Here is a 115,343-nt window from a genome sequence, read left to right on the forward strand (position 1 = left end):
CGCATGGGGGAAGCTCCGAGGGCAAGTCTGAAAGTTGTTATGTGATCTTATAACAATGTGTTGCGCCGTTTCTTAACTTTTTCAATCAGCTTTGTAGGCGCGTGGGCTGTCAGGGATCGCGTGCAGGTCGCCAATTCCTGTGGGACCATGCCGGTCCGCCTTATCAAAGGACACACCCCATGCTGCGAATCCGTGGAACCGTCGGCGATCTGCCAGTGGATCTGACTGTGGAAATGGACGACGCCGACTGGGCTCGGCTGGGCATTCAGCTGGGCGCGCAGGTGCAGGAAACGTCTGCGCTCGCTGATACGCCCGTCAAGCCGGCGGCCAGCCGCAACGATGCTGTCTGGGATATCGCTCAAGCACTGCTGCGCAAGGCGGGTCATCTGACCGGGCCGGATCTGCTTGGTCAGCTGGAAGGTCTGTCGGGCAGCACCGCTGCGGGCAAACGCCTGATGGTGCGGATGCGCCACAGCGCCAACGTGAAAGTGGAAAGCCAGGGCGACACGCCGGTTTATCACTGGGTTGAGTGATACACACGGGCGTTTTGGACCCGTGTGGGACCGGCTTTAGCCGGGAAAGCGTCATCCGTCACACCACAAAATTGAGGGTGCTCATGGGGGCCTCTTCCCGGCTAAAGCCGGTCCCACAAGTAGACCGCGTACATTCCTTGGGACTGGCTCGGTCTATCAAAGGACCGGCTTCAGCCGGGAAGGCTAGTAAAGCGCCGCAAACAACCGACGACGATACGTCGTGACCAACAGGTGATCATTCCCCAGCAGGTCAAACACCTGCAGCAGCGTCTTGTGCGGTTGGCCTTCGTTGTAGCTGCGGTTGCGGATGAACAGCTTGAGCAGTCCTTCCAGCGCGGCTTCGTATTGCTGGCGGGACAGTTGCTGGATCGCCAACTGGTGCGCAGCTTCATCGTCCTGCGGGTTCTGCGCCAGGCGCGACTTCAAGTCAGCGACGTCAGGCAACGCGGCGGCTTCAGCCAAAAACGTCAATTGCGCCTTTGCCCCGGCCAGCGCGGCTTTGTGCTCATCGCTCTTCACCGCGTCCAGCACCGTGCGCGCTTCTGTCAACTCGCCGCGTTCGGCCAGGCAGCGCGCATACAGAATCAGCGCGGCGGCGTTGGTGTTGTCCTCGGCGAGGATGGTCTGCAGGACGGCTTCGGCTTCGGCAAAATGGCTCTCGGCGAACATCGCCTGCGCGGTTTTCAGCGGGTCAGCGGCGGCTGGCGGCGGCATCTGCACATGGGGCTCAAGCAGCGCGCGGATTTGCGATTCAGGCTGGGCGCCGGAGAAGCCATCGACCGGCTGGCCGTCCTTGAACAGCACCACGGTGGGCAGGCTGCGAATACCGAAGCGCGCCACGATGTCCTGTTCAGCGTCGCAGTCGACCTTGGCTAGCAGCAATTCGCCCTGATAACTCTCGGCAATCTGTTGCAGCAGCGGCATCAGCACCTTGCACGGCGCACACCACTCAGCCCAGAAATCCACCAGCACGGGTTTGTGAAAGGAATTTTCGATGACCATCTGATCGAAAGTGGCGGTGGTCGCATCGAAGATATACGGCGTGTCCTGGCTCATCGCGGGTCTCGAAAAAGGCTTGATGGCGCGAACTATAAAGGGCTGGGGGGATTGTCGGAAGCGGGGTTGATGCCTGTCGCTAAATTGCAGGCGCGAAGCAAGTCATGACCGGGTCGCATGATAAAGACTCACTCTGCGAAACTCCCACGGCTCGGCCAGATCCGGCAGCGTCAGCGCCTCCAGAATTCCCAACCGCGTATAAAGTGGGTGCTGGAAATCCCGCACCCGGGAATCAGCCACCAACGCCTGTTTCCCACGACTGAGAAACTGATCCAGCAGCGGAAGGTTGGCGCGGTCGTACAGCACGTCCGCCACCAGGATCAGGTCGAAACGATCTTCCTCGGCAAAGAAGTCGCCCGAATATTCAAGTGTCACGCCATTCAACTCGGCGTTGGCCCGGCAGGCCTCGATCGCCAGCGGATCGAGATCGCAGGCAACTACTTCAAAGGCGCCGGCTTTCATCGCCGCAATACCTGCGACACCCGAGCCTGCGCCAAAATCCAGCACCCGCTTGCCCGCGACCCAGTGCGGCTGCTCGGCGAGAAAGCGCGCCAGCGCCAGGCCACTGGCCCAGCAGAAACTCCAGTAAGGCGGGTCTTCAAGAATGCGCCGGGTTTCCTCGGGGCTGAACGCGCGATCCATATTGTTCGCGTCGATCAGCCACAACTTCAGGTCCGTCCCCGGCAGCGCTTCGGCGACCAGTTGCGCATCGCCCAGCAGCTCGCTCAGTGCGGCTTGCAGGTGAAGCGGAGCGATCACGGCGCGGGAGCGAATTGCAGCTGACCCAGCGCCTGAGTGGTGGGTTGAGTGATCAGTACGGACGGCAGATGCAGAATCAACTGACCCGACTTGCTGGCGCGACCGCGCAATTCGACACGCGCGCCGACCGGGAAAGCTTCCGGATTGAAGCGAAGCTGGAACGGCAGCGACTGGTTGTTGCCCATCAGTTTGGTGCTGGTCAGCAGCTTCTGCGGGCGATTGCGATCGTCGATCACCAGAAGCGCCAGCTCGACTTCTGCGCCGGCCGGCACGCCCAGCAACTGGCCGCTCAATTCGCGCTGAAACGGCTGCAACGGACCTGGCCCTTCCGGCAGCGTGATGGCGTTAGGGGCAGGCTTGGCGGGCGCGGCAGGGTTCGGCGCCTCGGCCGTGCTGCAGGCAGAGAGCAAGCCCACAAGGCTGATTAGAGCAAGCGTACGTAGCGTCATGAACAGCTCCAGAAAAAGCAGAAGGCGGGCGAGATAGGCGCGGGATGGCGCAGTATCGCTGAGTGCAGCGGGTTTCACCGCACTGAATGCGCGTCTATATACCTTAAAGCCCCGGACTTGTCTTGCCAGCGAGATGCGCTACCATGGCCCTCCCTTTTTTGTTGCCTGCCACCATGCACTGTCCCTTTTGCGGTGCCAACGACACCAAAGTCATTGACTCGCGCCTCGTTGCTGAAGGCGATCAGGTTCGCCGCCGCCGCGAATGTGTCGCCTGCGAAGAACGCTTCACGACATTCGAAACCGCTGAACTGGTTCTGCCCCGGCTGATCAAGCAGGACGGCAGTCGTCAGCCCTTCGACGAAGAGAAGCTGCGTGCCGGCATGCAGCGTGCGCTGGAAAAGCGTCCGGTCAGCGTCGAGCGGCTGGAAGCAGCCTTGGCCCATATCAAGAGCAAGCTGCGCGCGACCGGCGAGCGCGAGGTCAAATCGCTGATCGTCGGTGAGCTGGTGATGGGCGAATTGCAAAAACTCGACGAAGTGGCCTACATCCGCTTTGCTTCTGTTTATCGGCGGTTTCAGGACCTCAACGAATTCCGCGAAGAAATCGACCGGCTGGCCCGCGAGCCGGTCAAAGAGTGAGCATGACCTCCACAGAGCAAAGCGTGCTCGACGCAGCCTATATGGCGCGGGCGCTGGAACTGGCGCGCAAGGGCGTCTACTCGACGCACCCCAACCCGCGTGTCGGCTGCGTGATCGTGCGTGATGGCGCCATCGTCGGCGAAGGCTGGCACGTGCGCGCCGGTGAACCCCACGCCGAGGTGCATGCCCTGCGCCAGGCGGGCGACAAGGCCAAGGACGCGATCGCTTACGTCACCCTCGAGCCCTGCAGTCATCATGGCCGCACGCCGCCGTGCGCCGACGCGCTGGTCAACGCCGGTGTGGCGCGAGTGGTCGCCGCGATGCAAGACCCCAATCCCGACGTCGCTGGCCGTGGCCTGTTGCGCTTGATGAACGCTGGGATCGCGGTGCAGAGCGGCGTGCTCGAAAGCGAAGCGCGGGCGCTGAACAAAGGGTTTCTCAAGCGTATGGAACACGGCCTGCCGTACGTGCGGGTCAAGCTGGCGATGAGCCTCGACGGACGCACGGCCATGGCCAGCGGTGAAAGCCAGTGGATCACCGGCCCCGAAGCGCGTTCCGCTGTGCAGCGCCTGCGTGCGCAGTCGAGCGTGGTGCTGACCGGCGCCGATACCGTGCTGGCCGACAACGCGCGGCTCACCGTGCGGCCTGACGAATTGGGCCTGAACGCCGAACTCACCGCCCTGGCCGCGACCCGACCGCCGTTGCGCGTGTTGGTCGACGGGCGTTTGCGGGTGCCCCTTGATGCGCCGTTCTTTAAAGCGGGCAATGCGCTGGTGGTGACCTGTGCGGCAGCCTCGGCCCGCGAGCGTTACCACGACGAAGGCCACGACATGCTGGCGCTGCCAAGTAGTGGAGGGCATGTCGACCTGCGCAAGTTGCTGGTTGAACTGGCGGCCCGGGGCGTCAATGACGTGCTGGTCGAAGCCGGTCCCAAACTGGCCGGCGCGTTTACCCGGCTAGGCCTGGTGGATGAATTTCAGATCTTCGTGGCGGGCAAGTTCATGGGCTCGTCGGCGCGACCGTTGCTGGACCTGCCGCTGGCGCAGATGAGCGAGGCGCTCGAACTCAAGATCGTCGAAATGCGAGCGGTCGGCAATGACTGGCGAGTCATTGCGATACCCGCGTCGAACCCCGGCGTATAATTCCGGCTTCCGCGCTCAGCGCTGGCCCTGTTTTCCAGGAGCACCCATGTTTACCGGCATCATCGAATCCATCGGCAGCATCCGCGCCATCACTCCGAAAGGCGGCGACGTCCGCGTTTACGTAGAGACCGGCAAGCTCGACCTTTCCGACGTCAAACTGGGCGACAGCATCGCGGTCAACGGGGTCTGCCTGACCGCCGTTGAACTGCCGGGCGACGGCTTCTGGGCTGACGTCAGCCGCGAGACCCTGAACGTCACTGCGTTCGTCGATCTGAAGACCGGCAGCCGGGTCAACCTGGAAAAAGCCCTGACCCCGACCACCCGCCTGGGCGGCCATCTGGTCAGCGGCCACGTCGACGGCGTCGGCGAAGTCTTATCCCGCGAAGAAAACGCCCGAGCGATCCAGTTCCGCCTGCGCGCCCCCGCGAGCTGGCCAAGTACATCTCTCACAAGGGCTCGATCACCGTCGACGGCATCAGCCTGACCGTGAATGCGGTCAACGGCGCCGAGTTCGAGCTGACCATCGTGCCGCACACGCTGGCCGAAACCATCATGGGCGACTACCGCCCGGGCCGTAAGATCAACCTGGAAGTCGACCTGTTGGCGCGTTACCTCGAGCGTTTGCTGCTCGGTGACAAAGCGGCCGATCCGACGCCGGCCCAGGGCGGCACCATCACTGAAAGCTTTCTGGCCGCCAACGGCTACCTCAAATCCTGAATTGAAGGGGTGCCGCGTGGCGCTCAACAGCATCGAAGAACTGGTTGAAGACATTCGCCAAGGCAAGATGGTCATCCTCATGGATGACGAAGACCGCGAGAACGAAGGCGATCTGATCATGGCCTCCGAGTGCGTCAAGGCCGAGCACATCAACTTCATGGCGCGTTTCGCCCGTGGCCTGATCTGCATGCCGATGACCCGCGAGCGCTGCGAAATCCTGAAACTGCCGCTGATGGCACCGCGCAATGGCTCGGGCTTCGGCACCAAGTTCACCGTGTCCATCGAAGCCGCCGAAGGCGTGACCACCGGGATTTCCGCCGCCGACCGCGCGCGCACCGTTCAGGCGGCTGCGGCCAAGGACGCGAAAGCCGAAGACATCGTCAGCCCGGGCCACATCTTCCCGTTGATGGCCCAGGCCGGTGGCACACTGTCCCGCGCAGGCCATACGGAAGCGGCGTGCGATCTGGCGCGCATGGCCGGTTTCGAACCGACCGGCGTGATCTGCGAAGTCATGAACGACGACGGCACCATGTCCCGTCGCACTGAACTGGAAGCTTTCGCGGCCGAGCACCACATCAAGATCGGCACCATCGCCGACCTGATCCATTACCGGATGATCCACGAACGTACCGTTCAGCGGATTGCCGAGCAGCCCCTCGACAGCGAACTGGGCCATTTCAATCTGGTGACCTATCGCGATTCCGTCGAGGGCGACGTGCACCTGGCGCTGACGCTGGGCAAGATCTGCGCGGAAGAAGCCACGCTGGTTCGCGTGCACAACATGGACCCGCTGCGCGATCTGTTGATGGTCAAACAGCCCGGCCGCTGGAGCCTGCGCGCGGCCATGGCCACGGTGGCAGCGGCTGGCAGCGGCGTTGTGTTGCTGCTCGGTCACCCGCTCGATGGCGACACGGTTCTGGCCCATGTGCGTGAAACCGCCGGCGGCACACCGATCAAGACCCCAACCACTTACAGCACTGTCGGTGCCGGTTCGCAGATCCTTCGTGACCTCGGGGTGCGCAAAATGCGCCTGATGAGTTCGCCAATGAAGTTCAATGCGATATCCGGTTTCGATCTGGAAGTTGTAGAATACGTGCCCTCCGAATAAAGACCGGCAGGTGACAGGTCCCGACAGCGCTTAGCCGTTCGTGGTTTTGTCCCTGCAGTCGCCCGATTCGTGGCCTAAAATCCCTGAAAGCGCGCGCCCGATGCGCGCTTTCATGCTCTTTAATACGAGAACACGAGACTCAGCCGAATGACCCTGAAGACCATCGAAGGTACCTTCATCGCCCCCAAGGTCGCTATGCCCTGGTGGTTGGCCGCTTCAACAGCTTCGTCGTCGAAAGCCTCGTCAGCGGCGCCGTTGATGCCCTGGTTCGCCATGGCGTGAGCGAAAGCGACATCACCATCATCCGCGCACCGGGCGCGTTCGAAATCCCGCTGGTTGTGCAGAAGGTCGCTCAGCGCAGCGAATTCGCCGCCATCATCGCGCTCGGCGCCGTTATCCGTGGCGGCACCCCGCACTTCGAATACGTCGCTGGCGAATGCACCAAGGGCCTGTCCCAGGTGTCCATGGAGTTCGGCGTGCCGGTCGCATTTGGCGTCCTGACCGTCGATTCCATCGAGCAGGCGATCGAGCGCTCCGGCACCAAGGCCGGCAACAAAGGCGCTGAAGCTGCCCTGTCCGCCATCGAGATGGTCAGCCTGTTGGCGCAGTTGGAGGCCAAGTGATTAACGACGAAAGCGATCAGTTCAACCCGCGTGATCCACGTGCGGCCGATGCTGGCAAACCATCGAAAAGCGAGAAGCGCCGTGCGGCTCGCCAGATGGCCATGCAGGCCCTGTACCAGCGCCATATGGCTGGCCAGTCGCTGAACGAGATCGAAGCACAGTTTCGCGTCGACAACGATTTCACCTCCGTTGATGCGAGCTATTTCCACGACATCCTCCACGGTGTCCCGGCCAATCAGGACAAGATCGACGCGGCGCTGGCCCCTTGTCTGGACCTGACCATTGAAGAGCTGGACCCGGTTGAGCTGGCGGTATTGCGCCTGTCGACCTGGGAACTGCTGGAGCGCATCGACGTGCCGTACCGCGTGGTCATCAACGAAGGCATCGAGCTGGCGAAAGTCTACGGTTCGACCGATGGGCACAAGTTCGTCAACGGCGTGCTCGACAAGCTGGCTCCGCGGCTGCGCGAAGTCGAAGTGAAGGCGCACAAGCGCTGAGGCTTCTGGGTTTCTCCAGAACCTGAGCGTCTCCGCCATGGGCGAGTTCGAGCTGATCCGCAATTACTTTGCCGCTGCGCCCTGCGCGCAGCCCGGCGAGGGCGTTGCCTTGGGGATCGGCGACGACTGCGCCCTGTTGTCGGTGGCCGCTGGCGAGCAACTCGCCATCTCTACCGACACGCTGGTTGCCGGGGTGCACTTCCCCGACGTCTGCGATCCTTTCCTGCTCGGCCAGCGCGCACTCGGCGTCTCGGCCAGCGACTTGGCCGCCATGGGCGCCAGACCCCTCGCATTTACCCTTGCCCTGACCCTGCCGCAGGTTTCCGCCGACTGGCTGGAAGCGTTCGCCCGCGGTTTGAACACCATGGCCCAGGGCTGTGGCCTGCGCCTGATTGGCGGCGACACGACACGCGGGCCTCTGAGCCTGACTCTTACTGTCTTCGGCACCGTCCCGACCGGACAGGCCCTGACTCGAAGCGGCGCGCGGCCTGGCGATTTGCTGTGCGTAGGTGGTCCCCTGGGCGACGCGGCCGGCGCGCTGCCGTTGGTGTTGAACCAGCGCACCACCGAGGCGTCTACCACTCAGGCCTTGCTGACGCGCTACTGGTCGCCACAGCCGCAGTTCGAGTTGGGTATTGCGTTGCGTGGCAAGGCCAGCGCGGCGCTGGACATCTCAGACGGACTGCTCGCCGATTGCGGACACATCGCCACGGCATCGGGCGTACGCTTGCTTGTTGAGCGCGACCAAGTGCCGATGTCTGACGCGCTGCTGAGGCTTCTCGGGCCTGACGCGGCGTTGAATGCCGCGCTCAGTGGAGGCGATGACTACAGACTGGCCTTCACGCTGCCGCCATCATGGCTGGCTGAGTTGCAGGCCGCCGGCTTGCCTGTTTTCGTTCTGGGCCGAGTCGTCGAAGGTCACGGCGTGGCGCTGATTGACGCACGTGGGCAGGACGTCACCCCGTCGACTCGGGGCTATCAACACTTTCAGGAGACACGGTGACAGATCATCCTAATCAGGTCCCGGCGGAAAACGTTCCTCCGTCGGTATGGACCAATCCGTGGCATTTCCTGGCCTTCGGTTTCGGCTCCGGCACATTGCCCAAAGCGCCCGGTACCTGGGGCTCAATGGTTGCTGTGCCCTTTATCCCGTTGTGGCAAATGCTGCCCGACTGGGGCTACTGGCTGGTGCTCGGCCTGACCATCCTGTTCGGCTTCTGGCTGTGCGGCAAAGTGGCGGACGACCTGCGCGTCCACGACCATGAAGGCATCGTCTGGGACGAAATGGTCGGGATGTGGATTACCTTGTGGCTGGTGCCTGAAGGTTGGCCTTGGCTGCTGGTCGGTTTTCTGGTGTTCCGCTTTTTCGACATTCTCAAGCCCTGGCCCATTCACTGGATCGACAAGCATGTACACGGCGGCGTCGGCATCATGCTTGATGATGTCCTGGCCGGTGTCTTCGCCTGGCTGGCGATGCAGGGGCTGGTCTGGCTGTGGGCCGTGATGTAGGGGCTACGCTCATGAGGCGTTCAAGTGTGGGATGGCTGCTCGCTGTTTGGTTGCTGATGACAAGTGTCTGGGCGACGGCCGATGCGGCAACCCCCGCACTGATGCCCGACAAGCCCTCCGACATCCTGCTGGTGAGCGAGCACTGGATTGGGTACACCGAAAGCGATGGCACCGGTCTGGGTTGGGATCTGATGCGTGAGATCTTCGAGCCGGCCGGCGTGAAGGTGGAGCAGCGCATCGAGCCTTATACCCGCGCGGTGGGGCTGGTGCAGCGCGGGGAGGCCGATGCCTGGATCGCCGCCTACCAGGATGAGGTCGAGGGCACGCTCTATTCCAAGTGGCACTACGACACCGACGAAATCTACACGCTGGGTTTGGCCTCCAAGCCGCTGCCTTCGCTGCAAACGTTGGGCAAATATCGTCTGGCCTGGGTCCGTGGCTACGAGTATCAGCACTATCTGCCCAACGTGACGCACTTCAACGAGGTCGCGAGGCGCGATCACATTCTGTCGATGCTCGAATACGGGCGTGCGGATCTGTATATTGACGCCAAACCGGAAATGGACTTCGTGCTTGCCCAAAGCAACGATCCTCAGCGTTATCGGCTGACCTATCTCACCTCCATTCCTTTGTATCTCAGCTTCGCAGACAACCCACGAGGGCGCGCGCTGCGCGATCTATTTGATGCGCGCATGAGCAGACTGGTGCCCAGCGGCAGGCTTCGGCCAATCTTTGCGCGCTGGAAGCATCCGTATCCGTTCGATGCAGACGATGCTCAGCCTCGTGCTGGCGTCAGCCACTGATCAAACGTGTTGATCTGATTGGCCAACAATTCAGCCTAAGCGTCTCTCGGAACCTGCTGTTACAATGTTGCGAATTTCCAGCCCTCATACTGATCAGGAGCACCCGGTGCCCGTCGTATTTGTCGCGGCTTCCAAGCTGCCTACCCCTTTGCCACTTTCAAGATGAACGGCTTTCTCGAGCAGGAAAACGGTCGCGAGCACGTCGTACTGACCCTCGGTGATGTGTCGGATGGCACCCCGGTGCTCGGTCGTGTGCATTCCGAATGCCTGACCGGTGATGCGCTGTTCAGTCAGCGTTGTGATTGCGGTTCCCAACTTGAAGCGGCGTTGCGCGCTATCGCCGCTGAAGGCCGTGGCGTGCTGTTGTACCTGCGCCAGGAAGGCCGCGGCATCGGGCTGATGAACAAAATTCGCGCCTATGAATTGCAGGACGGCGGTGCCGATACCGTTGAAGCCAACGAGCGGCTTGGCTTTGCCGCGGACCAGCGTGATTACGCCATTTGCCTGCCGATGCTGGAGCATCTGGGCATCAAGTCTCTGCGTCTGATGACCAACAATCCGCGCAAGGTCAAAGCGCTCACCGACATGGGCATCACCGTCGCCGAGCGCGTGCCGCTGCACACCGGCCACAATCCGCACAACAAGCTCTATCTGGCGACCAAGGCCGGCAAGCTGGGTCACATGATGGGCAACGAGCATCAGAGCGAAGTCGATCCGGCGTGACACTCGGCAGTCTCTGCTATTGCCCGACACGGCCTGGAGACGCTTGATGCGCCCACTGATTGGCTGCCTGCTGTTGCTGATCGCCTTTCAGGCCGGCGCGGCCCAGCGGGTGGTCAGCCTCGCACCTTCTCTTACCGAAATCGTTATCGAACTGGATGCCGCCGATTTGCTGGTCGGCATCCTCGATGGCGGCCCGCGCCCGGCGAGGGTCACCGGCCTGCCTTCGGTGGGTCGATACGGCCAGCTCGACATCGAGGGTTTGCTCAGTTTGCAGCCTGATCTTCTGCTGCTGTGGCCCGGCAGCGCCAGCGCGGCCCAGCGCGATCAACTCAAGCGCCTGAACATTCCCACCTACACCGCCGAGCCCCACACGCTGAACGAGCTGGCTGATCAGATCGAACAGATGGGCGAGCGCCTTGGCCGCGCTGACCGTGGACAACAGGCCGCGAACGATTTCCGTCAGCGATTGGCCGCATTGCGTGAACGCTATCGGCATGATGTGCCGCTGAAGGTGTTCTACCAGGTGTGGGATCAGCCGCTTTACACCGTAGGCGGCGGGCAGATCATCAGTGATGCACTGACCGTCTGCGGCGCGCGTAACGTGTTCGATGACCTGACCCTGCCTGCGCCGCAGGTGAGTCTCGAGTCAGTGCTGCAGCGCGACCCGGATGTGATTCTGGCCAGCGACGCTGCGTTGTTGCCGGCATGGAAAACCTGGTCGCAGTTAATGGCCGTGAAAGCCGGTCGCCTGTTTGCCGTGCCCGATAAAGGCTTGGAACGGGCAAGCGGACAGATGGTGGGCGCGGTGGCAAAGTTGTGCCGCGTGATGGCGCCAGATCGCTAGATCAGGCGGATGCAAATCTACAGCTCCGGCGTCCAGGTCACGCCAAACATCCACGTTCGACCCTCTTCGCGATAGCCGTAAGTGCTGCCATCGAAGCTGTACAGCGTGCGGCTGTAGCGCTTGTCCAGGGCATTATCCAGCTTGAACTCCAGCTTCACTTCGTCGCTGGCTTTCCAGCTGCTGCGCAAACCGAACAGCGAGTAGCCGCCGATATGCTGGGTGTTGGCCTCGTCGTTGTAGCTGTCACTGACGGCCTGCCAGCTGGCACCGACGCCGAGGCGATCAAACTGCCGATCAAGATCGAGATTCAGGGTTCGGCGGGCGCGGCGGTTGAGCGTATGGCCGGTGTCTCGGTCACGTGGGTCGATGACCGACGCGCCGAGCTTGCCGGTCCAGCCGAACAACTGCTGCTCAAGGGATGCTTCAAAACCATTGATCCGTGCCGAGCCGATATTTTCAGGGCGAAAGTCGCTGTCGAGGGCGATGGCGTCCTGCAGGTCCGTGCGATAGAGCGAGGCCTCAAGACGAGCCGTGTCGCTCAGGCGACTGCGCCATTGAAGCTCGTAGTTTTTCGAATGCTCGGGTTTGAGATTCGGGTTGCTGAAGTCCGGGTAATACAGGTCATTAAATGTCGGCGCGCGGAAGCCCTCGCTGTAGGACAGCAGCACATCGTTGGCGTCATTGAGCGGCACGATGAGCGTGCCGCTCCAGGTGTTCTGACTGCCGAACTGCTCATTCTGATCGTGGCGCAGGCCCAGCTCGGTCGAAAAGTGCTCGCCTTTGAAACGATGCTGGATGAACGCCGCGTGGTTCCAGCGGCTGTCCTCGTCGAACGCCGTGCTGCTGTTGACGCGATCTTCGTACCAGTCGCCACCCAGCATTAGGCTGTTGCGCTCGTCCAGGGTCAGATCGTTCTGCCAATTGACCGAGTCGCGGTAGGTGTTGAACACGTAGTGATCGTCGCTCAACTTATCTAGCGTCTTCTCGCGGTTTTCGCTATGGCCGAGCTCCAGGCGGGTTTTCCAGGTCTGGTTGATGCGGGCGTCGACATTGGTGCCGAGGCTGCTCAGGTCGAACTTGCTGTACTGCTGCTGCCCCACGGTATTGAACGTGACCGGGTCGAACAGGCCGAACGGATTGTCGAACTCGGTCTTGCCCCGGTTATCCAGCGCGTTGAAGCCGACTTCCACGTCGTCGCTGAGCCAGTGGCTGAGGCTGAGGCTCAGGGATTTATTGCGGTAGGCGTCGTGATCGTCATCGCTGGCGAAGGACGGGCCGGTGCGGTCGATGCCTGCCGTTTGATCCAGGCTGGTGCTGAGGTTGAAGTGCGTCTGCTGATCGCCGCCCGACAGGCCGAGGCTCTGCTGCTGCGTACCTCGATTGCCGAAACCCGTATGCACGCGTGCCTGAAGGCCTTGCTCGGCGCCCCGTCGGGTGAAGATCTGGATCACGCCACCAATGGCGTCAGCGCCGTAGATGACCGAACGTGACCCGCGCAGCAGTTCCACGCGCTCGATCTGCTGGACGTCGAGGTATTGCAGGTTACTGTCGGCCGAGGTGGCATTGGCAATGCGCTGGCCATCGACCAACACCAGACTCTGCGCGGCCTTGGTCCCGCGAATGAAAATCCCCGGCAGACTGCCGCGACCGCCGCTGGGCGCAACTTGCACGCCGGGCACGCGACTCAGCAGGTCGGTGACGCTACTCGGTTGCAGCCGCTCGATGTCGGCGCGGGTGAACACAGTGTTCGCCGCGCTACTGGCGTCACGTTGCTCAACCTGGCGATTGGCGCTGATCAGCACGTTGTCCAGTTTCAAGGCGCTTTCGCGATCAGGCTGATCGGCAAAGACCTGCGTGGCGGGGATGAGGGAGAAGGCAAGGGCGACGCGGGAAAGGGTCATTTGATTGATCGCATAACTTGCAGGCGTGACCGGGGTGGACTGCCACCTCGGTCACGCCTGCAAGTGGTTACATCTTCAGCAGGCGCTGGTTGATCGACGCTTCGATCCCGGCGGCATCCAGCCCGCACTCTGCCAGCATCTGCGCCGGTTTTGCGTGCTCGACGTACACGTCCGGCAGGCCCAGGTGCAGCACTGACTTGAGAATGTTCTCCCGCGCCAGAAACTCGCTGACCGCCGCGCCTGCGCCGCCCATGATGGCGTTTTCTTCGATCGTCACGAGCAAGTCGTGGCTGCTGGCCATTTCGCGCACCAGTGCCTCATCCAGCGGTTTGACGAAGCGCATGTCGACCACGGTCGCGTCGAGCTTTTCCGCCACGATCAGCGCTTCGGTCAACTGAACACCGAACACCAGCATCGCCACTTTGCTGCCTTGACGACGAACCACGCCTTTGCCGATTTCCAGCGGTTCGAGACTGCTCTCGATCACGGCATTGGGGCCGTTGCCGCGCGGGTAACGCACGGCGGCGGGGCCTTTGAACAGGTGACCGGTGGTGAGCATTTTGCGCAGCTCGTTTTCATCGCTCGGCGTCATGATCAGCATGCCGGGGATGCAACGCAGGTACGACAGATCGAAACTGCCGGCGTGGGTTGGGCCGTCCTCGCCCACCAGACCCGCGCGGTCGATGGCAAACAATACGTCCAGATTCTGCACGGCCACGTCATGAATCAGCTGGTCGTAACCGCGCTGCAGGAACGTCGAATAGATCGCCACGACTGGCTTGGCGCCTTCGCAGGCCATGCCCGCCGCAAGCGTCACCGCATGCTGCTCGGCGATGGCAACGTCGAAATAGCGCTCCGGGTAACGTTCGCTGAACGCCACCAGATCCGAGCCTTCTTTCATGGCGGGCGTGATGCCGACCAGACGTTCGTCCGCTTCAGCCATGTCGCACAGCCACTGACCGAATACGCCGGAGTACTTCGGCCCGCCGGCTTTTTGGGCACGACAGGCGCGTTCAGCGGGTCGAGTTTGGTGATCGCGTGATAGCCGATCGGATCAACCTCGGCCGGGGCGAAGCCTTTGCCTTTCTTGGTGACCACGTGCAGGAACTGCGGACCCTTAAGGTCACGCATGTTGCGCAGGGTGGCGATCAGGATAGGCAGGTCGTGGCCGTCGATCGGGCCGATGTAGTTCCAGCCGAGTTCTTCGAACAGCGTGCCGGGCACCAGCATGCCTTTGGCGTATTCCTCGGTACGACGGGCGATTTCCCACGCGCCGGGCAGCCGCGACAGCACTTTCTTGCTGCCTTCGCGCATGCTCGCGTACGTGCGGCTTGAGAGGATTTTCGCCAGATAATTCGACAGCCCGCCAACGTTGCGCGAGATCGACATGTCGTTGTCGTTGAGGATCACCAGCATGTCGGCGTTCACTTCGGGCGCGTGGTTCAGCGCCTCGAAGGCCATGCCGGCGGTCAGTGCGCCGTCGCCGATCACGGCAATGGATTTGCGCTCACTGCCTTGCAGCCGGGAGGCGATCGCCATGCCCAGCGCGGCGCTGATGGAGGTGCTGGAGTGACCGACGCCGAAGGTGTCGTATTCGCTCTCGCTGCGACGCGGAAATGCCGCCACACCGCCTTTCTGGCGCAAGGTTGACATCTGCTCGCGACGACCCGTGAGGATCTTGTGCGGGTACGCCTGATGACCGACGTCCCAGACCAGCCGGTCGTCGGGCGTATCGAAGACGTAGTGCAAGGCCACGGTCAGTTCGATGACGCCGAGGCCGGCGCCGAAGTGGCCGCCGGTCTGGCCAACGGTGTAGAGCAGCTCCAGGCGCAGTTCGTCCGCCAGGGCTTCAAGCTCTGCTTCACCTAAGCGGCGCAGGCCGTCCGGCGTCACTGCCTTGTCGAGCAGGGGCGTGGACGGGCGCTCGCGGGGAATCTCTTTGAACGTCGTGGGCATCAGGCGAATCGTTATAAGTAAAAGAGGCGGCAGTTTACCTGATGCATTGCCGGCTGCGCACGATGTGCAGCAATGCGATGTTCAGGGGTAACGTTTACCGGCGAAATCGGGCAGCGGCAGCAAGGGCCGCCTGCACCCGATAAATGCTATGACCTGCGCTTAGTTCCGGCGTTCGACGATATAACGCGCCAGGGCCCGCAAGGGTTCGGCGGCCGCGTCGAACGGTCGCAGCGCCACGAGGGCCTGGTCGCGCAACTCAAGTGCGTAATGTTTGGCTTCTTCCAGGCCGAGCAGCGCGGGGTAGGTCGGCTTGTCACGAGCGATGTCGGCGCCCTGACGTTTGCCCAGCGTGGCGGTATCGCTCTCGACATCGAGAATGTCGTCCTGCACCTGAAACGCCAGGCCGATGGCGCGGGCGTAGATCTGCAGCGAATCAAGCTGGACCTGGGTTGCGTTGCCGCTGGCCAGGGCGCCGAGCCTGACGCTGGCTTCGATCAGTGCGCCGGTTTTATGCCGGTGCATGAATTCCAGCGCCTTCTGGTCGAGCTTGAGTCCGACCGAGCCGAGATCAATAGCCTGCCCGCCGACCATGCCGGCAGGGCCGGATGCACGGGCGAGGGTGGCGACCATCTTCAGCCGGGTGTCGGCGTTTTGCGGGGTCAGTGCGTTGTCGCTCAGCACGCTGAACGCCAGGGTCTGCAGGCCGTCGCCAGCGAGGATCGCGCAGGCCTCGTCAAAGGCTTTGTGGGTCGTGGGCAGGCCGCGACGCAAATCGTCGTCGTCCATGGCCGGCAGGTCGTCGTGCACCAGCGAATACGCGTGGATCAGTTCGACCGCGCAGGCTGCGCCGTTGGCGTGCTCGGCGTTGCCGCCCAAGGCTTCGCAGGCGGCGTAAACCAGCAGCGGGCGCACGCGCTTGCCGCCATTGGTGACGCTGTAGCGCATGGCGGCGTAAAGGCGGGTCAATTCAGGGGCGGGCGCATCGAACAGAGTCTCCAGCGCCGCATTGACGCGAGCCTGGCTGAGTGCCTGATACGCCGCGATCATTCCGGCTGTTCCGCGTCGAACGGCTCTTCGGCGAGCTCGCCATCGCGCTCCAGCAAGACCTGCACTTTTTGCTCGGCCTGGGCCAGCGCGCTCTGGCACTCGCGGGTCAGGCGGATGCCTTGTTCGAAGGCGATCAGTGAGTCTTCCAGCGACAGCTCACCGTTCTCCAGACGCTCGACGAGCGTTTGCAAATCCGTGAGGGACTGTTCGAAATCCAGTGCAGCTTTCTTGCGGGCCATGGCGGCTATCCCGGTAGACGTTAAACCGGCGCGACACTAGCAGAGCGCAGGCATCGGGGCAAATGAGAAGGGGGCGCCGGTGACGGCTTGCCGCGCATCACTCCACAGGAATTGCATCTGCCTCGCGGTTGTTGGCCACAGATGATGGACATGCGGGAGTCGAGCTTGCTCGCGAAGAGGGCCGAACATCCGCTAAATCTTCAGCGGCCGTAATACCGTCTTCGCGAGCAAGCTCACTCCTACAGGAGTTGCATCTGCCTCGCGGATGTTGGCTGCAGATGATGGACATGCGGGAGTCGAGCTTGCTCGCGAAGAGGGCCGAACATCCGCTAAATCTTGAGCGGCCGTAATACCGTCTACGCGAGCACGCTCACTCCTACTGCGCTTTCGCGCGACTGACTAAGCCTGCCCGATCAACGAGTCGGCGCAGGCGCGGCATCGATCTTCACCCGCAGCAGGCTGTAGGGCTTTTCGCGCAGATCCTTGCCGTTGTGGAAACCGGCCTGGCGCTGCAACTGGTTGGCGATGAAATACAGGTAGCCATCCGGCCCGACCGACAGGGTGTCCGGCCATAGCACGCGAGGGTCGTGAACGATGGTCTGCCAGTTGCCGTCGGCCAGGCGTTTGCGGATGCCGTTGTGCTCGTAGTCGCCGGCGTAGACCGCGCCATTGGCGTCTGATTCCAGACCGTCCGAGGCACCTTTTTCGCCGAGGTCTTTAACCGCAGCGTTTAGTTGTGCCTCGCTCACGCTGGCATCGCGCAGCATCTCGGTGGGTACGGCAAACAGGTGGCGGCTGGAAAGCGCGCTGAAGTACAGCGTCTTGCCGTCAGCGGAGAGCGCGATGCCATCAGACGCAACACCCATGGTTTTCGGCTTGCCGTCCGGGCCTTTGCTGACCAGCGCGGCCTGGCCTTCGACCACCGGCTTGAACTCAGGGTCGACCGAAGTCGATTTCGCGCCGCTCAAGCGACGGGTCGCCTTGCCGCTGGCGATGTCCATGACGATGATCGCGCCGGGCCCGGAGACCGATGAATCCGTGACATAGACCGTGCCTTCCTTGCCGCTGCGAAAATCAAAGCGCATGTCGTTGACATAGGTGCTCGGCAGGATGACGTTGGCCGGGAAGACCAGCGTCTTGACCACTTTGTTACTGGCCAGATCAACCGCCACCAGCTTGGCGCCGCCGGCTTTTGGTGCGGCGAAATTCGGCGCAGCGGTGTCCAGCAGCCAGACGCGGCCCTGACCGTCGGCGACCACGCTCTGCACGCTGATCAGCCCTTTAGCCGGGTCTTTGGGGTCTTCTTTGTTGATGGCTGCATCGGGATAGGCGATAACCTTGCCGTCGCGGATTTCACCCACGGTGAACGGCACGTCGTCGCCCCAGTGCGGGAAGTTGACGAAGATGCGCCCGGTTTCCGTCACGGTCACGCCGGTGGGCATCGCGTCGTGGAAGGCGAACACCTGCTCAAGCTGACCGATGGTCTTCTCCGCCGGCGCATTGGCGGGCAGGGCGGTGGCGGGGGTTGCGGTCGTGGCGGCGATGCCGGTCTGGCAGATCAAAGCGACTGACAGGGCCAGCGCCGACAACATTACGTTCTGCTTCATGGACACAAACGGCTCCCGGCCTGCCGCAGCAGGCCATTCAAATAATGTAAACAGGCTCAGAAACCTTCGAGGACGATCTTGCCCTTGGCCTTGCCGCTTTCGATCACGGCATGGGCGCGGCGCAGGTTTTCGGCGTTGATCGCGCCGAAATGCTCACCGAGGGTGGTCTTCAGCACACCTTGGTCGATCAGGTCGGCGACGCGATTGAGCAGTTCATGCTGGGCAATCATGTCCGGCGTTTCGTAGAGCGAGCGGGTGAACATCAGTTCCCAGTGCAGCGACAGCGCCTTGCGTTTCATCGGCACGACGTCCAGGGATTTCGGGTCATCGATCAGCGCCAGCTGGCCTTGTGGCTTCAGGGCTTCGATGAGCTGCGTGAAGTACGAATCGGTGTGGGTCAGGCTGGCGACATGACTCACCTGGCCGACGCCGATCTGATTCAGTTGCTCGACCAGCGGCTGGCTGTGATCGATGACGTGATGAGCGCCCAGGCTTTCGACCCATTCGCGGGTTTCCGGACGCGACGCTGTACCGATGACGGTCAGTTTGGTCAGTTGGCGGGCCAGTTGCACCAGAATCGACCCGACGCCGCCACCGGCACCGATGATCAACAGGCTGTCACCTTCGCCGCCGCCTTCCTCAAGGCCCAAACGGTCAAACAGCAACTCCCAAGCGGTGATCGAGGTCAGCGGCAGCGCGGCGGCGTGGGCGTTGTCGAGGCTCTTGGGCTTGTGCCCGACGATGCGCTCGTCGACGAGGTGGAATTCGCTGTAGCTGCCCGGACGGGCGATGGAGCCGGCATAGAACACTTCGTCCCCTGCTTTGAACAGCGTGACGTCGCTGCCCGTTTCACGCACAACCCCGACGGCGTCCCAGCCGACCACTTTGGGTTCGGTGGCAGCAGAGCCGGCGCGGATTTTGGTGTCGACCGGGTTCACCGAAATCGCTTTGACGTCCACCAGCAAATCGCGAGGGCCGGGCGTTGGTTTGGGCAGTTCCATGTCGAGCAGCGCGTTGGGGTCTTCGATGGGCAGACCGTGCTGGGTGAAGGCGATGGCTTTCATGGCGATCTCTCTAATCAATGAACACAAGGTGGCTTAATCGTTGGACCCATCTTGTTCTTGTTCGTCATGCTGAAAAACCAGCAGAATCCGGCAACACTTTCACGGCTGGAGTGAAGATGATCCGTATCGACGACCTGACCCTCTTCGTCCGTACCGCTGCGCTGGGCAGCTTCTCCAATGCTGCGCGGGAGGTGGATCTGTTGCCGGGGCAAGTTGCGGCGGCCATCAAGCGCCTCGAACGCGAGCTGGATATCCGCCTGTTTGCCCGTTCGACGCGCAGCCTGCGCCTCACCGCCGAAGGCGAGCAGTACCTGCCGACCGCTCAAACGGTGCTCGATGCCTTACGGGATGGCCGGGAAAAGCTGCGGCGGGAAAGTGCCGAGTTGCAAGGCACGCTGCAGGTGGCGGCGCCTTCGGATCTGGGGCGAAACATGCTGCTGCCCTGGCTGACGGATTTCCGCAGTCAACATCCGGCGCTGAATCTGCGCCTGTTTATCTCCGATCAAGTGGCCGATCTGTTTCGAGATCCGGTGGACGTCGCCATTCGCTACGGCGTGATCGAAGACGCGAACTACATCGCGTTGGCCCTGGCGCCATGGAATCGCCGGGTGTTGGTGGCGTCGCCGGAGTATCTGGCGCGCAAGGGCCGGCCCATGGTCTCGGACGACTTGCTGCGGCACGAATGTTTGCTGTTCACCCTGGCGGGGCGGGTGTACGACAAGTGGCGGCTCGGTGGTCGGGTGTTTTCGGTATCGGGCCCGTTGCTCACCGATGACGCGGATCTGGTGAGGCGTTGGGCGGTGGCGGGGCAGGGTGTGGCGTACAAATCGTGGCTGGATGTCTGCGAGGACGTGCACGCCGGGCGGCTGGAACTGTTGCTGCCGGATTACCCGGGCGAGCCGACCCCGCTTAACCTCGTCTGCCCGCACCGCAAACAGTTTTCCCCGGCGGTGCAGCAGTTGCATTCACTGTTGAAAAACCGCTTCGCCGAAATGGAGAAGGGGTTGCCGGCGTTGTTGTGATGATGAGTTGTGATCGTTCCCACGCTCCGCGTGGTAATGCGGCTCCTGACGCTCCGCGTCACCTGACAGCGGACGCGGAGCGTCCAGAAATGCGTTCCCACGCAGAGCGTGGGAACGATCAAGGTCCGCAATGGATCCTCCGGTGCGTCACCATCTTGAGCGAACGCAAAACATGTGGGAGTGAGCTTGCTCACGAAGACTGCATTCCAGTCGCTGAAGATTTAGCGGATGTACTGGCCTCTTCGCGAGCAAGCTCGCTCCCACAGTTGGAGTGGCGTCGTGCTCTAGATCTCATGATCGTTCCCACGCTCTGCGTGGTAATGCGGCTCCTGACGCTCCGCGTCACCTGACAGCGGACGCGGAACGTCCAGAAATGCGTTCCCACGCAGAGCGTGGGAACGATCAAGCCGGGCGACACATCTGCGGTGTCAATGGGAATGCCGCGGCTCGCCACTCCGTGCAATCACCCGCAAATGCAAGGTCGCCGGTTCCAGGCATCCGCCGGTGGACAGTTGCCCCACCAACTGCCGATACAGCTCCTGCCACGGGGTTTGCGAGGCGGGCATCTTCGGCTCGAACAACGCGCGGCGCGCGGCCATTTCTTCGTCGCTGACCAGCACATTGACGCTGCGGTTGTTCAGGTCCACGCGCAGCCGGTCATTGGTTTTCAGCAACGCAAGGCCACCGCCTACCGCCGCTTCCGGCGACATATTGAGGATCGAAGGGCTGGCCGACGTGCCGCTCTGCCGGCCATCGCCCAGGCACGGCAACGAGTCGATGCCCTGTTTGATCAGCGCAGACGGCGGCGCCATGTTCACCACTTCGGCGCTGCCGGGATAACCGACCGTGCCGGCGCCACGGATCACCAGAATGCAGCGCTCGTCGATTTCCAGCGAAGGGTCGTTGATCCGCGCGTGATAATCCTCGGGGCCCTCAAACACAATGGCTCGCGCCTCGAAGCTGTTCTCCGCGCCCGGCTCGGACAGATAGGTCTTGCGGAACGCCTCGCCGACCACCGACATCTTCATGATCGCGCTGTCGAAAAAATTGCCGCTCAACACGATGAAACCGGCGCGGTGCTTGAGCGGGTCTTCATACGGACGGATCACGTCGGCGTCGTGAGCGACGGCGTTGCGCACGATGTCACCGATGGTTTTGCCGGAGACCGTGCCGCAGTCTTCGTGCAGCTTGCCGGCCTTCTGCAACTCGTGCATCACCGCTGGCACGCCGCCTGCGCGGTGGAAGCCTTCGCCCAGGTACTTCCCGGCGGGCATGCAGTTGACCAGCAACGGCACGTCTTCGCCGATGCGCTGCCAGTCGTCGAGACTTAACTCGACACCCATGTGCCGGGCGATGGCGATCAGGTGCGGCGGGCAGTTGCTCGAAGCCCCCAGGGCCGAGGCCACCGCGATTGCGTTTTCAAAGGCTTCGCGGGTCATGATCTGCGAGGGGCGCACATCTTCGCGGACCAGATCGCAGATGCGCTTGCCGGTCATATAGGCCATCTGCCCGCGTTCGCGGTACGCCGCCGGAATACTTGCGCAGCCGGGCAGCGACATGCCCAGTGCCTCAGCCAGCGCGTTCATCGAAAGCGCGGTGCCCATGGTGTTGCAGTGGCCCACCGACGGTGACGCCGCCGTGGTCATTTCCATGAAGCCTTCGTAATTAATCTCGCCGGCCGCCATTAAATTCCGCGCGTGCCACAGCACCGTGCCGGAACCGATCAATTCGCCCTTGTGACGACCGTCGAGCATCGGACCGCCGGACAACACGATGGCCGGCAGGTCGGTGGTCGCCGCCGCCATCAGGCAAGCTGGCGTGGTTTTGTCGCAGCCGGTGGTCAGGACAACGCCGTCCAGCGGGTAGCCGTGAAGAATTTCCACCAGCCCGAGGTACGCCAGGTTTCGGTCCAGGGCCGCAGTCGGCCGGCGCGTCTGCTCGGCCATCGGGTGCACCGGAAACTCCATCGGAATACCGCCCGCATCGCGAATCCCGGCTTTGACCCGCTGGGCGAGCTCCAGGTGATGACGGTTGCAGGGCGCCAGATCAGAACCCGTCTGAGCGATGCCGATGATCGGTCGGCCCGATTGCAGCTCCTCGCGGGTCAGGCCGTAGTTCATGTAGCGCTCGACGTACAGCGCCGTCATGTCAGCGTGTTCCGGATCATCGAACCATTGCTGGCTGCGAAGGGGGCGTTTAGGCGTGTCGGACATGGTTCGGGTCTCTCTTGGAATTAGGTGTGCTGCGTAAGGTGTTCAGCGTTACAACAAACCGCGTACGGCGAGATTACGTATCAACGCGCCGACGCCGAACGTCCACGGCGCCGCGTCACTGCTGTGGGTCACCTCGTTGTGCAGGCCGCCGAACAGGCTGCTGCTGATACTGACCTGATCGCCCAGCTTGTGGGTGAAACCGCTGCCGGCATGGTCGCGGTCGGCGGTCGGGGCGAAGAGGGTGCCGAGAAACAGCAGGAAACCATCCGGGTATTGGTGGTTGGCGTTGAGCGCCTGGCCAGCGATGTCGGCCGGATCGCGGCTGATCTGCGACATGGAGCTTGAGCCTTTCATGACATAACCGTCATTGCCTTTTACCTGCAGATCGACCACGCAGTTGCGCACGTCATCCAGGGAAAAGGTTTCGTCGAACAGCCGAATGAACGGGCCGATCGAGCACGAGGCGTTGTTGTCCTTGGCCTTGCTCAAAAGCAGCGCGCTGCGCCCTTCGAAGTCCCGCAGGTTGACGTCGTTGCCCAGTGTCGCGCCGTGGATCTGCCCGCGGCTGTTCACTGCCAGCACCACTTCCGGCTCGGGGTTGTTCCACTCTGACTTCGGATGAATGCCCACCTGGCTGCCACTGCCCACCGCTGCCAGCACCGGCGCTTTGGTGAAGATCTCGGCGTCCGGCCCGATGCCGACCTCAAGGTACTGCGACCACATGCCTTGCTCGATCAACAGCGCCTTGAGCGTGCTGGCTTGTTCGGAGCCGGGTTTGATGTTGCGCAGGTTATCGCCGATCGCGTTCTGCACGATGGCGCGCACGCTTTCCGCCTTGGCCGGATCGCCTGCCGCCTGCTCCTCGATCACCCGCTCGATCATGCTTGCGGCGAAGGTCACCCCTGCGGCCTTGATCACTTGCAAGTCCGCTGGCGCCAGCAGGTACGGTTTGTTGGGATCAGGCGTCGCGGTCGAATTCGCCAGCAATTCTTCGAGGCTGGCAACGCGCGTGCCCTGGGCTTCGCGTACCGCAGCCACCGGCGATTCCAGCTCCAGCAAGTTGCTCAACGTGGCGAAGCTCGACGAAAGATCGAACACTCCATCACTGCGCAACACCACGGGCGACGGGCCGCCGACTTTACCGGGCACCCAGGCGCGGCCGATCAACGTGCCATTCAGGCCGTCGGCGGGGAGGGTGTTTTCGGGAGTGAGCTGAATCGGCATGGTGAAGTCCTCAACGCTTTTTGTGGTTTATCAGCGACCCTAATCAGCACCGGCGATAAACTCCAATGACATCTGCTTAATAATCGATAACACTGGGTTATCGCTCCTTGAGGCCGCGCTCATGTCGGATATTTCCTTCTCAACAGTCTGTAACTGGCTCAAGTTCAAGCATCTGGTGCTTATCGAAACCCTTGCGCGGACCCGCAACATGCACGCGGCGGCGCAACACATGAACCTCAGTCAGCCGGCGGTGAGCAAAATGCTGCGCGAGATTGAGCGCCTGTTGGGTTTCGATGTGTTCGAGCGTCTGCCGCGCAACATGCCGCCGACTGCCCTCGGTGAGCACGTGGTGCGCTATGCGCAGATCGCCCTGAACGACGCGAGCAAGTTCGTTGATCAGATCAGCAGCCTGCGGGAAGGCGGGCATGGTTTTCTCAAAGTAGGAGCGATTTTCGCGGCGACTGCGGTGGTGCTGCCGGAAGCCATCGTGCAATTGAAAGCTCGCTGGCCGCTGCTGTCGATCGAAGTGGTGGAGCAGACCAGCGATCACCTGATGGAAATGCTCGACGACAAGAAGCTTGATCTCGCAGTGGCGCGCTACACCAACGAAAACCAGCAGCAGGTGTACGACTTTCAGGCTCTGGCGCCGGAGCCATTCTGCATGGTCGTTAACAGTCGTCATCCGCTGACCGAACTGGCGCAGACGCCGCTGCAAGCACTTGGAAACTGGCCATGGATTCTGTATCCACTGGGCACTCCGATTCGCGCACGGATGGAGCAGGCCTTCGTCAAGGCCGGCATCCCCACCCCGAAGAACACCATCGACACCATCTCGATGCAGACCTTCCTGCAAGTCCTGCAGGCAGGGCCGATGATCGCGATGTTGCCCGCGTCCATGGCGCAGCCGCACCTGGATTCGGGTCTGCTGAAAGTGCTGAACACGCCGCTGAAACTGGCGCCTCGGGACTACGGAATTCTTACTCGCCGCGGCGAGCCGTTGCTGGGGGCGGCGTCGGAGTTCGCCGAAATCCTGCTGGCGAATGCACGGCTGGCGCATCAATAAGCGATAACCCGGCGTTATCAATCAATGGAAACAAGTCATTATCCTAATCAATACCCTTGTCAGTAACATCGGCCCGTGTTTCGACCCTCCATAACAACAATACAGGCGCGTCCGAGTGCCTGGAGGTCCCACCATGGAAACCGTTTCCCAGCGCCTGCCCGAGTCCTCGGGTCCCGGGCACGCCAGCTTTGAAGACCGCACCTACCGCAAAGTCATCCTGCGCATCCTCCCCGTCCTGCTCCTGTGTTACATGGCGGCCTATCTGGACCGCGTGAACATCGGCTTCGCCAAGCTGGACATGCTCAACGATCTGCAATTCAGCAATACCATCTATGCCCTCGGCGCGAGCATGTTCTTCTGGGGCTATTTTATCTTTGAAGTACCCAGCAACTTGCTGCTGCATCGCTTCGGCGCGCGGTTCTGGATCGCCCGGATCATGCTCACCTGGGCCATCGTGTCCATGGCCGTCGCGTTTACTGTGCCGCTGGCGAAGTTTTTCCATATCGAGTCGGAAACCATGTTCTACGTGCTGCGCTTCTTGCTCGGCATCTGTGAGGCAGGATTCTTTCCCGGCGTCATCCTTTACCTCAACTACTGGTTTCCTACCCGTCGGCAAAGCCGGGTGATGGCAGGTTTCCTCATGGCGATGCCCATCAGTCTGACGCTGGGCGGCGTGATTTCCGGCTGGTTGATGACCCGAATGCAGGGCGTCAACGGCATGGCCGGCTGGCAGTGGCTGCTGATCATCGAAGGGCTGCCTTCGGTGGTCATGGCCTTTGTGGTGCTGGCGTTCATGGCCAATAACATCGACGCGGCCAAATGGCTGTCGCCCCAGGAAAAGGCCATGCTCAAGGCCAATCTGGAGACCGACAGCAAAGGCAAGGCGACGAGTCTGCGCGAGGTGTTTTTCAACGGACGCGTATGGCTGCTGGTGCTGATCCTGCTGACCTTCAACACCGGGTTCTACGGGCTCGCGTTCTGGATGCCATCGATCATCAAAAGCGCCGGCGTCTCCAACCCGATGGACATCGGTCTGCTGACGGCCATCCCCTACGGCATCGCCGTGATCGCCATGACCCTCAACGCGCGGCACTCCAACAAGACCGGCGAGCGCCGCTGGCACGCAGCGATTCCGGCGATCATCGGCGGCATCGGCCTGATCCTCAGCGCCTACTTCGCCAGCAACGTGGTGCTGTCGATCATCTTCCTCAGCGTGTCCGCCTCCGGCGTGCTGAGCCTGATGCCGATCTACTGGACCCTGCCGGGCACCGTGCTCTCCGGCGTCGCGGCCGCTGCGGGGATCGGCATGATCAACGCCATCGGCAACCTGTCGGGTTTCACTGGCTCGATGATCACCGCCGTCGCCGAGAACCTCACCGGCAACATCAACAACGGCACCTACGTGCTGGGCGCCTGCTTGTTCATCAGCGCGGGACTGATTCTGTCCATCCCACGGGCGATGCTTGGCAATCACAAGGCCGAAGCGCCTGCGCGGGGCGAGGTGCTTTCTCACGCTTAAATGAGGTTAAGCGAACGGCGCTTTTCCCTGCGGGATATTCCTCTGGTCCAGACGCCAAGGTTTCGCGCAGTAAACGCGGTACCTGTGGGAGTCGAGCTTGCTCGCGAAGACGGCATTTCAGTCGCCGAAGATTCAGCGGATGTTCCTGCCTCTTCGCGAGCAAGCTCGCTCCCACATGAACAGGTGCCGGCACTAATACCGCGCCCCGGTCATCCATATCTTTGTTGCCTGCCATCGCCAGCCGCGATGGCAGGCTCACCATTGCCTGATATACGCCGCTCACGGTCACTCCTAGCATCGGTCGCACATGACCTCGCCGTCGGCGAAATGGAGAAGACCCTGTGAGAAATTTCCGGATTGGCCAGATCGTCCCCAGCTCCAACACCACCATGGAAACCGAGATCCCCGCGATGCTGACGTCGCGGTACTCCCTGTTCCCGGACGAGCGCTTCACCTTCCATTCCTCCCGCATGCGCATGATGAAAGTCAGCCCCGAAGAATTGAAGAAAATGGACATCGACAGCGACCGCTGCGCGCTGGAATTGAGCGATGCCCGGGTCGATGTCATGGCGTACGCCTGCCTGGTGGCAATCATGTGCCAGGGCGCCGGTTACCACAAAGTGTCGCAGGATCGTCTGAGTAAAACCGTTGCCAGCAATGCGTCCGACGCACCCGTGCTCAGCTCGGCCGGGGCGTTGATCGACAGCCTCCTCATGCTCGACTACAAGAAAGTGTCCATCATCACGCCCTACATGAAGCCACTCACCCAACAGGTCATCGACTACATCGAAGCGGCCGGCATCGAAGTGGTGGATGCCATCAGCCTGGAAGTCTCCGACAACCTGCAAGTCGGGCGCCTCGACCCAATGGATCTGGTTTCCCACGCCGACCGGCTCAACATCGGGCAAGCTGATGGAGTGGTGCTGTCGTGCTGCGTGCAGATGCCCTCGTTGCCCGCCATCCAGGTCGTACAGGATCGTCTCGATAAGCCGGTGCTGTCCGCCTCCGTGGCGACTGTCTACCAGATGCTCAAAACCCTCGGCCTAAAAGCGCAGGTTCCGAACGCCGGCCATCTGTTGTCGGGCGCGTTCTGAGGCGATGTCTGACGGGGTACTATGGCGGCCACTCAGGCCAGCACGCCCGGTACCCCACATGAAACTCGACCCCGTCTCGCTGCGCCTCTTCGTCAGCGTCGTCGAAGAAGGCACTATCGCTGCCGCTGCCAAGCGCGAACACATCGCGGCTGCGGCCGTCAGCAAGCGGCTTAGCGAACTGGAAGAGCTGCTCGATTCCCGGCTGCTCAACCGCACCAACAAAGGCATCACCCCGACCGATGCCGGCCTGTCGCTGCTGTTCATGGCCCGCAGCGCGCTGAACAACCTCAACGACATCGTTCTGCAGATGCGCGACTACTCCAACGGCACGCGCGGCTCGGTGCACGTGCTGGCGAACATATCTGCCATCACCCAATTCATGCCCGGCTTGATCAAGTCGTTCATGGCGCTTTACCCGCTGATCAACATCGTCCTCGAAGAACACCAAAGCCTGGCGATCACCAAAGCCGTCGCCGAAAACCGCGCCGAGATCGGCATCTTCACGCGCCTGCCCCACGGCGCCGACATCGAAGTCTTTCCGTTTCGCACCGACCGCCTCGTATTGATCGTGCCCAACGACCACCCGCTGGCAGGCCGCGAGTCCGTACGCTTCAGCGACACCCTCGACCACGAATACGTCGCCCTGCGCAGCGGCACCCACCTGAATTTCCAGCTGATCAAAGCCGCCAACGACCTCGGCCGCTCCCTGAGAATCCGCATGGAAGTCGCCAGCTATGACGCCCTGAGCCTGATGGTTCAGGCAGGCGTCGGCGTCGGCATCATGCCGGAGGGCAGCGCAGGGATTTACCGAATGGACGGTGCGAAAGTGGTTCAGCTGGAAGAGGATTGGGCCAGCCGCGAGCTCAACATTTGCGTGAGATCGCGGGAGGGATTGTCGGTGGCGGGTTCGTTGTTTTTGCGCCATGTGCTGGCGGCAGATGCGCAGCCTCCGAAGCGCATTCAAACAGGGCGTCGCGACCAACATTGCCAACCCTAAGTCAGTCGCGTTTTACGCCGCGATCTTTTCCGCTGCCGCGCCTAGTCATGTCGAGGTTGAAACCTTCGCGGCAATGCCGGCGATGGTCGGCCTCGTGTCCTCTGCCTGGTACGCACTGATCGCGACCGCGTTATCACGGCCCCGAATTGCCGGTGCGTATGCCAGCAAGAAGAAGGCGATTGATCGGGTGTGTGGGGCGGTGATTGTGATGCTTGGGGTTAGGCAGATGATTCGATGAAGATGCGCTTTCGGCTTTCCCGGCTAATGCCAGTCCCACTGAATGCACGCTGTCAGTAGGACCGGCTTCAGCCGGGAAGTGGCCCGTCCGGACACCAAAAAGCTACCGACAGCCGATTCGTCTTTTCCGCCTGTTGGCGCGTCGAGCCCAGCGTCGGTATCCTCAACCATCGCCGAATGGACCACCCATACCCATGCTGATCTTTGATTGCACCCAAGACGCCGCTGATTTTTTCTCGAAGAAAGTGAAGGGCAAAATCATCAGCGCCGTGCAGCCCGCCGCCGCTGCCCAATTGCTAGAAGCGGACAGCACAGCCCACGAGCGAGTGGATCGCTGGCAGCTGCACGTCACCAAATTTGGCAGGATCCACGTCCTTGTCGCCATGAAAGTCGACACGCGCTACGCGATGATGTTCGTCGGCCTGAAACGCAACGACGTGCAGGGTTTTCTGGCGCAGTTCACCGCTCGGTATCTTGTTGAATTGCTCGTACTGGCGGGAAACGTTCTCGGGGAAATTCCGCCTCAGGCTGAGCTCCAGCGTCATGTTGATGTGTGGGAAGAAAGCTTCCAGCCCGTGCATTTCTTCAAGCGTAGCGATCGGAGTGTTCAAACACACATCAATTCAGTGCTCGACATGGCGGCTCGCCGCGAATACGTCGGTCCAGGGCTGCCAGTCGACGAGCCAGACCTTATTGGGTTCGACGGTGTGGCCAACCGATTCTACCGATCGATCAGAGGATCGGATTACATCATCCCGGCTGAGCTTGAGCTGAAGCAGGTTTATCCAAGATTGGGGATGGTGATGACGGAAGTGGAGATGACGGAGGCGTACAAGAACTGGAATGCATCGAGGTGAGCGGAAATCTGAGTCTGAGAATTGATGACCCGCAGATTGGGCCCTTGCGCACCTCAACCTGATCGTCGAGGCCGCGAGGTCCATTTCTTCACTCATAAAGCCAGGGCTTCAGCTCATCCAGATTTTTGACCACGATCTGCTGCGCAGCCGCCTTGGGATCAAGCTTCTTCGGGTCAATCTGAAAGCGCTGGAGTACGTACTTCACCAGAGCGCGCCTTGTCGGAATCGTCAGCACGCCTTCTTCCATCCCAAAATCAGCCTCAATGATCGCCTTCTGTTCTGGCTTGAGACGCGAGTCGGGCTCGATAACGACGGCCACCTCAGTGTTCCAGTCTTCGTCTGCATCGATCAGGTTCTCGGTTCGGCGCTCGAATTCCGGTTGGCCGCGCAGCCGACTCAGAACGAAGTCCCGATACATGCGGTTCTTTTCGCAATACGCGCGCACGTGCCAACGCATCCCTGTGTAGACCAGCGTATGAGGCGCGATCAGCCGGGTCTCGGGGACCGGGTTGGCAAGCGAAACATATTCAACGGCAATCACTTCGCTTTCACGGCAAGCCTTAAGCAGCGGGCGCAGCACTTCCGGGCGGATAGTGCGATCGGGCACTTCCAGAACCATCGTGTGTGCATACGCCAGGGCGAGTCCTTCTACGTGCGGCGCCCGTGAGTGAGTCTGATTGAGCAAGTGCAAATAGGCGCTCGCGCTGTCGTCGATGAACAGCGGTTTGAAGTGCTTACTCGGTACGTAGCCCTTCAGCTGCTTGTCATATGTAAGATTTTTAGGCGCATGTTCATTGATGTAGGTATTGATGTCTTTCGAGGCCTGCTGACGGCTGATGCCGAAGCTCTGAATCAGGTGGCCCGTGGTCAGCCGGCCTTCCCACCACACAACCGTTTCGATCAACCGATAGCGAAGTGCCAGATCCCAGCGAACCTGTTGGATGTCCTGCGCGCGTTTCATACCCGCTCCATGTGCGTGATTTGTTTACCTGTATAAGTCTACATTCTATACGTGTAATGAAACGCTACATATCCTGCGCTCGTCTTCGGCATGAAGCGAACTCACGATAAGGAGGTGAACATGACAACGTCAGATGCAATTTCGACAGGGGTGCTGGTGCTAATGGCCGCCATTGCAGTGGTTCTGGTTTTGCAGTGCCTGCGGCTTCAGGATATCTGGCAATTGATCGTCGATTGCAAGAGCTCGATGCGCTGGGCGCAAATTCATGAGGTGGAAAATAAAGAACTGCGGTCGGCTCTGCGGGCAGAAAAAGCCCATGTTGAGCAACTCAGAAGAAAGCTCGACCTCCTGCAAACCATGATGCCGGCCTCGTAAGGAAGCACAGATGAACAGAATTGAAAGGATCAAAGGCGGCCTGCTAGGCGGCGCAGTGGGGGATGCCCTAGGGGCACCGGTTGAATTTCTGGAATGGAGCGCCATCCGCGCGACGTTTGGAGCGCGGGGCATTGCCGATTTTGCGCCCGCTTATGGCCGCATAGGTGCCATCACCGATGACACACAAATGATGCTCTTTACCGCTGAAGGTCTGCTGCGCGCTTATGTGCGTGGGAGTTCCCGCGGCATTTGCCACGTGCCCAGCGTCATCCACCATGCGTTGCTGCGTTGGTTGATGACCCAGGATTACTCGCCTGCGACTTCCGTAACCCTCAACGGCTGGCTTGTGCAAGAGCGCGATTTGTGGTCCCGCCGCGCACCTGGCCATACCTGTGTGAACGCGCTGAAGGCCAGCTCGCGATTTGGCTTTCTCTCCGAAAATAACAGTAAAGGTTGCGGCGCGATTATGCGTGTCGCCCCCTGCGCTTTCTTTGGCAACGCCTTTGACAATGCCGCTGAGTCCGGGCGTCTGACCCACGGCCACCCAACCGGGTATATGGCGGCGGGACTGTTCGCCGACATTCTCCAGCGCATCGCTGACCGGCAGGACAGCCTCGAACACGCCATTACCGAAAGCCTCGTCGAGCACGGCCACAAACCCGGCATGGAAGAGACACGAGCGCTTGTCGAGCGCGTGCTTTTCTTTTTCTACGAAGGATATCGTCCAACCCCCGAGCGTATCGACGAGGTTGGCGGCGGATGGATTGCAGAAGAAGCGCTGGCGATCGGCATCTGGTGTGCACTCACTGCAACGTCGTTCGAAGACGGCGTGATCAATGCCGTTAATCACAGCGGAGACAGTGACAGTACCGGGCTTATCGCCGGGCATCTGCTCGGTATTCAGTATGGCGTTGAGGCGATCCCGGATCGATGGCTGGAGCGGCTCGAGTTGCGTGGCGTGATTGAGGCGGTGGCGGAGGATATCGAGCGGGTACCGAGGGATTATTCCGGGTATGGCGGCGAGTTTGATGCCGAGATCGAGGTGCGCTATCCGGGGGATTGAATGGCTGCGGTCTTCGTCGACGCCAGTCCCCGTTTATAGCGAAACGCAGGCTGTGGATCCAAGCTTGTAAAGTATTGGATCCATTGGTCGATATGAATTCGGTAGCAGTTTGATGCAGACAACCTCATACACGGACAGGCGGTGGAAATGGCTAGCGAATTGACTCTCACGAAACTCAACCAAGCTCTTGAGTGGGCCTACGAAAAAGCAATGGATGGCATCCCCGGCACTGAGTCGGCTGAGGAATTCGCTGCGGAGTACAGAAAGAACAATGATACGGCCATCGACGCTGCGAACTCGCTGATCCGCTGGCAAAACACCAAAGCCGCCACCTCCGGCTTTCTGACCGGGCTGGGTGGCATCATTACTTTGCCTGTCACCATCCCGGCGAACATCGCCAGCGTTATGTACGTGCAGCTGCGCATGATCACCGCGATGGCATACCTGGGCGGCCACGACCCACGCGACGATCGTGTCAAAACCTTGGTCTACACATGCCTGGCCGGTAATGCCGCTAAAGACATCTTGAAAGATGTAGGCATCTCGATTGCCAACAAGCTGGCGATCAGCTCCATTAACAAAATCAGTGGCACGACCCTGACGAAGATCAATCAGGCTGTGGGCTTCCGGCTACTCACCAAGTTCGGCAGCACCGGTGTGGTGAACTTGGGCAAAGCGGTCCCACTGCTGGGCGGTTTGATCGGCGCAACGTTCGATTCGGTGACAACGAATACTGTCGGGAACGTGGCTCGTGATCTGTTCGTGGTGAATTCGGCGACAGCGCCGGCTGAAAATGACGATGTGGCAGCAGGCGTGGCCTGAGGCTATTGAGGATGAAACCCGGCAGCTCGTGGCCGGGTTTTGTCGAGCTGGATCGTCATGGTTGCTCTGGCGTAAGCATCGGATTCCGAGTAATTGATGTTGCTCGAAGGCAGGCCCGTTTCGGCTGTGGCCGTTGAGGGTGTCGGCTTCCCAGCCGCCGTTGCGTCTCATCAAAAATGCCGCGCAACTGTGCTACCGACATTTCTAATGTCTTTCCCGATATCCGCAGTGTCCCGGCCATAATCTTAAGGATAAGACGTGTTTTACTCAGTATGGCCGTGGTGGTGAATTAGGCAGCAACCTGCTGCCCAATTGCACTGGTTCTACGCGATAGTGCTGGTAACCAAATGGACATGTCCTGTCGAACGCGAGTGTCGTATGCACGCCACCGTTTTATAGGGCTAGGTTAGGTAGCATTTGGCTGCTAGACGTCAAGGTCCGCCTAGACAGATATCAAGGTTCGGCGGTGATCGGCCTTGTTCATGCACGGGCGCCTTTATGGCAGATATACGGGTTCTAGCGCGCCGCGGTTGTATGCTTTAGGCCTTATTTTGCAGGGATACATGAAGACTTCTTCTCCTGTCCCCCATCTAACACCCAAGGTGTCACTGGATGTGCTCGCCCGTTCATGCTCATGGAAGCAGCGTCAATGGTTGCGCGAACGCAGTCTAGCTCCCCTCGGGTTATGATTTGAATACGTGGCAATTTGCTGGCTGGTAATGCGTGATATTACGGCCAGGCTCCATGATAATCCCCTCAGCTCGCATAAAGGGATTCCTCCAAATGGAACTGATCGACAACATCAACACCCTGCTTGGTGAAAACCTAAAAGGTACGCTCAAGCCGGGCTCGAAGCTGAAGATTGCCGCCTCGTGCTTTTCGATCTACGCCTACGTCGCGTTGAAGAAGGAGCTGGAGAGCATCGACTCCCTGGAGTTCATCTTTACCTCGCCGACCTTTGTGCCCAACGAGGTGAGCGACAAGATCAAGAAGGAACAGCGCGAGTTTCATATTCCCAAGGCCGAGCGCGAGCGCACCACCACCGGCAGTGAGTTTGAAATCCAGCTGAAGAACCAGCTCACCCAGAAGGCGATAGCCAGGGAGTGTGCTGACTGGATTCAACGCAAGGCCAAGTTTCGCTCCAATCGAGGCCAGGCGCCTATGCAGCCCTTCGCGGGCGTGCAAGACAAAGTTGGCGACAGCGTCTACATGCCTTTGCAAGGCTTCACGGCCGTGGATCTGGGTTACCAGCAGGGCAACGCCGTATCGAACTTTGTCACCAAAATAGATGAGCCAAGCGTTACCGCGACTTTTCTCAATCTGTTTGATCAGATCTGGAGCGACCCAAGCAAGCTGGAAGACGTGACGTCACGGCTGTGCGACCACATCGCCTCGGTTTATCAGGAGAACGCCCCTGAGCGCGTTTACTTCTTGATGCTCTACAACATCTTCCGCGAGTTTCTGGAAGACATTAATGAAGACGTGCTGCCCAACGACCGTACCGGCTACCAAGACAGCCTAATCTGGCAGAAGCTATTCAACTTCCAGCGTGACGCTGCCACCGGCTTGATCAACAAGCTGGAGACCTACAGCGGCTGCATCCTTGCCGACAGCGTTGGTCTGGGTAAAACCTTCACGGCGCTGGCGGTGATTAAATATTACGAGTTGCGTAACAAGTCTGTTTTGGTGCTATGCCCGAAGAAGCTGGCCGACAACTGGCGGAACTACAACCAGAACCTCAAGACCAACATCTTTGCCAAGGATCGCTTTAGCTACGACGTGCTCTGTCACACCGATCTGACTCGTACCCGTGGCGAGTCGCTGGGCATTCCGCTGGATCGCGTCAACTGGGGTAACTACGACCTAGTAGTGATCGATGAGTCGCACAACTTCCGTAACAACGACGTCTATAAAGACAAAGAGACCCGTTACCAGCGGCTGATGAATCAAGCCATTCGTCAAGGCGTGATGACCAAGGTACTGATGCTCTCCGCCACCCCGGTCAACAATCGCTTCAGCGATTTGCGCAACCAATTGGCCTTAGCCTACGAGGGCGACAGCGACAACCTCAGTAAGAAGTTGCGCACTGAAAAGGACATTGACGGCATCTTCCGTCGCGCCCAGGCAGCCTTCAACGTTTGGACCGGTTTGCCACCGGAAAAACGCACTGCAGCGGCGATTCTCAATACCCTTGATTTCGATTTCTTCGAGCTGCTCGACAGCGTCACCATTGCTCGTTCGCGACGGCATATCGAGACCTTCTACAACACCGCCGACATCGGCAGCTTCCCTGAACGCCGCAAGCCACTGTCGTTTCATTGCCCGTTGACTCCGCGTGGTGACGTCATAGGCTTCAACGAAATCTTCAACCGGCTGTCGCTGCTTAAGCTCGCCGTTTACGCGCCGGTTAGCTACATCCTGCCGAGCCGGTTGAAAAAGTACGAAGAAATGTACGACACCGAAGTGGAGGGAGGTAAACGCAAGCTCAAACAGGTCGATCGCGAGAGAAGCCTGCAAGCGCTGATGACCACCAACCTGTTGAAGCGGCTCGAGAGCTCGGTCGAGTCTTTCCGCCTGACCCTGAAAAATCTGCAGAGCACGCATCGGAACGCGCTGGACAAAATCGCCACTTTCAAGAAAACCGGCCTTGCCAGTGACTTCGCCGACGTTACCGCTGCCTTTGAAGATGCCGATTTTGACGACGACAACTTACCGTTGCCTGGCGACATTACGATTGGTAAGAAGATTCAGATCAGCTTGGAAGACATGGACGTGCCGTCGTGGGAGCAAGACCTGGAAGGCGACCTAATCTTCATTGAAGAGTTGCTGGCTGAAATGGCCAAGGTCACACCAGCCGATGACGCCAAACTGCAGCACCTGAAAACCCAGATCACTAGCAAGCTGGCATCGCCGATCAATCCTGGCAATCGCAAGGTGCTGATTTTTACCGCCTTCGCCGATACCGCCAATTACCTCTACGACAACCTTGCTGAGTACCTGCTGAGCGCTCACAAGGTGCATTCCGGCAAGGTCACCGGCAGCGATGCGCCCAAGTCCACCCTCGGCACTATGCCGGGAAGTCGCCAGACTTACGACTTCCAAGGTTTACTGACACTGTTTTCGCCGCGCTCGAAAGAAAAAGCGCTGATTTACCCGGACGAGCCGCGTGAAATCGACATCCTCATCGGTACCGACTGCATCTCCGAAGGCCAGAACCTGCAGGACTGCGACTACCTGATCAACTACGACATTCACTGGAACCCGGTGCGCATCATCCAGCGCTTTGGCCGGGTGGATCGTATTGGCTCGCAGAACGTCAGCATCCAGTTGGTCAACTATTGGCCAGACATTAGCCTCGACGAGTACATCAACCTCAAAGAGCGGGTTGAAAACCGCATGATGATCGCTGACGTTACCGCCACTGGCGACGACAACGTGCTCAGCGCCCAGGCCAACGACGTGGCCTACCGCAAAGAGCAACTGCGACGTTTGCAGGATGAAGTGATCGAGATGGAAGACATCAAGACCGGCGTCTCCATCACCGACCTCGGCCTCAATGATTTCCGCATGGATTTGCTCAGCTACATCAAGGCCAATGGTGACCTCGGCAGCATCCCCAATGGCTTACACGCCGTGGTGCCGGCACGGCAGGAACTTGGCTTGGTGCCCGGAGTAATCTTCACCTTGCGCAATCGCAAACACGGCGCCAGCCTCAGTCAACAGAACCGCCTGCATCCCTTCTACCTGATCTATATCAGTCTGGAAGGGCAGATCATCAGTGATCAGACAGAAGCCAAGCGTCTGTTGGACCTGGCTCGCAGCGCCTGTAAGGGCCACGTCCAGCCGATCAGTGATGCCTACCAGCGGTTCAATCAGTCCACCCAGGACGGGCGTAACATGCGCGCTTACTCCAACCTACTCGACCAAGCGATCCGCTCGATGATCGATGTGAAGGAAGAGAAAGACATCGACAGTCTGTTCAGCGGCGGTAAGACCACTGCACTGGTAGACACAATCTCTGGGCTGGATGATTTCGAGCTGATTACTTTCATCGTCATTCAGGGTGCGGCATGAGCCTGGCCCCAGTTACACCAGGGTTATTCAGTTTTCCGCCGCAGGCTAAGGTAGGCCGCGTGGTAGCGAAGAACAAAATCTACGAGCGGGGTTCTGTCAGCTCGACGCTGCGCGATAAATTTGTTGCCCAGGTCGAGCAAATCACCTGGCAGTACAAACTGGCTCCAGAAACCATTAACTTGCCGGCGCGTGGGGGTGTCCTAGAAATTCAGATCTTCGACATCGTACTGAAAACCGTTGAGTTAGATGAAGATGTACTGCGCGCCATCGATCGCGCTATCCCTCTGCCGATTATCTTTCAGTTGCACCATCAGCAGCGCACCCGCATGGTGGCGACCTTTAAACGCCCCAGCGAAGCCGATGCCAGCAAGTGGGTCATCGATGGCTACGTCGCTGGAGTTTGGTTAGCTGCTGACGCCGAGCGTCAACCCTTGCCGGTGGCGCTGGATCTGCATGGTCTTTACGAACAACTGCTGCGCAGCTTGCTACCGCAGCCGGCGAGGCTCGGTGAAAGCCTGCCAGAGCAGCTGCAGCGATTGACTCAGCTGCGCAGCCTGCAAAGCGAGCAGCGCAAGCTGGAGGCGCGCTTGCACAAAGAAATGCAGTTCAACCGCAAAGTAGAGCTCAACGCTCAATTGCGGGAGCTGAATACCCAAATTCATCAGCTGAGCGCGTGAGCGCCAGTTCGCACCCAAGAATTCAAGAATTACAGGACGTCCCATGGACAAGCTGAAGATGCACTCTCCAAACCTGACCGAAGCCAATATCAACAAGCTGGCTGAGCTGTTCCCAAATTGCATCACCGAAGCGTTGGATGCTCAGGGCGGGCTGAAGAAGGTTATCGACTTCGATCTGCTGCGTCAGGAGCTGGCATCAAATATCGTCGAGGGCGCGCAGGAGCGCTATCAGCTAAATTGGCCCGGTAAGCGCGAGGCGTTGCTCGCCGCTAATACGCCGATTGCAAAGAGTCTACGTCCATCCAGAGAAGAGAGTGTCGATTTCGATAAATCGCAGAATCTGTTCATTGAAGGAGATAACTTAGAAGCGCTTAAACTTCTGCAGGAGAATTATCTCGGTAAGGTCAAGCTGATTTACATTGATCCACCTTACAATACAGGTGGCGACTTTGTATATCAGGATGATTTTTCAGAGTCGCAGGCTGAGTTTTTGGTGCGTTCGGAGCAAAAAGATGAGTTGGGTCAGCAGCTTGTTTTAAATAGCAGTTCAAATGGGCGGTTCCATTCGAGATGGCTCAACATGATGTATCCTCGATTGAAACTGGCCAGAAACCTACTTCGAGATGATGGGGTTCTACTTGTATCAATTGACGAAGCGGAGTCTGCTAATCTTAGAAAGCTCTGTGAGGAGATTTTTGGGAGCGAGAACTATGCTGGCGATATTGTTTGGAAAAATAGTAGTAAGAATGATCAGGACTATATATCTGTACAGCATGAGTATATTTTTTGTTTCGTGAAAAGCAAAAAAGATAATCTTGGTCAATGGCTGGAAAGAAAGGAAGGTCTTGACGAAATATATAAGGCTTTCGGTGAATTTAAGGCTAAACACGGCAGCAATTTTGCTGCAATTCATAAAGAAGCTCTGGCGTGGTATCGGCAGTTTCCTGAGTCAAACCCGATATATTCTAGTAAGCATTATTCTTGGATGGATGAGAATGGAGTATATTTCCCTGACAACGTTTCCGGTCCGAACGTAGGGCAGTATGTTTACGAGCTTCCCCATCCCGTGACCGGGAAGAATGTTAAGCAGCCATCTCGTGGTTGGTTTTGTCCAGAAGAAAAGCTGAAAGATCTGGCTAGAAATAATTTAATACATTTTGGTGAGGATGAGACAACAGTTCCTTGTCTTAAAACCTATCTTAAAAAAACCGAGTATAAAAGCCTCTCGAGTGTTGTATTCCGAGATGGTCGAGCGGCGTCGAAAAGATTGCGCACACTTTTTGGAGATAACATCTTTACGAATCCTAAAGATGAGTTCTTGCTGTCATCCCTTATGAAGGCAATCGGAGTCCAAGGAAATGACATTGTTTTGGACTTCTTTGCGGGGTCTGGAAGCACGGGGCATGCTGTCATGAATTTAAATCATGAGCAAAAAAGCTCATGCAGATATATTTTGGTACAGTTGCAGGAAAATCTTAATGAGACCTACAAAACAGCTGTTGGTCTTAATAAGAAGGTTCTCAAAAATGCTATCGAATATCTGAAGAAAAGAAATAAGCCAGAAATTTTAAGTGAGATCTGCAAGGAGCGCTTGAGGTTGTGCGGGAAAAACTTCCTGGCTGAAGACTCATTGTTTCAAGAAAAGCCACATATTGATTTAGGTTTTCGGGTTCTTAAAATCGATACCTCCAATATGAAAGAGGTGTACTACAAACCGGATGATGTCAGCCAGAATCAGCTCTTTGATCAGGTCGACAATATCCGCGAAGACCGCACCGTCGAAGATCTGCTGTTTCAGGTGTTGCTTGATTGGGGCGTGGATCTGGCCCTGCCGATCAGCCAACAAGTTATCGCGGGCAAGACCGTGTTCTTCGTTGACGGCGATGCACTGGTCGCCTGCTTCGATACCGGTATCGATGAAGACTTCGTCAAACTGCTCGCCGGGCATAAGCCCCTACGGGTGGTGTTCCGCGATGCCGGCTTCGCCAACGACAGCGTGAAAATCAACATCGAGCAAGTATTCAAACTGCTGTCGCCAGCGACTGAAATCAAGACTCTTTAAGGGGCTGATATGGATGCTAAAGCCTTGCAGGTACTGCTGGACTCTGCTACTCGCAAGGGTATCGACCAGTTGCTTAGCAACAAACTCAGTGATGCTCTGGATGATGCGCAGAAGGGAGCCAAGATCGGTGGTTTTCTCACCTGCCTGCGACATGCCGAGCTCATTAAGAATGGTGGCTCGCGCAAAGCGCCTGTCTGAGTGCTTGCAGAGTAAATTGGCCTGCTTTGCGGGATAAATGCAGAATAAATTAACTGTAAGTAGCTGATCTTAAAGGGTTAGGCGCCTTGATACTTACTTGCAATACCCTAGGGTCAGCCAGGAATTACGCATGAAACTGAAGTTTAAAGTCCAGCCCTACCAGACCCATGCGGTAGACGCCTTTGCCGACTGCTTTGCTGGTCAGCCAAAATCCTCGGGCGTGAGTTATCGCGTTGACCCTGGCGCTAAACCCGTTGCGCTGGTGGCACCACAGCAGATCGACCTGCTCGGTGCGAAGATGGCTGAACCGACTGAGGCAGGTTTTAAGAATGCCGAGCTAGTGTTGAGCGCGGCGCAGTTGCTAGGAAATGTTCAAAGCGTACAACGCCGGCAGAATCTGCCGTTATCGGCTGCGCTGGCTAGCGACAAGCATACGGGTTGCACCATCAACCTCGATGTTGAGATGGAGACCGGCACGGGTAAGACCTATTGCTACATCAAGAGCATGTTCGAGTTGAACAAGCGCTTTGGCTGGAGCAAGTTCATCGTCGTGGTGCCGAGCATTGCCATCCGCGAGGGCGTGTATAAATCGCTGCAGATCACTGCTGAGCACTTCCTGGAGTGTTACGGCAAGAAGGCGCGCTTCTTCATTTACAACTCCAAGCAGTTGCACAATCTGGAGAGTTTTTCTTCGGATGCCGGCATTAACGTCATGGTCATCAACGTGCAGGCGTTCGCCGCCCGTGGTGCTGATCAGCGGCGGATCTATGAAGAGCTGGACGACTTTCAGTCACGCCGTCCTATCGACGTAATCAAGGCTAACCGGCCGATTCTGTTTCTCGATGAACCGCAAAAAATGGAAGGGGCCAAAACGCTGGCGTCCTTTAGCGAGTTCAATCCGCTGATGATCGTGCGCTACTCGGCTACGCACAAAACTGAGTACAACAAAATCCACCGCCTCGATGCGCTGGACGCTTACAACCAGAAACTGGTGAAGAAGATCAGCGTGCGCGGCATTACGGTCAAAGGCCTGACCGGGACCAATGCTTATTTGTTCCTGCAGGATATCGAAGTCTCGACAAAATCGCCTGTGGCGCGGGTCGAGATGGAGATCAAACAGAGCAATGGTATCAAGCGCGTGATGCGAAAGCTTGGCCGCAACGACAATCTGTACGACCTGTCCGGTGGACTGGATCAGTACAAAGACTACGTGGTTGCCGATATCGACGCCCGTATCGACACGCTGAGCTTTACCAACGGTGTGACGCTAATGGCCGGGGAGGCCGTGGGCAATGTGGATGAGGCCGCTATGCGCCGCATCCAAATCCGCGAGGCGGTAAAAGCACATTTTCAGAAAGAGATGATGCTGTTCAGCAAGGGTATCAAGGTGCTGTCGCTGTTCTTCATCGATGAGGTAGCTAAATACCGCCTGTACGACGCAGCCGGTGAATTGCCTGGCGAGTACGCGCAGATCTTCGAGGAGGAGTACAACGCCTACCTCACCGACGTAATGACGCTGGAAGACACTCCCTACAACCGTTATCTCAAGGGTATTCAGGCTCGTCAGACCCATAATGGCTACTTTTCTATAGACAAGAAGAGCAAGCGCCTAGTCGATCCCACAGTGGGAAAAAAGCTACTGAGACCGACGACGTGGATGCCTACGACCTGATTCTCAAGGATAAAGAACGCCTGTTGTCGTTCGACGAGCCGGTGCGATTTATCTTCTCCCACTCCGCTTTGCGCGAAGGCTGGGATAACCCCAACGTCTTCATTATTTGTACCTTAAAGCACAGCGATAACAGCATCTCGCGGCGCCAAGAGGTGGGTCGTGGCATGCGCTTGGCCGTCAACCAGCAGGGCGATCGTATGGATGACCCAGCCACCGTACACCAAATTAATGAGCTGACGGTGGTGGCCAGCGAAAGCTACAAGGACTTCGTTGGCGCATTGCAGAGGGACATCAGCGAATCGTTGTCGGCTCGGCCGCGTGAGGCCACCGAACATTACTTCAAAGGTAAAATTTTACAAACTTCAACTGGCGACGTTGAGGTTTCTGCGCAACTGGCCAAGCAGATTTACAAGTACCTGCTGAAAAACGACTACACTGACGACAACGATCAGATCACCTTGACCTACCATGAGGCCAAAAAACAAGAACAACTGGCAGAGCTGCCGGTTGAACTGCAGCCCTATGCAGCCCAAGTATTCCAGCTGATCGATAGCGTCTTCAGTGCGGCGCAAATGCCGGAGATTGGCGATGACCGCAAGGCTAAGATCAATCCCCTTAACTCGAACTTCGAGAAGAAGGAGTTTCAGGAGCTGTGGAGCAAGATCAACCGTAAAGCCGCTTACACCGTTCATTTCGAAACCAATGAATTGGTGGGTAAGTGCGTGGCGGCTTTGGACGCAGAGCTGCGGGTTAAACCGATGCAGTACATTATCGAGCGCGGCAGCCAGATGGAGAACGCCAGCTTCGACGATATGAAGAGTGGCTCGGCCTTTAAGATCGCCGAAAGCTCGACTGAAAAGTACAACCACTCCGTTCATTCGGCGGTGAAATACGATCTGATTGGCAATCTGGCCGAGGACACCCAGCTAACACGCAGTACCATTGCCAGCATCCTCAAAGAAATCAACGTGGCAGTGTTCAGCCAGTACAAAACCAACCCGGAAGACTTCATTGCCAAGGCCTCTACGCTGATCAACGAGCAGAAGGCAACCGCTATCGTTGAGCACATAGCCTACGATCCGGTCGAAGAAACCTATAGTTCGGATATCTTTACCGCGGAGAAGCCCAAAGACGATTTCAGTAAGGCTTTCGAAGCCAAGCACCACGTCTACGATTATGTGTTCACAGACTCCAACATCGAGCGGAAGTTTGCTCAAAACCTGGATGCTAGCACCGAGGTTGCGGTATACGCCAAGCTACCGAAGAGCTTTTTCATCCCTACCCCGGTCGGCAACTACAATCCCGACTGGGCGATTGCCTTCAAGGAGGGCAAGGTGAAGCATGTTTATTTCGTTGCTGAAACGAAAGGTTCTATGTCGTCCCTTGAGCTTCGTAATATCGAGAAGTCCAAGATAGCCTGCGCGCGTAAATTCTTCGCCAAAATCACATCTGATCAGGTGAAATACCAAGTGGTGGATGGGTATAAAAAATTAATGGAGCTGGTTCAGTAACCAGTTTCTAAATGATGATGAGTTAATCGGATCGTATTGATATGGATATTCAGCCGGACAAGCAGAACCTAGACCGTACCTTTGCGTCGACGGTCTATTACATCGATTTTTATCAGCGTGACTACAAATGGAACGAAGAGCCGGTTCGGCGGCTGCTTGATGACATTTTCTATCAATTCGAAGAGGCTTACAGCAGATATCTTCATTTGGAACCGAACTCGGAGAGCATCAATGCACGTTACCCTTGGTACTACCTAAATACCTATGTCACCAATACAGTGCAGGGTAAGGTTTTTGTTGTTGATGGTCAGCAGCGCCTGACTACGTTGACTCTATTTTTGGTTCAGCTTTTCCGGATGGCTAAGGTTTTTGAATCAAAAACCGCTGGTTGGCTGGAGAGGAAAATAGTTGGCTATTCAGGTGTTGAATATGAGTTTTGGATGAACCACGTACGTCACATCCATGTTCTCAAGGAATTGATGGAGGGCGCTGCGCCGGATGTTGTGGACAGATCCACTGGCTTGACTGCTGCCAACATGCTGAAGAATTTCTCGGTGATAGCAACGGAGCTGTCAGTCCGGTTAGAGACCAAGCACAAATTCGAAACCTTTGTGCATTACTTTCTCTACCGTTTAGTTCTCATCAATCTTTCAGTTGACTCTACACATGTGCCAATGGTCTTTGAGGTCATTAATGATCGCGGCGTCCGACTCAAGCCTTATGAGATTTTGAAGGGAAAGCTTCTCGGGCAAATCGATAAGCTTGAGCTGGACTCTGGTAATTACAGCGAGCTATGGGATTCACAAGTTAGATCTGTTAATGCTTATCGCGAAGATGAAATTGACAGTTTTTTCGTTACTGGATGAAGAGTAAGTTCGCCGATACCCGGAAGTCCGGGCAGCGCTTTGATGGCGACTATCACAGGGAAATGTTTAAAGCTGATATCAATCAGTTTCTTAAGATTGAGCATGACTCCGGCAAAGTCAAAGCATTTCTTAAAGAGGACTTTTCTTATTACACGAAGCTATATGTGCGACTGCTGGATGCAAGTGCTCAAGAAAATGAAAAATACCCCGCTGTTTACTTCAATAGTTTGAATGAGCTAGATAGCCAGTACCTGCTTATCCTATCGGCTTGCTCCGTGAATGATCCAGAGGAGGTTTCAAAAATTCGAGTTGTCGCAGAGCAATTGGATCGAATGTTTTCCTTGCAGCAGTTGCAGGGTGCCTACGATAGTAATGAGTTTGCGGTGAAGTTGTTCGAAATTAGCGCGGAGATTCGTAACAAGCCAGTTGTACAGATACCTCTGGTTTTTGAGTTTCATCTACTGCGGGAGATTGCTCGGAAACGTGCAACTGCTGTTTTAACTTCGTTTAACTATAACCTATTTCGAGGTATGACGATTGATCGGCTAAACACGCGTTTCACCCGTTTCTTCTTTGGAAGGGTTGAGCTTTTCCTAGCAGAGGGCATGAAGCTGAAAATGAAACACTCACTGGGCAGTCTGGTGACCCTTAGAGGCGCCAAAACTGGTTTCCATATTGAGCATATATTGTCGCGTAACACAGAAAGCTTGGATGCCTTTGGCGGCGATGAGGAGCGCTTTGAGGTCGAAAGAAACCGACTCGGAGGCGTATTGCTCATGAAGGGAAAGGATAATATATCCAGTAGTAATGAGCTCTACTCCGGAAAGCTGAAATCTTATGCGAACACGCTTTATTGGAATGAAACGCTACGCAGTGACTCGTACCACAGCAAACTGGATTTCCGCGACTTCGCGAAGAAGTCAGGGCTTGAATTCAAATCGATGAACAAGTTTGGTCCTGATGAGCTTGAAGAGCGACAGAAGCTGTTGTTTGAAGTGGCGTCTTTAATATGGCGCTAATAATGCTCTCTAGTCCGCATAGTTAGGGCTAGAGGAGTATGTCATTTCTAGGCGGCATGCGTTAACGCTGTACTGAGGGCTCTTTTTTTGATTTATGGTTTTTGGCCAAATCATCTCCGAAGATCGAAATATCACGCAGCGACAAAATCGAAGTCATCTACATAAGGTTCTGGCTGGACGAAAGCGTGTGCGCGCAGTTCTGTCAACGATTTTGATACGTGCTTGGTAAAGGCGATCTGTACGAAAGCCACCGATTGACCATCCTCGCCACAGAACTGGTTGCGAGCAGCGAACACATCGTCTCTTATTTGAGTGAGCCGGACAGTCCCCGATCTACGTTGCCAAGGCACCTTGCGTCTATCCCTCCAGCAACCGCCGCGCAATCTCATCCGTCTCCATCACCGATATCTCCTTCACCTCCCCAAACTCCGTCCCCCCGCCCGACAGCGTCCCCGCCACATGAAAGTGCACGTGCCTAATCGCCTGGCCCGCCGGCACGCCGTTGTTCTGCCAAACCGCAATCCCCGTCTTCGAGTACGCCTTTTCAATCAGCCTCGCCGCATTGCGCACTTCAACCGCCACCGCCGCCACTTCCTCATCGGTCATCTCCAACAGCGAAGGCACGTGCCTCAGCGGCAGCACCAGCAAGTGCGGGTGACCCCTTTGTTCGCGGGTCACGAAGGTCGCGGTTTGTGGGGTGCAGGAGAGAATGGTGTAGGGCCTTTCGCCCCTGAGGTATGCGCAGAAAGCGCAATCGGGATTGTCCGGGAGGTCGAGGCTGGTTTCCGGGCTCATGATGACCTCAATGACGAGAGGAACGACTGCAGTTCCAGTCGATCGAGTTTTCGGTAGTCGTCGGGGCGGACGACGATGCGCAGTTCATCGCAGACCTTTGAGTTGCGGGAGGCAAACATGAATGACAGCAGCGTGAAGCGGATGGCGTCCTGGGCGGGCAGCACGCTGGACAGTCGCGCCTGCCCGCCGCCGATCACCGGGATCGAGATCGTGCCGCCGTTGCCGCGCCGGGACACTTCCGCCCACAGCGCGAGCAAACCTTTCCACACCTTGTCCGGCGTGGAGCGCGCGACGTTCTGGGCGTCCATTTCGCAGTAGGCCAGGAAGAAGATCAGCCGGTGCGCATGCTTGAGCGTTGCGATGGTGCCGACACCGTATTGCACTTGTTTGCCCGGTTTGTTGAGCGTACCGACGCAGGGGGTGTTGACCAGCGCGTCGTCCAGATGACGATCAAGTTCTTTCAGGTCGCCGCCGTAAAGGACCTGCAAGGCCTGTCCCTGCAGGCTGGAGGTGGCAATGATGTTCGGCGTTTCCGTGTCGAAGGTGTCGTTGGTACCAATCACCAGATGGCCGTCTTCCTTAAGAAGGTCACCGGGCACGATGGTGATCCGCGTTTTCGGCGCGTTGTATTCCTCGGCAATCGGGCGCGGCCAGGCCTTGAACAGCGCGGCGGAAACTGACACCACGATGATTGCTATCAGGATGCCGAAACCTTCCATCGCATGGCTGCCGGGGTAAATGACGTTGAACGTCTGCATGATTGTCGACAGTCCGCCGACGCAGGCGAACAATGCCACCAGGAAGTGGCGCCAGAAGCGCCACGTTTGCATGTCCTGAAGAAGAGGCATCAGATGCCCAGCCCGTCGTAGATTCTGCCGACATATCGATGGGGACCTTGCAGGTCGCTCTTCGCGTAACCCGCAACGTAGTTGTCCAGCGTGTACTGAATGATTTTGGGCTGGAAAGACACCGAAACGTTGAAGTGTCTTTGATCAATGAGCGGCTGGGGAATGTTATCCATGACGATGTTTCTGCTCTGGCAGAGATTCGCGATGACGATGGGAAGATCCAGTTCGAGAATCACCTCGATTTCATAAGCAAGAAACGAATCCCCGTCGCCGCCCTTGCGACGGCCATCTTCGCTGCCCAGTAAGATAACTTGCTTGGTGTTGTTGAGGCGTTCGCGCAGGCGGCGTTTGATAGTTTCTGGCGAACTGCTGTCCCGCGCCTCGAACAGGTCATGGGCATTGAAGAAGTCGAAGTCGATTTTCTCGTTCTGCTTCCAGGCTTTCATCAGCCAATAATGCTTGATGTCTTCGCTGGCGAACGCGATGTAGGTTTTGTTGCGGTAACTCATGATGAACTTCCTGTAGTGAAAACGAAGAGGGTTGTTTGCTTCATCGGTTAAGGCGCTCAGTCCATTGATTGCCGATTGACGCGCGCGCGGAGGCGCCGCGTGGGTTAGCGGTGCGAGGTATTCATGGGAAGTTAAAAAGCCGGCTTGTGGCCGGCTTCTCGGTGACGGGTTTGGTTAGTTTTTGGCTAACCGCACCCGTCCGCAAAAGTGCGCGCTGCGAGGAGGCGCTTGTCAGGTAGACCGGGCAGGTCAGGGAGACGGTGCCAGGTCGATCACCCATCCGCGTGTGGCCGACGGGTGCTGAAACGAAGGCGTGCAGGATACCCATGTTGTTTGCGTCTGCCCAGTTCTGAAACACGCTCATTCCGCGCCTCGCCGTATCGTTGCCGGATGGCGGCGGTTGTTGAGCGTCGACCACCAGAAGATCCACCCCAGAATATGAATGTGCTGGGCCTGCACCTGTTCGGCGCTGAAAATCTCGTCCGGGTACTCGGCGCAATTGTGGCTGCGCAAGCGCAAGCCGCCGCCCGGCAGGCGATACAGGTATTTCACCCGCAGCATGCCGTCGTGTTCGAGGGCGTACATTTCACCATCGATGATCTGCACGCGCCCGCGATCGATGCCGATCAGCGAGCCGTCCTGGATTTTGTCCGCCATGCTGTTGCCGACCATTGCCACACAAATGGCGTTGTGCAGCTCCACGTCCATGGTTTCCAGCACACGCCGGGACAGGCGCACTTTGTGGTTGTGGATTTCACCCACCGCCGTCCGACCTGAGCTTTGCGTCTGCAATTCGGTGTAGACCGGCATTTCCAGTTCTTCGCGCACGCTTCGCGCACGCTTCGCTCGGCCTGCGGTTGAGCGTCTGGCGGCTGGGCAGCCAAGCGGTCTTGTCCAGGGTGCTTCGGCCCCTCGCCGCTGCGCAGCCAACGTGCGTTGACGCTCAGCAGTTCAGCGACTTCCTCAATACGGGCCATGGGGATGCCGCGCTTGAACCAGTTGTTCACGTGTTGCGGCGTAACTTTTCGGTTGGCGGCAAAGTCCGTTGCCGAGAGATGGCACTCTCGCAGAAGGCCGCGCAGTCGATCACCTGATGTATTCATGGGCCGAAGTTTACGGCGGGTTGAAGCGCGTTTAAATGAACGAAGTGTTCAAATGAGCACGCCGTCATGCTTGAACGTGAATGTAAGGATTACAACGTTCGGCTGTTTTTGTAGGCCGATTCGCTCACTGTTTTCTTATGCATCAACAATGGTTGAAACCGATGTCACTCATGCACGTGAGCAATTAACGGCGCGGAGGCCTGACTAAAGGGGGCACCAGGGAAGTTTGAATAGGGAGGTGTTGCTCAAAAAGAGAAAATCATACGACGCTATTAAACACGTTGTGTGTGCAGTGTGAGTTTTAAACATGTGTGTAATGAAAGAGGGCGAAAAAAAGGAGGGATGTACGGGGGAGGGGTATTCAGAAAGCAGAAGGCGGGGACATGCAGGTAAAACGTGGCCCCGTCGAAGCGGCGAGCGCTTCGGCGGGACACAACCGGATCAGCCCTTGTAGGCCGCTACCGATTTGGTGATCGCTTCGCGAGCGGCGTCAGCGCCAGCCCAGCCTTCGATCTTCACCCATTTGCCTTTTTCGAGGTCTTTGTAGTTCGCGAAGAAGTGCTCGATCTGCTGGATCAGCAGCGCTGGCAGATCGGTGTATTCCTTCACGTCCACGTACAGCTGGGACAGCTTGTCGTGGGGGACTGCGATGATTTTGGCATCGCCGCCGCCGTCGTCGGTCATGTTCAGCACGCCGACCGGACGGGCGCGAATCACCGAACCCGGGGTGACCGGATAAGGCGTCACCACCAGCACGTCGAGGGGGTCGCCGTCGTCAGCCAGGGTGTTGGGGATGAAACCGTAGTTGGCCGGGTAGAACATCGGGGTGGCCATGAAACGGTCAACGAAAAGGCAGTCGCTTTCTTTGTCGATTTCGTACTTGATCGGCGCGTGGTTGGCCGGGATCTCGATTGCGACGTAGATGTCATTCGGCAGGTCTTTACCGGCCGGAATCTTGCTGTAGCTCATTGGGCTTTGCCCCCTTGGTTGACCATTCAGAATCTGGCATGCAACGCCAAAAAGTGGCCGGATTATAGGCACATTCCTGAAGCGTTGCCATGCGTGACGGCGGGCTTCAGGCGTCGTGTTGAGCCTGATAGACCGGGTTGTCGCGCTGAAGTGCCGTTAGCCGCGCCAACGGATCCTGCCGATAGAACGCTTTCAATTGCCCGTAGACGGCGGGATAGGCCTCGACGAGCAAATCCGGCGCGCTGAAGAAGTATTCGCTGATGACTGCAAAGAACTCGGCCGGGTTTTCCGCCGCGTAGGGGTCGATGGCGGTCTCGGCGTCAGGGTTGGCGTCGAGTTGCCGGTTGAGATCGTCATACGCGCTCTGCATGGCGCTGGCCCAGTCACTGACGCGCATGTCGGGGTGCAGCGGCGGCAGGCCGTTCGCTTCGCCGTTGAGCATGTCCAGCTTGTGCGCCAGTTCGTGGATCACCAGGTTGTAGGCTTCCCATCCTCCGCTCGTCAGCACACCCGGCCAGGCCAGAATCACCGGGCCCTGGGACCACGCCTCTCCGCTGTGCTCGCCGTCCCATTCGTGTTCGATGCCGCTGGCATCGCGATGGCGTTGGGGGCTGATGAAATCGTCGCCGTAGAGGATGATTTCGTGAAAACCCTGATACCAGTTCAGATCGCCCAGGGCGAGCAACGGCAGCTGCGCCTGAGCGGCCAGAAACAGACGCGATTCATCATCCAGCTCGACGCCTTCCAGTGCGGTCAGGTGTTTGGCCTGCAGGAACAGCACGCAGCTCTCGAGCAGGTAACGGTCCTCTTCAGCGCTCAGCCCGTCGAGGATCGGCAGGCGCTGGCGCACGCGTTCCCACATCTGCGGATTGACCGGATGGCGCGCCAGCGTGCGCCGTTTGCGCCATTCCCGGAACGACCACATGGATTCAGCGCGCCTCGGCGGAGCGACCTGTGCGGCTGCGGATCAGGCCGATGATCATCGGCAGCAGCGAGATCAGGATGATCGCCAGCACCAGCAGCGTCAGGTTCTTCTTGATGAACGGGATGTTGCCGAAGAAGAAGCCCAGCGTGACCAACCCGCCGACCCATAGCACCGAGCCCAACACGCTGAAGCCGAGAAAGCGCAGGTAAGGCATGCGGCCAAGACCGGCCACGAACGGGGCGAAGGTGCGGATGATTGGCAGGAAGCGCGCGAGGGTGACGGTCTTGCCGCCGTGGCGACCGTAGAATTCCTGGGTTTTGGTCAGGTAATCGCGACGGAAGATTTTCGAATTCGGGTTGCTGAACAGCTTGTCGCCGGCGGTGCGGCCGATGATGTAGTTGGTGCTGTCGCCGAGTACCGCCGCTGCCATCAACAGGCACGCCAGCAACACCGGGTCCATGCCGCCGCCAGCCGCCACGGCGCCCGCGATGAACAGCAGCGAATCGCCTGGCAGAAAAGGCATGACCACCAGGCCGGTTTCGCAAAAGATCACCAGGAACAGAATCGCGTAAACCCAGGTGCCGTATTGGGTCACAAGCAGGTCGAGGTAAACGTCAAGGTGAAGAATCAGATCAAGCGGATTGAAATCCATGTAGGCACCTGGTTTTGAGACCCGATCCGGGTCGTGCGGGGCGAAGAGGGGAAATGTGCGCGGCATTATAGAGGCAAGCAACGCAATGTGGCGCTCGACATGCCGTCTTCGTGAGAAAGCTCACTCCCACAGGGGTGGCGTCTTTAGCTCACCATTGCGGCGTCCGGACGGCGGCGTGTCCCATTGAACTCCCATCGCTACCCACAAAAACGGCCTCCGAAGAGGCCGTTGCTTGTCACCCGATTACGCTAAATCAAAAGAAGCCCAGCGGATTGATGTCGTAGCTCACCAGCAGGTTCTTGGTCTGCTGATAGTGCTCGAGCGCAACCTTGTGGGTTTCGCGGCCGACGCCGGATTTTTTGTAACCGCCGAACGCCGCATGGGCCGGGTACAGGTGATAGCAGTTGGTCCACACGCGACCGGCCTTGATCGCCCGGCCCACGCGGTAGGCGCGGTTGATGTCGCGGGTCCAGACGCCGGCACCCAGGCCGAACTCGGTGTCATTGGCGATGGCCAGGGCTTCCGCTTCGTCCTTGAAAGTGGTCACGCTCACCACCGGGCCGAAGATTTCTTCCTGGAAGACGCGCATCTTGTTGTTGCCTTTCAGCAGCGTCGGTTGGATGTAGTAACCGGTCGCCAGCGAGCCTTCGAGCTTCTCGACCTTGCCGCCGGTCAGCAATTCGGCGCCTTCGCCCTGGGCGATTTCGAGGTACGAGAGAATCTTGTCGAATTGCTGCTGCGACGCCTGCGCACCGACCATGGTGTCGGTGTCCAGCGGATCGCCGCGCTGGATCTTCAGCACCTTCTTCATCACCACTTCCATGAACTGCGGGTAGATCGACTCCTGAACCAGGCAGCGTGACGGGCAGGTGCAGACTTCGCCCTGATTGAAGAACGCCAGCACCACGCCTTCAGCGGCTTTGTCGATGAACTCCGGCTCGGCCTGCATGATGTCTTCGAAAAAGATGTTCGGCGACTTGCCGCCCAGTTCGACGGTGGACGGGATGATGCTGTCAGCCGCCAGTTTCATGATGTGCGAACCTACCGGCGTCGAGCCGGTGAAAGCGATTTTGGCAATACGCTTGCTGCTGGCCAGCGCTTCACCGGCTTCGCGGCCATAACCCTGCACCACGTTGAGCACGCCTTTTGGCAGCAGATCGCCGATCAGCTCCATCAGCACAGTGATACCCAGCGGCGTTTGCTCGGCCGGCTTGAGGACGATGCAGTTACCGGCGGCGAGGGCGGGCGCGAGTTTCCAGGCGGCCATCAACAGCGGGAAGTTCCACGGGATGATCTGTCCGACCACGCCCAGCGGCTCGTGAATGTGATACGCCACGGTGTTGCCGTCGATCTCCGCAGCGGAGCCTTCCTGGGCACGCAGTACACCGGCGAAGTAACGGAAGTGGTCGACTGCCAGGGGGATGTCAGCGTTGAGGGTTTCGCGCACGGCTTTGCCGTTGTCCCAGGTCTCGGTGACGGCCAGCAATTCCAGGTTCTGTTCGATGCGGTCAGCGATTTTCAGCAGGGTCAGCGAGCGCTCCTGCACCGAGGTTTTGCCCCACGCATCGGCTGCGGCATGGGCGGCATCGAGGGCTTTGTCGATGTCTTCGGCGGTCGAGCGCGGGAATTCTGCGATCAGCTTGCCGGTGATCGGCGAGGTATTTTCGAAGTACTGGCCTTTGACCGGCGGCACGAATTCGCCACCGATGTAGTTGCCGTACTGGGTCTTGAAGGTAACGATTGAGCCTTCAGTACCGGGGTGGGCATAACGCATGGTGAATATCTCCTGGTCTTGTGATTGTCTGGGGATAACGCGTTGCGGCGCATGATTAGGTCGCATGGCTAGAGCGTAGAGCAAAGCGCGGGCCATTGCCGTCCGGTCCCCGGTTTATCGGGGGGTTGTCGATGAATCCTGTGGGCATGCCCGAGTGGTGTATCAACGGCGGGGCGGCAAAGGTGACACTTTGTACCCTTTGCGTGACAGCTTGGCGGACCCCGCCTTTCGCAGCATTGCAATGAATCCGGGCCAGGAGGATGCTGAGTCGCAAATCCTCCGCAGAGCCCCGGCTCAGGATGAAGAATAAAAATGCACAGCAATCACCTGACGCGCCACGCCGAACAAGTGCTGACCGTTACCCAAGGCAAAACGCCCCATCAATACGGCCCCGGCGCCGACCCTTCCATTGCCCGTTCATGGCTGCGGTGCCTTGAGGATTATCACCTCGACCCCGCGCAAGCGATGGCGCCTACCGTTCTTGAACATGCGCGGGTGCTGGAGAGTCGCGAGCAGTTGCAGCAGGTCCTGACCATCGCCGGCGACGAGATGAACAGCCTGCACCGTCAGCTTGCGGGCGGCAGTGCGGTGCTGCTGACCGATGCCCGCGGAATCATCCTGAACTGCGTGACCGAGTCAGGCGATCGACGGATTTTCGAGCGCGCCGGTCTGTGGCTGGGGGCCGACTGGAGCGAGGCGCGGGAGGGCACCAACGGCATCGGCACTTGCCTGGTCGAGCGTCAGTCGGTGACCATCCATCGCGACGAGCATTTTCGCGGCCGCCACACCGGGCTGACCTGTTCCGCGAGCCCGGTGTTCGATCCCCATGGCGATCTGCTTGCGGTGCTGGACGTTTCTTCGGCTCGGCACGACGTGTCCCGCCAGAGCCAGTTTCACACCATGGCGCTGGTGAATCTGTCGGCGAAGATGATCGAAAGCAGCTATTTCCTGCGTCATTTCGACGATCATTGGCTGCTGCGTTTTCATCTTCAGGCCGGCGCGGTCGGTTTGTTCAGTGAAGGGCTGCTGGCCTTCGACGGCGCGGGCCGCGTCAGTGCGCTGAACCAGAGCGCGCTGAATCTGCTGGGCCTGAGCCGTGGCGATCTGGTGGGGCAGGGCGTGGAATCGTTGTTTGACTGCTCGCTGGATGAACTGCTGAGCCGCGCTTCGCCGGACGCCGCTGCCAGTTGGCCGCTGCGCACCCGTGACGGGCGTGGATTCTTCGCCGTGCTGCGTGGGCAATCCCGTGCCGAGCTGAAGGGGCTTGTTACTCCGGTGGTCAGCAAGTTGGCTGTACCGCTCCCTTCGAACGACATCTGCCTGGGCGACGCGTCGCTGCAAACTGATTTCCGTCGCGCGCTGAAGGTATTCGAGCGCGACGTGCCGTTGCTGATCAACGGCGAAACTGGCTCTGGCAAGGAGGCGTTCGCCAAGGCGGTGCATCAGTCGAGTCAGCGCTCCGCTAAACCGTTCGTGGCGCTGAACTGCGCGGCCATTCCGGAAAGCCTGATCGAGAGCGAGCTGTTCGGCTACCGCGGCGGCAGCTTTACCGGCGCGCGCAAGGAAGGCATGCGCGGCAAGCTGCAACAGGCCGATGGCGGCACGTTATTTCTGGATGAGATCGGCGACATGCCGGTGGCCTTGCAGACACGGTTATTGCGCGTGCTGGAAGATCGGTTGGTAGTGCCTATTGGCGGAGAGCCACAAGCGGTGGATGTCCGACTGATCAGCGCCACCCACCGGAATCTGCTGGAGCGGGTGGAGGACGGCAGCTTTCGCGAAGATCTGTTTTATCGGCTTAACGGCTTGGAAATCGCCTTGCCGCCGTTGAGAGAGCGGGGCGATAAGGCTCAGTTGCTGGCGTTTCTGCTGGAACAGGAGGCGGATGGGCTTTCGATTGTCATTGAGGCGAAGGCCAGGCAGGCGCTGCTGGACTTTAACTGGCCCGGCAACGTGCGGCAGATGCGCAACGTGCTGCGTACCCTGGCGGCACTGTGTGATGAGGGACGGATTTGTTTCGATGACCTGCCGGTGGCGATTCGGCAGGGCAGTGCGCAGACGAAGCCCGACGTTTACCATTCACCGCTGGAAGACGCCGAACGCGAAGCGCTCATCGCTACTCTGGAAACCCAACGCTGGCACATGACCCACGCCGCCCGGGAGCTGGGGGTGAGCCGGAATACGTTGTACAGAAAGCTGCGCAAGCATGGGATCAGCCGCTGAAGTCCTGGGTGGATGAAGCCGGTGTGAATGCTCGCAATTCTGTGGTGTGACGCCCGACGCCTTCCCGGCTAAAGCCGGTCCCACTAGGAGACTGCGGTGAGTCAGTGGGATCGCGGTCAGCCTGTAGAACCGGCTTCAGCCGGGAAGAGGTCAGTGTGCGCGCCATCAATTCTGCTGTGTGCACGCGGTCTCGTAGTAGGACCGGCTTCAGCCGGGAAGAGGTCAGTGTGAGCACCATCAATGCTGCAGTGTGCACGCGGTCGCTTAGTGGGACCGGCTTCAGCCGGGAAGAGGCCGGTGTGAGCGCCATCAGTTTCTGCGGTGTGGCATCTGACGCCTTCCCGGCTAAAGCCAGTCCTACCATGGCGTTCACTCGCTCTCGGTAATTCCCCCGTGCGCATCCACTGCCTTCTACGCTAACCTGCGGCCCATGTTCTAAGAGGTCGGTCATGCACATTCATATTCTGGGTATCTGCGGCACGTTCATGGGTTCGCTGGCGGTGCTCGCCAAGGATCTGGGCCATAAAGTCACCGGCTCCGATGCCAACGTCTACCCGCCGATGAGCACGCAGCTCGAAGCGCAGGGCATTCAGTTGATGCAGGGTTACGACCCGTCGCACCTTGAGCCGGCGCCGGATCTGGTGGTGGTCGGCAATGCCATGTCGCGCGGCAATCCCGCGGTCGAATATGTCCTGAACAAGGGCCTGCCCTATGTTTCCGGGCCGCAATGGCTGGCCGATCACGTTCTTCGCGGTCGCTGGGTACTCGCCGTGGCAGGCACCCATGGCAAAACCACCACCAGCAGCATGCTCGCCTGGGTGCTGGAACACGCTGGCATGGCCCCGGGCTTCTTGATCGGCGGTGTGCCGCAGAACTTCGATGTCTCGGCGCGCCTGGGCGATACGCCGTTTTTCGTCGTCGAGGCGGATGAATACGACAGCGCCTTCTTCGATAAGCGCTCCAAGTTCGTCCACTACGGCCCGCGCACCGCCATCCTCAATAACCTGGAATTCGATCACGCCGACATCTTCCCGGATCTCCCGGCCATCGAACGTCAGTTCCACCACCTCGTGCGCACCATCCCGAGCGAAGGCCTGGTCATTCACCCGACCACCGAGCCCGCGCTTGAGCGCGTAATTCAAATGGGCTGCTGGACGCCGGTGCAAACCACGGGCGAGGGCGGTCAATGGCAGGCGAACCTGCTCAGCGAAGACGGCTCGAGGTTCGAAGTGCTGTTTGAAGGTGCGGTCCAAGGCGTCGTTGACTGGGGCATGACCGGTCAGCACAACGTGGCGAATGCCTTGGCCACCCTCGCCGCCGCCCGCCACGTGGGCGTGGTGCCGCAGCAGGGCGTCGACGCGTTGAGTGCGTTCAAGAGCGTGAAGCGGCGCATGGAAAAGGTCGCCGAAGTGCGCGGCATCACCATCTACGATGACTTCGCCCACCACCCGACAGCCATCGCCACCACGCTGGACGGTCTGCGCAAGAAGGTCGGCGATGCGCCAATCATTGCCATCGTCGAGCCCCGCTCCAACTCCATGAAGCTCGGTGCCCACCGCGACGGTCTGCCGGAAAGCGTGGTGCAGGCCGATCAGGTGGTCTGGTATGCACCGGCCAACCTGGGTTGGGATCTGGCGGCGACCGCTGCGGAGTGCACTATTCCATCGTTGGTATGCGACAGCCTCGACGGCATCATCGAGCTTGTGAAAAATCAGGCCGAGCCCGGCACCCACGTGGTGATCATGAGTAACGGCGGTTTCGGCGGCCTGCACGGCAAACTCGCGGAGGCGCTGCAATGAGCGGCCCGGAACGCATCACGCTGGCGATGACCGGCGCGTCCGGCGCGCAATACGGCCTGCGCCTGCTGGACTGCCTGGTGCGCGAAGACCGCGAAGTGCATTTCCTCATCTCCAAGGCCGCGCAGCTGGTCATGGCCACCGAAACCGACGTCAACCTGCCGCCCAAACCGCAGATGATGCAGGCGTTTCTCAACGAATACACCGGCGCGACCGCGGGCCAGATTCGGGTGTACGGCAAGGAAGACTGGATGTCGCCAGTGGCGTCCGGTTCAGGCTCGCCGAGTGCGATGGTAGTAGTGCCGTGTTCGACCGGGACGCTGTCGGCGATCGCCACGGGCGCCTGCAACAACCTGATCGAGCGCGCCGCAGACGTGACGTTGAAGGAGCGTCGGCAGCTGATTCTGGTGCCCCGCGAGGCCCCGTTTTCCAGCATCCATCTGGAGAACATGCTCAAGCTGTCGAACATGGGCGCGGTGATTCTGCCGGCGTCGCCTGGTTTCTATCACCAGCCGCAGACGATCGATGATCTGGTGGATTTCGTCGTGGCGCGGATCCTCAACCTGCTCAACATCCCGCAAGACATGCTGCCGCGTTGGGGCGAGCATCATTTTGGCGCTGATGAATAAGCTCGTTGTCATTGCCCTGGGCCTGTTGCTGACGACGGGCTGCTCGACCGTGCGTACTCTTGATGCCAATCAGCCCGGCGCGCCGGTGGTTTACGCCGGCACGCGACTGGATCTGTACGCCATCGAAGGCGGCTGCTGCGAGAAGGATCGCTTCGGCACCGAGGCGCCGAAATACCCGATGCTCGACCTGCCCGGCAGCGCGCTGCTCGACACGCTGCTGCTGCCGCTGTCGATCCTGACCGCGCTGGGTGTGGGCTTTCAGGCTACGGGCGGGATGTAATTCCGATCGGCGATCTCTGTAGAGTGAGCTTGCTCGCGATTCCGATATGACTGGCCCTGTAAGGGGTGACTGTCAGAACGCATTCGCGAGCAAGCTCACTCCTACAAAGTGGTGCGTTGTCGGGGGCTGGATGCATTCCATGTGGGAGCGAGGACGGCATTTCAGGCGCTAAAGATGTAGCGGGTGTCTCGGCTTCTTCGTGAGCAAGCTCACTCCCACAATGTGTGGTGCGGTGTCGGGGCTGAACGCATTCCATGTAGGAGTGAGCTTGCTCGCGATTGCGGTGTTACCGGCCCTTAAAGGGTGACTGTCCAAACGCGTTCGCGAGCAAGCTCACTCCTACACAGTTTTGCTGTCAGCTCGAGCAGTGCTCAGTCATTTCCCCAACCGCCGCAAATCATCTGATTCAACCACCCGCACCCCGTCCTGCTCTTCCAGCGCCAGACGCCACAGCGCGCGGGCGAGGTTGCAGGCTTCGATACCGCCGTATTTGCCGGGAATCAGCTTGGCAATCGGCGCGGCCAGTTGCTCCACGAACCGTTGATCCTGCCGCTCGCCAATCAACAATGACGGCTGGGCGATGGTCAGTTGCGGCCAGCCCTGAAGCTTCAGCGCTTCTTCCATCTCGCCTTTGACGCGGCTGTAAAAGATGCTCGACTCCGGGTCGGCATTCACGGCGCTGATCACCAGCAGGTGACGCGCCCCCAACTCGCGGGCACGTTTGCCGAACGCCACGACCATGTCCAGATCGACCGCCCGGAACGCCTCCTGCGAGCCAGCCTGTTTAATGGTGGTGCCCAGGCAGCAGAAGGCGATGTCGATGGGGCCTTCAAGTGCGGGCAGCAAGCTTTGAAGCTCGCCGACGGGGTTTTCCAGGCGTGGATGTTCAGCCAGAGGACGACGGCTGGGGGCGAGAACGCGGGTGACAGTGGGTTCGTTAAGCAGGCGGTCGAGCAAGTGCTCGCCAGTCAATCCGGTAGCTCCGGCAAGCAAAATGTGCTGAGGCGTCAAGTACATGATCTTTCTCCCTTGATACGCCACAAGCATAGGCGCTGTACCGGAACAGACTGCGGGCGAAGCGGGAGGGTTTCACAAAAACACATGAAATGTTCATGCGCCCCCGCGTTTCCGCCTGAGCACTCAGCGTCGAACGGTATTCAGCGCGCGCTCCGCCTGACTTTTACGCAACTGCCGCCAATGGGTGACCACGCCTTTCGGCGCCCACATCTGCGGCTCGGAGGCTTCGAAGCTTTCGTCCGTCTCACGCTGGGCGACGATGTCTTTTGCCTCATTGAACGCTTGCACCAGATCGTCGGTTTCCACCAGTGCCTTCCCGAACAGCGCCTCGCCGAAGTAGGTGAAATCGGCCTCCTCAGAGCAGCCAAACGACACGCGATCTTCACGTGAGGCGGTAATCACCATCGTCCGCTCGTCCTTGATCACCGGAATGAAACCGCCCGAATAGCAGGCGGAAATCACCACCACCTTGTCGCGATTCTTCAGCGGAGCCAGCACGCCGGCCATCTCGTTGGCGGGCAGGTCGGACAGCTCCAGACGCGGCTGATCCAGCACCAACTCGTGGTCGTGGGTGCCGTGGCTGGTCAGGTAAATGAAGATCAAATCTTCCGGGCCGCTGCGCTTGGCCAACGTTTGCACGGCGCGGCTGATGGTCTCGCGGGTGGCCAGAGGACGATCAGCCATGTGATCGCGATGGTTCACCAAGGTGATCTGACCCGAAGCACCGAAGCGCGTGGCCAGCAGCTTGTTGACGTAATCGGCCTCGCGCAGAAAGACGCTCTGCTTGCCATCGCCACCCACGACGAGGCTGTAAAGCTCGATGGCCGGCGTGGAGGCGGGCACGGCGGCGAGGGCCTTTTCGACGAGGGCACCCTGGGCGAGCAAGCCGATTTCCAGCGGATCCGGCAGCAGCTTGCCGGCGGCATCGCGCACCCGTTGGCCGTTCGACCAGGTGCCGCTCTGGACTTCGCCTTCCGCGGTGGTCAGCACGCCGCTGCCTTGATAGTTGTCGTTCTCGAACTGCCCGATGTACACGCTGCCGTCGGGGAGCTTCAGGCTGCCCGAGCCTGCGAAGCGCCAGTTTTTGAAGTCGCCTTGGTAGCGGGTCCCGTCCGCGCCGATCAACTCGCCCTTGCCGGTGAACGCGCCATCCTTGAACTGCCCCGACCAGACATCGCCATCGGCGTTTTCGTAGCGACCGCGACCGTTGAGCTGATTGTTGTGAAAGCCGCCGACGTATTGATCGCCATCGGCGCTGTTGAAATTGCCCGTGCCTTCAAGCTGGCCGTCGACAAACTTGCCGCTGAACTGGTTGCCCGCCGAATCGTTGCGCTGGCCCTCGCCGTTGGGTTTGCCGTGGGCGAACTGGCCCTGGTACTCGCTGCCGTCGTCCAGTTCCAGATGACCGGCGCCGTCATAGAGGTCGGCCTTGAACTCGCCGCGATAACTCATGCCGTGCTCTTTCAGCGTGCCTTCGCCGTCGCGCCGCCCCAGCTTGTAGCCGCCGACGTAGCTGCCAGCGCTGGTCGTCAGCGAGCCCTGGCCGTGGAAAAGCCCGTCCTGAAAACCGCCGCGGTACACGTCACCGTTGCTGGCGTGCCACTCGCCCTGGCCGTTCCACTGCCCGCTCTTGAATTCCCCGGCGTACCAGCTGCCATTGGGGTAATCGATCCGGCCTTTGCCCTGCAACACGCCGTTGATCACGTCGCCGCGATAGCGTCCGCCATCGGGCAGGCGAGCGTCAGGGGGCAACAGCGATTCGCCGTCGCCGCAAGCGGCAAGAAGGAAGGTCAGGGCCAAAGGAGCAAACGCGCGCATGGTAAATCCCGAAAAAAGATGTTTCGGCGTGATCTGATCGCGTACGTGTATCGAGTCGCTCACACAGCCGCAGCGAGTATGCCGCAGCGAGGAACGCTCATGAAACAGTCTGTTACGACTGTTTCATGTTTCGGGACGGTTTGCGGAAGCTTTATGAAGAGGCGGCGGGGTTATACGAAGCACAGCGAAAGCGGTTCAGCCACGAACGCGGGCTTGTCCTGGCCTTCGATTTCAAGCGTTGCCGTGGCTTTGAGCAGCCATTGGCCGGGCTTCTTTTCAGTGACCTGCGCCAGCGTGACTTTTAGACGAACGCGCGAATCCACTTTCACCGGCTGAATGAATCGCACGCTGTCCAGGCCATAGTTGATCGCCATCTGCATGCCTTCGGGAACCACCATCAAGGACTCCATCAGCTTGGGGATCAGCGACAGCGACAGAAAGCCATGGGCGATGGTCGATCCGAACGGGGTTTGGGCTGCTTTGACCGGATCGACGTGGATGAATTGAAAGTCGCCGGTCGCTTCAGCAAACAGATTGATACGCGCCTGATCGATGGTCAGCCAGTCGGAACATCCCAGGTCCTTGCCTTCATAGCTTTTGAGTGCTGCAACGGGTACGTGGGGCATCGCTACTCTCCTTGTGGGTGATTGTTCTGGCGCGCGATCTTCACCGGCGCGGTGGCGTCGGCGCTGTTATTGCTTGGCATTGAAGATCAGCACGCCCGCCTGCGCGGGTCAACGTCCCCTCAAGTGGCGAATACCACCCCATAGGCAGCGCGGGTGGCGTGCCTATAATGTCGCCGCGAATCTGCTGGAGTTTTCTATGTTGCTAAGAGGCCTGACCTGGCTTGTGCTGTTCCAACTGATCGGAACCGCGCTCAATCACCTGTTTCTCTCGATCCTGCCCGGCCCGATCATCGGGCTGGTGCTGCTGATGATTTACCTGATGACCCGCGGTGAAGTCAGTGAACCCATCAGCCTGGCCGCCAGTAGTTTGCTGCGATACCTGCCGCTGCTGCTGGTGCCGCCCGCCGTGGGTGTGATGGTGTACGCCGACCAGATCGCCGAGGACTTCTGGGCGATCGTCGGCTCGCTGGTGATTTCCCTGATGGTCTCGCTGACCTTCGCCGGCTGGCTGATGCAGAAACTCATCGACCGTCAGGCCAGTCGCCGGGAGCCATCATGAGTCTGGACTGGCATGGCGCCTGGCTGTCGGTGATTCATCATCCCTTGTTCGGCATCGCCATTACATTGGGCGCCTATCAACTGGTGCTGGCCGGCTACGAGAAAACCCGCTGGGTGTTTTTGCAACCGGTGCTCATCTCGATGCTCGTGGTCATTGGCGTGCTGGTGGGCTGCGGGCTGTCCTACGTCGAGTACCGCAAAAGCACCGAGATCCTCAGCATTCTGTTGGGCCCGGCGACGGTCGCGCTGGCCGTGCCGCTTTATCTGAATCTGCGGCGTATCCGACAGCTGTTCTGGCCGGTATTGACTACGCTGGTGGTGGGTGGCGTGCTGGCTACCGGGCTGTGCGTCGGGCTGGGTTGGGTGCTCGGCGCCGATCACATGATCCTGATGACCATGGCGCCCAAGTCCGTGACGTCGCCGATCGCCATGCTGGTGGCCGAGCAGATTGGTGGTGTGGCGGCGCTGGCTGCGGTGTTTGTGTTGATAACCGGGGTGATCGGCGGCATATTCGGCCCCGGTCTGCTGACTCTGGCGGGGGTTAATAGCCCGGAAGCGAGGGGCATGGCCCTAGGGCTGACGGCCCACGCGGTGGGTACGTCGGCGGCCCTGCAGGAAAGTGAGGAATGCGGTGCCTTCGCGGCGCTGGCGATGAGTTTGATGGGTGTCGCCACGGCATTGTTTCTGCCGTTGGCGGTGTCTCTGGTTGCTTGAGGATGGGTTTATGTCGTTGCCGCTGTTTCCACTGAACGCCGTGCTGTTCCCGGGCTGCGTGCTTGATCTGCAGATTTTCGAGGCGCGCTACCTGGACATGATTGGCCGCTGCATGAAGCAGGGCGAAGGTTTTGGCGTGGTCTGCATCACTGAAGGCAGTGAGACGGGCGACGTACCGGATGGTTTTTCGATGATCGGCTGCGAAGCGCGGGTCACCGATTTCCAGAAGCAGGACAACGGCCTGCTCGGCATTCGCGTGGTGGGCGCCCGACGGTTTCGGGTAAAGGACTTCAGCACCCAGCGCGATAACCTGCTGGTCGGCGATGTCGAGTGGCTCGACGATCCTCAGGAACAGCCGCTGCAGGAGGAGGACGACGACCTGGTCGCGTTACTTGCCGCGTTGGCCGAGCACCCGATGGTGGCCGCGCTGAACATGGGGCTCACCGCCAGCGGTCAGCATTCGCTGGCCAATCAACTGGCCTACCTGTTGCCTTTCACTGAAGAAGACAAGATCGAGTTGCTGGAGATCGAAGACGCTGAACAACGGCTCGACGCGATTCAGGACCTGCTCGACGAGATGCAGGGCGACATGCAGGCCTGATTGCGTTTTTGCTCGCGTTGGCGCGGCCCGGATCGTTAACCCGTCGGGTCGCGCCTGAGCGGTTTCAGTACTGATAGCGGATCAAACCGTGCGGGAACGAGTGCAGCCCGAACCCGCCGAACAGCGCCACCATCGCCGGCAGCACCAGCCACCACACCTTGATCGGCAGGGCCTCCAGCGGCTTTTTGTTCTGCACGAAAGCAAGGCTCGCCGCACAGGTGAAAAACGCCAACAGCATCCCCGCCGTGACATCCGTTGGCCAATGCACGCCCAGGTACACCCGTGACATGGCGATCGCCAGCGCCGGAATCCCGCCCAGCAGCAGCCACGTCAACCGCAGCCGTATGGGTTGACCCCGACCCGCGAGCACCGCCAGGGCCATGAACAGCGCAAACGAGGCCGATGCGTGTCCGCTCGGCATGCTATAGGTCGCCAGCGGCTCGGCCAGCACCTCAGGCCTTGCGCGGGCGAAGGTGTATTTCATGCTCTGGTTGATCAATGCAGCGCCAAGGGCTGTCCCGACCACGAAGATCGCATGGCGCCACTGACGTGTGGCGACCAGCAGAATCGTCAGCAGGGCAGCGGCGCAGAACTGAGTCCGGAAATCCCCCAGGCCGGTCACCATGACCACGAAGTTTTCCGCTGCAGCGCTTCGGCTGGCCTGGACCACGGTCATGATGCCCTGATCGAAATCGGCCAGATACGGCCAACCCAGAAACACACTTGCCAGCAGCACAAAGCACGTCAGGGCGATAACCTTGGTCGCGTAGGACTTTTGCCGCAGGCTGCTCTGCACGCTGATGCCCAGCAGGATCGCCAGCCCGCCGCCCACCACGGCAGCCTGGGGCCAGAAGTTTTCCGGCAGCGGCAGGCGGATCGCCGCACCGGTCGCCCAACCCGGCAGAATGTAGGCCACGGACCAACCGGCGGCGGCGATCAGGCTGACGCCGGCAAAGCGCACGAACGGCATGTCGCACATCCCGGCCACCATCGGCAGCATCGGGCGCAGCGGTCCGATAAAGCGGCCGACCAGCAGGCTGGCGATACCGTAGCGCTGGAAGTAGGTCTCGGCGCCGCCTATCCATTCCGGGTGATTGCGCAGGCCGGGCAGTTGACGAATCTTCTGATGAAACCGTCGACCCAGAAAGTACGACACCAGGTCGCCCAGTATCCCGCCGAGGAACCCCAGCAGCAGCGCCTCACTCAGCGGGAGTATGCCGCTGCCAGCCAGTGCGGCGATGGCGAACAGCACAACGGTGCCGGGGACGACGATGCCGGCGATGGCCAGGCACTCGATGAACGCGACGATGAAAATCGCCGCACCGAGCCAGGAGGGATTGGCGCTTAGCCAAGAGGTGATGCTATCGAGCCACGCGCCCATGGGTTCAGTTTCCTTGCTCGATGAAAGTATAGTCGCGTCCTTCGACTTGCCCGCGTCTGACCGGGTTCCGTGTGCAGAAACGGGCATAGGCGGCGTCAACGAACCGGTACATCAGGTGCTCGTCGCGTCCGGCGGGAATACCGAGGCGCGTCGTTTGAATAATCCGCGGCGGTCGCTGACCCACGTCCTCGACAAAAAGCTGTTCTTCATCAAAACGCTTGGCATCCCACATCGGCACTTTCAGGCCCAGCGCTTTGCACAGCAACGTCTGCCCGGCGCACAGCCGCTCGGGCGTGCGCACGTTTCCGCTGGCGTCGGGATTGTTGAGCAGCATGCGGGCGAGGGCGTTCTCATCGGACACTGCATCGACCCAGGGGTAAGCCGATTTAATCAACACGGCATTGCCCGGACCCTCCGCACTGAAGTTCAGCGAATCACCGCCGCGGGCGTAATACATATAAATGTGCCCGCCCTCCAGAAACAAAGCCTTACGTTTTTCCGTATAACCGAGGGACGAATGACTGCCCTTTTCAGCCACGTAATACGCCTCCGTCTCAATAATCCGCGCCGACAACCACAAATCGCCGACCTTGTGACGGATCACCTTGCCGAGCAAATCCCGGGCGAGGGTCTGTGCATCGCGATTAAAAAAACTGTCCGGCAGAGCGCGTGGTGATTGGTCAGGCATAAAAAGGCAGTCAGAGAATGGACCGCGATCATATCAACATCGGCCTTAATTGGAGCTGAATGGGTGAGAGTGGGCGCGAAGCCGGGGACAGATTTATTTACGGTGAAACGTTGTAAATAAATCAGTCCCCTACCAACATCCTTCTCACGTCAGTGCCCGCACTGACGCCTTCCCGGCTAAAGCCGGTCCCACTAACGCACCGTGTTCACATAGTGGGACCGGCTTTAGCCGGAAGCTCTTGATCCGCCTAAACGCGCTTTTGATCTTGATGTTCGTACGCAAAAACTCCAGCCGCCAATCGCGACTTGGGTGCAGGCTGAACGCAGGGCCCACGGAGCGAGACCGGAGTGAAGGAACCCGACGAAGTCGGGCCCAACCAGGAGCAAAGCGTTTTTGGTTACTTTTGGGGCGCTCTTGCCAAAAGTGACCCGCCGTAAGGGCGGAACCATAATCTGCGGCACCCGAGATAACGGATATACACCCAACCGCTGCTGACCATTAAAAAGAAGAAAACCCCCTTATTCCGACCATCCGCCCGTCGCCGCTGTCGTTCAGCACGCCCGACAGCTATAATCCGCCGCTTTCCCATTTGCCAAGCCATCCGAGACCATGACTGAGTCCGTTCTTGACTACATGACCCGCCTGGGTCGCGCCGCCCGCGAAGCCTCCCGCGTGATCGGCCGTGCCAGCACCGCACAGAAGAACCGCGCCCTCGCAGCCACCGCTGCCGCGCTGGACGCTTCCCGTGCCGAGCTGACCGCCGCCAACGAACAAGACCTCGCTGCCGGCCGCGCCAATGGACTCGAACCCGCTCTGCTCGAACGCCTCTCCCTGACCCCGGCCCGCATCGACAGCATGATCGCCGGCCTGCGCCAGGTCGCCAGCCTGCCTGACCCCATCGGCACCCTGCGCGACATGAACTTCCAGCCCTCCGGCATTCAGGTCGGCAAAATGCGCGTGCCACTGGGGGTCGTCGGCATCATCTATGAGTCGCGCCCCAACGTAACCATCGACGCCGCCAGCCTCTGCCTCAAATCCGGTAACGCCACCATCCTGCGTGGCGGCTCCGAAGCCATACATTCCAACCGCGCCATCGCCGCCTGCATCCAGCGTGGCCTCGACGAAGCCGGCTTGCCTGCCGCCGTCGTGCAAGTCGTCGAAACCACCGACCGCGCCGCCGTGGGTGCGTTGATCACCATGCCGGAGTACGTGGACGTCATCGTTCCCCGTGGCGGCAAAGGCCTGATCGAACGCGTCAGTCGCGACGCCAGAGTCCCGGTCATCAAACACCTGGACGGCATCTGCCACGTCTACGTCAGTGCCCACGCCGACCTGGCCGCTGCCCAGCGCATCAGCTTCAACGCCAAGACCTACCGTTATGGCATCTGCGGCGCGATGGAAACCCTGCTGGTCGACCAAACCATTGCCGCAGATTTCCTGCCGCCCATGGCCGCCCAGTTCCGCGAAAAAGGCGTCGAACTGCGCGGTTGCGAGCGCACCCGCGACCTGATCGACGTCTTGCCGGCCACCGAAGAAGACTGGCACACCGAGTACCTTGCGCCGATCCTTTCGATCCGCATCGTGACCGGTCTGGATCAGGCCATCGAACACATCAATCATTACGGCTCGCATCACAGCGACGCCATCATCTCCGACTCGCAAGCCCAGACTCGCCGCTTCATGGCTGAAGTCGACTCGAGTTCGGTGATGGTCAACGCGCCCACCAGCTTTGCCGATGGTTTCGAATATGGCCTGGGCGCGGAAATCGGCATTTCCACCGACAAGATTCACGCGCGCGGTCCCGTGGGGCTTGAAGGCCTGACCTGCGAGAAATACATCGTTGTCGGCGATGGCACACAATTACGCGGGCAGGGGCCAGTCTGACTTGGCCGACATCGGTCAGCCTTCAGGCAGCGGCGCGCAGGCAGTGGCCGATCCGATTGCGGTTCCGCTGAACACTGCGCGGGTGCCCCAGCGCGTCGGCATACTCGGCGGCACGTTCGACCCGGTGCACATTGGCCATTTGCGTGGCGCACTGGAAGTCGCCGAGCAGCTGAAACTCGATGAGTTGCGTCTGACGCCCAGCGCCCGACCGCCTCATCGCGACACGCCGAGCGTTTCGGCGCAGGACCGTCTGGCGATGGTCCGGTGCGCGGTCGCCGGCGTGCCGCCATTGACGGTGGATGATCGCGAGCTGTTGCGCGACAAGCCGTCGTATACGATCGACACGCTGGAGTCGTTGCGCGCGGAACTGGCGGCCGATGACCAGCTATTTTTATTGCTGGGTTGGGACGCCTTTTGCGGGCTGCCTTCCTGGCATCGGTGGGAAGAGTTGCTGGAGCACTGCCATATCGTGGTGCTGCAACGCCCGGACGCCGACAGCGAGTCCCCGGATGCGATGCGCAATCTGCTCGCGGGACGTGCCGTCAGTGATCCGAAGGCCCTTAAAGGGCCCGGCGGAAAGATTACGTTCGTCTGGCAGACGCCGCTTTCGGTGTCTGCCACCCAGATCCGTCAACTGCTGGCCAGCGGTAAGTCGGTACGTTTTCTGGTGCCAGACGCGGTACTGGCCTATATCGATACGCACGGGCTGTACCGTGCGTCGAACTGAAGGTGTGTTGCTACGCAGCCAAGTGCGCGAAGAAACGCCCAAACATACGAGTTGAAAGAGTTTTTTATGACTGACAAACGCGCTGTAAACCCAATCATCGAAGTCATCAGGGCTGCCCTGGAAGACGTCAAAGCCCAGGATATTCAGGTGCTGGACGTTCGTGACAAGCAAAGCATCACCGACTACATGGTCATCGCGACCGGTACCTCCAACCGCCAGATCAACGCGATGCTCGACAAGGTCCGCGAAGAAGTCAAAAAGCAGGGCCTCAAGCCGCTGGGCGAAGAAGGCAAGGGCGACAGCGACTGGGTGCTGCTGGACCTGGACATTGCCATCGTTCACATGATGACTGCGTCCGCTCGCCAGTTTTACGACCTCGAGCGTCTGTGGGCCGGTGCCGAGCAGAGCCGTTCGGCCAGCGCTGCACACCACAGCCCGGAAAACGCTCACGAGCATTTCGACAAGCTGAACAAAGACCAGGCCTAAGGCTTCGTCGTGCGTTTGCGTCTGATCGCCGTCGGTTCCCGCATGCCCAAGTGGGTGGAAGAGGGTTGGCATGAATATGCCAAGCGTCTGCCATCCGAACTGGCGCTGGACCTGGTGGAAATTCCGCTCAACACCCGTGGCAAGAACGCCGACGTGGCACGCCTCATCCGTCAGGAAGGCGAGGCCATGCTGGCGAAAGTGCAGCCGGGCGAGCGGATCGTCACGCTTGAAGTGCATGGCAAGCCATGGAGCACCGAGCAGCTGGCGGGCGAGCTCGATCGCTGGCGTCTGGATTCGCGCACGGTCAACCTGATGGTCGGCGGTCCGGAAGGGCTGGCGCCGGAAGTCTGTGCCCGGGCCGAGCAGCGTTGGTCGTTGTCGCCGCTGACGTTGCCGCACCCGTTGGTGCGCATCCTCATCGGTGAGCAGATCTATCGTGCCTGGACCGTGCTGTCCGGTCACCCTTATCACAAGTAGCGCCGCTGCCTTCACTGTGAACCTGCCCTAAATGTCTCAGCCGATTCGCCTGAAAGACCACGAAAAGGACGCACGCCTGGTGCGCAGCCGAGTCGTGGTCGGTGCAGTCGCGGTGGTCGTGCTGATCTGCGTGCTGATCGCGCGGCTGTATTTCCTGCAGGTCATCCAGTACGAGTACCACTCGACGCTGTCCGAGAACAATCGCGTTCACGTGCAGCCGATCCCGCCGAGTCGCGGATTGATCTACGACCGTAACGGCGTGGTCATCGCCGACAACCGGCCAAGCTTCAGCCTGAGCATGACCCGCGAACGTTCCGGCGAATGGACGCAAGTGCTGGACACCATTGTCCAAGTGCTCGAGTTGACGCCTGACGACCGGATCATCTTCGAAAAGCGCATGAAGCAGGGCCGTCGGCCGTTTGAGCCGGTGCCCATCCTGTTCGAGCTAACCGAAGAGCAAATTGCCCGCATCGCCGTTAACCAGTTCCGCCTGCCGGGCGTTGAAGTGGTGGCGCAGTTGGTTCGCCACTATCCCCAGGGTGAGCACTTCGCGCACTCGGTGGGTTACATGGGCCGGATCAACGAGAAAGAGCTGAAAAGCCTCGATCCGGTGAATTACAGCGGCACCCATCACATGGGCAAAACCGGGATCGAGCGTTTCTACGAACCTGAGCTGCACGGTCAGGTCGGTTACGAAGAAGTCGAAACCAACGCCCGCGGCCGTGTACTGCGCGTGCTCAAACGGACCGATCCGGTGCCCGGCAAGGACATCGTCCTGAGCCTCGACATCCAGTTGCAGGAAGCCGCCGAGGCCGCGCTGGCCGGGCGTCGTGGAGCGGTGGTGGCGCTGGACCCAAGCACCGGCGAGGTGCTGGCGATGGTCAGCCAGCCGAGCTTCGATCCGAACCTGTTTGTCACCGGCATCAGCTTCAAGGCCTACTCCGAGCTGCGCGATTCGGTCGACCGCCCGCTGTTCAACCGTATCCTGCGGGGCTTGTATCCACCGGGTTCGACGATCAAGCCCGCCGTGGCGATTGCCGGTCTCGACACTGGCGTGATTACGGCGAGTACGCGGGTCTTCGACCCCGGCTATTACATGCTGCCGAACTACGATCACAAGTACCGTAACTGGAACCGCACCGGCGACGGCTGGGTGGACCTGGACACCGCCATCATGCGCTCCAACGACACCTACTTTTACGATCTGGCCCACAAGGTCGGGATCGATCGGCTGTCGGCGTACCTGAACAAGTTCGGCATCGGCCAGAAGGTCTCGCTGGACATGTTCGAAGAATCACCCGGCCTGATGCCGTCCCGTGACTGGAAGCGCGTCACCCGGCGGCAGGCGTGGTTCCCGGGCGAAACACTGATTCTGGGGATCGGCCAGGGCTACATGCAGGCCACCCCGCTGCAGTTGGCCCAAGCTACGGCGCTGGTGGCGAACAAAGGCAAATGGAACCGTCCGCACCTGGCCAAGACCGTCGAAGGGCAGAAGCCGGTGGACGAAAACCCGATGCCGGACATTGTCCTGCGCGACCCCTCTGACTGGGGCAAGGTCAACCACGGCATGCAGCAAGTCATGCACGGCGCCCGCGGCACTGCGCGCAAGGCGGCGATTGGTGCGCAGTACCGCATCGCTGGCAAGAGCGGTACAGCCCAGGTCGTCGCCATTCGGCAGGGTGAAAAGTACGACCGCTCGAAAGTCCAGGAGCGTCACCGCGACCACGCCTTGTTCGTCGGCTTCGCGCCGGCCGACAGCCCGAAGATCGTCGTTGCAGTGATGATTGAAAACGGCGAGTCCGGGTCGGGTGTTGCCGCGCCGGTGGTGCGACAGGTCATGGACGCCTGGCTGCTCGATCCCCAGGGCCATCTGAAACCCGAATACGCCAGCAATGCACAGCCTCCGGAGACCGCGGCCCGTGAAGAGTAATTTCGACCGCATCCTTTCCAGCGAAGATGTGATGCGCCGTCGCGCCACGTTCCTGCAGAAAATCCACGTCGACGGCCCACTGCTGGTCCTGCTGCTGACGCTGGCGGCGGGCAGCCTGTTCGTGCTGTATTCGGCCAGCGGCAAGAGCTGGGACCTGCTGATCAAACAAGCGACCTCCTTCGGCATCGGCTTGGTGTCGATGTTCGTCATCGCCCAGCTTGAACCCCGATTCATGGCCCGCTGGGTGCCCGCCGCCTACGTGATCGGCGTTTTACTGCTGGTGGCGGTGGACGTCATGGGCCACAACGCCATGGGCGCCACGCGCTGGATCAACATTCCCGGGGTCATCCGCTTCCAGCCCTCGGAATTCATGAAGATCATCATGCCGGCGACCATCGCCTGGTACCTGTCCAAGCGTACGCTGCCGCCGCACCTCAAGCATGTGGCGGTGAGCCTCGGGCTGATTGGTCTGCCGTTCATTCTGATCGTGCGTCAGCCGGACCTCGGCACCTCGCTGCTGATTCTGGCGTCCGGCACGTTCGTGCTGTTCATGGCCGGCCTGCGCTGGCGCTGGATCATCAGCGTGGTGGCGGCAGCGGTCCCGGTGGCCGTCGGCATGTGGTTCTTCTTCATGCACGACTACCAGAAGCAGCGGATCCTGACCTTCCTCGACCCGGAGAGCGATCCGCTCGGCACCGGCTGGAACATCATTCAGTCCAAGGCGGCGATCGGTTCGGGCGGCGTATTCGGCAAAGGCTGGCTGATGGGCACGCAGTCGCACCTGGACTTTCTGCCGGAAAGCCACACCGACTTCATTATTGCGGTGCTCGGTGAGGAATTCGGGCTCGTGGGAATCTGCGCGCTGCTGCTGATCTACCTGTTACTGATCGGCCGTGGGCTGGTCATCACTGCCCAGGCACAGACGCTCTACGGCAAGCTGCTCGCGGGCAGCCTGACCATGACCTTTTTGTTTACGTTTTCGTCAATATCGGTATGGTCAGCGGTCTGCTGCCGGTCGTAGGCGTGCCGTTGCCCTTCATTAGCTACGGCGGAACTTCGCTGGTGACGCTGCTGTCAGCGTTTGGTGTTTTGATGTCGATCCACACGCATCGCAAATGGATCGCTCAGGTTTGATTAAGGTGAAGAACTCAATGCAAGTAGTGCGTGGCTGGGCTGCTCGATATGCGCCGCTGGTCGGTCTGATGGGCATCTTCGGCTCAGTGCAGGAATCACTTGCCGGTGACTATGACGGCTCTCCTCAAGTCGCCCAGTTCGTCAGCGAAATGACCCGCGATTATGGTTTTGCGGGCGAGCAACTGATTGATGTGTTCCGCGATGTGCAGCGCAAGCAGGCCATTCTCGATGCCATTTCACGGCCCGCCGAGCGCGTCAAACCGTGGAAGGATTATCGCCCGATGTTCCTCACCGAGGCGCGCGTTGCCCGGGGCGTCGACTTCTGGCGTCAGCACGAGGCCGCCCTGGCGCGCGCCGAGCAAGAGTACGGTGTACCGGCCCAGGTGATCGTTTCGATTATCGGGGTAGAGACGTTTTTCGGCCGCAATACCGGTAATTACCGGGTGATGGACGCGTTATCGACGCTGGCGTTCGACTATCCTCCGCGGGCTGATTTCTTCCGCAAGGAGTTGCGTGAGTTCCTGCTGCTGTCCCGCGATCAGCAGGTCGACCCGCTGACGCTCAAAGGCTCATACGCCGGGGCCATGGGGCTGCCCCAGTTCATGCCGAGCAGCTTTCGCGCCTACGCCGTGGATTTCGACGGCGACGGCCACATCAACATCTGGAACGACCCGGATGATGCGATCGGCAGCGTGGCCAGCTATTTCCAGCGTCACGGCTGGGTGGCCGGCCAGCCGGTTGTGAGCCGCGCGGACGTGCGTGGTGACCGTGTTGACGAGGGCTTGAGCCCTGGCATTGATCCGGTGAAAAACGTTGGGGAGTTGCGAGCGTTGGGCTGGGCGAGTCATGATGCGCTGCGCGACGACATGCCGGTCACGGCGTTTCGCCTCGATGGGGACAAAGGCCCTGAATACTGGATGGGTTTGAAGAATTTTTACGCAATCACGCGATACAACCGCAGCGTGATGTACGCCATGGCCGTGCATCAGCTGTCTGAAATGCTTGTTCAAGCCCGGGACGTCAAGTAATGCGGTCACTGCCGATGCAACAACCATTGAAACTGATGGCCTTCACGGCGCTGACTTTGCTGATCGTCAGTTGCTCAACCAGCCGCCCGACGACCTCGACGCAGCGGCAGCAGGGCAACGTGATCCGCGCGCAGCCGGGGCTGGACATCAACAGGGCGCATAAAGACGGCGCGCCCTGGTGGGACGTTGACGTTTCGCGCATCCCCGACGCCATTCCGACCCTGCACACCGGCCCGTACAAAGCCAACCCGTACACCGTGCTGGGCAAGACCTATTTCCCGCTCAGCGATTCCAAGACCTATTCCCAGACGGGAACGGCGTCCTGGTACGGCACCAAATTCCACGGCCAGAACACCGCCAACGGCGAGGTCTATGACCTGTACGGCATGAGCGCGGCGCACAAGACGCTGCCGCTGCCCAGCTACGTTCGCGTGACCAATCTGGACAACAACCGCACGGTGATCCTGCGGGTCAACGATCGCGGCCCGTTCTATTCCGACCGCATTATCGACTTGTCCTACGCGGCGGCGAAGAAACTCGGTTATGCCGAAACCGGCACGGCGCGTGTAAAAGTCGAAGGTATCGATCCTTCTCAGTACTGGGCTCAGCGCGGCAAACCGGCGCCGCTGATGCTGGATCAGCCGCAAGTGGCGAGCAGCAATCCACCGCCTCGGCAGCCAGCGGCGCCGGTGATTACCGCATCGGCGGGCACGATCGAGCAATGGACGCCGCCCCCGCAGCAGCACGCCGCTCCGGTCACGCCCGTACCGATCGACGCAAAAAAACGTTTCCGGACAAGCGTCTGGGCTGTTTCTCCAAGTGGGAGCCTTCGCCAACCCGGACGCTGCGGAACTCCTGAGATCGAAATTGAGCGGGATGGTCCGAGCGCCGGTGTTCGTGAGTTCGATCGCACGCAATCAACAGACGCTTTATCGCGTGCGGATGGGACCGGTCGACACGCCGGGTGAAGCCCAGCAACTGCAAAACAGCGTAAGGTCGGCCAATCTCGGCTCGCCAAGCGTCGTGACGTCGGACCAGTAACGCCTTTATCAGCGATGCCCGCCCCGGCAACGGAGGCGAGTTTCGCCGCCTGACCGACGACGTGCCGACCGGGTTTGTCGTTGTCAGCAGCTTTTCACGGCATGTTCTGTAGAATGTGAGCCCGTTTGCCGGGGTAGCCCGGCACCCGCTTTGCCCGCAAGGGCATGTTTGCCCATTAGCATTTTCGAGAGACGGATGAACATCACCAGCTTTGCAAAACGCCTTTGCCTGCTTATCCCGCTATTCACCGCGCCTGCCGTGTTTGCGGCAGAACAGATGACGCCATCGCCACCGCAACTGGCTGCCAAGGCTTATGTGCTGATGGACGCCAACAGCGGCAACGTTCTGGTCGAAAACAATGGCGACCAGCGCCTGCCACCGGCCAGTCTGACCAAGCTGATGACCGCCTACATCGCCACGCTGGAAATCCGTCGCGGCCAGATCGGCGAAAACGACCCTGTGACCGTCAGCGAAAACGCCTGGCGCACCGGCGGCTCGCGGATGTTCATCAAGGTGGGCAGCCAGGTCACCGTCAGTGACCTGCTGCACGGCATCATCATTCAGTCGGGTAACGACGCCAGCGTTGCGCTTTCCGAGCACATCGCCGGCAGCGAAGACGCCTTCGCCGACCTGATGAACAAGACCGCTGCCGACCTGGGCATGGTCAACAGCCACTTCATGAACCCGACCGGCCTGCCGAATCCTGATCACTACGCCACCGCCCATGACATGGCCCTGCTGGCACGCGCGATCATTCACGAAGACCCGGCGCACTACGCGATCTACTCGCAGAAAGAGTTCTTCTGGAACGGCATCAAGCAGCCAAACCGCAACCTGCTGCTGTGGCGTGACAAGACCGTCGACGGTCTGAAAACCGGTCACACCGAAGAAGCCGGCTACTGCATGGTGTCCTCGGCCGTTCGTGATGGCATGCGTCTGATTGCTGTGGTGTTCGGCACCAACAGCGAGCAAGCGCGTGCTGCCGAAACCCAGAAGCTGCTGACCTACGGTTTCCGCTTCTTCGAAACCCAGACCTTCTATCAGAAAGGCACCGAGCTGGCTCAGGCGCCGGTCTGGAAAGGCACCGAGCGTCAAGTCAAAGCCGGTCTGGCAGAAGACCTGACCATGACCATGCCAAAAGGCGAGCTGAAGAAGCTGGCCGCCAGCATGACCATGAATCCACAGCTGGTTGCTCCGATCGCCAAAGGCGACGTTATCGGCAAGGTTGAGGTCAAGCTGGACGACAAGGTCGTGCACAGCGCCAACCTGATCGCCCTCGACGCCGTCGAGGAGGGTGGCATCTTCCGCCGCCTGTGGGATAGCATCCGCTTGTTCTTCTACGGTCTGTTCAACTGATCAACGATTGATCAAAGCTGACCGTTGCTCCGTACGCCCCCGTCGCTGACCGCGCCGGGGGCCTGTCCGTTTTCCGGCTTACGAGGCCGTTACTGCCATGACAGATTCCGAAGTAAAAGCGCCAAAAATCGAATTTCCCTGCGCCGACTATCCGATCAAGATCATCGGCGACACGGGCGTGGGCTTCAAAGACAGAGTCATTGAGATTCTTGAGAAACACGCGACCGTTGACATGAAAACCCTGGCCGAGCGCCAGAGCAGCAACGGCAAGTACACCACCGTTCAGCTGCATATCATTGCCACCGGGCAAGACCAGCTTTACGACATCAACAGCGAATTGCGGGCCACCGGCTTCGTGCACATGGTGCTGTGATGGGCGCGGTTCTGGGCTTTCGTGAACTCGGTCTGACCGACTACGAGCCCACCTGGCAGGCCATGAAACGCTTTACCGATGGTCGCGACCGCGACACCGCCGATGAGGTCTGGCTTGTGCAGCATCCGCCCGTGTTCACTCAGGGCCAGTCTGGCAAGCCCGAGCATTTGTTGCTGCCGGGGGATATCCCGGTGGTACAGGTCGATCGCGGCGGCCAAGTGACTTATCATGGCCCCGGCCAACTGGTCGCTTACTTGCTGCTGGACGTGCGCCGTCTGGGCTTTGGCGTTCGCGACCTGGTCACGCGGATCGAGCACAGCCTGATCGACCTGCTGGCCAGTTACGGCGTAGACGCAGCCGCCAAGGCTGACGCGCCGGGTGTGTACGTCGATAGCGCCAAGATCGCCTCACTGGGGCTGCGCATCCGCAATGGCTGTTCGTTTCACGGCCTTGCGTTGAACGTCGATATGGATCTGGACCCTTTTAAACGGATTAATCCCTGCGGGTATGCGGGGCTGGCGATGACCCAGCTGCGCGAACAGGCAGGTCCGATTGAATTTGCCGAGGTTAGTGCCCGGCTGCGTGCGCAGCTCGTCAACCACCTCGACTACGCTGAGCAGACGACCCTAACGGGCGGAATGGATTGATATGACTACCGCGTATGAGGCAGCTGACACTGTCGTGAATACAGAGAATGCCGTACAGACCCTGATCCCGACAGTGAGCGTGGCCACGCCTGAGCGTGTGGCCCGTCCGAAAGTGGAGGCGGGCGTGAAGCTGCGCGGCGCGGAAAAAGTCGCGCGCATCCCGGTGAAGATCATCCCGACGGTCGATCTGCCGAAGAAGCCGGACTGGATTCGCGTGCGCATCCCGGTCTCGCCGGAAGTCGACCGTATCAAAGCGCTGCTGCGCAAGCACAAGCTGCACAGCGTGTGCGAAGAGGCATCTTGCCCGAACCTGGGCGAGTGCTTCTCTGGCGGCACCGCGACCTTCATGATCATGGGTGACATCTGCACCCGTCGCTGCCCATTCTGCGACGTCGGCCATGGACGTCCGAAAGCGCTGGACACCGATGAGCCGAAGAACCTGGCCGTCGCCATCGCTGACCTGAAACTCAAATACGTCGTGATCACCTCCGTTGACCGTGACGACCTGCGCGACGGCGGTGCTCAGCACTTTGCCGACTGCATCCGCGAGATTCGCCTGCTGTCGCCAAACGTACAGCTCGAGACCCTAGTCCCGGATTACCGTGGCCGGATGGACATCGCGCTGGAAATCACCGCCGCGACGCCGCCAGACGTCTTCAACCACAACCTCGAAACCGTGCCGCGCCTGTACAAGGCTGCGCGCCCGGGTTCGGATTACCAGTGGTCGCTGACCTTGCTCAAGCGCTTCAAGGAAATGGTCCCCCACGTGCCGACCAAATCCGGGCTGATGCTGGGGCTGGGCGAGACTGACGAAGAAGTCATCGAAGTCATGCAACGCATGCGCGAGCACAACATCGACATGCTGACCCTGGGCCAGTACCTGCAACCGTCGCGCAACCACTTGCCAGTGCAGCGCTTCGTGCACCCGGACGTCTTCGACTGGTTCGCCGAAGAAGGCTACAAAATGGGCTTCAAGAACGTCGCCTCCGGCCCGCTGGTCCGCTCCTCGTATCACGCGGACGAACAGGCCAAGCTGGTCAAGTCGCTGCTCACAGCAGGCTGATCACAGCGTCGTAAATGCAAAAAAACGGGCCGGATAGAAATATCCGGCCCGTTTTTTTGTGTTGCGTTTGATTCTGCGCAGTTACGGCTGGCGCAACTGCTGCAGCAATTCTTGGGTCGGATACCCGTCTGCAGGCCAGCCAAAGGATTGCTGTGCACTGCGAATCGCTTTACGTGTGTTGGCGCCGATGATCCCGTCCGGGGCGCCCGCGTCGTACTGGCGGGCAGAGAGCAGCGTCTGCAGTTCAATGCGCTCGGAGCGGCTCAACGGACGATCGCCGCGCGGCCAGCTGCCCTGCACATAACCGCCACCATTGAAGCGCTCGGACAGCAAACCGATCGCCAGCGCATAGGACGACGAGTTGTTGTACTTGAGGATGGCGCGGAAGTTATCCATCACCAGAAAGGCCGGGCCTTTGTAGCCCGCAGGCAGCAGCAAGGCCGCCTGCTGTTGCAGCAAATTGGCCGGCAACGCTGAACCGTTTGGCAGCTTCAGCCCCAGCTGTTGCCATTCGCTGATGGATTTACGGGTTGAAGCGTCGGCCAGCGCGTAGTCGAAACCCTGAGCCAGTTGCACCTCAAAGCCCCACGGCTGACCTTTCTGCCAGCCCGAGCTTTGCAGGTAATGTGCAGTGGAGGCGAGGGCGTCGGTGGGGAGTTCCAGATGTCACGGCGACCGTCGCCGTCGAAATCCACCGCGTGGGTGTTGTAGGTCGTCGGTATGAACTGCGTCTGGCCCATGGCGCCGGCCCACGAGCCCAGCATGCTCGGCGCATCGATATCGCCGTGCTGGATGATCTGCAGCGCGGCGATCAGTTGGTCTTGGGCAAACTGCGGTCGGCGGCCTTCATAGGCCAGCGTCGCCAGTGAGCGAATCACTGACTGAGTGCCCTGGAACTGGCCGAAGCTGCTCTCCATGCCCCACACGGCGACCAGTGCCTGCCGATCAACGCCATAACGCTGCTCGATGGCGCTCAGCGCGTCGGCGTATTGGTTGAGCAGGGCCTGACCCTTGCGCACGCGCACGGCAGACATGGCGCCGTCGAGGTATTCCCACACCGGGCGACTGAATTCCGGCTGACTGCGATCGGCCTTGACCACGCTCATGTCGGGCGTGATGCCAGCAAAGGCGTTATCGAACACCTCGGGGCGCACACCGGCGTTCAGCGCCAGAGTACGGAACTGGCTCTGCCACTCACTGAAAGTCATTGCAGGCTGGATTTCAAAGTTGCCGTCGTCAGGCTGCGCAACAGCGCCGGAGGGCGCGGGCAGACTTTTGACAACTTGCACCGCGGGTGCGGCCTGGAGCGGGGTGGCAACGGCAGCGGTAGGCTGCTCGGCACAGGCAACCAGCGCAAAGAGGCTGGAGGCGGCGATCAACTGGCGAAGGTGCCAGCGACGGGGAAAGCTTGGGGGCATTCTGGGGTCCACAGGGCTAAACCGGAAGGTACAGACCTTAACATGCCGGCCCTGTTGGTGGGGCGTCAGTCAGTAACCTGAAGTTTTCAAGCCGCCATAACGGAAGAAGCCTCCCAGCTTTTAGACTGGAAGGCTTCGCGGCGGTAGCTGCCTTTGCCTTTGCCGGGTTGTTCCTGACGGCTGCGGAACAGTGGCTGGGCGATGATGGATTTGGCCTTGTTCGGCCGCTTTTTGACTTTGCTCATGGCGTTCTCGCTCAAGTGGTGGGATGGAGCAGCGGGGATATTCTGCCAGTTCGGCGCCGCTGTCCAATTAACCTGAGCTATCGAACCGTTACCGATTATTCCGCCGGCAATGCCAACCGTTGCCCTGCCATCAGCAGCGTCAGTCGACTCAGGCTGCTCCAGACCGAGCCTTGCGCCTGGCCTTTGATTTGCGCGTCGATGTGTTGGGCGTCCATCAACAGCTGACCCCAGCGTCGCGCGGAGTGGCGTTGCAGGGCCTTGCTCATCAACGGCTTGCGCTTGTCCCAGATGGGCGGCCGCGCCTGGCTGAAGGCTTTGTCCAGCGGGATGCCCTGACTGAACTGCAACGTCAGATTGGCCAGCACACGAAGCTCGCGGGAAAGCGCCCAGAGAATCACCGGAGGTTCGACACCTTCGCCGCGCAGCCCTTCAAGCATGCGCAGCGCATGGGCCGCTTCGCCATTGAGGATCGCGTCGGTCAGCCCGAAGACATCGAAGCGCGCGCTATCGGCCACCGCAGCCTGCACGGTCTCGACCGTAATCTGGCCTTCGTCGGCCATGAGCTTGAGCTTTTCAATCTCCTGCGCAGCCGCTAGCAAGTTGCCTTCCACCCGAGCGGCGATCAGTTCGATGGCGTCCGGCGTGGCTGCGAGGCCGGCCTGTGACAGGCGCTGACGAATCCATTGCGGTAACTGGCTGGCGTCCACCGGCCAGATCTGCACGAACTGGGTTTGTGGCCCTTCGACCAGAGCCTTGCCCCACTTGGTTTTCTGCGCCGAGCCGTCGAGCTTGGGCAGGCTGATCAGCAGCAGCGTGTCCTCGGCAGGACGGCCGCAGTACTCCAGCAATGCGGCAGCACCTTTGTCGCCGGGTTTGCCGGACGGCAGGCGCAACTCCAGCAGCCTGCGCTCGGCGAACAGCGACATGCTTGCGCCCGCCTGGAGCAGGGTGCCCCAGTCGAAGCTCGAATCGGCGCTGAACACCTGACGCTCGTCATAGCCTTGTTGACGCGCAGCCGCACGGATGGCGTCGCACGCCTCCTGACATTGCAGCGGGTCATCGCCGCTGACGATGTAGACGGGCGCAAGAGTGCCTTGCAGGTGTTTGGAAAGCTGGGCGGGGGCGAGTTTCATGGGTCAAAAAGATCGGGGCCGGCGAACCGGCCCCGATGCCGTCACTTGGACGGGATTTCGATTGGCGACTGTTGTGGCGTCTCGTCGCGAATGCGCTGAGCAGCGGCTTCGGCATCAGCCTGGGCGCGGGCAGCGGCGTCAGCTTTGGCTTGCAGCTCGTCGAGACGTTGAGGGGACAGCTGTTGCAGACGGGCCAATACCTTCTGCACGAGGTCAGTGCGCATTTCCTTACGGATCTGATCGGCTTCCTGGTCAGAGCCAATCAGGTTGTTGCCGTCATGCACGAAAACCTTCTGCGACTGCACTGAGTCATCGATCAGCAGGACGTCCTTGCTACCGTGGATCTCATACTTCAGCACGGTGGTCAGTTCGTATTCGGCAGAACGGCCTGAGCCGGCGTAGCTCGCGGTGCGCTGGGCTTCGTCTTCACGGGCGATGAACAGCTTGTACTGCGCGCCGGTGTAGACGTGTACGCCGCTGTTGGTCAGGGTCTGACGCAGTTGAGTGACGACGTCGCCATAGGCGTCGCGGGCGCTCACGTCCAGCTCCTTGAGCGACAGGGCATTGGTGCCAGTGCCGCGCAGCTGGAAACCGCAGGCGCTCAGCAAAACCGCGAGTCCCATTACCAGCAGATTGCGTTTGATCATCTTGTTGCTCCCTTGAATCCGTTAGAGCCCGGCACCCCGGGTTCTTGAAATTGATGCGGCGCCTGCAGGCAGGCGCCCGATTGCGTCAGCTGGCGACGATGTTAACCAGTTTGCCCGGCACCACGATCACTTTGCGGATCGTCAGGCCGTCGATGAAGCGCAGGACGTTTTCGTTGATCCGTGCGGCAGCCTCGACTTCTTCGCGGGTGGCGCTGGCCGGCATCTCGATGTGGCCACGCAGCTTGCCATTGACCTGAATCACCAATTGCAACGTGTCCTGCACCAGTGCCGAGTCATCGACCACAGGCCAGCCGGCGTCAATGATCGGGTCGGAGTGGCCCAGCGCTGCCCACAGCTCGTGGCTGATGTGCGGGGTGATCGGCGCCAGCAACAGCGCGACGGTCTCCAGACCTTCCTGCAACAGCGCGCGGTCCTGAGCCGAAACCTGCGGCGCCTTTTCCAGGACGTTCATCAGCGTCATCACCTGAGCGATGGCGGCGTTGAATTTGTGATGCTGCCCAACGTCCTGACCGGCTTGCTTGATGGCCAGGTGAATCGAGCGGCGGATGGCTTTCTGGTCGTCGTTCAGAGCGGTTTTGTCGAGTGCGCCTGCAGCGCCCGCCGTCACGTGGGCCTGAGCCAGACGCCAGACGCGCTTGAGGAAGCGGTGCGAGCCTTCCACGCCAGAGTCAGACCATTCCAGGCTCATGTCGGGCGGCGAGGCGAACATCATGAACAGGCGGCAGGTGTCTGCCCCGTACTGGTCGATCATCGACTGAGGGTCGACGCCGTTGTTCTTCGATTTGGCCATCTTTTCGATGCCGCCGATTTCAACCGGCTGGCCGTCGGCAATCAGTTTGGCACCGATGATTTTGGCTTTGCTGTCGCGTTCGAACTCGACGTCTGCCGGGTTGAACCAGGTTTTGCTGCCGTTGGCTTCCAGACGGTAGAAGGTCTCGGCCACGACCATGCCCTGGGTCAACAGGTTCTTGAACGGCTCGTTGGAGCTGACCAGGCCTTCGTCGCGCATCAGCTTGTGGAAGAAGCGCGCGTACAGCAGGTGCAGGATCGCGTGTTCGATACCGCCGATGTATTGATCAACCGGCAGCCAGTGATTCGCGGCCTTCGGGTCGACCATGCCGCCTTCGTAATGAGGCGAGGCGTAGCGGGCGAAATACCACGAGGACTCGACGAAGGTGTCCATGGTGTCGGTTTCGCGCTTGGCCGGTGCGCCGCAGGTCGGGCAACTGCACTCGTAAAACTCGGGCATGCGCGCCAGCGGTGAGCCCGCGCCATCCGGTACCACGTCTTCAGGCAGCTTGACCGGCAGTTGATCTTCCGGGACAGGCACGTCGCCGCAGGTGTCGCAGTGAATGATCGGGATCGGGCAGCCCCAGTAGCGCTGGCGGCTGATGCCCCAGTCGCGCAGGCGGAACTGGGTGCGGGACTTGCCCAGTTCTTTCTTGAGCAGCGCGGCTTCCATGGCGTCGAATGCGCCGGCGAAATCCAGGCCGTCGAACTCACCGGAGTTGATCAACTGACCGTGCTCGCCGTATGCGTCCTGCCACGGCGCAGGGGTTTCATCGCCGGCGCTGGTGCGCACAACGGCTTTGATGGGCAGGCTGTACTTGGTCGCGAATTCAAAATCACGTTCGTCATGGGCAGGAACCGCCATGACCGCGCCGTCGCCGTAATGCATCAGCACGTAGTTGGCGACCCACACCGGCAGTTTCTCGCCGGTCAGCGGGTGTTCGACGAACAGCGAGGTCGGCAGGCCTTTCTTTTCCTGGGTGGCGACGTCGGCTTCAGCGACACTGCCGCTTTTGCATTCGTTGATGAACGCTTGCAGCTCGGGATTGTTCTGCGCAGCCAGGGTCGCCAGCGGGTGCTCGGCGGCAACGGCCACGTAGGTCGCGCCCATCAGGGTGTCGGGGCGGGTGGTGAAGACTTTCAGGGTACCGGCTTCGCCGATGGACGCCTGGTCGTACGGGAACTGCACTTCCATGCCGCGGGATTTGCCGATCCAGTTGCGCTGCATGGTCTTGACCTGTTCAGGCCAGCCCGGCAACTCGTCGAGGCTCTCCAGCAGCTCATCCGCGTAGGCGGTGATCTTGAAGTAGTACATCGGAATTTCGCGTTTTTCGATCACCGCGCCCGAACGCCAGCCGCGCCCGTCGATGACTTGCTCGTTGGCCAGAACGGTCTGGTCGACCGGGTCCCAGTTCACGGTGCCGTTCTTGCGGTAGATCACGCCTTTTTCGAACAGGCGAGTGAACAGCCATTGTTCCCAGCGGTAGTAATCGGGTTTGCAGGTGGTGATTTCGCGGGACCAGTCGATCGCCAGACCCAGGCTCTTGAGCTGGTTCTTCATGTAGGCGATGTTTTCGTAGGTCCACTTGGCGGGGGCGACGTTGTTCTTCATCGCGGCGTTTTCCGCCGGCATGCCGAACGCGTCCCAGCCCATCGGCTGCAGCACGTTTTTGCCTTGCATGCGCTGATAGCGGGCGATCACGTCGCCAATGGTGTAGTTGCGCACGTGACCCATGTGTAGCTTGCCGCTGGGGTAAGGGAACATCGACAGGCAGTAAAAGGTGTCCTTGCCTGGCTGTTCACTGACTTCAAAAGACTTTTGCTCGTCCCAGAAGGTCTGGGCGGCGGCTTCGATTTCGCGGGGCTGGTAGAGTTCGTGCATGGCTACTTTTGGCTGAAATGAGTGACCCTTGACCGCTTCTCGGCGTGACCGGATCAGGAGGCCTTCGCATGCCAGACGAGGCCGTCCGCATTGCGATGCATCCCTGCCCGGTTGGGCGGAAGTGGATTTACAGGAAGCGCCGTAGCATACATGAGGCTACCAAGCCGAGGGAAACCCTGATTGCGTGCTCAAGACTCGGCATCTGCGGCATCCGCCGTTGGTCGCGGCATCGCGCCGGTTTTTGCAGCGGCGCTAAGCTCACTGACGGGGGTAAGTGTTTATCTTCAGTGAGGTGAACGGATGGCAGAGCTGCAGCATGAAGTAGAGCAACCTGATGTGTATGACCGTTTGATCGATCGTCTGGGCCTGGCTCTGGACACGGCAAAAACAGCGGTGCGGCTTCGGAACGAATCCCCCGCCGAGCTTGAGTTGCGTGGCTTGAGTCACGCCGAGTTTCAGCTGATCGAGGCTTATCTGGGCAGAACCGAAGTCGCTCTCAAAGAAGATTTTCCGAGCGTCACGAGGGCACGTTCCAGCACCTCACGGGAGCCTTCCGAGCCGATGCGAGCGCCCCATCCTCACGCCAATGTCATCTGGCTCAAGGATCAGCGCCGAGCCAAAGTGTCGGCAAAGTTGAGTCGCTACAGTTCCACCAAACATTTCAAGCGTTAACTTCTGCGGGGGCTGACCCCGGCCAATCGAGCATTGCTGCTTAGCGTCATTGCTTCTAGGCTTCGGGCATCTTTGGAGATGCCCGATGCCCTTTCGTTACTTCATTAAAAACCTGCTGCTGCCTCCGGGCGTGTTCCTGCTGATATTAGTGCTCGCCTGGTGGTTGAGAAATCGCCGGCCAGTGTTGGCGCGGGTGCTGTTCGTCATCGGCGTTGGCGGCATGACCGCAATGAGTCTGCCAATCGTGGTGGAGTGGTCGGCGAAGGGTATCGAGCGCATTCCGCCGCTGCCGCAGAGCGAGTGGGCAACGCTGGCGCAGCGGGCAGACGCGATCGTGATTCTAGGGTCAGGCCGTGAGCGCAACGACCCGAGCTGGGGCACTGACATCCCGACGGGCGTTGCGCTGGAGCGCATGCGATACGCCGCGCGTCTGTCGAAGGCGTCCGGTTTGCCGATCCTTACCACCGGCGGGCTGCATTACGGTGAGCCGCCGAGCGAGGCGGCGATCATGGCCGATTCCCTGCGCGACGACTTTGGCGTGAGTGTCCGTTGGCAAGAAGGTGAAAGCCGCACGACCTGGGAAAACGCCAACATGACCGCCGCGATGTTATTGCCCCAAGGCATCAAACGCGTGGTGGTGGTGACCCAGGCGTGGCACATGCCGCGTTCGGTCTGGAGTTTCGAGAAGGCCGGATTCACCGTAGTCCCGGCGCCTGTGGGATTCCTTAGCGTGGACAACGCCCGCCCGTTCGGTGGCTGGACGCCGGAGGCGAGGGCAGTGTGGCAGAACGGGCAATTGATCAACGAAGCGGCGGGGTTGGTGGGATATAGGCTGTTTTACCGGTGACCTGAACAGCAGGCCCCTGATGGGACTGCCGTGGTTATTGTAGGACCGGCTTTAGCCGGGAAGGCGTCGGGTGTCACACCGCATATTTGATGGTGTTCATGCAGGCCTCTTCCCGGCTGAAGCCGGTCCTACAGGTCGTGCGCCCCCATGCTGCTATTACACCGCCTTCGCCATCCTGCCGGCAAAGAATGCCCAGCCGATCAGCAGCAGCGACAACACGATCAGCGGCCACGAGCGCCAGTGCAGGTACGGTGTGAGGTTTTGCATCGGGGTCACTTCGCCGTACATCACCGCGCGTTCGAATTGCGGCACGGTGGTGGTGATTTTGCCAAACGGGTCGATCAGCGCGCTGACGCCGTTGTTGGTGGCGCGGATCATCCAGCGGCCGGCTTCCAGTGCGCGCATCTGCGCCATCTGCAAATGCTGCAGCGGGCCGATGGAGGTGCCGAACCAGGTATCGTTGCTGACCGTCAGCAGCAGATCGCTTTGCGCCGCCAGCCCTGCGGCGAACTCCGGATACACCACTTCATAACAAATGAACGGCGCGATTTCATAGCCCTTCGCCTGCAACAGCGCTTGCCCGGATGGCCCGCGGGCGAAGTCGGACATCGGCAGGTTGAAAAACCCGATCAGCCCGCGCAACAGGTCCTGCAGCGGCACGTACTCACCAAACGGCACCAGCTTCTGTTTCAGGTAAGTGCCATCGCCTTCGCCGGTGACGGTGATGGCGTTGTAGTAACGGTATTCCCCATGGGTGCCTTTCTCACGCAGCGGCACGCCGGTGATCAGTGCCGAATCCCGGTCGGCCGCAAACTTGCCCATCACCGACAGGTAACCTTCGACCGACTCCTTGAGAACAGGCACCGCTGTTTCCGGCCAGATGATCAGGTCAGCTTTTTTCGAGGTGAACGTCATGTCGCGGTACAGGGCGAGTTGCGCGTTCAGCGCCGCCGGGTCCCACTTCATGCTCTGCTCGACGTTGCCCTGCATGGCCGCGACGGTCAGTGGCTTGCCGGAAGGCTCGGTCCAGGCGTGATTTTTCAGCGCCAGCCCGGCAACCCAGGGTGCCAGCAGCAACACGATGCCAGCCGCCAGCTTCGGCGCGCGCGTCCGCAAGCGAGGCAAGTTGCACAGCAACGCGGCGCTCAACGCGAGCACGAAGGAGATCAGCCACATGCCGCCCACTGGCGCGAGGCCTTTGAGGGGCCCGTCCAATTGGCTGTAGCCGGAATAGAGCCAGGGAAACCGGTGAGGAACCAGCCGCGAAACATTTCCTGGCCGAACCACAGCGCCGCGAAGGCCAGTGAATCGGCGAGCGGGGCTTCGTTGCGGCGGATCCAGCGGGCCCAGATCCAGGCTGGCAGGGCGAAGAAGAACGCCACCGACGCACAGAAAAGCACCATCAGGAACACGGCAAGCCAGACCGGCGCCTCGCCGTAGGTGTGGATGCTGACGTAAATCCAGCTGGTGCCGCCGCCGAACAGGCCAAACCCGTAGGACCAGCCGCGCCAGAGGGCCTGACGCGGTGTGAGGTCTCGCAGGCCGAGATAGAAAACCACCAGCGCGACAATCGCCAGTGGCCAGATATCGAACGGTGCCAAGGCCAGGGTAATCAACGCGCCGGCCACCATGGCCAGCAGGTTACCGGGCCAGCCGGGGCGGGTGATCCAGCGCATTTACATTCCTTAAAGCGGGTAGGGCGTTACGTGCGGTTGATCGGGCTCAGGCGCAGCAAGTGAATACGACGGCTGTCGGCATTCAGGATGCGGAAACGGTACGCGCCGATTTCGGTGATTTCATTACGCTTGGGCAGATGCCCGAACGCGTTCATCACCAGGCCGCCCACGGTGTCGAATTCGTCATCGGAGAACCCGCTGTCGAAGAACTCGTTGAAGCTCTCGATCGGGGTCAGCGCCTTGACCAGGAAGTCGCCACTGGGCAGCGGCTTGATGTAGCTGTCTTCCTCGACGTCGTGCTCGTCCTCGATGTCGCCGACGATTTGCTCAAGCACGTCTTCGATGGTCACCAGACCCGCCACGCCGCCGTATTCATCGATGACGATGGCCATGTGATTGTGGTTGGCGCGGAATTCCCGCAACAGCACGTTCAGACGCTTGGATTCAGGGACGAAGGTCGCCGGGCGCAGCAGGCTTTTCACGTCGCCGCTGCCACCGTCTTCCTTGAGAATCAGCGGCAGCAGGTCCTTGGCGAGCAATACGCCCAGCACGTCATCGTGGCTTTCGCCGATGACCGGGTAACGCGAGTGCGCCGAGTCGATCACGGCTGGCAGAAACTCGCGTGGAGTCTGGCTGGCTTTGATGCTGATCATCTGCGAACGCGGCACCATGATGTCGCGGACCTGCAGGTCCGCGACCTGGATGGCACCTTCGACGATGGCCAGCGCTTCACTGTCCAGCAGCTTGTTCTGATGGGCTTCGCGCAGCAGCTCCAGTAGCTCCTGACGGTTTTTCGGCTCATGGGCAAATGCCTGGGTCAGTTTGCCCAACCATGACTTTTGCCCGTTGCTCGATCGGTCTTCGCTCATAGCCCTTACTCGTGGTCCTTGGCTGATGTTTCTAAATGGGGTGTGTCGGAATGCGGGGTGTTGACGGTTTCGTCGTCGGCGTAAGGATCCGGATAGCCAAGTTCTGCAAGCAACTCCCGTTCCAGCGCTTCCATCTCTTCGGCTTCGTCATCATCGATGTGATCGTAGCCCAACAGATGCAGACAGCCATGAATCACCAGATGCGCCCAGTGGGCGTCCGGTGACTTGCCTTGTTCAGCGGCTTCACGGGTGACGACAGGCACGCAGATGACCAGATCGCCCAACAGCGGGATGTCCAGCATCTCGTCGGGGACGTCGGCAGGAAACGACAGCACGTTGGTGGCGTAATCCTTGTGCCGCCACGTGTTGTTCAGCTCCCGGCCTTCGGCTTCGTCGACAAGGCGAATGGTCAGTTCCGAATCAGCCGAGCGCTGGCGCAGGCCCATTTCACACCAGAGGCGGAACTGGGCTTCGCTTGGGGCGCTGGCCTCGCTCGCACGTTGCAGATCCAGCTCAAGCATCGCGGCGAGTGTCCCGTGAACCCTGGGGAACGGCCGGGTTGTCGTTGCGCTCTTCGTAGCGCTCGTACGCTTCGACGATGCGCTGCACCAGCGGATGGCGCACGACATCCTTGGGCTTGAAGTGGGTGAAGCTGATGCCCGGCACGTCCTTGAGCACGTCGATAACGTGGTTCAACCCGGATTTAGTGCCTTTGGGCAGGTCGATCTGGGTGACGTCACCGGTGATCACGGCCGTGGAGCCGAAACCGATACGGGTCAGGAACATTTTCATCTGCTCGACGGTGGTGTTCTGACTCTCGTCGAGAATGATGAAGCTGTTATTAAGGGTGCGACCGCGCATATAAGCCAACGGTGCGACTTCGATCACCTGCTTCTCGATCAGCTTGGCGACGTATTCGAAGCCGAGCATTTCGTACAGCGCGTCATACAGCGGGCGCAGGTACGGGTCGATTTTCTGGGACAGATCACCGGGCAGGAAGCCGAGCTTTTCGCCCGCTTCTACGGCAGGACGCACCAGCAGGATGCGGCGGATGGTTTCGCGCTCAAGCGCATCCACCGCAGCGGCCACCGCCAGATAGGTCTTGCCGGTACCGGCCGGGCCGATGCCGAAGTTGATGTCGTTGGCGAGGATTTCCTTCACGTACCGCTGCTGATTCAAGCCACGCGGGCGAATCATGCCTTTCTTGGTACGCAGAGCGACGCCGACTTCGGCAGCAGGGTGGTTATCCAGCTCTTCGACGCCGGACTCCTGCAGGAACAGATGAACCATGTCCGGGGACAGTTCGGTCGCTTTCGTTTCCCGATACAGCCGGCGCAGCAGGTTTTCTGCCGAGGTGGTTTGTTTGCGCTCGCCGATCAGCTCAAACTGGGCTCCGCGATTGCGGATCTCGATGTTCAGGCGCTGTTCGATCAAGCGCAGGTGCTCGTCGAATTGCCCGCAGAGATTGGCGAAGCGGTGAGCCTCGATAGGTTCGAGGCTGAAGCGATGTGGTTCGATAGGTGCGTTCAAAGTGGTTTTGGGCCGCCCGACGGCAATGTGAAGTGACGTGAAGGATAACCCCTGCAGGCAGTGTCCGGAAGGGTTCACTCACGAATGGATAAATGAGGTGTGCAGACACCCGGCAGGGTGCCCTCTAACAGACAGCCTGCCGGCCTTGCGAACTGAATTGCGCGCCGGTGCAGCCGACGTATGGCTGCTTTCCGGCACCTGATTCAACGCCCGTGCCTGCGCACAAACACTCATGCGTGGCGACTACATTGGGGCGCTTTGGCTTATTGCAACAACGACCCGCGCAGCGAGTGAGGTTGGGCGCTGTCGATGTAGACGTCGGTGAACTGGCCGATCAGCCGGGGGTTGTCGCAGCGGAAATTGACGATGCGGTTGTTCTCGGTACGGCCCTGCAGTTCGCCGGGGTCCTTCTTCGAGTAATCGGTGACCAGAATGCGTTGCACCGTGCCGGCCATCTTGCGGCTGATGTCCAGGCCCTGACGGTTGATCAGGTCCTGCAGCTGCTTGAGGCGTTCTTTCTTCACCTCTTCTGAAGTGTCGTCGGCCAGATCGGCCGCGGGTGTGCCGGGGCGCGCGCTGTAAACGAAGGAGTAGGAGAAATCCATGCCGACGTCTTCCACCAACTTCATGGTTTGCAGGTGATCTTTCTCGGTTTCGCCCGGGAAGCCCACGATGAAGTCGGAGCTGATGCAGATGTCCGGCACCGCTGCGCGCAGCTTGCGCAGGCGTGACTTGTACTCGAGTACGGTGTGATTGCGTTTCATCGCCGCGAGAATCCGGTCGGAACCTGATTGCACGGGCAAGTGCAGATGCTTCACCAGCTCCGGGACTTCCGCGTGGGCCTGTATCAGGCTGTCGGAGAATTCCAGCGGGTGCGAGGTGGTGTAGCGAATGCGGTCGATGCCGTCGATGGCGGCAACCACGCGGATCAGTTCGGCCAGATCAGCGAGGCGTCCGTCGTGGGTCGTGCCACGGTAGCCGTTGACGTTCTGGCCCAGCAGGGTCACTTCACGCACGCCGTTCTCGGCCAGGTGAAGCACCTCGTTGATGACGTCGTCGAACGGTCGGCTGACTTCTTCGCCACGGGTGTAAGGCACCACGCAGAACGTGCAGTACTTGCTGCAGCCTTCCATCACCGACACATAAGCGCTCGGGCCATCGACACGGGGCTCGGGCAAGTGGTCGAATTTTTCGATTTCCGGGAACGAGACGTCGACCTGAGGCAGGCGCGTGATGCGCGCGGCGTCTATCATTTCCGGCAGACGGTGGAGGGTCTGCGGGCCGAACACTACGTCGACGTAAGGCGCGCGGTCGCGGATGGCCGCGCCTTCCTGACTTGCCACGCAGCCACCGACGGCGATGACCATTTCCGGATTTGCCAGCTTCAATTCGCGCCAGCGGCCAAGCTGGGAGTACACCCGGTCCTGCGCCCGCTCGCGAATCGAGCAGGTGTTGAGCAGGATGACGTCAGCGTCTTCCGCCCGTGCGGTGACTTCCAGTGCTTGATGTTCGCCCAGCAGATCGACCATGCGCGAGCTGTCGTACTCGTTCATCTGGCAACCGTGGGTTTCGATGTAAAGCTTCTTGGCCATGCGGGGGTTCATCAGGTGATTCAAAGAACCGCGCATTATAGGGATGCGGGCCCCGGCTTCCTAGCGTCGTCTAACCAGCGGCATGCTATAGTTCGCGCCCTTTTCAAAACGCTGATCACTGCCTGCCTGTTATGACCAAACGCGAAGCTCCAATCTACAAGGTGATTTTTCTCAACCAGGGACAGGTGTTCGAGATGTACGCCAAACAGATCTATCAGAGCGATCTGTGGGGTTTTCTGGAAGTGGAAGAATTCGTCTTCGGCGAGCGCACCACCGTCGTGGTCGACCCTAGCGAAGAGAAACTCAAAGCGCAGTTCGATGGCGTTGTGCGCAGCTTTGTGCCGATGCACTCGATCGTGCGGATCGATGAAGTGGAGCGGATGGGCACCGCGAAGATTTCCGAAGCGCGTCACACCGGCAACGTCATGCCGTTTCCGATGCCGATGCCGGACAAGTAATCCCGATTAAGGCTTGGCGCTGTCGTCAGGGAAGGGCGCAAACGGTGTGCGTCCTTCAGCGGTCTGCAGCTCCAGCAGGTATTTGCGGAAGATCTGCCCGAGCACTTGGGTGGCCACTTCCAGATCTTCGCGCTTCATCTGCGCGGACACTTCATCCGCCTGATCCAGCGCATCTTCCGAACCGTTCACCGCCGCCATCTTCAGCACGATGTACGCCTGGATGTTATTGGCCTGCACCCCTTCGCCACGAAAGAACATTAAACCCAGTTGGTACTGCGCCTGAGCATGTCCTTGCAACGAAGCTTTTTCGAAGTAGTTGAGCGCCTGGGGCAAATCGCGCGGCGCACCTTTGCCCTCGTAGTAGAACTCCCTAACTCGTATTGCGCCTGCGCATCCCCATCCTGAGCCGCCTGCTGACAAGCGGACAACGCTGCTGGCAGGTTGTCTGGCTGGGTATTGAGGGTGCAACGACCCACCGCCGGGATCAACAACGAGTTGCCACCTGCATTTGCCAGCAGGGGATGAAGAAGCAACAGGCAGCCCAATGCAAGGGCGCGGCCGGTGCGATTCATGGAAGTCGACTTACCTCTGAAAAAGGTGCGGGCATGCCCGTCCAGCGAAACGTGCTGGCTGCGCATTATGAAATAAGCGGGGGCAACCTTACAAAGTCTTTACTGATTTTCTGCTGCGCGGGCTTGATTACCCTGAATTCAGGGAGGTTGAGCAGGCTGCAGGTAGGCGGGCGGACTCCGTTCCGCCCGCTAAGCCCGTCATTTCAATTGAGCGAAGGCCTTTTCGGCCGCATCCAGCGTCTGCTGCAACTCCGCGTCGCCGTGAGCGATTGAGGTGAAGCCCGCTTCGAACGCGCTCGGCGCCAGGTACACGCCGCCTTCCAGCATCAAGTGGAAGAACTGCTTGAAGCGATTGGCGTCGCTGGTCATGACGTCCTGGAAGGTGACGATTTCTTTGGCGTCGCTGAAGTACAGGCCGAACATGCCGCCCGCCTGTGTGGTCACGAACGGGATGCCGGCGGCATCAGCGCGCTGTTGCAAGCCTTCCAGCAGGCGCGTGGTGAAGGCGTTCAGTTCGTCGTGGAAACCCGGACGGCTGATCAGGCGCAGCGTTGTCAGGCCCGCCGCCATCGCCAGCGGATTGCCCGACAGCGTGCCGGCCTGATACACCGGGCCCAGGGGCGCGATGTGCGACATGATTTCGCGCTTGCCGCCGAAACAGCCGACCGGCATGCCGCCGCCGATGATCTTGCCGAAAGTGCTCAGGTCCGGCTTCACGCCGTAATAGGCCTGCGCTCCGCCGAGGGCGACGCGGAAACCTGTCATCACTTCGTCGAAAATCAGCACAACGCCGTGCTCGTCGCAGGCCTCGCGCAGACCTTGCAGGAAACCCGGCGCAGGCGGCACGCAGTTCATGTTGCCGGCCACCGGCTCGACGATGATGCACGCCACTTCCTGGCCGACATCAGCCAGCATCGTTTTGACCGCTTCGATGTCGTTGAACGGCAGAGTCAGCGTGTGCTTGGCGAACGCCGCCGGGACGCCGGGCGAACTCGGCACGCCCAGGGTCAGCGCGCCCGAGCCGGCTTTCACCAGCAGGCTGTCGGAGTGGCCGTGGTAGCAGCCTTCGAATTTGATAATGCTGTCCCGGCCGGTAAACCCTCGGGCCAGGCGGATCGCGCTCATGGTCGCTTCGGTGCCGGAGCTGACCATGCGCACCATCTCCATCGACGGCACGATCGAGCAGACCAGATCGGCCATCTCGGTTTCCATCGCAGTCGGCGCGCCGTACGACAGCCCGTGCTCCAACTGCTTGCGCACGGCATCCAGCACGTCCGGATGGCTGTGACCCAGAATCATCGGGCCCCACGAGCCGACGTAATCGACATAACGCTTGTCGTCCTCGTCGGTGACGTAAGCGCCCACCGCGTGTTTGAAGAACAGCGGCGTGCCACCGACGCTTTTGAAGGCGCGGACCGGCGAGTTGACGCCGCCGGGGATGTGTTTCTGGGCGTTGGCGAAGAGGGTTTCAGAACGGGACATGATGAGGTCTCTGTTTGAATCGGAAATGAATGAGTGCGTAACCGGCCTGATCAAAAATCAGGCGGGCTTGAACAAATCGTTGAAGGCCCGGGCGCGGCGGGTGACCTCCTGAGTGGTTTCAGCGCCGAACAGCCCGTGCACGACGGCCAACAGATCGGCGCCGTGGGCCACCAGGGGCGCGGCGTTATCCAGGGTAATGCCGCCAATCACCGCGATGGGCAGATTGATGCGCTTGCGCGCTTGGCTGAGCAGGTCGAGGCTGCAGGTGGGCGCGCCGGGTTTGGTCTGGGAATGGAAGAAGCGTCCGAAGGCAACATAGGTGGCGCCGTCGGCCTTGGCCTTGTCGGCCAGCTCCAGTTGCGCGTGGCAAGTCGCCCCGACAATGGCTTTGTGACCGAGCAGGGCGCGGGCGTCCGGCAGTGAGCCGTCGGTTTGCCCCAAGTGCACGCCGACGCCCAGGCGCGCGGCCACTTCGGCATCGTCGTTGATGATCAGGCGGGTCTTGTAGCGCTCGCACAGCTTGAGCAGCGCCGAGGCCTCACGCAGGCGGCGGGTCTCGTCACCGGATTTGTCGCGGTATTGCAGCAGGGTCAAACCGCCATCGAGGGCGGCTTCGACGTAAGACAGGAATTTGCCGGCCAACAGCTGGCTGTCGGTCACGGCATACAAGCCACGTAATCTCATCAAGGTGCCTCTTTGTCGTGGCGTTACGAGCAGAAATCCAGCGGCAGGCGTCGCGGAACGAACTGTCCCCGGCCCAGCTGTTCGGCATCGCGCAGCGTGCGCCAAGTGTAGTCCAGCGCGATTTGCACAGCGCCCATCAGGTCCTGACCCAGCGCCAGTCTTCCCGCCAGCGCGCTGGCCAGTGTGCAGCCGGAGCCGTGATAACTGCCCGGCAGGCGCTGGCAGGTAAAGGTGCGTGACTGCCCGCCGCGGATGTACAGACGGTTATGAACTTCGTGCTCATCGCCATGACCGCCGGTGATCAACAAGTGCTCACAGAACGGCAGCAGCTTCTCGGCACATTCGTCGGCAGTGCCTTCGGGGAGCTCGGCGAGGATGCGCGCTTCCGGCAGGTTCGGCGTGGCGATGGTGGCGAGGGGCAGCAGACGCTCGCGCATGGCATAACCCACCTCGTCCTTGCCCAGCCGACCACCGCCACCGGCACGCAACACCGGATCGCAGACCATCGGCAGATGCGGATGAGCGGCCAGCAGTTCGACGATAGTGTCGACCATCTCCAGCGAGCCCAACATCCCCAGCTTCACCGCCGCGACGGCGGAATCGTTGAGCACGGCATTGGCTTGCGCCAGCACCCACTCGCGATCCAGCACCCGAAAGTCAGTGACATTCACGGTGTCCTGAACGGTCAGGGCGGTGACAGCGGGAGCGGCGTGGCACCCTTGGGCGAGCAGGGCTTCGATGTCTGCCTGCAAGCCGGCGCCGCCACTGGGGTCGTGGCCGGAGAGACAGAGGACAACAGGGCGGGAGCTATAGATATTCATGGTGCGCGAGCTTACCACTAAAGTTTTTGCCAGTGGGACCAGCTTCAGCCGGGAAGACGCCAGTACAAACACGATCAATTTTGCGGTGAGACATCCGACGCTTTCCCGGCTAAAGCCGGTCCCACTAAGTGAATTGCGTTCAGCCTGTACCACCAAGCAGTTTTCCGGCTAACGCCGTTTCTACTATGTGTATGCGGTATTTTTAGTAGGACCGGCTTCAGCCGGGAAGAGGCCGGTGCAAACACCATTGATTTTGCAGCGAGACATCTGACGCCTTCCCGCCTAAAGCAAGTCCTGCATGTGAAAGAGCCAGTCCCATCCAATGCACAGATTTAGATGGTGTCATCGAGCTATCAGTCGCTATCCTGTGGCGCTTGATCTGTTCCGCCAAAAGAGTAAATGCAAGTGCGTTGCCCGCTGACCCCCTCGACCGATACAACGGTCGCTCGCAGAATTGTAAAGCCGACCCACGATTCCACGGCGGCTCACGCCCTTCATCAGCGACGAGGGGGTGTCCCATGCGTCTGGTGCTGATCACTCTCCTCTGCCTGTTGCCGATGTTCGCCAGCGCCGTCGATTTCAATGAGAACACCCGCAGTCTGGCATTGGGGCGCGACACCCAAGTGTTCGAAGACCCCACCGGCGATGCCACCATCCAGCAAGTCTCGTCCCCCGAAGGCGCCGCGCGTTTCCGCCCCCTCGTCGGTCCGTCGCTCAACGCCGGGTACTCGCGCTCCGCTTTCTGGCTCAAGGTGCGACTGACCTATCGCCCCGCCAACCCAATGGCATCCGCCGACTGGTTACTGGAACTCGCCTATCCGCCCATGGACCACGTCGATCTGTACCTCGGCGACGGCGATGCGCGCCCCAGCCTAGCTTGGCAAACCGGCGACATGCTGCCGTTTGCCAGTCGGCAGATTAAACAGAACAACTACGTGTTCGATCTCAACCTGAACGCCCACGAAACCAAGACCGTTTACCTGCGCGTCGCCAGTCACGGCTCGGTGCAGGCGCCGCTCAATCTGTGGGCCAGTCACGCTTATATAGAAGAGCAGCCGTCGCGCCTGTACATCCTCGGCATGATTTACGGCGTGCTGGCAGTGATGCTGGTCTACAACCTGTTCATCTACCTCAGCGTGCGTGACACCGCGTATTTGCATTACATCCTCTACATCAGCTTTTTCGGCCTGTATCAGGTGTCGGTTAATGGCGCGGCGATCGAGTATTTCTGGCCGAACAACCCGTGGTGGGCCAATACCTCAACGACATTTCTGATTGCCGCCGCGATCCTGTTTGCCAGCCAGTTCACACGAAGATTCCTGCAGACGCCCAGCCTCGGTCGCTGGCTGGATGTGCCGCTTCTGGTGATGATGGTCTGCGCCGCGGTGATCATGGCGCTCGCGTTGAGCATGGATTACGGTGTCGCGCTGCGCCTGGTGACCGGGCTGGTCTTGCTGTTCACGCCGGTCGTGCTGTTGATCGGGGTGGCGGCGTGGTTCAAGGGGCGGCGGGTCGCGCGGTATTTTATTATTGGCTGGTCGGCGTTCCTCATCGGCGGGGTGGTCAACGCGACCATGCTCCTCGGGCATCTGCCCAACAACTTCTGGACCATGTACGCCAGCCAGATCGGCTCGGTGATCGAGGTGGCGTTACTGTCGCTGGCGCTGGCCGACCGCATCAACGCCATGCGCGAGCGCGAGGCGCAGATCATGGCGGAATCGCGGCAGGGGCTTGAGACCCTCAACCAGCAACTGGCGGTGAGTAACCGATTGAAAGACGAGTTTCTCGCCACGCTGACCCATGAGCTGCGCACGCCTATGAACGGCGTGATCGGTTCGCTGGAATTGATGCAGATGGACGCGGCGCAGAGCGAGATCGAGCTGTATCGCCAGACCGCCGCCGATTCCGCGCAAAACATGATGGGCATCGTCAATGGCATCCTCACCCTGACCGAACTGCAAGCCGGGCGGATTACCGTGCGCAACGAGCCGTTCAGCCTGCGTCATGTGCTGTTTCAGCTTCGCAGCGGCTTCGAACCGCTGGCCCGCAACAAGGCGCTGGCGCTGAGTGTTGAGCTGGACGAGACGCTGCCGGACAGCCTCGAAGGTGACGGCGTGAAGTTGCGCCAGTGCCTGGAGTGTCTGCTGGACAACGCGATCAAGTTCACCAAGACCGGGTCCATTAGAGTCCGCGTCAATGGCCAGCGCGCAGACGCTGAACACGTGCGGCTGGTGATCGACGTCATCGACACCGGCATCGGCTTCAGCCGTCTTGATGAAGAAACGCTGTACGCCAATTTCTTCCAGGTGGACGGCTCGACGACGCGGGAATACGGCGGGCTGGGCATCGGCCTGGCGATTTGCCGACAATTGATTGAATTGCAGGGCGGGCGCCTGAGCCATCAGTCCGAGCCGGGTAATGGCAGCCAGTTCCGCCTGAGCCTGGATGTGAAGGTTGCCGCGTCCCCCTTGTAGGAGCGCCACCCCGGTCACTCCTACAGTTGATTTGCGAGGCCATGCGTCGACAAGGCAAAACCGCCGTGATTTCGTCTTCTATGGCGCTGTCGCCGGGGCGGGGTGCGTGATTCACTAGGTCAACTGCACGACCGCCGCGTGCTGCCCGGACCGGAGTCGCCTCATGGACCAGCGCATCAACCTGCATCAGTTCGCCGAGACCCATGAGGTCATCAATCAGCCGCCGTCCCTGGACGGCACCAACCTGTACCGCATCGACCTGCCGCTGCAAGAGTGGTCGCGGCGCTTCGGTGCCGGCTGGGCCCAGGAACGAATCGACGCCTATGGCGCATTGGCCGGCGGCCCGCTGATGGAAGCGGGCTTCCTCGCCAACCAGAACAAGCCGGTGTTTGCCAGCCATGATCGCTACGGCCATCGGATCGATCTGGTGGAGTTTCATCCGGCGTATCACCAACTGATGCAGACAGCGGTCGAACACGGCATCCCGTCGCTGCCGTGGACCGACCCCCGCGAAGGCGCCCATGTTGCCCGCGCGGCGATGAGCTATCTGCACACCCAGGCCGAAGCGGGCAGCGGTTGTCCGTTGACCATGACCTTCGCCAGCGTGCCAGCCTTGCGCCTGCAACCGGACCTGGCCGAGACCTGGCTGCCGAAGATCCTCGCCACCCACTACGACCCGCGCAACGTCGGCATCGCGCACAAGGCCGGCGCCACTATCGGCATGGCCATGACCGAGAAACAGGGCGGCACCGACGTGCGCGCCAACACCACGCGGGCCTATCCGGTGGCCCAGCCCGGGCCCGGTCAGGCCTATGAACTGGTCGGGCACAAATGGTTTTGTTCGGCGCCCATGTGCGACGCCTTCCTCACCCTGGCGCAGACCGACATGGGCCTCACCTGTTTCCTGCTGCCGCGCCATCGCCCGGACGACACCCGCAACGCGTTCTACATACAGCGACTGAAGAACAAACTGGGCAATTGGTCCAACGCCTCCAGCGAAGTGGAATTCCGCGGCGCCCTGGCGTGGATGGTAGGCGAGGAGGGGCGCGGCGTGCCGACCATCATCGAAATGGTGGCGATGACCCGATTCGACTGCATGACCGGTTCCAGCGCGCTGATGCGTCAGGCCCTGACCCAGGCCGCGCACCATTGCGCCCACCGCAGCGTCAGCGGTCGCTTGCTCAGCGAACAGCCACTCATGCAAAACGTGCTCGCCGATCTGGCGCTGGAAAGCGAAGCGGCCCTCGCCTTGAGCCTGCGCATCGGGCGCTCGCTGGAGCGTCTGGATGACGGCCACGAAGCCCGTTTCGCACGGCTGGTGACGGCGGTGGGCAAATACTGGATCTGCAAGCGTGCGCCGGCAATGATCAACGAAGCGGCGGAATGCATGGGCGGCGCAGGGTATGTGGAGGACACCATCCTGCCGCGCCTATATCGTGAGGCACCGGTCAATTCGACGTGGGAAGGTTCCGGCAATGTGCAATGCCTGGACGTCCTGCGCGCGTTGTCCAAGGAGCCCGGCGTGCTGGACGCGCTGTTCGACGAGCTTGGCGACGGCCATGGCGACAAGCGTCTGGCCGCGCATATTCACGGTTTGAAAGAGGCGTTTCAGGACACCGGCGACATTCAGTACCGCGCCAGGCAACTCACAGAAGACATCGCCGTCGCGCTGCAGGCAAAACTGCTGCTGGAAGCGGGCAATGCCGTGGTCAGCGACGGGTTTATGGCTGGACGTTTGGAACGGCCGGGGCGTGTCTACGGCGCCTTGCCGCGCGGGGTGGGTGTTCAGGCGCTGGTCGCGCGGTCATCGCCGCAGGTCTGACGCGTACATTGCTGCGTCGGCCGCAGGCAACTCGTGCCTTCGTCATCTGTTGCAGGCAAGATACGCGCTTGCAAGATCAGAAGGATATGCATCGTGACCGAAGCTTTCATTGTCGTAGAAACTGCCGAACACGCCGTTGACCGGCTCGCTGAGCTGCACGCACGGGCAACCACCGCCTTGAGCCAGGCGCTCAAGCGCTACCTGAAAGACCGCGTCGAACCGGATGCCGCCGAGCGTCTGACGTTCCGCTACCCCGAACTGCGCCTGACCTACCACTGCCAGGGCGAAGTGCCGCTGACCACGCGTGCGTACGCCAAGGTTCAGCTGCCGGGCACCTACAGCGTCACCGTCACCCACCCGGCGGCGTTCCGTAAATACCTGCTCGAACAGCTCGTGCCGTTGATGAACGACTTCACCGTGACGGTGGAAGTGGGCGTCAGCGAGCAAAACATTCCGTACCCCTATGTGGTCGAGCAGGGCGATGAGCTGGCCGGGACCGGCGTGACCGCCGCGACCCTGGCCCGCGTCTTCCCGAGCACCGATCTGTCGGCCGCCACCGATGGCATCGCCGATGGCCTTTACGACTGGGCCAACACCGATCCGCTGCCGCTCGCGCTGTTCGACGCCGCCCGTGTGGATTTCTCGCTGCGCCGTCTGGTGCATTACACCGGCAGCGACTGGCGCCATGTTCAGCCGTGGATCTTGCTGACCAACTACCACCGCTACGTCGACCAGTTCATCGTGCATGGCCTGGAAAAACTGCGCGACGACCCGCGCTTCGTGAAGATGGTCCTGCCGGGCAACGTCATTGTCGACAAGAGCATGGATTACGGCGAAGCCCAGGCCATTGTCTCTGGCGTGGTCTGGCACCGTTACCAGATGCCGGCGTATCACCTGATCGCCGAAGACGGCCATGGCGTGACCTTGGTCAACATCGGCGTCGGCCCCTCCAACGCCAAGAACATCACCGACCACCTGGCCGTCCTGCGTCCCCATTGCTGGTTGATGATCGGTCACTGCGGTGGCCTGCGTCAGTCGCAGACCATCGGCGACTACGTGCTCGCCCACGCCTACATGCGCCGCGACGGTATTCTTGATCGCGTGCTGCCGCCGAACATCCCGATTCCGGCGCTGGCCGAAGTGCAAATGGCGTTGCAAGAATCAGCCGCGCAAGTCACCGGCGAACGCGGCGACGATTTGAAGAAGCGTCTGCGCACCGGCACGGTCCTGACCTACGACGACCGCAACTGGGAACTGCGCTGGGCGCAGGAACGGCCGCTGATCAACCTGTCCCGCGCCGTGGCGGTGGACATGGAAAGCGGCACCATCGCCGCCCAGGGTTATCGCCTGCGGGTGCCTTACGGGACCTTGCTCTGCGTTTCGGACAAACCGCTGCACAGTGAAATCAAGCTGCCGGGCTCGGCCAACGCGTTTTATGAGCGTGCCGTCACCCAGCATCTGAAGATCGGCATCGCCGCGCTGGACCTGATGCGCACGCAGCTCAACTCGCTGCATTCGCGCAAACTGCGCAGCTTCGACGAGCCGCCGTTCCGTTAAGGCGCTAGGCGTTCAACGAAAGGGCCACTAAAGTGGCTCTTTCTGTTTCTGTCATTTTTTCACCGGTTTCCCATGCCCCGCAATCAACGTCCCGATTCCCGCCGTCCTTCGCCTGATCGTACGGGCGCGCCCCGGCGTGTCGCCAAAGCCCCACCTGCCGAGCCTCGGCTGATCCTGTTCAACAAGCCTTTTGATGTGCTGACCCAGTTCAGTGATGGCGAAGGCCGGGCGACGCTCAAGGACTTCATCGACGTCCCCGGCATCTACCCGGCCGGCCGCCTGGACCGAGACAGCGAAGGTTTGCTGCTCCTGACCAACGACGGCCAACTGCAAGCGCGCATCGCCGACCCCAGGCACAAGCTGGCGAAAACCTACTGGGTGCAAGTAGAGGGCGAGCCCACTGAAGAGCAGTTGACGCAGTTGCGCAATGGTGTGGAGCTTAACGACGGTCCGACCTTGCCTGCACAAGCGCGGCAACTCGACGAGCCGGAACTGTGGGCGCGCAACCCGCCGGTTCGGTTTCGTAAAAGCGTGCCGACGAGCTGGCTGGAGCTGGTCATCAAGGAAGGCCGCAACCGCCAGGTGCGCCGGATGACTGCGGCGGTGGGGCTGCCGACGTTGCGCTTGGTGCGCGTGCGGATTGGCGACTGGAGCCTGGAAGGGCTCGATCAAGGGCAATGGCGGGAAGTGCCGGCGAAGCTTTGATTTAGAGCGGCTGCTCCAGGTAGGCGATCACCACGCTCTTGATCACGAACGCCAGTATTCCCAGGCCCAGAACGCTGAACAACAGGACGGTGCCGAAGCGCCCGGCTTTGGATTTTTTGCCAGATCCCAGACGATGAAACCCATGAACCCGACCAGGGCGGTGATCAACAGGGTCATCATCCATTCTTCAAACAGTGCGGGATCCATGGGGTACTCCTGTCGGACGCAGGTCAGCCGCGCAAATGCACCAGCGGCAATTCGGTGCTCGCCAGTACCTGATTAAGCACGAAGCTGGAGCGCACGCTGGTCACGCCGTCGATGCGGGTCAGATGGCCCAGCAGAAATTTCTGATAGTGATCCATGTCCGGGACGACAACCTTCAACTGGTAATCGGCGTCGATACCGGTCACCAGGCTGCACTCCAGCACCTGCGGCAAGTTGCGAATGTGCTGCTCGAAATTCTCGAAGCGGTCGGGTGTGTGGCGGTCCATCCCGATCAGCACGTAGGCCGTCAGGCTAAGGCCCAGCTTTTTGCGGTCCAGTAGCGCGACCTGACCTACGATATACCCGTCGTCTTCCAGCTGCTTCACGCGGCGAGAGCAGGGTGACGGCGACAGGCCAATGCGCTCGGCCAGCTCCTGATTGGAGATGCGCGCGTCCTTCTGCAATTCGGCCAAAATACTCAAGTCATATCTGTCGAGCTTGCTCATGTCAGGCGCCTTAATAGAATCGATTGCGCAGGATTATTCATCTGAAGTGAATTATTGCGCAAGTCATGTTTTCGTCAGCAACATTCGCAATCCTGTGCCGTCTGGCAAAGCCTATTCTTTTAACCAGAATCACTGCCCGGACACAGCGTCCAGCGCGGCCCGCCGAATCAGGCCAGCCGCGGCCTCCATCCCGACAGGGTTGACCAGGCCACCGGGCTACGCACTGTCCAGAAGACGATGCGAGGTGAGCCGACGTCAAAAGCGTCGAGCCAGGACGAAGCATTCCAGAGAGGGCCGTTGAGCCCTCTTTTTTGTGCCTGGATTTCCGTATGGGCCGGAGTGCACGCTTCTACAGTTTCATCCGCCACGCTGATAGAGTGCGGCGAACGGCGCATCCGACCCGCAGTCCTATCCCATAGGTATCCGCGCCGTAGTGAGGAAAGCATGAACATGCGCATCTGGCGTTTGGCAGGTGTCAGTCTCTTGGCCTTGAGCATCAGTGCTCAGGTGTTGGCCGACGACAATAATCAGCAGCAGCAGCAGCAGCGCCAACAGCAACAGCGCGGCTTCGAGATGCAGCGCCAGCAGCAAGAGAACCAGCGCGGTTTTGCCGACGATCAGCAGCGTCAGCAGCAGCAACAACGCCAGCAGCAGGCGCAGCAACAACAGCAGCAGCGCCAGCAGGAACAGCTGCAGCAAAATCGGCAGATTCAGCAGAATCAGCAAGAGCGCGCCAATCAGCAGCGCCAGCAGCAGGAACGCGAGCGCAACCTGCGCGACGATCAGCGCCAACAGCAGCAACAGCAGCAGCAACAGCGCCAGCAAATGCAGGACCAGCAACGCCGTCAGCAAGAGCAGCAGCAACAACAGCGTCAGTTGCAGGATCGTCAGGGTGGATTGCCCATTCAGGGTCGGCCGGACACGGTCGTGCAGACGCAAGAGCCACGTCAGGGCTTTTACCGCGACCAGCCCCGAGACAACCGCTGGCGCGACGGCGACCGTCGCCCCGATCACGGTAACTGGCAGCCGGGTCGTCCCGGTGGTCATGGTGATGGCTGGGGTTCGGGCCCGCGTTATCGGCCGGGTTACGAGATTGATCGCATGCCGGGCGGGTATTCGCGGGTGCCGTATCGTGGCGGCGATTACTTCTACTCAGGCGGTTACTGGTATCGCCCACAGGGCCCACGTTATGTGGTCGTCCAGCCCCCACGAGGTGTTCGCGTCCGCTACCTGCCTGACTACGCGCAACAGGTCTGGCTTGGCAGCGCGCTGTTCTTCGTCGCCGCCGGCACTTATTACACCTACGAGCAGAACACCCAGGAGTACGTAGTCGCCGAGCCTCCGCAGAACGTTGAGCCGGTGTATTCACCTCAACAACCGCAGCCGGTTCAGCAGGCCGCGAATCCCTACGACGTTGTCGCGTATCCGCCTGAAGGCAAGCCGCAACAGGAGGTCGAACAGGACCGCTACGACTGCTACCGCTACGCCGTCCAGCAAAGCAATTTCGACCCGGCGGGCGCAGCGTATCAACCAGCACCGGAAGTGCTGGGCGTGTACCGTCAGGCAATGGCCAGTTGTTATGCGGGGCGCGGGTATAGCGTTCAGCAGTAGGGGCGGGAATGTGTAGCGGCAGACGCATGTTGCTTTAGTGGGACCGGCTTCAGTCGGGAAGACGCTGGATTGAGCACCCTCAGATTTGCGGTGTGACGGCTGACGCTTTCCCGGCTAAAGCCAGTCCCACTAAGAGCACGCGGTGTCGGTAGGACCGGGCCTGCACCCACATCCTCAATTTCGCGGCGTGACGCCTGACGCTTTCCCGGCTAAAGCCAGTCCCACTAGATGCACGCGGTCAGTAGGACCGGCTTCAGCCGGGAAAAGGCCAGATTGAGCACCATCAGATTCGCGGCGTGACATCTGACGCATTCAATTCAAAACCGGTCCATCCTCACGACCCACCACTTCCTGTGGATCCGCGTGCACCAGCACTTCGGCCTTGGGGAATTCGTCCTGAATTGCCGCCTCCACCCGCTCGCACAAGTCGTGCGCCACTGACAGCGTCAGGGTGCCTGGCAGCTCCAGGTGCAGCTGCACAAACCAGTGATTCCCCGAGATCCGCGTGCGCAGGTCGTGGGCGCCCAGTACGCCGGGCACGCCCTCGGCCAGTTCGAGCATTTTGGCGCTGACATCCACAGGCAATTCAGCGTCCATCAGCACCGACACCGTCTCCCGGGCAATGGAAATCGCGCTCCACAAAATGTAGAACGCGATCGCCAGACCAAAATAGGCGTCCAGCTGCGAGTAACCGTAATAGGCGAGCCCCAGCGCCAGCATGATGCTGAAATTGAGCAGCAGGTCAGAACGGTAATGCAGGGAGTCCGCGCGGATCGCCGCCGAACCGGTTGCCTTCACCACGCGGTGCTGCAACATCAGCAAGGCGATCGTCAGGCCAATCGACAACACCATCACCAACAGACCCAAACCCGGATCCCCAAGGGGTTGCGGGTGCTGGATGCGGTCGACCGCCTGAAAACCGATCAGCAACGCGCTCACGGCGATGAACAACGCCTGGGCCATGCCCGACAGCGCTTCAGCCTTGCCATGGCCATAGCGATGATCATCGTCCGCGGGACGCAGCGCGTAATGCACGGCCAGCAAATTGAGAAATGAGGCGGCGCCATCGAGCAACGAGTCCGTCAGCCCGGCCAACAGACTCACCGACCCGCTGAGCCACCAAGCAACCGCTTTGGCAACGATCAGAGTGCTCGCCACCGCAAGCGATGCGCGGGTTGCCAGACGCAATAAGCGGGCGTGTTCGGGGCTGGTGCTCATGGCGCTTCCTTAGATCACAAAATCTCAAGCGGACGGGACGAGGCCCAGAGCAGCAAGCTGCTGCACGCTGCCTTTGTGCTGGATCAGGCGGGGATCATCCAGCGGCAATGTGCGGCCGAGCTCGGTTTGAATGATGGCTTGCAGCTTGAGGTTGTCGACTGTGCCGTCAGCGCGCACTGCCGGTTCAAGTTTCTGCGGATCGATCTGCGCCTGATTGCCGCTTGGCAGATAGATCGCGCCAGTGGCGAAGTCGACGCCGAACGCGATCACGCCGGGGATGATGTAGAACAACAGGCCGATGGCGTCGAGTATCACAATAGCCGGGTCCATCCGGCCGCTGCCCTGAATCTGGCCGCGACGATCCGGGTAGAAAATACTGCCGCACGCGGTCAGTTGCGTCAGCAGCGTGGCAACCAGAACACCGCCAATCAAACGGGATGGAATGCGCATGGGGATCTCCTCATAAGAAGTCGCAACTATACAAGGCAAATGCCTAATCAATAAGAGTATCCGTGGGGGAAGACAGTTCGTTGGCAGGGTGAACAAAGCCGCAGCAGCTCGCCGTATAATCGTCGCCCTGTTTCTGGAGCTCTCATGAATTCTCTGCCCATCGATGCCGTTCTCCCCGCCTTGCGCCAGGCCCTTGCCGACCGGGACGAGGCCGTGCTCGAAGCGCCGCCGGGCGCGGGCAAGACCACCCGCGTGCCGCTGGCGCTGTTGGGGGAGTCGTGGTTGGCAGGGCAGACGATCCTGATGCTTGAGCCCCGGCGCCTGGCGGCTCGTGCTGCTGCTGAAAGATTGGCGAGCGAGTTGGGGGAGGGCGTTGGCGAAACGGTGGGTTATCGGATTCGTCTGGACAGCAAGGTCGGCCCCAACACCCGCATTGAAGTGGTCACCGAGGGCATCCTCACCCGGCGCCTGCAGGAAGACCCTTCGCTGGAAGGTGTCGGGCTGCTGATTTTCGACGAATTTCATGAAAGGAGCCTCGACGCTGATCTCGCGCTGGCCTTGAGCCTCAACGGCCGCGCGCTGTTTCGTGACGAGCAGCCGCTGAAGATTCTACTGATGTCGGCGACGCTTGAAGGTACGCGGCTGTCGAGTCTGCTCAATGATGCGCCGGTCATCAGCAGCGAAGGGCGCATGTTCCCGGTGTCGATGCAGTGGGGGCGGCCGTTTCAACCGGGGAGTTCATCGAGCCGCGTGTTGTGCAAACCGTGCTCGACGCGCTGGGCACCGAGTCCGGCAGCGTGCTGGTATTCCTGCCGGGCCAGGCCGAAATCCGTCGGGTCAATCAACAGTTGGTCGATGCCATTGGCGATCGCAGCGACGTGCTGCTGTGCCCGCTGCATGGCGAGCTCGACCTGAGTGCCCAGCGCGCGGCAATCGAACCCGCGCCCAAGGGCAAACGCAAAGTCGTGCTGGCCACCAACATTGCCGAGACCAGCCTGACCATTGATGGCGTGCGGGTGGTCATCGACGCAGGGCTGGCGCGGGTGCCGCGTTTCGATCCCGGCAGCGGCATGACGCGCCTCGACACGCAACGCATCTCCAGGGCCAGCGCCACTCAGCGCGCGGGTCGGGCAGGGCGGCTTGAGCCGGGCGTGTGCTATCGATTGTGGTCCGAGGCGCAGCACGATCAGTTGGCGGCGTACGGAGCTGCGGAAATCCTTCAGGCTGACCTGGCCGGCCTGGCGCTGCAATTGGCGCGTTGGGGTGTCGAACCTGCGCAACTGACCTGGCTGGACATGCCGCCCGCCGCTGCTTATTCCCAGGCCCAGGACCTGCTGGCGCGGCTAGGCGCTCTCACGCGCAAGCCGGGTGAAGACTGGAAACTCACGCCTCACGGCCAATCAATGGCGGAGGTGCCTGCGCATCCACGCATCGCCCATTTGCTGTTGCGCGGTCATGAACTGGGTCTGGGTCCGCTGGCCTGCGACGTTGCCGCGTTGCTCGGTGAACGGGACATCCTGCGCGGCGCCGGTGCCGACCTCCATAGCCGACTCACGTTGCTGGCTGGGTCAGAACGCGCAGCGAAAGGCTCGCAGGGCGGCGTGCAGCGAGCGCGGCAATTGTCGCGGCAATATCGTGGTTATTTGAGGGGCGCGGCGCGGAAACCGGTCGTCGACCCTGATCACCCGCGCTGGCTTGGCGCGCTGCTGGCGCTGGCCTATCCCGACCGCGTCGCGCAGCAACGCCGTGCTGGCGGCGCGGAGTATCGACTCGCCAACGGTCGCGCTGCCCTGTTCGCCGAGCCAGATGCGTTGATGAAGCAGCCGTGGCTGGTGGTGGCTGATCTGGGCAGCCGTCAGGGCCAGCGCGAAGAGCGGATCTATCTGGCCGCCGAGTTCGATCCCGACCTGTTCGACTCGGTGCTCGCCGAACAAGTGACCGCGTTCAATCAACTGGACTGGGACGAGCGTGAGGGCGTGTTCCGCGCCGAACGTCAGCGCAAGGCCGGGGAGCTCATCATCAGCCGCGAGCCGCTCACCGGACTGGACGATTCGGCGCGGGGGCAGGCGCTGCTGGCGCTGGTGCGGCGCAAAGGGCTGGAGTTACTGCCGTGGACGCCGGAGCTGCGCCAGTGGCAGGCGCGTGTCGGTCTGTTGCGTCAGATGGATCTGCAAACGCAGAGCGAAAGCGAGTGGCCGGATGTGAGCAACGATGCGCTGCTGGAGACGCTGGACCACTGGCTGCTGCCGTACCTGGGCAAGGTCACGCGACTGAGCCACTTCGGCAATCTCGACCTGTCATCGATCCTGCATAACCTGCTGCCCTGGCCCTTGCCCCAGCGGCTGGAAGAACTGGCGCCACACCACCTGACCGTGCCATCGGGTTCATCAGTGCGCCTGGATTACAGCGAGTCCCCGCCCATTCTCGCGGTGCGTTTGCAGGAGCTTTTCGGCCTGGCCGACACCCCGCGCATCGCCAACGGCCGGCAGATCGTCAAACTGCACCTGCTGTCCCCCGCACGCCGCCCGGTGCAAGTCACCCAGGACCTCGCCAACTTCTGGCGCAGCACCTATGCCGAGGTGAAGAAGGATTTGAAGGGCCGGTATCCGAAGCACTATTGGCCGGACGATCCGTTGATCGCCGAACCGACTGCGCGGGTGAAGCCGAGGAAGTGATTTCTGGGGTCGAGGCGGCGCACACATTTTTAGCTTATTTGGTCTCAAGGATGAACGGGGTACAAGACTCAAGTTCTTTAGCGGATCAATCGGACCAATCAAGGACTGTTATATGCCTGGCGTCGATGCAAATTCTTTCGACAACTCGTTATTAACTTTTTGAATGTGGGGTAATGGCGTCAGGCAGGAAAGTGGCGTCATGTTTCCGATCACTGACCAAATAACTTTTTTGTCAGTCGGTCGGGCCAATTAAAGTTGATCGTTGGCGCCAGTAAATAGAGAACTTATATTTGCTGTATTGACTGGCAAAGCGCGATAACTCGTATATAACTAGCGGGAGCTCCATTCTGTTGGGAGCTTATGACAGCCAGCATCCGAGGCCCTGGCCTCAGGGCCTTCCGATCATTCGTTTGCTGCAACGGCATACGCACTGCACGTTCTCCCCTGATATTGAAGCTGATGCCGCAGCACAGATGTTTCGGGCCATTCTCGATGATCAACGCTCTCCGTTCTTTGGCGACCCTGCCTCGGGTCACAACGCGCAAACCATCATAAAGCTGAAATAAAGGTGATTTTTCATGCACGCACGTAAAGCACTTCTGTCCCTCGCAGTCCTCGCTGCACTTTCGGGGTCCGCCGTGGCGGACTCCAGCACCGTCAATACCACCCAGGACGGCACAAGTAACAGTTTGAATGCCGAGCAGCAAGGCGCGACCCAGTCAAAGGTCAACATTGATCAGACGGGAACCCGGAACAGCACAGGCGTACGCCAGAGTGCGACCTACAGCACTCTGAGCATCAACCAGGACGGTTTCTCCAACTTTACTTCGGCCAAGCAGGCCGGAAACAACAACACGGCGAGCGTGACGCAAAAGGGCGGCGGTAGTTCGCTGCCTCAAGTCGCTGAGCTAGACCAGTCCGGCAGCTACAGTACCGCGACTATCGCCCAGGATGGCAATAACCGCACAAGCGCCAGCATTACTCAAGGCGGAGGCAGTAATAACACAGCGAGTCTTTATCAGGCACATAACAGTACTATCGTCGGGGGCGGCATTACTCAGTCCGGTAGCTACAACGTTGGTAACCTTACCCAACAAAACAACAACAATACGGTGACCGGTTCTGTTACACAGTCGGGCAACGGCAACATCGGTACTATTTCGCAGCAGTACAACTCGAATCGGGTATCGGCCATTCTGCAGCAGGACGGCAACAGCAACAGTGGTTCTATTCAGCAGACCAGCAATCAGTTGAGCTCCGCCAGTATGTTGCAGAGCGGTAACTTCAACACCGCCAGCCTGTATCAGACCGGCAGCGGCATGAAAGGTGATTTCCAGCAGCGCGGTAACAACAACTATTCGTCCAGCACCCAGACCGGCACCTTTAACGAAGAAACCCTGCTCCAGAGCGGCAACAACAACCGCGCCGTGGTCAGCCAGACCGGCCTGGGCGGCGCTTTGTCTGGCACCACCAACCTGGTCGCTGTCACTCAGACCGGCAACAACATGGTCGCCAACGTCAGCCAGACGGGCGGCAGCGGCAACTCGGCCACGATCTACCAGCATTAAGATGCCTTACCCCGCCGATGGGCCGGCGGGGGGATTCTTCCGACAGGCGGAGCAATGAGGAAGGTCAGGTTCGCGGCGAGGTCAAAACTGCGCTTGGGATTTGCCGGCGCGTTTGGCCCGATAGAGGGCCTTGTCAGCCATGCCCAGCGCGTCCGCAAAGTCACCCTCGGTCCACACTGCGCCGCCAATGCTGCAGCCAATCCTGATTTCCTTGCCGGCCAGTATGACCGGCTCGGCAATCTTTTTGATAATGCGCTGAGCAGCGCCTTGCACGCTGGCCAATGATTCGCCGGTCTTCAATCGCAGCAGCAGCACAAATTCGTCACCGCCGTGGCGTACTGCAATGTCGCCATCGCGCACGGTACTGGAAAGGCGCAGGCCGACTGAATGGAGCAGGGCGTCCCCCACCGCATGGCCGAAACGGTCATTCACCGGTTTGAACCCATCGAGGTCCAGGCAGAGCACGCCGAAAGCAGGCGGCGGGCCGGGCTCGTCTTGCACACTCTTGACGTAGTTTTCCAACGCAGCACGGTTGGGCAGACCTGTGACCGTGTCGCGGTAGGCGACGCCCTTGATAAGCGCCAACTGACCCTTCTTTTGAGTCAGGCTCTCGACCAGATGTCGAATGACCATGCTCAGCTTTTCAACCTCAAGGCTGCCTTTTATGAGCGGAATGGCGACGTCATCGCCTTCGGACAGGCGCATTGCGGCATCGGTGATCTGGTTGAGGGGACGGGTGATAACGCCGGCCACGAACCATCCCAACACCGCGAAGGCGATGGACAACAAGCTGCCCCACAGCAAGATTTCCGCCCGCAGCCCGTTTGCCTCGGCAAAAGCAACCTCTGCTGGCTGACGCGTCACAACGGTCCAGCCCAGCCCGGGGTAACCATCGATACCGGCGCTTTCGGCAGCGCCCACCACATATGTTCTGCCGTCCTGCCACTCGCGCACCGTCCAGCGGGCCTCGCTGTTATGGTCGATGCCGGCCTCACTGGGCTTGCCGATGAGCTGTTTGGGGCCGAGCAAGACGATGCCGTCTTTGCTCACGACCAGAAACTCCAGCCCCGGAAGGCTTTTCTTCAGCGGCTCGAACATAGTCCGCCCAATTTCTGCCGCCCACTGCCATGAGAGGTGGCTGGCCAACACGCCGATGAAGTTTCCAGCCTTGTCCTTTACCGGCATGCTGATATCGACAAACTTCATCGTCTCGCCCGATGGGTTGGGCAATAGCTTGGCGAGCATGACGGCTTCATGCACGTCACCTACAAAGGTTTTATCCTGCCCCTCCTTGAATACGGGCCTGTGCGCGATGCTGAGACCCTCAAGCAAACGGCCCGTGGACGCGACCACCGTGCCCTGGGTGTCGGTGAGGCCGATCCATGAATAACTCGGGAACTGAGCGTTGAGGTGATTAAGCAGGCTTCGCGCTTCGGCGACGTTTGCGGGGTTGCGCAGTGCCTCCAGATCACTCAGCACGCTGAGCTCCTTGGCGCGGCTGTGCATGTCACGATCAAGTCGATCGATCATCGAGGCCGCATATTCCGCCAGCTGATGTCCGGTCTGCTCTTTGTGTCTGGAAATGGCGGACGCGCCAATCACACTGCCGAAGATGCAAGTGATGACCAGCACGGCGAGCGCGACAACCACTGCGAACTTCGCCCGCAGGCTTTGAAAGGGGAGCAGCTGCATGATAGTTCGCCAGTGGGAGTCAAACGCCTTCGGTCCCTGGCATTCTTGAAAAAGCTATCGGCGATCACCAGGGTTTCTTAAGCGTTTACTCGCCCGGCATGGTCACTTGCAATCGCGCAATCACCGGCATGTGATCAGAAATCAATAACGTGTCCGCCTGCCTCACCCTCGCTTCGATCCGCTGCAGCTTCGGGCTGTAGAACAGAAAATCCTGCGTCCGGTCCGGGCCGCTGATGCGGGGGTCGTTGGGGAAGCGGGTGTACCACTTGCGACGATCCTCACCGGTCACGTCTTCATTGCTCGGGATCATCGGGAAGCTTTCCCACAAGCCACGCAGCTCGCTCTCTGCCGAATACGGCGCGCGCTGTTCGGCGGGCAGCCGCTGATATTGCCCCTGCGGCAGCAGATTGAAATCCCCGCCACTTATCCACAGCGTGCCGTTCTGTTCGAAGGCTTGCTGTAAATCACGAACCGCCGCGACTTGGCGCTGTTGTACGTCGCCGCCTGATTGGGCATCGCTTAGCTGTGTATTGGTCACCGCCAGACGTCGGCCATCGCTCAATGGCAGGTAGCTGACGAGCATTGCAGGTTGAGGTTGAAACAGGCGGCTAATGAAGAGCCCGGAAGGCGAGGGCAGTTGCAGGCGTTCGGCGCTGTCCAGTTGATAGCGGCTCAGTGTCGCCAGCTTGCGGCCGACACTGCCGAAGATGTGGCGATCCGGCACGAAGTCGGACTTCCAGTAAAACGCTTCGCTGCTGCAGGGGTAGAGGTCGGCGACACGGGCCTGGAGCAGGGCGAGTTGGTTGCCGTAGTCGGTGTTCTTCGCGCCGTCGTCGACTTCCTGCAGCAACACGATGTCCGGTTGCTCGTCGCGAATGACCCGCGCCACTTCATCAAGGTTGAAGGCCAGGTCTTCCGGCGTCGGCCGCTCGTCCGGGCCGCTGCCGTCGGGCAGGTCGTACCAGAAGACATAGCGCTTGCCGGCCAGGTGTTGAATGTTCCAGGTCATCACTTTCAGCGTCTGACCGGGCGCCAATACCGGTGGCTTTCCGTCCTTCGCGTTGCAGGACACCGCCGCCTTCTCGTGTCGGGCGGGGTGCCAGGTCATGTCATAGAGCAATACCGCGAACAGCCCGGCACCTACCGCGAGGTAAAGCAGATACCGCGTCGGGCGTGCCATTTTTTCAGACCGACCGGGCGGGTGGGTCGATGAGCATGAACAACCGGAACATCACCACGCTGATAAACAACTGCAGGAAGCTGGAAACACTGTTCACCGCAATCGACAGCATCGGGCTTTGCTGGTCCGGCAGCACGTAATAACTCAGCGCTTCAAGCAGCGACAGCGGGATGTAAACGCACAGGACGCAGGCGAAAATCCGCATGACGTGGCCCTGAGTCATTCTGAAGCTTTCGCGCATCGCTTCCAGCGGTCCCATCCCGCGCAACACCAGCAGGTATTCGGACAGCACCAGTTTGATCATCACCCACACGCCCGGCAGGATGAACAGCGACATGCCGGCCATGATCAGCAGCGTGCTCAGCGCCGTCAGCACTGCGAAGGTGGGCCACAGACGCAACGCAACGGCCCAAAGGTTGGATTTGACCGGCTCTTCGCCGCGGGTTTTGGCGTCCATAAAAAGAATGAGCGCGCCGGTGTACAGCGGGTAGAAAAGCAACCCGATCAACAGTGGCGCGGCCCCGGTGCTCTGCCCGAAACCGATGAGCTGTTTAGCCAGGGCTTCCAGCACCACCAGCGGCAGGCACAGGGTAAGAATGCTGCCGAAGTTGCGTCGGAAGAAGTAAAACGAGTCTTGCAGAATGGTCAGCGGATTCATGAACGGATCACAAGGATAAGCAGGCCGACACTGTAACGTAGAGCTGTAAAACGGGCCAACCGGCGACGGCAGACCGTTCTTCTTAACTTTTTGTACATCCTATTGAAACGCCCTTGAACAGCCCCATTACTGGATGTGTCCGGGCAATGGCCCAGAACAGAATTCCTACGGCAATCTAACGAGGTCGCCATGAACAGCGAAGAACAAACCCTGATCGACGGCTTGTTTGGCAAGCTCAAACAAGCAGAAACCGAATCGGCCCCCCGTGATGCGCAGGCCGAAGCGCTGATCAAGGAGCACCTGACTCGCCAGCCTGCCGCGCCTTATTACATGGCGCAGTCGATTTTGGTGCAGGAAGTCGCAATCAAGCAGCTTGAGGCCCAGAGCCGTCAGCGCGACGAGCAAATTCAACAACTGCGGGCTGAACTGGAACGGGCCAAATCCGGCGCACCCGCGCAGTCGGGCAATGGCGGTGGCTTTCTGTCGAGCATCTTTGGCGGCGGTTCCCGCGAGCCACAGGCTCAGCAGCCGGCTTCGTCGTTCTCCCGTCCTTCCAGTCCGCAGCCTTCCTCGGGCGGCTGGCGTGAAAGTGGTCCGGCGAGCGCACCGCAGCAAAACTATGCTCAACCACAGCAAAATTATGCCCAGCCGCAACAGGCACCGGCTGCACCGGTCGGCAGTGGTTTCCTCGGCGGCGCGCTGAAAACCGCAGCGGGCGTGGCCGGCGGCGTGATGCTGGCGGAAGGCATCAGCAGCCTGTTCCACCACAACAGCCAACCGCAGGAAATCGTCGAGATCATCCAGGAGCAGCCGGCCCAGCCTGCTGCCGAGCATGATCAGGGCGGCAGCGGCGGTTGGGGTGACGATCAGCAGCGCGTGACGGGTAATGACAGTACCGGCAACGATGCCTGGGGCAGTGATTCCAATGGCTTCGCCGATACCGATTACGGCAGCGACACCAGTGGTGGCATGTTTGACGACGACGATTCGTTCGTCTGAGACCCCTAACTAATGCCCTCTCTGTGGGAGTAACCGGGGTGGCGCTCCACCGTGCTCACGAAGACGACGAATCAGACGCTAAATATCCAGCGTGTGTCCCGGCCCCTTCGCGAGCAAGCTCGCTCCCACAGTTAATTCCAGCGTGGCCCGTGCATCTGCAGCGTTGCTGACTAGCGGGCCTTCGCACCCAATCCTTCAATCCCTTCCCCAAACTGGCATACTGAGCGCCGGTCCGGTTTTCGGGCCCTTGTCGCTTGTCAGCGCATCGAGGAATTTGGGTGAGAAGAATCGCGGTCTTCGCCGACGTACAGAATCTGTATTACACAGTGCGTCAGGCTCACGGTTGCCACTTCAATTACGCTGCCCTGTGGGCTGACATCAGCCAGCGCGGGCAGATCGTCGAGGCCTATGCGTATGCCATCGACCGCGGCGACAGCAAGCAGCAGCAATTCCAGCAGATCCTGCGCAACCTCGGTTTCACCGTCAAACTCAAGCCCTACATCCAGCGCAGCGACGGCTCGGCCAAAGGCGACTGGGACGTGGGCATCACCATCGACATCATGGACGTCGCGCCGAATGTCGATGAGGTTGTGCTGGCGTCCGGCGATGGCGATTTCGACCTGCTGCTGGAGCGCATCATCAGCAAGCACGGTGTCGAAGCGATTGCCTACGGCGTGCCCGGGTTGACCGCTAATTCGTTGATCCGCGCGGCCAGTCGTTATGTGCCAATCGAGAGCGGGTTGCTGCTCAAGACCTGATGCCACACACGCTTATCAAGCGCTGCAACACACCAAACAAAACGCACCACCCCGCTATTTCTGAAGGCCACTCCATGCAAGAACGTATCGCCGTCATCGACTTCGAAACCACTGGCATTTCCCCCAGCAGCTACTGCCGCGCCACGGAAATCGCTGTGGTGATCGTGGAGCAGGGCGTTATCGTCGAGCGCTATCAAAGCCTGATGAACGCCGGCGTGCGCATCCCGTCTTTCATCGAGTCCCTGACCGGCATCAGCAACAGCATGCTGCGCACTGCGCCGCCGGCTGAACGGGTCATGAATGAAGTCGCCGAGTTCGTCGGCCTGACACCCCTGGTAGCGCATAACGCCTCGTTCGACCAGAAGTTCTGGGACTTTGAGCTGTCGCGCATCAAGCGCAATCGCGTGCAAAGCTTCGCCTGCTCCATGCTGCTCGCGCGACGTCTGCTGCCACACGCGCCAAACCACAAACTCGGCACCCTCACCAGTTGGGCCGGCTTGCCCCACACCGGCAAGGCTCACCGGGCCATGGCCGATGCCGAAATGGCCGCCAACCTCACGCTGCACTTGGGCCATCAACTGCGCGACACCCACGGCCTCGCCGGCGTTTCCCACCAGTTGCTGTGCAGCCTGCAAAAAGTCCCGGCGAAGAAAATTGCGGATGCGATCAGCAAGCACCGGGGGCTCGCCGCTCAGTAGGACCGGCTTCAGTCGGGAAGAGGCCAGCGCGTTCGACATCAAATTTGCAGCGCGGCAACCAACGTCTTCCCGGCTAAAGCCAGTCTTACTGGATGAACGCGTGCCCTTAGTGGGACCGGCTTCAGCCGGGAAGAGGCCAGCGTGCTCGACATCAAATTTGCAGCGTGACAACCGACGCCTTCCCGGCTAAAGCCAGTCCCACGGGTGTACGCGTTCATCAGGACTGGCTTCAGCCAGCCGCACTCAACCCCCGCTTCAGCCCGCGAGAAAGTGTACGGGTCGAATAAACCTCATTTGTAACTGACGCCAGCGGCCCTGACATTTCTAGAATCAGTCCCACAATAAACGACTGTACTAGAGCCTTTCATGCCTGCCGCCCGCCGTTTTCCCCTGCTGCTCATCGGGGCCTTTTTCGCGCTTTATGTGATCTGGGGCTC

At 60.1% G+C, this 115,343-nt stretch carries 97 protein-coding genes and 14 pseudogenes (2 of these 111 only partly in view); 62 read left to right on the forward strand and 49 right to left on the reverse strand.

Features of this window, described 5'->3' with window-relative positions; genetic code table 11:
- Window positions 1-5 carry the start of a DUF2796 domain-containing protein gene (locus tag JN403_RS07420; protein ID WP_172609863.1) on the reverse strand. It extends 574 nt beyond the left edge of the window, so 5 of the gene's 579 nt are visible here — the first part of the coding sequence; the start codon lies at window positions 3-5; the stop codon falls past the left edge of the window.
- A gap of 174 nt (window positions 6-179) precedes the next feature.
- Between JN403_RS07420 and JN403_RS07425 the strand changes: the two genes are divergently transcribed.
- Window positions 180-533: a hypothetical protein gene (locus JN403_RS07425; protein ID WP_205486555.1), complete on the forward strand. Its 354-nt coding sequence runs from the start codon at window positions 180-182 to the stop codon at window positions 531-533.
- 183 nt (window positions 534-716) lie between these two features.
- Here the strand turns inward: JN403_RS07425 and trxA are convergent, their stop codons facing one another.
- The 3 genes from trxA to JN403_RS07440 all read right to left on the reverse strand — a co-directional run bounded on the left by trxA (window position 717) and on the right by JN403_RS07440 (window position 2,797).
- Window positions 717-1,589 carry a thioredoxin gene (gene trxA, locus JN403_RS07430; protein ID WP_205486563.1) on the reverse strand — a complete coding sequence of 291 codons (873 nt, stop codon included), beginning with the start codon at window positions 1,587-1,589 and terminating at the stop codon, window positions 717-719.
- Window positions 1,590-1,691: 102 nt separating this feature from the next.
- Window positions 1,692-2,348, reverse strand: coding sequence for a 50S ribosomal protein L11 methyltransferase (locus JN403_RS07435; protein ID WP_205486565.1), 657 nt, complete (start codon window positions 2,346-2,348; stop codon window positions 1,692-1,694).
- Complete coding sequence (locus JN403_RS07440) at window positions 2,345-2,797, reverse strand: YbaY family lipoprotein (protein WP_205486567.1); 453 nt, start codon at window positions 2,795-2,797, stop codon at window positions 2,345-2,347. Before JN403_RS07440 ends, JN403_RS07435 begins: the two co-directional genes overlap by 4 nt.
- A 173-nt stretch (window positions 2,798-2,970) precedes the next feature.
- Between JN403_RS07440 and nrdR the strand changes: the two genes are divergently transcribed.
- The 11 genes and pseudogenes from nrdR (at window position 2,971) to JN403_RS07495 (ending at window position 11,401) form a co-directional block, all read left to right on the forward strand.
- Window positions 2,971-3,435 (forward strand): transcriptional regulator NrdR, encoded by a 465-nt coding sequence (gene nrdR, locus JN403_RS07445; RefSeq protein ID WP_065988433.1) that lies wholly within the window; start codon window positions 2,971-2,973, stop codon window positions 3,433-3,435.
- A 2-nt stretch (window positions 3,436-3,437) separates the two neighbouring features.
- The gene (gene ribD / locus JN403_RS07450; RefSeq protein WP_205486569.1) at window positions 3,438-4,577 is read left to right on the forward strand and encodes a bifunctional diaminohydroxyphosphoribosylaminopyrimidine deaminase/5-amino-6-(5-phosphoribosylamino)uracil reductase RibD; all 1,140 of its coding nucleotides are present in this window, start codon (window positions 3,438-3,440) and stop codon (window positions 4,575-4,577) included.
- A gap of 46 nt (window positions 4,578-4,623) precedes the next feature.
- Window positions 4,624-5,294, forward strand: a pseudogene (locus JN403_RS07455) (riboflavin synthase).
- Window positions 5,295-5,310: 16 nt separating this feature from the next.
- Complete coding sequence (ribBA, locus tag JN403_RS07460) at window positions 5,311-6,402, forward strand: bifunctional 3,4-dihydroxy-2-butanone-4-phosphate synthase/GTP cyclohydrolase II (RefSeq protein ID WP_205486571.1); 1,092 nt, start codon at window positions 5,311-5,313, stop codon at window positions 6,400-6,402.
- A 147-nt stretch (window positions 6,403-6,549) separates the two neighbouring features.
- A pseudogene (gene ribE / locus JN403_RS07465) lies at window positions 6,550-7,025 on the forward strand (6,7-dimethyl-8-ribityllumazine synthase).
- Window positions 7,022-7,522: a transcription antitermination factor NusB gene (nusB, locus tag JN403_RS07470; RefSeq protein ID WP_065988429.1), complete on the forward strand. Its 501-nt coding sequence runs from the start codon at window positions 7,022-7,024 to the stop codon at window positions 7,520-7,522. The pseudogene ribE and the gene nusB overlap by 4 nt, the downstream one beginning before the upstream one ends.
- A 37-nt stretch (window positions 7,523-7,559) precedes the next feature.
- Entirely contained in the window at window positions 7,560-8,525 is a 966-nt protein-coding gene (gene thiL / locus JN403_RS07475) for a thiamine-phosphate kinase (protein WP_205486572.1), read from the forward strand.
- On the forward strand, window positions 8,522-9,031 hold the full coding sequence (locus JN403_RS07480; protein ID WP_122536850.1) for a phosphatidylglycerophosphatase A: 510 nt from the start codon (window positions 8,522-8,524) through the stop codon (window positions 9,029-9,031). The genes thiL and JN403_RS07480 overlap by 4 nt, the downstream gene beginning before the upstream one ends.
- A 56-nt stretch (window positions 9,032-9,087) precedes the next feature.
- Window positions 9,088-9,834, forward strand: coding sequence for a transporter substrate-binding domain-containing protein (locus JN403_RS07485; protein WP_205487254.1), 747 nt, complete (start codon window positions 9,088-9,090; stop codon window positions 9,832-9,834).
- A 106-nt stretch (window positions 9,835-9,940) separates the two neighbouring features.
- Window positions 9,941-10,557: pseudogene (gene ribA / locus JN403_RS07490) on the forward strand (GTP cyclohydrolase II).
- 46 nt (window positions 10,558-10,603) lie between these two features.
- The gene (locus JN403_RS07495; RefSeq protein WP_205486574.1) at window positions 10,604-11,401 is read left to right on the forward strand and encodes a cobalamin-binding protein; all 798 of its coding nucleotides are present in this window, start codon (window positions 10,604-10,606) and stop codon (window positions 11,399-11,401) included.
- Window positions 11,402-11,418: 17 nt separating this feature from the next.
- Here the strand turns inward: JN403_RS07495 and JN403_RS07500 are convergent, their stop codons facing one another.
- The 6 genes and pseudogenes from JN403_RS07500 to JN403_RS07525 form a co-directional block, all read right to left on the reverse strand.
- A complete protein-coding gene (locus JN403_RS07500; protein ID WP_205486576.1) occupies window positions 11,419-13,302 on the reverse strand; it encodes a TonB-dependent receptor in 1,884 nt (627 codons plus the stop codon).
- Between the two features lie 67 nt (window positions 13,303-13,369).
- Window positions 13,370-15,258: pseudogene (gene dxs / locus JN403_RS07505) on the reverse strand (1-deoxy-D-xylulose-5-phosphate synthase).
- Between the two features lie 159 nt (window positions 15,259-15,417).
- Window positions 15,418-16,305, reverse strand: coding sequence for a (2E,6E)-farnesyl diphosphate synthase (ispA, locus tag JN403_RS07510; RefSeq protein ID WP_172609849.1), 888 nt, complete (start codon window positions 16,303-16,305; stop codon window positions 15,418-15,420).
- On the reverse strand, window positions 16,302-16,544 hold the full coding sequence (locus JN403_RS07515; RefSeq protein WP_205486578.1) for an exodeoxyribonuclease VII small subunit: 243 nt from the start codon (window positions 16,542-16,544) through the stop codon (window positions 16,302-16,304). Before JN403_RS07515 ends, ispA begins: the two co-directional genes overlap by 4 nt.
- Before the next feature lie 413 nt (window positions 16,545-16,957).
- The gene (locus JN403_RS07520) at window positions 16,958-18,151 is read right to left on the reverse strand and encodes an L-dopachrome tautomerase-related protein (RefSeq protein ID WP_205486579.1); all 1,194 of its coding nucleotides are present in this window, start codon (window positions 18,149-18,151) and stop codon (window positions 16,958-16,960) included.
- Window positions 18,152-18,207: 56 nt separating this feature from the next.
- Complete coding sequence (locus tag JN403_RS07525) at window positions 18,208-19,215, reverse strand: zinc-binding alcohol dehydrogenase family protein (protein WP_205486581.1); 1,008 nt, start codon at window positions 19,213-19,215, stop codon at window positions 18,208-18,210.
- A 116-nt stretch (window positions 19,216-19,331) separates the two neighbouring features.
- On the opposite strand from JN403_RS07525, the gene JN403_RS07530 reads away from it, so the two are divergent.
- Entirely contained in the window at window positions 19,332-20,237 is a 906-nt protein-coding gene (locus JN403_RS07530) for a LysR family transcriptional regulator (RefSeq protein ID WP_205486583.1), read from the forward strand.
- A 428-nt stretch (window positions 20,238-20,665) separates the two neighbouring features.
- Here JN403_RS07530 and JN403_RS07535 read toward each other — a convergent pair whose 3' ends face one another.
- A complete protein-coding gene (locus tag JN403_RS07535) occupies window positions 20,666-22,450 on the reverse strand; it encodes an IlvD/Edd family dehydratase (RefSeq protein ID WP_205486585.1) in 1,785 nt (594 codons plus the stop codon).
- 48 nt (window positions 22,451-22,498) lie between these two features.
- Window positions 22,499-23,674 (reverse strand): fumarylacetoacetate hydrolase family protein, encoded by a 1,176-nt coding sequence (locus tag JN403_RS07540; protein ID WP_205486586.1) that lies wholly within the window; start codon window positions 23,672-23,674, stop codon window positions 22,499-22,501.
- A 121-nt stretch (window positions 23,675-23,795) separates the two neighbouring features.
- Here JN403_RS07540 and JN403_RS07545 point away from each other — a divergent pair, with 121 nt between their 5' ends.
- The 6 genes from JN403_RS07545 to JN403_RS07570 all read left to right on the forward strand — a co-directional run bounded on the left by JN403_RS07545 (window position 23,796) and on the right by JN403_RS07570 (window position 29,441).
- Window positions 23,796-24,737: a LysR family transcriptional regulator gene (locus tag JN403_RS07545; RefSeq protein ID WP_205486595.1), complete on the forward strand. Its 942-nt coding sequence runs from the start codon at window positions 23,796-23,798 to the stop codon at window positions 24,735-24,737.
- 133 nt (window positions 24,738-24,870) lie between these two features.
- Window positions 24,871-26,256 (forward strand): MFS transporter, encoded by a 1,386-nt coding sequence (locus JN403_RS07550; protein WP_205486598.1) that lies wholly within the window; start codon window positions 24,871-24,873, stop codon window positions 26,254-26,256.
- 341 nt (window positions 26,257-26,597) lie between these two features.
- Complete coding sequence (locus tag JN403_RS07555) at window positions 26,598-27,350, forward strand: Asp/Glu racemase (RefSeq protein ID WP_275900179.1); 753 nt, start codon at window positions 26,598-26,600, stop codon at window positions 27,348-27,350.
- Between the two features lie 58 nt (window positions 27,351-27,408).
- Complete coding sequence (locus tag JN403_RS07560; RefSeq protein ID WP_240356843.1) at window positions 27,409-28,347, forward strand: LysR family transcriptional regulator; 939 nt, start codon at window positions 27,409-27,411, stop codon at window positions 28,345-28,347.
- Window positions 28,289-28,585: a LysE family transporter gene (locus JN403_RS07565; RefSeq protein WP_240356845.1), complete on the forward strand. Its 297-nt coding sequence runs from the start codon at window positions 28,289-28,291 to the stop codon at window positions 28,583-28,585. Before JN403_RS07560 ends, JN403_RS07565 begins: the two co-directional genes overlap by 59 nt.
- Before the next feature lie 193 nt (window positions 28,586-28,778).
- The gene (locus JN403_RS07570; protein WP_205486603.1) at window positions 28,779-29,441 is read left to right on the forward strand and encodes a hypothetical protein; all 663 of its coding nucleotides are present in this window, start codon (window positions 28,779-28,781) and stop codon (window positions 29,439-29,441) included.
- A gap of 88 nt (window positions 29,442-29,529) precedes the next feature.
- Here the strand turns inward: JN403_RS07570 and JN403_RS07575 are convergent, their stop codons facing one another.
- Window positions 29,530-30,402, reverse strand: a complete 873-nt coding sequence (locus tag JN403_RS07575; protein WP_205486607.1) for a WYL domain-containing protein — start codon at window positions 30,400-30,402, stop codon at window positions 29,530-29,532.
- A gap of 120 nt (window positions 30,403-30,522) precedes the next feature.
- Here JN403_RS07575 and JN403_RS07580 point away from each other — a divergent pair, with 120 nt between their 5' ends.
- The 10 genes and pseudogenes from JN403_RS07580 (at window position 30,523) to JN403_RS25360 (ending at window position 44,741) form a co-directional block, all read left to right on the forward strand.
- Complete coding sequence (locus JN403_RS07580) at window positions 30,523-30,777, forward strand: hypothetical protein (protein WP_205486608.1); 255 nt, start codon at window positions 30,523-30,525, stop codon at window positions 30,775-30,777.
- A 10-nt stretch (window positions 30,778-30,787) separates the two neighbouring features.
- Complete coding sequence (locus tag JN403_RS07585) at window positions 30,788-31,840, forward strand: ADP-ribosylglycohydrolase family protein (RefSeq protein ID WP_205486609.1); 1,053 nt, start codon at window positions 30,788-30,790, stop codon at window positions 31,838-31,840.
- Between the two features lie 147 nt (window positions 31,841-31,987).
- Entirely contained in the window at window positions 31,988-32,662 is a 675-nt protein-coding gene (locus tag JN403_RS07590; RefSeq protein WP_205486610.1) for an EcsC family protein, read from the forward strand.
- Window positions 32,663-33,445: 783 nt separating this feature from the next.
- Window positions 33,446-36,736 carry a helicase-related protein gene (locus JN403_RS07595; protein WP_205486611.1) on the forward strand — a complete coding sequence of 1,097 codons (3,291 nt, stop codon included), beginning with the start codon at window positions 33,446-33,448 and terminating at the stop codon, window positions 36,734-36,736.
- Window positions 36,733-37,413, forward strand: coding sequence for a DUF4391 domain-containing protein (locus JN403_RS07600; RefSeq protein WP_205486612.1), 681 nt, complete (start codon window positions 36,733-36,735; stop codon window positions 37,411-37,413). The genes JN403_RS07595 and JN403_RS07600 overlap by 4 nt, the downstream gene beginning before the upstream one ends.
- Window positions 37,414-37,456: 43 nt before the next feature.
- Complete coding sequence (locus JN403_RS07605) at window positions 37,457-39,475, forward strand: site-specific DNA-methyltransferase (RefSeq protein ID WP_205486614.1); 2,019 nt, start codon at window positions 37,457-37,459, stop codon at window positions 39,473-39,475.
- 9 nt (window positions 39,476-39,484) lie between these two features.
- Window positions 39,485-39,673 (forward strand): hypothetical protein, encoded by a 189-nt coding sequence (locus tag JN403_RS07610; protein WP_205486616.1) that lies wholly within the window; start codon window positions 39,485-39,487, stop codon window positions 39,671-39,673.
- Window positions 39,674-39,803: 130 nt separating this feature from the next.
- Window positions 39,804-42,856 (forward strand): annotated as a pseudogene (locus tag JN403_RS25870) (DEAD/DEAH box helicase family protein).
- 41 nt (window positions 42,857-42,897) lie between these two features.
- Complete coding sequence (locus tag JN403_RS25355) at window positions 42,898-43,722, forward strand: DUF262 domain-containing protein (RefSeq protein WP_240356851.1); 825 nt, start codon at window positions 42,898-42,900, stop codon at window positions 43,720-43,722.
- Entirely contained in the window at window positions 43,719-44,741 is a 1,023-nt protein-coding gene (locus JN403_RS25360; protein WP_240356853.1) for a DUF1524 domain-containing protein, read from the forward strand. Before JN403_RS25355 ends, JN403_RS25360 begins: the two co-directional genes overlap by 4 nt.
- Window positions 44,742-45,098: 357 nt before the next feature.
- Here JN403_RS25360 and JN403_RS07625 read toward each other — a convergent pair whose 3' ends face one another.
- The 9 genes and pseudogenes from JN403_RS07625 to JN403_RS07665 form a co-directional block, all read right to left on the reverse strand.
- Window positions 45,099-45,536, reverse strand: a complete 438-nt coding sequence (locus JN403_RS07625; protein ID WP_205486618.1) for an HIT family protein — start codon at window positions 45,534-45,536, stop codon at window positions 45,099-45,101.
- Complete coding sequence (locus tag JN403_RS07630; RefSeq protein WP_205486620.1) at window positions 45,533-46,384, reverse strand: macro domain-containing protein; 852 nt, start codon at window positions 46,382-46,384, stop codon at window positions 45,533-45,535. Before JN403_RS07630 ends, JN403_RS07625 begins: the two co-directional genes overlap by 4 nt.
- Complete coding sequence (locus JN403_RS07635) at window positions 46,384-46,893, reverse strand: TIR domain-containing protein (RefSeq protein WP_205486622.1); 510 nt, start codon at window positions 46,891-46,893, stop codon at window positions 46,384-46,386. The genes JN403_RS07630 and JN403_RS07635 overlap by 1 nt, the downstream gene beginning before the upstream one ends.
- A gap of 121 nt (window positions 46,894-47,014) precedes the next feature.
- Window positions 47,015-47,257, reverse strand: coding sequence for a hypothetical protein (locus tag JN403_RS07640; RefSeq protein WP_205486624.1), 243 nt, complete (start codon window positions 47,255-47,257; stop codon window positions 47,015-47,017).
- A pseudogene (locus tag JN403_RS25365) lies at window positions 47,254-47,996 on the reverse strand (S24 family peptidase). Before JN403_RS25365 ends, JN403_RS07640 begins: the two are co-directional and overlap by 4 nt.
- A gap of 441 nt (window positions 47,997-48,437) precedes the next feature.
- The gene (gene ppa, locus JN403_RS07650; protein WP_074893152.1) at window positions 48,438-48,965 is read right to left on the reverse strand and encodes an inorganic diphosphatase; all 528 of its coding nucleotides are present in this window, start codon (window positions 48,963-48,965) and stop codon (window positions 48,438-48,440) included.
- 106 nt (window positions 48,966-49,071) lie between these two features.
- Window positions 49,072-49,890 (reverse strand): M90 family metallopeptidase, encoded by an 819-nt coding sequence (locus JN403_RS07655; RefSeq protein WP_205486626.1) that lies wholly within the window; start codon window positions 49,888-49,890, stop codon window positions 49,072-49,074.
- A gap of 4 nt (window positions 49,891-49,894) precedes the next feature.
- Window positions 49,895-50,542 (reverse strand): DedA family protein, encoded by a 648-nt coding sequence (locus JN403_RS07660; RefSeq protein ID WP_122536874.1) that lies wholly within the window; start codon window positions 50,540-50,542, stop codon window positions 49,895-49,897.
- A gap of 253 nt (window positions 50,543-50,795) precedes the next feature.
- Entirely contained in the window at window positions 50,796-52,316 is a 1,521-nt protein-coding gene (locus tag JN403_RS07665; protein WP_205486628.1) for an aldehyde dehydrogenase family protein, read from the reverse strand.
- A gap of 312 nt (window positions 52,317-52,628) precedes the next feature.
- Here JN403_RS07665 and JN403_RS07670 point away from each other — a divergent pair, with 312 nt between their 5' ends.
- The 4 genes from JN403_RS07670 to JN403_RS07685 all read left to right on the forward strand — a co-directional run bounded on the left by JN403_RS07670 (window position 52,629) and on the right by JN403_RS07685 (window position 57,244).
- Window positions 52,629-54,539, forward strand: coding sequence for a sigma-54-dependent Fis family transcriptional regulator (locus JN403_RS07670; protein WP_205486630.1), 1,911 nt, complete (start codon window positions 52,629-52,631; stop codon window positions 54,537-54,539).
- Between the two features lie 449 nt (window positions 54,540-54,988).
- Window positions 54,989-56,338 carry a UDP-N-acetylmuramate:L-alanyl-gamma-D-glutamyl-meso-diaminopimelate ligase gene (mpl, locus tag JN403_RS07675; protein ID WP_205486632.1) on the forward strand — a complete coding sequence of 450 codons (1,350 nt, stop codon included), beginning with the start codon at window positions 54,989-54,991 and terminating at the stop codon, window positions 56,336-56,338.
- The gene (gene ubiX, locus JN403_RS07680; RefSeq protein ID WP_065988388.1) at window positions 56,335-56,964 is read left to right on the forward strand and encodes a flavin prenyltransferase UbiX; all 630 of its coding nucleotides are present in this window, start codon (window positions 56,335-56,337) and stop codon (window positions 56,962-56,964) included. The genes mpl and ubiX overlap by 4 nt, the downstream gene beginning before the upstream one ends.
- Window positions 56,957-57,244, forward strand: coding sequence for a YceK/YidQ family lipoprotein (locus JN403_RS07685; RefSeq protein WP_122536988.1), 288 nt, complete (start codon window positions 56,957-56,959; stop codon window positions 57,242-57,244). The genes ubiX and JN403_RS07685 overlap by 8 nt, the downstream gene beginning before the upstream one ends.
- 375 nt (window positions 57,245-57,619) lie before the next feature.
- Here the strand turns inward: JN403_RS07685 and JN403_RS07690 are convergent, their stop codons facing one another.
- From JN403_RS07690 to JN403_RS07700, 3 genes are all read right to left on the reverse strand, one after another.
- On the reverse strand, window positions 57,620-58,261 hold the full coding sequence (locus JN403_RS07690; protein WP_172609825.1) for an oxidoreductase: 642 nt from the start codon (window positions 58,259-58,261) through the stop codon (window positions 57,620-57,622).
- Window positions 58,262-58,384: 123 nt separating this feature from the next.
- A complete protein-coding gene (locus tag JN403_RS07695; RefSeq protein WP_205486634.1) occupies window positions 58,385-60,079 on the reverse strand; it encodes a C13 family peptidase in 1,695 nt (564 codons plus the stop codon).
- A 170-nt stretch (window positions 60,080-60,249) separates the two neighbouring features.
- Window positions 60,250-60,705 (reverse strand): MaoC family dehydratase, encoded by a 456-nt coding sequence (locus JN403_RS07700; protein ID WP_122536879.1) that lies wholly within the window; start codon window positions 60,703-60,705, stop codon window positions 60,250-60,252.
- Between the two features lie 196 nt (window positions 60,706-60,901).
- Here JN403_RS07700 and JN403_RS07705 point away from each other — a divergent pair, with 196 nt between their 5' ends.
- From JN403_RS07705 to JN403_RS07715, 3 genes are read left to right on the forward strand one after another with little or no spacing between them, the layout of a single operon-like run.
- A complete protein-coding gene (locus JN403_RS07705; RefSeq protein ID WP_108121576.1) occupies window positions 60,902-61,264 on the forward strand; it encodes a CidA/LrgA family protein in 363 nt (120 codons plus the stop codon).
- Between the two features lie 2 nt (window positions 61,265-61,266).
- Complete coding sequence (locus JN403_RS07710) at window positions 61,267-61,977, forward strand: LrgB family protein (protein ID WP_172612984.1); 711 nt, start codon at window positions 61,267-61,269, stop codon at window positions 61,975-61,977.
- 10 nt (window positions 61,978-61,987) lie between these two features.
- Window positions 61,988-62,578, forward strand: a complete 591-nt coding sequence (locus tag JN403_RS07715) for an LON peptidase substrate-binding domain-containing protein (RefSeq protein ID WP_122536881.1) — start codon at window positions 61,988-61,990, stop codon at window positions 62,576-62,578.
- A gap of 64 nt (window positions 62,579-62,642) precedes the next feature.
- Here JN403_RS07715 and JN403_RS07720 read toward each other — a convergent pair whose 3' ends face one another.
- The gene (locus JN403_RS07720) at window positions 62,643-63,959 is read right to left on the reverse strand and encodes a bifunctional DedA family/phosphatase PAP2 family protein (RefSeq protein ID WP_205486636.1); all 1,317 of its coding nucleotides are present in this window, start codon (window positions 63,957-63,959) and stop codon (window positions 62,643-62,645) included.
- A gap of 4 nt (window positions 63,960-63,963) precedes the next feature.
- On the reverse strand, window positions 63,964-64,647 hold the full coding sequence (locus tag JN403_RS07725) for a DNA-3-methyladenine glycosylase (protein ID WP_205486638.1): 684 nt from the start codon (window positions 64,645-64,647) through the stop codon (window positions 63,964-63,966).
- Window positions 64,648-65,256: 609 nt separating this feature from the next.
- Here JN403_RS07725 and JN403_RS07730 point away from each other — a divergent pair.
- From JN403_RS07730 to lipA, 12 genes and pseudogenes are all read left to right on the forward strand, one after another.
- Window positions 65,257-66,531, forward strand: coding sequence for a glutamate-5-semialdehyde dehydrogenase (locus tag JN403_RS07730; RefSeq protein ID WP_205486640.1), 1,275 nt, complete (start codon window positions 65,257-65,259; stop codon window positions 66,529-66,531).
- Window positions 66,532-66,613: 82 nt separating this feature from the next.
- Window positions 66,614-67,258 carry a nicotinate-nucleotide adenylyltransferase gene (nadD, locus tag JN403_RS07735; protein WP_122536989.1) on the forward strand — a complete coding sequence of 215 codons (645 nt, stop codon included), beginning with the start codon at window positions 66,614-66,616 and terminating at the stop codon, window positions 67,256-67,258.
- Window positions 67,259-67,324: 66 nt separating this feature from the next.
- Window positions 67,325-67,744: a ribosome silencing factor gene (rsfS, locus tag JN403_RS07740; RefSeq protein ID WP_065988378.1), complete on the forward strand. Its 420-nt coding sequence runs from the start codon at window positions 67,325-67,327 to the stop codon at window positions 67,742-67,744.
- A gap of 9 nt (window positions 67,745-67,753) precedes the next feature.
- Window positions 67,754-68,221: a 23S rRNA (pseudouridine(1915)-N(3))-methyltransferase RlmH gene (rlmH, locus tag JN403_RS07745; RefSeq protein ID WP_065988377.1), complete on the forward strand. Its 468-nt coding sequence runs from the start codon at window positions 67,754-67,756 to the stop codon at window positions 68,219-68,221.
- 31 nt (window positions 68,222-68,252) lie between these two features.
- Complete coding sequence (mrdA, locus tag JN403_RS07750) at window positions 68,253-70,151, forward strand: penicillin-binding protein 2 (RefSeq protein WP_122536885.1); 1,899 nt, start codon at window positions 68,253-68,255, stop codon at window positions 70,149-70,151.
- Between the two features lie 31 nt (window positions 70,152-70,182).
- Window positions 70,183-71,285: pseudogene (gene rodA / locus JN403_RS07755) on the forward strand (rod shape-determining protein RodA).
- Between the two features lie 17 nt (window positions 71,286-71,302).
- The gene (gene mltB, locus JN403_RS07760; protein ID WP_205486641.1) at window positions 71,303-72,313 is read left to right on the forward strand and encodes a lytic murein transglycosylase B; all 1,011 of its coding nucleotides are present in this window, start codon (window positions 71,303-71,305) and stop codon (window positions 72,311-72,313) included.
- Window positions 72,313-73,354: pseudogene (locus JN403_RS07765) on the forward strand (septal ring lytic transglycosylase RlpA family protein). The gene mltB and the pseudogene JN403_RS07765 overlap by 1 nt, the downstream one beginning before the upstream one ends.
- A 195-nt stretch (window positions 73,355-73,549) precedes the next feature.
- Window positions 73,550-74,710, forward strand: a complete 1,161-nt coding sequence (locus tag JN403_RS07770) for a D-alanyl-D-alanine carboxypeptidase family protein (RefSeq protein WP_122536889.1) — start codon at window positions 73,550-73,552, stop codon at window positions 74,708-74,710.
- Between the two features lie 97 nt (window positions 74,711-74,807).
- Complete coding sequence (locus tag JN403_RS07775; protein WP_122536890.1) at window positions 74,808-75,083, forward strand: DUF493 domain-containing protein; 276 nt, start codon at window positions 74,808-74,810, stop codon at window positions 75,081-75,083.
- Window positions 75,083-75,730 (forward strand): lipoyl(octanoyl) transferase LipB, encoded by a 648-nt coding sequence (gene lipB, locus JN403_RS07780; RefSeq protein WP_122536891.1) that lies wholly within the window; start codon window positions 75,083-75,085, stop codon window positions 75,728-75,730. The genes JN403_RS07775 and lipB overlap by 1 nt, the downstream gene beginning before the upstream one ends.
- Before the next feature lies 1 nt (window position 75,731).
- The gene (gene lipA / locus JN403_RS07785; RefSeq protein WP_122536892.1) at window positions 75,732-76,793 is read left to right on the forward strand and encodes a lipoyl synthase; all 1,062 of its coding nucleotides are present in this window, start codon (window positions 75,732-75,734) and stop codon (window positions 76,791-76,793) included.
- Window positions 76,794-76,874: 81 nt separating this feature from the next.
- On the opposite strand, the pseudogene JN403_RS07790 reads toward lipA, so the two are convergent.
- The 5 genes and pseudogenes from JN403_RS07790 to leuS form a co-directional block, all read right to left on the reverse strand.
- Window positions 76,875-78,211 (reverse strand): annotated as a pseudogene (locus JN403_RS07790) (lytic murein transglycosylase).
- An 86-nt stretch (window positions 78,212-78,297) separates the two neighbouring features.
- On the reverse strand, window positions 78,298-78,456 hold the full coding sequence (gene arfA, locus JN403_RS07795) for an alternative ribosome rescue factor ArfA (RefSeq protein ID WP_205486644.1): 159 nt from the start codon (window positions 78,454-78,456) through the stop codon (window positions 78,298-78,300).
- Window positions 78,457-78,551: 95 nt separating this feature from the next.
- Complete coding sequence (gene holA / locus JN403_RS07800; RefSeq protein WP_205486646.1) at window positions 78,552-79,589, reverse strand: DNA polymerase III subunit delta; 1,038 nt, start codon at window positions 79,587-79,589, stop codon at window positions 78,552-78,554.
- Window positions 79,590-79,630: 41 nt separating this feature from the next.
- On the reverse strand, window positions 79,631-80,236 hold the full coding sequence (gene lptE / locus JN403_RS07805) for an LPS assembly lipoprotein LptE (protein ID WP_122536896.1): 606 nt from the start codon (window positions 80,234-80,236) through the stop codon (window positions 79,631-79,633).
- A gap of 85 nt (window positions 80,237-80,321) precedes the next feature.
- On the reverse strand, window positions 80,322-82,928 hold the full coding sequence (leuS, locus tag JN403_RS07810; protein ID WP_205486651.1) for a leucine--tRNA ligase: 2,607 nt from the start codon (window positions 82,926-82,928) through the stop codon (window positions 80,322-80,324).
- Window positions 82,929-83,228: 300 nt separating this feature from the next.
- On the opposite strand from leuS, the gene JN403_RS07815 reads away from it, so the two are divergent.
- Window positions 83,229-83,600 (forward strand): hypothetical protein, encoded by a 372-nt coding sequence (locus JN403_RS07815; protein WP_205486652.1) that lies wholly within the window; start codon window positions 83,229-83,231, stop codon window positions 83,598-83,600.
- A gap of 85 nt (window positions 83,601-83,685) precedes the next feature.
- The gene (locus JN403_RS07820) at window positions 83,686-84,447 is read left to right on the forward strand and encodes a YdcF family protein (protein ID WP_205486653.1); all 762 of its coding nucleotides are present in this window, start codon (window positions 83,686-83,688) and stop codon (window positions 84,445-84,447) included.
- 156 nt (window positions 84,448-84,603) lie between these two features.
- On the opposite strand, the pseudogene lnt reads toward JN403_RS07820, so the two are convergent.
- From lnt to miaB, 5 genes and pseudogenes are all read right to left on the reverse strand, one after another.
- Window positions 84,604-86,123 (reverse strand): annotated as a pseudogene (lnt, locus tag JN403_RS07825) (apolipoprotein N-acyltransferase).
- Window positions 86,124-86,149: 26 nt separating this feature from the next.
- Entirely contained in the window at window positions 86,150-86,992 is an 843-nt protein-coding gene (locus JN403_RS07830; RefSeq protein WP_065988361.1) for an HlyC/CorC family transporter, read from the reverse strand.
- A 5-nt stretch (window positions 86,993-86,997) separates the two neighbouring features.
- The gene (ybeY, locus tag JN403_RS07835; RefSeq protein WP_122536902.1) at window positions 86,998-87,513 is read right to left on the reverse strand and encodes an rRNA maturation RNase YbeY; all 516 of its coding nucleotides are present in this window, start codon (window positions 87,511-87,513) and stop codon (window positions 86,998-87,000) included.
- Window positions 87,506-88,522: a PhoH family protein gene (locus tag JN403_RS07840; protein ID WP_205486654.1), complete on the reverse strand. Its 1,017-nt coding sequence runs from the start codon at window positions 88,520-88,522 to the stop codon at window positions 87,506-87,508. Before JN403_RS07840 ends, ybeY begins: the two co-directional genes overlap by 8 nt.
- A 263-nt stretch (window positions 88,523-88,785) precedes the next feature.
- Entirely contained in the window at window positions 88,786-90,114 is a 1,329-nt protein-coding gene (gene miaB / locus JN403_RS07845; protein ID WP_172609812.1) for a tRNA (N6-isopentenyl adenosine(37)-C2)-methylthiotransferase MiaB, read from the reverse strand.
- Between the two features lie 131 nt (window positions 90,115-90,245).
- On the opposite strand from miaB, the gene JN403_RS07850 reads away from it, so the two are divergent.
- Window positions 90,246-90,572, forward strand: a complete 327-nt coding sequence (locus tag JN403_RS07850) for a DUF1820 family protein (RefSeq protein ID WP_037018011.1) — start codon at window positions 90,246-90,248, stop codon at window positions 90,570-90,572.
- Between the two features lie 6 nt (window positions 90,573-90,578).
- Here the strand turns inward: JN403_RS07850 and JN403_RS07855 are convergent.
- The 4 genes and pseudogenes from JN403_RS07855 to JN403_RS07870 form a co-directional block, all read right to left on the reverse strand.
- A pseudogene (locus tag JN403_RS07855) lies at window positions 90,579-91,144 on the reverse strand (tetratricopeptide repeat protein).
- Window positions 91,145-91,342: 198 nt separating this feature from the next.
- Complete coding sequence (hemL, locus tag JN403_RS07860; protein ID WP_205486656.1) at window positions 91,343-92,626, reverse strand: glutamate-1-semialdehyde 2,1-aminomutase; 1,284 nt, start codon at window positions 92,624-92,626, stop codon at window positions 91,343-91,345.
- A gap of 57 nt (window positions 92,627-92,683) precedes the next feature.
- Window positions 92,684-93,310 carry a thiamine phosphate synthase gene (thiE, locus tag JN403_RS07865; protein ID WP_205486657.1) on the reverse strand — a complete coding sequence of 209 codons (627 nt, stop codon included), beginning with the start codon at window positions 93,308-93,310 and terminating at the stop codon, window positions 92,684-92,686.
- 23 nt (window positions 93,311-93,333) lie between these two features.
- On the reverse strand, window positions 93,334-94,131 hold the full coding sequence (locus JN403_RS07870; RefSeq protein ID WP_205486659.1) for a hydroxymethylpyrimidine/phosphomethylpyrimidine kinase: 798 nt from the start codon (window positions 94,129-94,131) through the stop codon (window positions 93,334-93,336).
- Window positions 94,132-94,649: 518 nt separating this feature from the next.
- On the opposite strand from JN403_RS07870, the gene JN403_RS07875 reads away from it, so the two are divergent.
- The 4 genes from JN403_RS07875 (at window position 94,650) to JN403_RS07890 (ending at window position 100,689) form a co-directional block, all read left to right on the forward strand.
- Window positions 94,650-96,605 carry a 7TM diverse intracellular signaling domain-containing protein gene (locus JN403_RS07875; protein ID WP_205486661.1) on the forward strand — a complete coding sequence of 652 codons (1,956 nt, stop codon included), beginning with the start codon at window positions 94,650-94,652 and terminating at the stop codon, window positions 96,603-96,605.
- A gap of 175 nt (window positions 96,606-96,780) precedes the next feature.
- On the forward strand, window positions 96,781-98,427 hold the full coding sequence (locus tag JN403_RS07880) for an acyl-CoA dehydrogenase family protein (RefSeq protein WP_205487264.1): 1,647 nt from the start codon (window positions 96,781-96,783) through the stop codon (window positions 98,425-98,427).
- Window positions 98,428-98,520: 93 nt separating this feature from the next.
- Window positions 98,521-99,984, forward strand: a complete 1,464-nt coding sequence (amn, locus tag JN403_RS07885; RefSeq protein WP_122536909.1) for an AMP nucleosidase — start codon at window positions 98,521-98,523, stop codon at window positions 99,982-99,984.
- 72 nt (window positions 99,985-100,056) lie between these two features.
- The gene (locus JN403_RS07890; protein WP_240356856.1) at window positions 100,057-100,689 is read left to right on the forward strand and encodes an rRNA large subunit pseudouridine synthase E; all 633 of its coding nucleotides are present in this window, start codon (window positions 100,057-100,059) and stop codon (window positions 100,687-100,689) included.
- A gap of 1 nt (window position 100,690) precedes the next feature.
- Here JN403_RS07890 and JN403_RS07895 read toward each other — a convergent pair.
- The 3 genes and pseudogenes from JN403_RS07895 to JN403_RS07905 form a co-directional block, all read right to left on the reverse strand.
- Window positions 100,691-100,896, reverse strand: a pseudogene (locus JN403_RS07895) (DUF2788 domain-containing protein).
- A 23-nt stretch (window positions 100,897-100,919) separates the two neighbouring features.
- The gene (locus JN403_RS07900) at window positions 100,920-101,399 is read right to left on the reverse strand and encodes an Lrp/AsnC family transcriptional regulator (protein ID WP_074893299.1); all 480 of its coding nucleotides are present in this window, start codon (window positions 101,397-101,399) and stop codon (window positions 100,920-100,922) included.
- Window positions 101,400-101,807: 408 nt separating this feature from the next.
- Complete coding sequence (locus JN403_RS07905; RefSeq protein WP_240356945.1) at window positions 101,808-102,263, reverse strand: hypothetical protein; 456 nt, start codon at window positions 102,261-102,263, stop codon at window positions 101,808-101,810.
- A 63-nt stretch (window positions 102,264-102,326) separates the two neighbouring features.
- On the opposite strand from JN403_RS07905, the gene JN403_RS07910 reads away from it, so the two are divergent.
- Window positions 102,327-103,010, forward strand: coding sequence for a DUF6515 family protein (locus JN403_RS07910; protein ID WP_205486663.1), 684 nt, complete (start codon window positions 102,327-102,329; stop codon window positions 103,008-103,010).
- Between the two features lie 312 nt (window positions 103,011-103,322).
- On the opposite strand, the gene JN403_RS07915 is transcribed toward JN403_RS07910, so the two are convergent.
- Window positions 103,323-104,228 carry a cation diffusion facilitator family transporter gene (locus JN403_RS07915; protein ID WP_205486665.1) on the reverse strand — a complete coding sequence of 302 codons (906 nt, stop codon included), beginning with the start codon at window positions 104,226-104,228 and terminating at the stop codon, window positions 103,323-103,325.
- Between the two features lie 24 nt (window positions 104,229-104,252).
- Complete coding sequence (locus tag JN403_RS07920) at window positions 104,253-104,678, reverse strand: polyribonucleotide nucleotidyltransferase (RefSeq protein WP_122536914.1); 426 nt, start codon at window positions 104,676-104,678, stop codon at window positions 104,253-104,255.
- 144 nt (window positions 104,679-104,822) lie between these two features.
- On the opposite strand from JN403_RS07920, the pseudogene hrpB reads away from it, so the two are divergent.
- Together hrpB and JN403_RS07930 are read left to right on the forward strand one after the other, a co-directional pair.
- A pseudogene (gene hrpB / locus JN403_RS07925) lies at window positions 104,823-107,353 on the forward strand (ATP-dependent helicase HrpB).
- A gap of 578 nt (window positions 107,354-107,931) precedes the next feature.
- Window positions 107,932-108,921: a hypothetical protein gene (locus JN403_RS07930; protein WP_205486667.1), complete on the forward strand. Its 990-nt coding sequence runs from the start codon at window positions 107,932-107,934 to the stop codon at window positions 108,919-108,921.
- An 81-nt stretch (window positions 108,922-109,002) separates the two neighbouring features.
- Here the strand turns inward: JN403_RS07930 and JN403_RS07935 are convergent, their stop codons facing one another.
- The 3 genes from JN403_RS07935 to JN403_RS07945 all read right to left on the reverse strand — a co-directional run bounded on the left by JN403_RS07935 (window position 109,003) and on the right by JN403_RS07945 (window position 112,451).
- The gene (locus tag JN403_RS07935) at window positions 109,003-110,613 is read right to left on the reverse strand and encodes a diguanylate cyclase (protein ID WP_240356858.1); all 1,611 of its coding nucleotides are present in this window, start codon (window positions 110,611-110,613) and stop codon (window positions 109,003-109,005) included.
- Between the two features lie 85 nt (window positions 110,614-110,698).
- On the reverse strand, window positions 110,699-111,793 hold the full coding sequence (locus JN403_RS07940) for an endonuclease/exonuclease/phosphatase family protein (protein WP_205486669.1): 1,095 nt from the start codon (window positions 111,791-111,793) through the stop codon (window positions 110,699-110,701).
- A 4-nt stretch (window positions 111,794-111,797) separates the two neighbouring features.
- The gene (locus JN403_RS07945; protein WP_122624023.1) at window positions 111,798-112,451 is read right to left on the reverse strand and encodes a YciC family protein; all 654 of its coding nucleotides are present in this window, start codon (window positions 112,449-112,451) and stop codon (window positions 111,798-111,800) included.
- 189 nt (window positions 112,452-112,640) lie between these two features.
- On the opposite strand from JN403_RS07945, the gene JN403_RS07950 reads away from it, so the two are divergent.
- The 4 genes and pseudogenes from JN403_RS07950 to yedA form a co-directional block, all read left to right on the forward strand.
- Entirely contained in the window at window positions 112,641-113,450 is an 810-nt protein-coding gene (locus tag JN403_RS07950) for a DUF2076 domain-containing protein (RefSeq protein ID WP_122624024.1), read from the forward strand.
- Window positions 113,451-113,728: 278 nt separating this feature from the next.
- On the forward strand, window positions 113,729-114,208 hold the full coding sequence (locus JN403_RS07955) for an NYN domain-containing protein (protein WP_205486670.1): 480 nt from the start codon (window positions 113,729-113,731) through the stop codon (window positions 114,206-114,208).
- Window positions 114,209-114,282: 74 nt separating this feature from the next.
- Complete coding sequence (locus tag JN403_RS07960; protein ID WP_205486671.1) at window positions 114,283-114,906, forward strand: 3'-5' exonuclease; 624 nt, start codon at window positions 114,283-114,285, stop codon at window positions 114,904-114,906.
- Window positions 114,907-115,272: 366 nt separating this feature from the next.
- Window positions 115,273-115,343, forward strand: a pseudogene (gene yedA / locus JN403_RS07965) (drug/metabolite exporter YedA) (it continues 819 nt past the right edge of the window).

The organism is Pseudomonas sp. 15A4 (assembly GCF_016925575.1).
GTDB lineage: Bacteria > Pseudomonadota > Gammaproteobacteria > Pseudomonadales > Pseudomonadaceae > Aquipseudomonas.

Excerpts from the sequence above, each read along its gene's own strand:
- lipB (WP_122536891.1), top strand. The coding sequence starts at position 75,083 with ATGGGCGCGGTTCTGGGCTTTCGTGAACTCGGTCTGACCGACTACGAG.
- JN403_RS07540 (WP_205486586.1), bottom strand. The coding sequence starts at position 23,674 with ATGCCGATTCAGCTCACTCCCGAAAACACCCTCCCCGCCGACGGCCTG.
- JN403_RS07590 (WP_205486610.1), top strand. The coding sequence starts at position 31,988 with ATGGCTAGCGAATTGACTCTCACGAAACTCAACCAAGCTCTTGAGTGG.
- JN403_RS07900 (WP_074893299.1), bottom strand. The coding sequence starts at position 101,399 with ATGAGCAAGCTCGACAGATATGACTTGAGTATTTTGGCCGAATTGCAG.
- JN403_RS07500 (WP_205486576.1), bottom strand. The coding sequence starts at position 13,302 with ATGACCCTTTCCCGCGTCGCCCTTGCCTTCTCCCTCATCCCCGCCACG.
- JN403_RS07930 (WP_205486667.1), top strand. The coding sequence starts at position 107,932 with ATGCACGCACGTAAAGCACTTCTGTCCCTCGCAGTCCTCGCTGCACTT.
- JN403_RS07950 (WP_122624024.1), top strand. The coding sequence starts at position 112,641 with ATGAACAGCGAAGAACAAACCCTGATCGACGGCTTGTTTGGCAAGCTC.
- ybeY (WP_122536902.1), bottom strand. The coding sequence starts at position 87,513 with ATGCTTGAGCTGGATCTGCAACGTGCGAGCGAGGCCAGCGCCCCAAGC.
- JN403_RS07495 (WP_205486574.1), top strand. The coding sequence starts at position 10,604 with ATGCGCCCACTGATTGGCTGCCTGCTGTTGCTGATCGCCTTTCAGGCC.
- JN403_RS07660 (WP_122536874.1), bottom strand. The coding sequence starts at position 50,542 with ATGGATTTCAATCCGCTTGATCTGATTCTTCACCTTGACGTTTACCTC.
- JN403_RS07570 (WP_205486603.1), top strand. The coding sequence starts at position 28,779 with ATGCTGATCTTTGATTGCACCCAAGACGCCGCTGATTTTTTCTCGAAG.
- JN403_RS07705 (WP_108121576.1), top strand. The coding sequence starts at position 60,902 with ATGTTGCTAAGAGGCCTGACCTGGCTTGTGCTGTTCCAACTGATCGGA.
- arfA (WP_205486644.1), bottom strand. The coding sequence starts at position 78,456 with ATGAGCAAAGTCAAAAAGCGGCCGAACAAGGCCAAATCCATCATCGCC.
- JN403_RS07830 (WP_065988361.1), bottom strand. The coding sequence starts at position 86,992 with ATGAGCGAAGACCGATCGAGCAACGGGCAAAAGTCATGGTTGGGCAAA.
- JN403_RS07425 (WP_205486555.1), top strand. The coding sequence starts at position 180 with ATGCTGCGAATCCGTGGAACCGTCGGCGATCTGCCAGTGGATCTGACT.
- JN403_RS07565 (WP_240356845.1), top strand. The coding sequence starts at position 28,289 with ATGCGCAGCCTCCGAAGCGCATTCAAACAGGGCGTCGCGACCAACATT.
- hemL (WP_205486656.1), bottom strand. The coding sequence starts at position 92,626 with ATGTCCCGTTCTGAAACCCTCTTCGCCAACGCCCAGAAACACATCCCC.
- JN403_RS07630 (WP_205486620.1), bottom strand. The coding sequence starts at position 46,384 with ATGCCTCTTCTTCAGGACATGCAAACGTGGCGCTTCTGGCGCCACTTC.
- JN403_RS07600 (WP_205486612.1), top strand. The coding sequence starts at position 36,733 with ATGAGCCTGGCCCCAGTTACACCAGGGTTATTCAGTTTTCCGCCGCAG.
- JN403_RS07940 (WP_205486669.1), bottom strand. The coding sequence starts at position 111,793 with ATGGCACGCCCGACGCGGTATCTGCTTTACCTCGCGGTAGGTGCCGGG.
- JN403_RS07770 (WP_122536889.1), top strand. The coding sequence starts at position 73,550 with ATGAACATCACCAGCTTTGCAAAACGCCTTTGCCTGCTTATCCCGCTA.
- JN403_RS07625 (WP_205486618.1), bottom strand. The coding sequence starts at position 45,536 with ATGAGCCCGGAAACCAGCCTCGACCTCCCGGACAATCCCGATTGCGCT.
- JN403_RS07605 (WP_205486614.1), top strand. The coding sequence starts at position 37,457 with ATGGACAAGCTGAAGATGCACTCTCCAAACCTGACCGAAGCCAATATC.
- nrdR (WP_065988433.1), top strand. The coding sequence starts at position 2,971 with ATGCACTGTCCCTTTTGCGGTGCCAACGACACCAAAGTCATTGACTCG.
- JN403_RS07595 (WP_205486611.1), top strand. The coding sequence starts at position 33,446 with ATGGAACTGATCGACAACATCAACACCCTGCTTGGTGAAAACCTAAAA.
- JN403_RS07725 (WP_205486638.1), bottom strand. The coding sequence starts at position 64,647 with ATGCCTGACCAATCACCACGCGCTCTGCCGGACAGTTTTTTTAATCGC.
- JN403_RS07665 (WP_205486628.1), bottom strand. The coding sequence starts at position 52,316 with ATGCGTTATGCCCACCCCGGTACTGAAGGCTCAATCGTTACCTTCAAG.
- JN403_RS25360 (WP_240356853.1), top strand. The coding sequence starts at position 43,719 with ATGAAGAGTAAGTTCGCCGATACCCGGAAGTCCGGGCAGCGCTTTGAT.
- thiE (WP_205486657.1), bottom strand. The coding sequence starts at position 93,310 with ATGAGATTACGTGGCTTGTATGCCGTGACCGACAGCCAGCTGTTGGCC.
- ppa (WP_074893152.1), bottom strand. The coding sequence starts at position 48,965 with ATGAGCTACAGCAAGATTCCGGCCGGTAAAGACCTGCCGAATGACATC.
- JN403_RS07560 (WP_240356843.1), top strand. The coding sequence starts at position 27,409 with ATGAAACTCGACCCCGTCTCGCTGCGCCTCTTCGTCAGCGTCGTCGAA.
- ribD (WP_205486569.1), top strand. The coding sequence starts at position 3,438 with ATGACCTCCACAGAGCAAAGCGTGCTCGACGCAGCCTATATGGCGCGG.
- JN403_RS07875 (WP_205486661.1), top strand. The coding sequence starts at position 94,650 with ATGCGTCTGGTGCTGATCACTCTCCTCTGCCTGTTGCCGATGTTCGCC.
- rsfS (WP_065988378.1), top strand. The coding sequence starts at position 67,325 with ATGACTGACAAACGCGCTGTAAACCCAATCATCGAAGTCATCAGGGCT.
- JN403_RS07890 (WP_240356856.1), top strand. The coding sequence starts at position 100,057 with ATGCCCCGCAATCAACGTCCCGATTCCCGCCGTCCTTCGCCTGATCGT.
- JN403_RS07640 (WP_205486624.1), bottom strand. The coding sequence starts at position 47,257 with ATGAGCGTGTTTCAGAACTGGGCAGACGCAAACAACATGGGTATCCTG.
- JN403_RS07520 (WP_205486579.1), bottom strand. The coding sequence starts at position 18,151 with ATGAAGCAGAACGTAATGTTGTCGGCGCTGGCCCTGTCAGTCGCTTTG.
- JN403_RS07685 (WP_122536988.1), top strand. The coding sequence starts at position 56,957 with ATGAATAAGCTCGTTGTCATTGCCCTGGGCCTGTTGCTGACGACGGGC.
- JN403_RS07960 (WP_205486671.1), top strand. The coding sequence starts at position 114,283 with ATGCAAGAACGTATCGCCGTCATCGACTTCGAAACCACTGGCATTTCC.
- JN403_RS07690 (WP_172609825.1), bottom strand. The coding sequence starts at position 58,261 with ATGTACTTGACGCCTCAGCACATTTTGCTTGCCGGAGCTACCGGATTG.
- mpl (WP_205486632.1), top strand. The coding sequence starts at position 54,989 with ATGCACATTCATATTCTGGGTATCTGCGGCACGTTCATGGGTTCGCTG.
- JN403_RS07440 (WP_205486567.1), bottom strand. The coding sequence starts at position 2,797 with ATGACGCTACGTACGCTTGCTCTAATCAGCCTTGTGGGCTTGCTCTCT.
- lipA (WP_122536892.1), top strand. The coding sequence starts at position 75,732 with ATGACTACCGCGTATGAGGCAGCTGACACTGTCGTGAATACAGAGAAT.
- mltB (WP_205486641.1), top strand. The coding sequence starts at position 71,303 with ATGCAAGTAGTGCGTGGCTGGGCTGCTCGATATGCGCCGCTGGTCGGT.
- JN403_RS25355 (WP_240356851.1), top strand. The coding sequence starts at position 42,898 with ATGGATATTCAGCCGGACAAGCAGAACCTAGACCGTACCTTTGCGTCG.
- JN403_RS07585 (WP_205486609.1), top strand. The coding sequence starts at position 30,788 with ATGAACAGAATTGAAAGGATCAAAGGCGGCCTGCTAGGCGGCGCAGTG.
- mrdA (WP_122536885.1), top strand. The coding sequence starts at position 68,253 with ATGTCTCAGCCGATTCGCCTGAAAGACCACGAAAAGGACGCACGCCTG.
- JN403_RS07850 (WP_037018011.1), top strand. The coding sequence starts at position 90,246 with ATGACCAAACGCGAAGCTCCAATCTACAAGGTGATTTTTCTCAACCAG.
- JN403_RS07920 (WP_122536914.1), bottom strand. The coding sequence starts at position 104,678 with ATGCGCATTCCATCCCGTTTGATTGGCGGTGTTCTGGTTGCCACGCTG.
- JN403_RS07535 (WP_205486585.1), bottom strand. The coding sequence starts at position 22,450 with ATGTCCGACACGCCTAAACGCCCCCTTCGCAGCCAGCAATGGTTCGAT.
- ubiX (WP_065988388.1), top strand. The coding sequence starts at position 56,335 with ATGAGCGGCCCGGAACGCATCACGCTGGCGATGACCGGCGCGTCCGGC.
- JN403_RS07720 (WP_205486636.1), bottom strand. The coding sequence starts at position 63,959 with ATGGGCGCGTGGCTCGATAGCATCACCTCTTGGCTAAGCGCCAATCCC.
- JN403_RS07870 (WP_205486659.1), bottom strand. The coding sequence starts at position 94,131 with ATGAATATCTATAGCTCCCGCCCTGTTGTCCTCTGTCTCTCCGGCCAC.
- JN403_RS07610 (WP_205486616.1), top strand. The coding sequence starts at position 39,485 with ATGGATGCTAAAGCCTTGCAGGTACTGCTGGACTCTGCTACTCGCAAG.
- lptE (WP_122536896.1), bottom strand. The coding sequence starts at position 80,236 with ATGATCAAACGCAATCTGCTGGTAATGGGACTCGCGGTTTTGCTGAGC.
- JN403_RS07820 (WP_205486653.1), top strand. The coding sequence starts at position 83,686 with ATGCCCTTTCGTTACTTCATTAAAAACCTGCTGCTGCCTCCGGGCGTG.
- JN403_RS07815 (WP_205486652.1), top strand. The coding sequence starts at position 83,229 with ATGGCAGAGCTGCAGCATGAAGTAGAGCAACCTGATGTGTATGACCGT.
- JN403_RS07485 (WP_205487254.1), top strand. The coding sequence starts at position 9,088 with ATGACAAGTGTCTGGGCGACGGCCGATGCGGCAACCCCCGCACTGATG.
- JN403_RS07530 (WP_205486583.1), top strand. The coding sequence starts at position 19,332 with ATGATCCGTATCGACGACCTGACCCTCTTCGTCCGTACCGCTGCGCTG.
- JN403_RS07700 (WP_122536879.1), bottom strand. The coding sequence starts at position 60,705 with ATGCCCCACGTACCCGTTGCAGCACTCAAAAGCTATGAAGGCAAGGAC.
- holA (WP_205486646.1), bottom strand. The coding sequence starts at position 79,589 with ATGAAACTCGCCCCCGCCCAGCTTTCCAAACACCTGCAAGGCACTCTT.
- leuS (WP_205486651.1), bottom strand. The coding sequence starts at position 82,928 with ATGCACGAACTCTACCAGCCCCGCGAAATCGAAGCCGCCGCCCAGACC.
- JN403_RS07915 (WP_205486665.1), bottom strand. The coding sequence starts at position 104,228 with ATGAGCACCAGCCCCGAACACGCCCGCTTATTGCGTCTGGCAACCCGC.
- trxA (WP_205486563.1), bottom strand. The coding sequence starts at position 1,589 with ATGAGCCAGGACACGCCGTATATCTTCGATGCGACCACCGCCACTTTC.
- ispA (WP_172609849.1), bottom strand. The coding sequence starts at position 16,305 with ATGATCGCGGCGTATCAGGCACTCAGCCAGGCTCGCGTCAATGCGGCG.
- JN403_RS07635 (WP_205486622.1), bottom strand. The coding sequence starts at position 46,893 with ATGAGTTACCGCAACAAAACCTACATCGCGTTCGCCAGCGAAGACATC.
- JN403_RS07945 (WP_122624023.1), bottom strand. The coding sequence starts at position 112,451 with ATGAATCCGCTGACCATTCTGCAAGACTCGTTTTACTTCTTCCGACGC.
- JN403_RS07655 (WP_205486626.1), bottom strand. The coding sequence starts at position 49,890 with ATGTGGTCGTTCCGGGAATGGCGCAAACGGCGCACGCTGGCGCGCCAT.
- JN403_RS07670 (WP_205486630.1), top strand. The coding sequence starts at position 52,629 with ATGCACAGCAATCACCTGACGCGCCACGCCGAACAAGTGCTGACCGTT.
- JN403_RS07715 (WP_122536881.1), top strand. The coding sequence starts at position 61,988 with ATGTCGTTGCCGCTGTTTCCACTGAACGCCGTGCTGTTCCCGGGCTGC.
- JN403_RS07550 (WP_205486598.1), top strand. The coding sequence starts at position 24,871 with ATGGAAACCGTTTCCCAGCGCCTGCCCGAGTCCTCGGGTCCCGGGCAC.
- JN403_RS07730 (WP_205486640.1), top strand. The coding sequence starts at position 65,257 with ATGACTGAGTCCGTTCTTGACTACATGACCCGCCTGGGTCGCGCCGCC.
- JN403_RS07775 (WP_122536890.1), top strand. The coding sequence starts at position 74,808 with ATGACAGATTCCGAAGTAAAAGCGCCAAAAATCGAATTTCCCTGCGCC.
- JN403_RS07575 (WP_205486607.1), bottom strand. The coding sequence starts at position 30,402 with ATGAAACGCGCGCAGGACATCCAACAGGTTCGCTGGGATCTGGCACTT.
- miaB (WP_172609812.1), bottom strand. The coding sequence starts at position 90,114 with ATGGCCAAGAAGCTTTACATCGAAACCCACGGTTGCCAGATGAACGAG.
- JN403_RS07580 (WP_205486608.1), top strand. The coding sequence starts at position 30,523 with ATGACAACGTCAGATGCAATTTCGACAGGGGTGCTGGTGCTAATGGCC.
- thiL (WP_205486572.1), top strand. The coding sequence starts at position 7,560 with ATGGGCGAGTTCGAGCTGATCCGCAATTACTTTGCCGCTGCGCCCTGC.
- JN403_RS07545 (WP_205486595.1), top strand. The coding sequence starts at position 23,796 with ATGTCGGATATTTCCTTCTCAACAGTCTGTAACTGGCTCAAGTTCAAG.
- JN403_RS07695 (WP_205486634.1), bottom strand. The coding sequence starts at position 60,079 with ATGCGCGCGTTTGCTCCTTTGGCCCTGACCTTCCTTCTTGCCGCTTGC.
- JN403_RS07515 (WP_205486578.1), bottom strand. The coding sequence starts at position 16,544 with ATGGCCCGCAAGAAAGCTGCACTGGATTTCGAACAGTCCCTCACGGAT.
- JN403_RS07935 (WP_240356858.1), bottom strand. The coding sequence starts at position 110,613 with ATGCAGCTGCTCCCCTTTCAAAGCCTGCGGGCGAAGTTCGCAGTGGTT.
- JN403_RS07525 (WP_205486581.1), bottom strand. The coding sequence starts at position 19,215 with ATGAAAGCCATCGCCTTCACCCAGCACGGTCTGCCCATCGAAGACCCC.